This is a genomic window from Rhodococcus sp. 14C212 (genome assembly GCF_011058195.1).
GTDB classification, from domain to species: Bacteria; Actinomycetota; Actinomycetes; order Mycobacteriales; family Mycobacteriaceae; genus Rhodococcus; species Rhodococcus aetherivorans.
Genome location: NZ_JAALEH010000008.1, coordinates 1 through 114,963 on the forward strand (window position 1 = coordinate 1; position 114,963 = coordinate 114,963).

The following is a 114,963-nucleotide window of genomic DNA, read 5'->3' on the forward strand; positions in this document are numbered from 1 at the left end:
GCTCCGCCCGGTCCCCGCGCGAGTTCCCACCACCGTTCCCACTGCCTCATCGAGTAGAGGCCGGGCGCCGGCGGCTGGGGGTGCAGGGCCCGGGCGGAGCGGATCAGGACGACCAGGACCGGACGGATCGCCTCGAAGGCGGCGGGCACCCGGGTGCCGGATCGCCAGTCGCTGAGCCGCTGCACGGACACGGTGCGATCGCTGCCCACGGCGCGGGCGACGGCCGATGCCTCGGAGGAGACCTTCTTGAGTGCGGGACGTCCCGCCGCCGCGAACAGAATCCGGAGGTGGTCGGCGAACACCTGCCGCGGCTCCGCCTCGGTTCGCCCGTCCGCCGGTTCCATCCCGCATCCTCCCTGCTCCGCACCCCTCGCGGGCCCGGATCGTCCGCTGCGGAAAAATTCCTCACCAGTCCTGACCTGGGATGATATCGCGAGCGGCACACGAACCGGTTGGTCGCCCCGGACACACCCGACAGAGTGGTTCCCGAGCGGGAAGACCCCGCGACGCGCTGCACCTCCGCACCGGCCGGAACCCGACGAGGGGTGGTTCCGCCCGATGCGGAGGGAAGGCAGCGCGCGACCCGAACCGAGGGACCGTGTACAAGCTCGTCGACCGGATCGTCAACGGCGTTCCACCCACGTTGGTCGCGGCCCTGATCGTGGCCGTCGCCGTGCTGCTGATCGTCGCGCTCTCCTCGGCCGCACCGTAGCGGCGGCCGGCCGCGCCTACCGGGTCGGCGTTCTGCTGTTCTTCTCGCCGAGCAGGTACGGATCGCGGGCGAGGTACTCCTTCGTCTCACGGGCGATGAGTCCCGAGAGGACGAGCAGGCCGATCAGGTTGGGCAGTGCCATCAGCCCGTTCATCACATCGGAGAAGTTCCACACCACCTCGAGCTCGGTGGTGGCGCCGACGTAGACGACGAGCACGAAGATCGCCCGGTACGGGAGGACGCCGCCCCGGCCGACGAGACGTTCGACGCAGCGGTCGCCGTAGTACGACCACCCGAGAATCGTCGAGAAGGCGAAGAACACCACGGAGATCGTGACGATCCAGCTGCCCCAGTCGCCGCCGAGGCCGTCCGAGAAGGCGAGCGAGGTCATCGCCGCGCCCTGCTCGCCGGACGTCCAGGCTCCGGTGGTGATGATGACCATGCCCGTGAAGGTCACGACGATGATCGTGTCGATGAACGTCTGGGTCATCGACACGAGGCCCTGCCGCACCGGATGGGTGGTCTGCGCCGCGGCGGCGGCAATAGCGGCGCTGCCCATGCCGGACTCGTTGGAGAAGATGCCGCGGGCCACGCCGTAGCGCAGGGCGATCATGAACACCGAGCCGATGAAGCCGCCGGTCGCGGCGGTTCCGGTGAACGCGTCGGAGAACACCAGGGCGAACGCCTGCGGGATGTCGGTGACGTTGACCGCGAGGACGATGATCCCGGCGCCGACGTACAGCAGGATCATCGCGGGCACGAACCCGGCGGTGACCTTGCCGATGGACTTGATGCCGCCGAGCAGCACCGCGGCAGCGAGCACCGTCATGACGATGCCGGACAACCAGGTGGGCACCCCGAAGGTGGACTCCATCTGGGTGGCGACGGTGTTGGCCTGCGTCATGTTGCCGATGCCGAAGCTCGCGAGCACGGCGAACACCGCGAACATCAGGCTCAGCACCAGGCCGAACTTGTTGGGGATGGCGCGGGCCAGGTAGTACTGCGGGCCGCCGGACTGCTCGCCCTTGGCGTCGGTGACGCGGTACTTGACGCCGAGGAACGCCTCCGAGTACTTGCTGGCCATGCCGACGAGACCGGTGACCCACATCCAGAACAGGGCGCCCGGGCCGCCGAAGTAGATGGCAGTGGCGACACCGGCGATGTTGCCGACGCCCACGGTGGCGGCCAGCGCGGTCGTCAGCGCCTGGTACTGGGAGATGTCACCCTCGGTGGCGTCCGGGTCCTTGCGGATGATCAGCCCGAGCCGCAGGGCCGGCCACAGCTTGCGGAACTGCACGCCCCGCAGCCGCACCGTCAGGATCACGCCGGTGCCCAGCAGCAGCGGTATGAGCAAATACGGCCCCCATACCACCGACGCGACCTCGACGAGGAATTCGTTCACCGACTCCATCCGTACCTCCTGCTGCGCGGTAAGGGGCAGAGTCTACGACGACGGCTCGTCCTGCCGCGCAGCCAGTACCGCGTCGTACAACTCGCGTTTGGACACCCCGGACGTCGCCACCTGCGCACACGCGTCCTTCAGCCGTACTCCGTCCGCCACCAGCCGTTCCACCGCGTCGACCAGCTCGGCCGGTTCCGCGACCTGCGCCGACGCGCCCTCGAGCACGACGGTGATCTCGCCGCGCGCACCGTCGGCCGCCCACTGCGCCAGCTCGGCGAGCGTGCCGCGGCGCACCTCCTCGTAGGTCTTGGTCAGCTCCCGGCACACCGCGGCGCGCCGCTGCCCGCCGAGCACGTCGACGGCGTCGGCGAGGCACGCGGCGAGGCGATGCGGGGCCTCGAAGAACACCACCGCGCGCGGCTCGGCGGCGAGGGTCAGCAGCCAGGCGCGACGGGCGCCGGCCTTGCGTGGTGGGAAGCCTTCGAAGCAGAACCGCTCGACCGGCAGCGCGGACAGCGCGAGTGCGGTGGTCACCGCGGACGGGCCGGGCAGGCACGTGACGGGCAGCCCGGCCGCGACGCACGCCGACACCAGGCGGTAGCCGGGGTCGCTGACGGACGGCATGCCGGCATCGGTGACCAGCAGCACCGTCTTGCCGGCCTCGACGTCGGCGACCAACGCCGGCGTCCGGGCGACCTCCACCTGGTCGTAGAAGCTGACCACCCGTCCGGTGACGGTGACCCCCAGCGCGGCGGCGAGCGCCCTGGTGCGACGGGTGTCCTCGGCCGCGACGACGTCGGCGCTGCCGAGCGCGTCGCAGAGCCGTTTCGAAGCGTCGCCGACGTCGCCCATGGGGGTGGCGGCGAGCACGAGCCGGCCCTGTCCCGAATTGTCTGCCTGCATGCGTCTCAGCCTACGATCGGGACGTGACCGTGACGGACGAGCGCCCCGCCGAGGCATCGGACCGCCGCCGGATGAACAGCCCGGGCCCGACAGTGCCCGCACCGGATTTCGGTCCGGTCGACCGCGGCCGGGGCTGGGTGGTGACACTGTTCGTCACCGCGATCGCGGCGATCACCCGGTTCACGATGCTGCACTACCCCACCGACGCGAAGACGCCGGTGTTCGACGAGAAGCACTACGTCCCGCAGGGCTGGCAGGTGCTCACCGGCGGCGGGATCGAGGACAACCCCGGTTACGGCCTCGTCGTGCACCCGCCGGTGGGCAAGCAGCTCATCGCGCTCGGCGAGGCGCTGTTCGGGTACAACGGGTGGGGGTGGCGGTTCTCCGCCGCCGTCGCCGGGACGCTGCTGGTCCTGCTGGTGGTGCGGATCGTGCGACGGCTGACCCGCTCGACCCTGCTCGGCGGCCTGGCGGGGATCCTGCTGATCGCCGACGGCGTCACGTTCGTCTCGTCGCGCCTCGGGATGCTGGACATCTTCCTGGCGCTGTTCGCGGTCGCCGCATTCGGGTGCCTGATCGTCGACCGGGACGAGGTGCGGGAACGCATGGCGCGCGTGCACGCCGAGGGACGCATCGCGGACACGGTGTGGGGTCCCCGGCTGGGCGTGCGGTGGTGGCGGTTCGGGGCCGGTGTGCTGCTGGGTCTGGCGGTGGGCACCAAGTGGTCGGGGCTGTATCTGATCGCGTTCTTCGGGTTGATGTCGGTGGCGTTCGATGTCGCCGCCCGCCGGGCCTACGGCGTGCGACGGCCGTGGCTCGGGACCGGCCTGCGCGACGTCGGTCCGGCGCTGTACGCGCTGGTGGTGGTGCCGATCGGGGTGTACCTGGCGACGTTCTGGGCGTGGTTCGCCGGCGAGACCGGGGTGTACCGGCACGCGGTGGGTCGTCAGATCGGCACGGACGGGGCGTTCACATTCGTGCCGGACGCCCTGCGGTCGCTGTGGTACTACAGCGCCTCCGTGCTCGAGTTCCACTCGGGGCTGACGAACTCGGCCGGCAACCTGCATCCCTGGGAGTCCAAGCCGTGGACGTGGCCGATGGGGTTGCGTCCGATGCTGTACTACTTCGCCGACGGCGAGCAGATCCGTGGGTGCGGCGGCGAGCAGTGCGTCAAGGCAGTCATGCTGGTGGGCACCCCTGCGATGTGGTGGCCGGCGCTGCCGATGCTCGCGTGGGGTGGGTGGCAGCTGCTGGTGCGGCGGGACTGGCGGTGGGCCGCGGTGCTCACCGGTTACGCGGCGACGTTGCTGCCGTGGTTCGCGACCCTCGACCGGCAGATGTACTACTTCTACGCGGTCCCGCTCGCGCCCTTCCTGGTCATGGGGCTGGCGCTGGTGCTCGGCGGCGTCCTCGGCTCGCGGCGGGCCTCGGCCGAGCGACGCTCGACCGGCCTGCTGGTCGTGTGCCTCTACGTCGGCCTGGTGGTGGCGAACTTCGTGTGGCTGTGGCCGATCCTCACCGCAGCACCGATCACCGTGGAGACGTGGCAGCAGCAGCTGTGGCTGCCGAGCTGGCGGTGACGTCCGCCGGCGCGGCCCGCACGCCGACGGTCCGGTCGCGCTCGACGATGTCGACGATCGCGTAGCCGCAGCGCGAGAGCAGCGCGCTGATCCGCATCGACACCGGTCCGAGGGCGAGGCCGGGCGGCGGTTCGTCGAACACCCACAACTCGCCGGCGGGTCGCAGCAGCGACGCGACGGCCTTCGGCGCGACCGGGTCGTCGCTGCGGAAACCGGGGACGTTGACGGCGAAGACCAGGTCGAACGATCCCGGCAGGTCGACGCCGGGGAACTCGCCGACGCGCAGTTCGGCGAGCCCGGCGTCGAGTCCGTCCCGGTTGTGGCGACGAGCCCGATCGATCTGCGTGGCCGAGCGGTCCACCCCGACGACACGGCCTCGGCGGCGCAGCCGCTCGCACACGAGCGTGAGGGCGACACCCCCACCGCAGCCGATCTCGAGCACGTCGCTGCCCGGCTGCGGGTCCATGGCCTCGACCGCGAACGCGATCCGCGCCGGCACGGCACTACTCATTCGACGTCCGTTCTTCTCCGCGCCGCGCCGGGGACCGGTACTCGGCGCGCCGCAGCAACCGCCGACCGCGTGGGGACACCAGTGGGTCCCGCGACAGGTCGCGGTACAAGGACACGCACAAACCCACCATGACGAGCACGAACGGCGCCGCCGCGATGATCGTCATGGTCTGCAAGGCGGTGAGGGCATCGGCACCGCCCGTCCACAGGAGCAGGGCGGCGACGCCGCCGGTGAGCACGCCCCAGAACACCACGACCCGACGGTGCGGGGTGAGCGTGCCGCGCTGGGACAGGGTGCCCATCACGATCGATGCGGCGTCGGCCCCCGAGACGAAGAAGATGGCCACGAGCACCATCACGACGGCGGCCGAGATCGTGAACAGCGGCAGATTGTCGAGCATGCCGAACAACTGCGCCTCGGTCGTGCCGACGTCGGCCAGGCCGAGGCCGTCGCGCTGCTCGCCGATGGCCGCACCACCGAATACCGCGAACCACACCAGGCTCACCGTGCTGGGAACGACGATGACCCCTACGACGAACTGGCGGACCGTGCGGCCACGGCTGATGCGGGCCAGGAACATCCCGACGAACGGCGTCCACGAGATCCACCATGCCCAGTAGAAGACGGTCCACGCGGAGAGCCACTCGGCGACCTCGGGGCTCGACGCCGCGGTACGAGCGGACATGCGGGCCAGATCGGCGGCATAGGCGCCGAGGGTGGTGGGTACGAGATTCAGGATCAGCACGGTGGGGCCGACCACGAAGACGAACGCGGCAAGCGCGAGCGCGAGCACCATGTTGATGTTGGACAGCCACTGGATGCCACGAGCCACCCCGGACACCGCGGAGGCGACGAAGGCTGCCGTGAGCAGCGCGATGATCGCCACCAGCAGCAGCACCCCCGTCTCCTCGAGCCAACCGGTCACCGCGAAGCCGGACCCGATCTGCAGGGCCCCGAGGCCGAGCGACGCGGCGGTGCCGAACAGCGTGGCGAACAGGGCGAGGATGTCGATGACCTTCCCGACGGGTCCCTCGGCGCGGCGGCCGAGCAGCGGCAGGAAGGCGGAACTGATCAGCTGCTTACGCCCCTTGCGGTAGGTGCCGTAGGCGATGGCCAGACCCACCACGGCATAGATCGACCACGGGTGCAGGCTCCAGTGGAACATCGTCGTCGCCATCGCCGGTCCCACGCCCCCGGCTGTGCCCGGCGGCGGTGTCACGAAATGGGCCAGGGGCTCGGCGACACCGAAGAACATCAGGCCGATGCCCATACCGGCGCTGAACATCATGGCGATCCAGCTGACGGTGCGGAACTCCGGCACCTCGTCGTCCTTGCCGAGCGGGATCCGTCCGAACCGGCTCAGGGCCAGCCAGATCGAGAAGACCACGAAACCCGACGCGGTGAGCACGAACAGCCATCCCAGGTTGACCACCAGCCAGTCCAGCACCACCCCCGTCACGGCGGCGAAATTGTCCGGTGCCAGCAGTCCCCAGACGACGATCGACACCACGATCAGGGCCGTCGGGACGAACACGGCCGGATCGATCACCGGCGCGATCCGTCGGCGCAGCCCGCCCGGGCGGACCGAAACGAGCCGGCCATGCGGAGCGTCGTGCGGATCCGTCGGTTCGTCCGGAAGGCCCATGATGTAAACCTCGTCCACTTCCCTGCGGAGCGCAACCGTCACCGCCCCGGCGGGGAGTCGGACGACTCACGCGCCCCGCAGCGCCGCGACGACGAATTCGAGCGCCTCGTCGTCGGACATGCCGAGGGTGCGCAGTTCGCGGACGTAACCGGTGGCGGCGCGCTGGGCGAGCGTGCGGGTGGGGTCACCGGACTCGGCGACGAACGTGCCCGCTCGGCCCCGCGTCTCGATGATGCCGAGCTGCTCGAGCTCCCGGTAGGTCTTGGCCACGGTGTTCGGGGCGATGCCGAGGTGTTCGGCCAGCCCGCGGACGGTGGGAAGCTTGGTGCCGGCGATCAGCTCGTCGCGGCGCACCATCGTGACGATCCGCTGGCGCAGCTGCTCGTACGGCGGGACCGGCGAGTCGGGGTCGATGACGATGTCGAGCATCGGGACGTCCTCAGGTGGGCAGGTGGTGCGTCGAGGCTAACAGTGCGGGCGGACCGTCCCCGAATGCGCCGCGGGGCCGCCTCAGACTCGCGCCTTGTCCTCGTCGGCGTCCGCGGCGCGGGTGTAGCTGCCGGTCTCGAGCAGGTCGCGGATCTGGATCAGCAGGTCGGTCTCGCTCAGCGGCTTGTCGCCCTCCTCCTTGGGCGCGAACCGGGCCTTGGCGGTGTTCACCGGCAGGATCAGCACGAAGTAGACGACCGCGGCGATGAGCAGGAAGTTGATCACCGCCGACACCACGGCACCGATGTTGACGAACGTCTCCGGGCTCGACGTGATCTGGAATCCCCAGCCGTACTCGTTGGCGCCGCCCACCGACGCGACGAGCGGGTTGACAATGTGACTGGTGAACGCGGTGACGATCGCCGTGAACGCGGCGCCGACGACCACCGCGACGGCGAGCTCGACCACGTTTCCACGCAGCAGAAAATCCCGGAACCCCTTCAGCACGACACCTCTCCTGTCCCTCGCCGACGCCGGACGATGGTAGAAGACCGGCCGTGCCGCACTCAACCGGAGCGGGTCCGGCACGGCAGAATGTGGCCATGGCAACGACCGCGACGATCTACCACAACCCCCGGTGCAGCACGTCCCGCAACACCCTGAAGGTGCTGCAGGAGGCGGGCCTCGAGCCGACCGTCGTCAAGTACCTCGAGACCCCGCCGTCGCGCGACGGGCTGCGCAAGCTGCTCGACGACGCCGGACTCGTGCCGAGCCAGGCGATCCGGCGGAAGGAGGCACTGTTCGCGGAGCTGAACCTGACGGACGCCTCCGAGGACGAGTTGCTCGACGCGATGGTGGAGCACCCGATCCTCATCGAGCGGCCGATCGTGGTCACCGACAAGGGCACCGTCCTCGCCCGCCCGGTGGAGAAGGTGCACGAGATCCTCTAGGCGCCGGCCGCTCGCCCGCACCGCCCGCGTCGGTCAGCCGCGGGCGAGCGGGCAGGACATGCAGCGCGGCCCGCCGCGCCCGGAGCCCAGTTCGGACCCGGCGATGCGCAGTACCTCGATGCCCGCGTCCTCGAGGCGGGTGTTGGTCTCGATGTTGCGTTCGTAGGCGACCACCACGCCGGGCGCGAGGGCGAGGGTGTTGTTGCCGTCGTCCCACTGTTCACGTTCGGCGACGACCGGGTCGAGGCCGGTGTCGATGACGCGGAGCTTCTCGATGCCCATCGCGTCGGCGGCCGCTTCGAGGAACCCGCGTGGCCCGCTGATCCGGACGTCGCCGTTTTCCCGGCGAAGCGTGAAGGCCTGCAACGTCTCCCGCACCGCGGGGTACATCACCACGGCGTCGACGTCCACCATGGTGCACACGGTGTCCAGATGCATCGAGGCCCGCTGCTGCGTGATGGGCACCGCCAGCACGGTGTGCGCGAGACCGTCCTCGAAGACGCTGCGCGCCAACGCTTCCGCACCCGCCGGCGTCGTGCGCTCCCCCACGCCCACGGCCACGACTCCCGGGGCGAGCAGCAGCACGTCGCCGCCTTCGACCGGCGCCGTGTGCGATTCGTAGGCGCGGCGCACCCCCAGGAACCGCGGGTGGAACGCATAGATCAGATCGGTGATCGAGGCCTCCCGGCGCCGGACCGGCAGCGCCAGGGTGGGGATCGCGACACGCGGGCCGATCCAGAACGACGAGTCGCGGGTGAACAGCAGGTTCGGCAGCGGCTCGATCACGAAGTCGGCTCCGTGATGCATCAACCGCACCAGCGACGGCGCGGCCCCGAGGCCCGCGGCCGGAAGTTCGTCGAACGTCATGCCCGCGACGAGGACGCGGGTGAGGTCCGCGGCGGACATCGCGCGCAGGTGGGCGGCGAGTTCCTGCGCCAGCCCGTGCCCGAGCCGGCGCGGATCCACCGCGGACGACACCCCCTGGACGCGGGCGGCCCCGCTGACCTCGAGGGTCTCGGTGAGCAGGTCCGACAGGAGCAGCACCTCCACCCCCCGCCCGCGCAGCAGGCCGACGAACGCGTCGTGTTCCTCCTGCGCCCGCGCCACCCAAGGCAGCGCGTCGAACAGCAGCTGGTCGTTGTTGCGGGGAGTCAGGCGTTCGAGCTCCGCACCCGGGCGATGCATCAGCACCGCCCTCAGCGACCCCACCTCGGAATCCACACCCAGCTGAGCGTTCATGGATTAGACCGTAATGCCGCGGGCCGCCGCGCGGCGCGCCGAAACTCCGCGAAGCCCGCCGGGCGCCCTCCCGGCGGTGGCAGGATCGACGGTGCCCGACGACCGAGGAGACTCATATGACCGACATCGGCCCGCTCGGTGATCTCGCCGCCTTCGCCGGCCGCTGGGTGGGCGGCGGTGAAGGCCACTACCCCACCATCGAGGACTTCACCTACGACGAGACCATCGAGTTCACCCCCACCCCGGGCAAGCCGTTCCTGATGTACGTCAGCCGCACGAAGAACCCGGGCACCGGTCAGCCGATGCACACCGAGAACGGATACCTCCGTCTCGCCGATCACGAGGTGGAGCTGCTCGTCTCCCAGCCGACCGGGTTCGTCGAGATCCAGCGCTCGCGGCTCACCCACGGCGTCCTCGACTTCACCACCGTCCACCTCGAGCGCTCCCCCCACGCCAAGCCGGTGCACGAGCTGCGGCGGCGGTTCGTCCTCGACGGCGACGAGCTGTCCTACGACCTGTGGATGGCGCACGCGCAGACCCCGCTCACCCACCACCTGCACGCCCGGCTGCGACGCGACGGATGATCCCCTCACAGCAGGCCGCGCTCGCGCGCCGCCGCGACCGCCGCGGTGCGCGAGTCCACGCCCAGCTTCGAGAAGGCATGCACCAGATGCGACTTGACGGTGGCCTCGCTCACGAACAGCTCCTTGGCGACGGCCCGGTTGGAGAGCCCCCGCGCCACCGCGCCGAGCACGTCGATCTCGCGGGCGCTCAGCTCCACCCGCGGTGTCTGCATGCTGCGGTAGAGGCGTTGCGCCACACCGGGATCCAGCACGGTTTCGCCCCGCGCGGCCCGGGCCACCGCGTCGACGAGCACGGCCGGGTCGGCGTCCTTGAGCAGATATCCGGCCGCCCCCGCCTCGACCGCCCGCAGGATGTCGGAGTCGGTGTCGTAGGTGGTCAGCACCAGCACCTTCGGCGGATCCGGCGCGGAGGCCAGTTCGGCCGTCGCCTTCGCTCCGTCCATCCCGGGTCCGAGCCGCAGGTCCATCAGCACCACGTCCGGGCGGTGTGCCGCGTTCTGCGCGACGGCCTCCTGACCGGACGCAGCCTCGGCCACCACCTCGAGCCCGGGCTCCGACGCGAGCAGGGCGCGCAGACCCGCCCGCACGACGGGATGGTCGTCGACGAGCAGTACCCGGATCACGGCAGCACCCGCACGGGAAGCGTTGCGGCCACGGCGGTTCCGTCGCCCGGCGCCGACTCGAGGAACACCGTGCCGCCCAGTTCGGCGAGCCGCTCCCGCATGGCGGTGAGCCCGAACCCACCGCCCGAGCCCGCGTCGCGGACGTCGAATCCGACGCCGTCGTCGACGACGTCGAGCCGGACCTCGTCCGGGGTGTAGGCGAGTGTGACCCGCACGCGGCGGGCCTGGGCGTGCAGCCGGACGTTCGCCAGCGCGCTCTGCGCCACCCGCAGCAGCGCGACGTCGAATCCCGTCGGCAGCGGCAGCGGTTCGCCGTCCACGCGCAGTTCGGCGTCGATGCCGGTGTCGGCGCGCAGCCGGTGCAGGATGCGGCCGAGGGCCGCCGCGAGCGGTGCATCGTCGAGATCGGACGGACGCAGCTTGTCGACGACCCGGCGGGCCTCGACGAGGTTGCGCCGCGCCGTCTCCTCGATCCGGCCGAGCAGCGCCGCGGTGTCGTCGCCGGCCCGCAGCCCGGCGCGGGCGAGCAGCAGGATCGACGAGAAGCCCTGTGCGAGGGTGTCGTGGATGTCGCGGGCCAGCCGGGCCCGCTCGGCAGTGGCACCGGTCTCCCGCTGCAGCCGCACCAGCTCGTCCTGGGCGTCGAGCAGTTCGCGGTGTGCCTCGGTGAGCTCGGCGAGCAGCGCGTCGCGCTGCTCGGCGTCGCGCACGAGCTGCCGGTAGATCAGGGCCGTGCCGGACGCGACGAGCGCCCCGAACAACGGGCCGACGACGGCGGCCGTGGCGTTTTCCGTGCCGTGCCCCAGGCTCGCGGCGATCGCGACCGCGGTCAGAGCCGCCGTCGCGGCGAACGCGGCGATCGTGGGCAGCAGGTGGAAGCACAGGAAGAACAGCGCGAAGGCGAGCCACACGAAATCCGGTGCGAGCACCACCAGCGCCAGCCAGCCGGCCAGCAGCACCGCCAGCCAGATCCCGCCGCGGGACCCGCGCCGGGCGAACCACAGCCCCGAGACGTACCAGGCGAATTCGGCGCCCGCGAGGACCAGCACTCCCGGGCTGCCGCCGCCGCGCAGCACCCCGACGAGCAGCAGCAGTACGAACAGCGCATGCTGGCCCAGCTGCATCGCACGCAGCACCGGGACCGTCCCCTCGGGACGGTGCTGTCGGGCGGTCTGCATTTCACCGACGCTAACACCGCCGCGCACGCCGCCGCCTCCCCCTTTCGATTGATCCGCGAACCCATCCACCGAGCGATGCGCCGGCATCGCCGCACCGGGCACCGTGGAACTCATGTTCCTCGCACTGCGCGATCTGCGCTTCGCCACGGGGCGCTTCGCCGTCATGTCGGCGGTGCTCGTCCTGATCTCGTTTCTCGTCGTCATGCTCTCCGGCCTCACCGCGGGCCTGGGCAACCAGTCGATCGCCGCCATCCGCGGCATCGCCGCCGAGCACTTCGCCCTCGACGGCGGTGGCACCGATCCGTCCGACCTGTCGTTCGGCGAGTCCACCGTCACGGACGCGCAGCGCACCGCCCTCGCCGCGCAACCCGGCGTCACCGACGCCACCGTGCTCGGCGTCGCTCCCGGACGCCTCGGGGCGGACGGGCGGGAGGTGATGGCGGCACTGTTCGGGGTCGCTCCCGGCTCCTTCGCGGCACCGGCGGCCCTGCGCCCGGCGACGGCGGCGGTCGACGCGCAACTCGCCGCCGACAACGGCTGGTCGCCGGGCACCGTGCTGACCGTCGGCGGGCGGGAGGTCACCGTCACCGCTCTCGTCGAGGACTCCTACTACAGCCATCAGCCCGTAGTGTGGCTCGACCTCGGCACCTGGCGCGAGCTCCCCGCGACGGCCGGCGCCGACGGGACGGTGATCGCGCTGCGGACCGGCCCCGGGTTCGACGCGGCCGCCGCCGCGGCCGCGACCGGCACGGGCGTCCTCGACACGTCCGCGACCCTGAACACCATCGGCTCGTACACCTCCGAACGCGGGTCGCTGCTGCTGATGCAGGGCATGCTGCTCGTCGTCGGCGCCCTCGTGGTGGGTGCGTTCTTCACGGTGTGGACGGTCCAGCGCGGCCGGGACATCGCGGTGCTGCGGGCGGTCGGCGCCTCCACCTCCTACCTGCTGCGCGACGCCCTCGGACAGGCCGCGGTAGTGCTCGTGCTCGGCACCGGGCTGGGCACCGTCGCCGCGACGGCCGCGGGAGCGGCCGCAGCCACCGTGGTGCCGTTCACGCTGAGCGCGGCCACGACCGTGCTGCCGTTCGTGGCGCTGGTCGGGGTCGGCCTCCTCGGGGCCGCGGCGGCCGTCGCGCGCATCGGCTCCGTCGACCCGCTCACCGCGCTCGCCGCGGCCCACTGAGCTCTTCGAGACACCGACCCGTTCGAGAAAGGCACCACCATGAGCGTGCGGCTCACCGACATCGTCCTCACCTATCCCGACGGCGACGCCACGCTGCGCGTCCTCGACGGCCTGGACTTCCACGCCGGGCCCGGCGAGACGGTCGCCGTCACCGGTCCGTCCGGATCCGGCAAGTCGAGCCTGCTCGCCGTCGCGGGACTGCTCACCGTGCCCGACTCCGGCCGGGTCGTCCTCGACGGCGTGGACACCGCGGGCCTCGACGCGGCGGCGCGCACGCGGCTGCGGCGCGAGCGGATCGGATTCGTGTTCCAGCAGGCGAATCTGCTGCCCTCGCTGACCGCCACCGAACAGCTCTCGCTGATCGCGCACCTGAGCGGGCGCCGGCTCGACCGGGCCCGCGCCCGCGACCTGCTCGCCGCGGTGGGTCTGACGCAGCAGGCCGACCGCCGCCCACACCAGCTCTCCGGCGGGCAGCGGCAGCGGGTCGCGATCGCCCGGAGCCTCGTCAACGATCCGGCGGTCCTGCTGGTCGACGAGCCGACGTCGGCGCTGGATGCCGACCGCAGCCGGGAGATCGTCGAGCTGCTCGAACGGATGGCGCGCGAACGCGACGTCGCCGTCGTGCTGGTCACGCACGATCGGGAGGCGCTGCGGGCGGGAACACGGTTGCGCGTGTTCGCCCTCGACAAGACGCCCGCCTGAGCGTCACCGGCGGGTACGCACCGCCTCGAGCGTGCGCGAGAAGTAGTTGTTGGCGAACTGCATCACCACGTTGTACGGAGGTGCGAACTTGCGGGCCCACCAGTAACCGAAGCGCACGTCGAACGACGTGTACACCAGGAAACGGTTCTTCCGGATCCCGGCGAGGATGCACCCGGCGACCTTCTCCGGCGACGCGGCATGCCGCTCGAACCGCGCGGTGAGCTTTCGGGCGGCCGGATGGTCGCGGTCCACGCCGACGATCTGCACGGAGTTCACCAGCGGGGTACGCACGGCGCCGGGCACGACGAGCGAGACCCCGATGCGGTGCCGGTGCAGGTCGAAGCGCAGCACCTCGGAGACCCCCCGCAGGCCGAACTTGCTCGCGCTGTACGCCGCGTGCCACGGCAGGGCCAGCAGGCCCGCCGCGGAGGAGACGTTGACGAGATGGCCGCCGCGGCCGGCCTCGATCATGGGCGGCACGAAGTTCTCGATGACGTGGATCGGGCCCATCAGGTTGACGTCGACCATCTGCTTCCAGTGGCGGTGCTCGAGGGCGTCGACCGTGCCCCACACCGACGTTCCCGCGACGTTGGCGACCACGTCGAGGGCGCCGGCGCGGTCGTGGACGTCGGCGGCGAAGGCGGTGACCGCGTCGTAGTCGGAGATGTCGAGGGCGGCGGCGTGCAACACCGAGCCGCCGCATTCGCGCACCGTCCGCACCGTGTCCTCGAGACCGTCGGCGGCGAGGTCGGTGAGCACCAGTTCGGCACCCTCCGCGGCGGCGGCCAGGGCCAGCGCCCGGCCGATGCCGCTGGCCGCCCCGGTCACGAGGAATTTCCTGCCCCGCAGGTCCTTGATCGCCATCTCCGCCCCCGATTCGTCGTGTGCGGGTCACCTTAGCGCGGCGCGATCCGCCGCGGCGCCGCGCAGGCGCCACGGTGCAAGGAGCGCTCGTCCTCGCGTCCGCGGGGTGAGTCAGAGGCGCTGGGCCATCTCCTCCTGGTACTTGCGGATCGTCTCCTCGATGCCGTCGGCGTCGGCCTCGCGTCCCTCGCTGCGGGCGCTGTCGGCACGTTCGCGGAGCACTCGAATAGCGCGCCGCAGTTCGTCGTCACTCATTCTGTGTTCCATGTCACACAGTCTCCCCGACCGCGGGCCGGTTCGGCCGGCAATCGGCGGCACGGCGTCGACGCCGAAGGGCGCCTCCCTGTCCGGGAGACGCCCTTCGGTGGTGGAGCTGAGGGGAATCGAACCCCTGACCTCTTCGATGCGAACGAAGCGCGCTACCAACTGCGCCACAGCCCCGCGGGTTCCGTTCGGAACCGCTCGCAAACTGTAGCAAACCAGCGAGCCGGAGACGAAATTGCGGTATCGGCACAGGTCACGGCGGCGGACAATCGACGTGTGGATGCAGTGCGCCTCCGCGGGGAACAGGCCTTGCGGGAGGGTCGGTGGGCCGTCGCGCTGACCGAGCTGACGCCGGTGGCGGCCGCGACCGACGATCCGGCGGCGTGGCTCGGCATCGGGGAGGCATCGTGGTGGCTCGGGCGCCTCGACGACAGCGTCGCCGCCTATCGCAGGGCCTACACGACGGCTCTCCGGAGCGGCGACCGAGAGAGCGCGGTTCGCTGCGCGGCGTGGCTGAGCATCAGCTACACGTCCGATTTCGGCAATCGGTCGGTAGCGCACGGTTGGGTCCGCCGGGCGCAGCGACTGCTGCCCGAGGGCGCACCGGGCGCGCTGCACGCCCTGGTATCGGTGGCGCACGCCCACCGCCTGCTCCCGGACGCCGCGGCGGCCGCGCCGTGGGCGGCGCGCGCACTGGACGCCGCACACCGGTGCGGCGACCGGGATCTCGAACTGGTGGCACTCGCCCAGTCCGGTCACGTGGCTGTGGCCCGGGCGACCTGGAACCCGGATTCGCGCTGCTGGACGAGGCCGCGGCGGCCGCCCTGGGCGATGCGGACCGCCGATTCGACACCGTCGTGTTCGTCTGCTGCGACATGCTCCTCGCGTGTGCGCTCGCCGGCGACACCCGTCGCGCCGAAGAGTGGTGCCGCGTCGCCGAGGACTTCGCCTCCCGCTGGGGGTGTCCCTTCCTGTACGTCGAGTGCCGCACCCTCTACGGGGCATTGCTGCTCACCGCGGGCCGTTGGGCGGAGGCGGACCGGCTCCTGACGGCGGTTCTCACGCTCGACGAGAAGGTCTGCCCCGCCGTCCACGCACGCGCCGTCGCGGCGCTCGCCACACTCCGGGTCCGGCAGGGGCGGCGCGGCGAGGCCCGGGCGATGCTGGACCGATCCCGCCGCCCGACCGCGGAGCTGGATACCGCCCGTGCCGAGGTAGCCCTCGCCGACGGCGATCCCGCAACCGCCCGGCGGCTGCTCGAACGTCGCGGCACCACGTCCCTGCTGTGCGCCCGGGCCCAGGCGGCCACGGGCGACCTGGACGCGGCGACGACCACCGCGGCGGCGCTCGACCCCGACGGTCCCGAGGCTGCGGAGGCGTCGGCGCTGACTGCCGCGGCGCGGGGCTGCGTGACGGCCGCGGTCGACGCCTTCGAGACGGCCGCCGCTCGCTGGGCGGACCGGTCGGCGCCGTTCGAGGAGGCACGATGCCTGCTCGAACTGGCCGAGTCGGCGATGAACGACGATCCTGTCCTCGCGGCCGCACGCGGACGAACGGCGGTGACGATCTTCCGGGAACTCGGAGCCGTCGCCGCCGCGGACCGCTCCGCGGCCCTGTTGCGGCGTCTCGGGGTGCGCGGCCCCGGCATCCGGTCCGCCGCGCGTGCCGGCCCGGGCCCCGACCGGGAGCTCACCGCCCGCGAACGCGAAGTACTGGACCTGCTCGCGGTGGGTTTGACGAACCCGGAGATCGCCGGGCGGCTGTTCGTCTCCCGCAAGACGGTGGCGCACCACGTGAGCCACATCCTCCACAAGCTCGGCGTGCGGAACCGCTCGGAGGCCGCCGCGTATGCCGCCGTCCACCCGGAAGATGGGTCACCTGCCCGATGCGCCGCACCCGGACGCCGCGCCACCCTCGGGGTATGACGAACACAACCGAGAACTTCGGGATTTCACCGGCCGCCGCGGAGGTGTACGAGTCTCGCTTCGTACCCGCGATCTTCGCGCAGTGGGCGCCACGGTTGCTGGACCGGGCTGCGATCACGGCGGGCACGCGCGTGCTGGACGTGGCATGCGGAACCGGGATCCTCGCGCGCGCAGCCGCCGACCGGGTAGGCCCGTCGGGACGGGTGGCCGGTGTCGATGTCAGTGAGGCCATGCTGGCGGTGGCGCGGCGGCTGCGTCCCGACCTCGAATGGCACCGGGGTGACGCCGGCGCACTGCCGTTCGCGGACGGTTCGTTCGATGCGGCGCTGTGCCAGATGGCGCTGATGTTCTTTCCGGAGCGTGCGCGGGCGCTGCGCGAGATGCGCCGCGTGGCTACCGAGGTGGTCGCCGTGTGTGTGCCGGCAGCGTTGGACGAGCAACCGGCGTACCGAGACTTCGTCGACGTCGCGGTCCGGCACGCCGGCCCGCCCGCGGCGTCCCTCCTGGGCACCTACTGGAATTGCGGCGACCGCGACGAACTACGGGGATGGTTCCGCGACGCCGGACTCACCGTCGATCGGTTCACCACGCACACCGGAAGCGCGCGGTTCCCGTCCGTGGATGCGATGGTGGCGACCGAGGTCGAGGGCAGCCCGCTGATCGAACGACTCGACACCGGGATGTACGAGGCGATCAAAGCGGACGCCCGATCGGTGCTGGCCCGGTTCACCGGCGCGGACGGTTCGGTGTCGGCGCCCCTCGTGGCACACATCGTCACCGCGCGCTGACCACGAACCGCCCCGAGCGAATGTATCGCCCGCTATCACTAACGAGATGAACGATACATTCGCTCGGTCCGAACGGATCGGTGGCTACTCCCCGGATGCCCGGCGCACCGGGTAGTCGTCGGCGTCGTAGCGGGGTTCGTACGTCTCGTACGCGGGCTCGTCGTCCGTGTAGTGGTCCAGGTGCTCGAACACCGGGTCCTCGTCGTCCACCTCGAGCACCACCGCGCCGGGGCGTCGCAGCCGGGCCGGGACCAGGCGCAGCTCGTCGTCACTGTGTGACTCCACGCCGAGCCGCGAACGGTTCAGGCGCGCCATGCGACGGCGGCGGATCTCCTGCTCGACACGCACCTGACGACGGAGGTAGATCAGGTAGCCGGCGAGAGCGGCGGTCGCCAGCGTGCACAGCCACCACAGGGCCGACGAGACGATGAGGGCGAGGGCGGCGGTCATGATCGCGGCGAACAGCAGGCCCAGCACGGTGCGCTGCCGGAACTCGTAGCGCGCGGCCCGGGCCATGGCGTCGGCCTGCGGGTCGAATCCGCCGCGTCCGCGGCGCTGGGGCACGAACTCCCAGGCGGGAGCCCGGTTGGGGCGGTCCTCGAAGTCGATGGCGGTGTCGTGGTCGGTGTCGAGCTGTGTGTCCATGCGGTCCTCCGCTGGGTGGCGGTGTCTGCGGTCGTCCACCGTGCGGGCGCGACCGGAGTCGTCGCCGGCTGTGGGACGGGCGGAATCCCGACTCGGGCGCCAGTGGGGGTCGGTGCGATGACCGGCGGCCGGCCCGCGCGGGGCGAGTGGCTCGTCGTCACCTCGGTGCAGGACCCGGGTTGCGAGTGCGGCGTCGGTCGTCTGGCGAATACGGGGGCGCTTCGTGACCAGCATGGGCACCAGAACGAACAGCCACACGGCAACCAGCCCGATCCACAGGAGCGAGTTCGGCATTTCGGCGGCCCTCCTCCCAGTTGTCGCCTACCAGTCCGTCGACGCCACTGACCCCGTCAGGTTAGCGGCCCGGAAGCCGTCACCCGGACAGAAACGCCGACTCAGATGACTACAGCTGTCACACGAGTCACGCGAATCATGTGACACTCTCTTCACTCTAGTCACACACATATACCCACGTGTGGGTATTACTACGCACCGATGCACGTAATCTGCGTTACAGGCGTCAGGCCCAGCCGGCCCGGCCGCCCCGGATCAGCACATCGGACACGCTTCCGGGAACCTCCTCGACCGTCATGGCCACCAGCAGATGGTCACGGAACCGTCCGTCCACGTCGAGGTAGCGCTGCAGCAGACCCTCCTCCCGGAAGCCCACGTTGCGCAGGACCGCGCGGCTCGCGACGTTCTCGGGCCGCACCGTCGCCTCCACCCGGTGCAGTCCGGCCGGCCCGAAGCAGTGGTCGAGCCCCAGCGCCACCGCCGCCGTCGCCACACCCAGACCGTTGACGTGCTTGGCCACCCAGTACCCGATCCACGCCGACCGCAGCGCGCCGCGCACCACATTGCCCACGGTGATCTGCCCACAGAACTCGCCGTCGAGCTCGATCGCCATCGGCAGCATGTGGCCCCGGCGGGCCTCCGCCCGCAGGCTGCGGTACAGCCCCGGCCACACGGTGATGTGATGGCGCATCTCCCACGGCACGTCGCCGGTGGGTTCCCACGGCTCGAGATGCGCCCGGTCCCGGACCCGCAACCGGCTCCACGCCGCCGCATCCCGCAGCCGGATCGGCCGCACCGTGACCAGGCCGCCCGCCACCCGCAGCGGGCCCAGCTCCGCCGGCCATCCCGGATGACGGGTCATCAGCCGCGCTGCCCGAGGAAGGCGACGTCCACCGGATCACCGGTGCGCACCTCGGTCACCTCCGGGTCGATCAGCACCAGGCAGTTCGCCTCGGCCAGGGTCGCCAGCAGGTGCGACGACGCGCCCGCCGCCCCCCCGAGCGCCTGGACCATGTACTCGCCGGTCGCCTCGTCGCGCATCAGCTGCCCCCGCAGGAACCCCTTGCGGTCCGGGATCGACGTGATCGGCGCGACGGTGCGAGCGCTGACGACGCGGCGCATCGGCTGCCGGCGGCCGAGCGCGATTCGGATCAGCGGCCGCACCATCACCTCGAACACGACCAGCGCGCTGACCGGGTTGCCCGGCAACAGGAAGGTGGGCACCTCGTCGCGGCCGAGCTGGCCGAACCCCTGCACCGAACCGGGGTGCATCGCCACCCGCTCCACTTCGAGCTTGCCGAGGTCCGACAACGCCTCGCGCACGTCCTCGAGCGCGCCGCCCCCGACGGCCCCCGCGACGACGACGATCTCGGAGCGGATCAGCTGGCCCTCGACCACCTCTCGCAGGCGCTTCGGATCGGTGCTGGCGATCCCCACGCGGTTGACGTCCGCGCCGGCGTCGCGGGCGGCCGCCGCGAGCGCGTACGAGTTGACGTCGTACACCTGGCCGGGGCCCGGGGTACGGTCCACGTCCACGAGTTCGCCGCCGATCGAGATCACCGAGAGCCGCGGACGCGGATGGACCAGCACCTTGTCGCGGCCGACCGCCGCGAGCAGCCCGACCTGGGCGGCCCCGATGATGGTGCCGGCCCGGACCGCGACGTCGCCGGGCTGGACGTCGTCGCCGGCCCGGCGCACGTAGTCGCCGGTCCGGACGGGACGCAGGACCTTGATGCGCGCGCGGCCCTCGTCGGTGGCGTCGAGCGGGAGGACGGCGTCGGCGAGGGTCGGCAGCGGCGCCCCGGTGTCCACCCGTACGGCCTGCCGCGGCTGCAGCCGGATCGGCTGACGCGAGCCGGCCGAGACCTCCCCCACCACGGGCAGGGTCAGCTCGATCGGCTCGCCGTCCTCGCCGGTCCGGTCGGTGCCCGCGCCCCGGACGTCGACGCTGCGCACCGCGTAGCCGTCGATCGCGGCCTGGTCGAAGCCGGGCAGGGGCCGCTCGGTGACCACTTCCTCCGCGCAGAGCAACCCCTGAGCTTCGGAGATGGCGACCCGGACCGGCCGTGGCGCCACCGCCGCCGCCGTGACCCTGGCCTGTTGATCCTCGACCGACCGCATACCGCTTCTCGTCCTCCCGACCCGTCGCGCCGTCAGTGCTTCAGGCGCTCGACCAGCCACTCCCGCAGGGAGGGGCCGTACTCCTCGCTGTTCAACGCAGAGTCAACCGCAGCGCGCAGATAGCCGCCGGGATTTCCGAGGTCGTGTCGAGTGCCGCGATGCACCACCACGTGCACGGGGTGACCCTCCTCGATGAGCAGGGCGATCGCATCGGTGAGCTGCAGTTCGCCGCCCGCCCCGGGGGTGATCCGGCGCAGCGCGTCGAAGATCGCCCGATCGAGCAGATAGCGACCGGCGGCGGCGAAGGTGGACGGCGCCTCCTCGGGCGCCGGCTTCTCGACCATGCCGACGACCTTCAGCACGTCCGGGTTGACGGCGTCGGGCACCTCCTCGACGTCGAAGACGCCGTAGGCACTCACCTGATCCTTGGGCACGTCGATCGCGCACAGCACCGTGCCGCCACGCTTGGCGCGCACCCGCTGCATGGTCTCGAGGACGCCGCGCGGCAGCACGAGGTCGTCCGGGAGCAGCACCGCGATGGAGTCCTCGTCCGGATCGAGGGCGACCTCGGCGCACGCGACGGCGTGCCCGAGGCCGAGCGGCTTCTCCTGCACCACCGACTCCACCTCGAGCAGGCCCGGCGCCTTGCGGACCTTCTCGAGCAGGTGGTATTTGCCGCTCTCCTTCAGCTTCGACTCGAGGACCAGGTCCTCGACGAAATGCGCGACGACACCGTCCTTACCCGGAGCCGTCACGATCACCAGGCGCTCGGCACCCGAGTCCGCGGCCTCCCCCGCCACGAGCTCGATTCCGGGCGTGTCCACCACCGGGAGAAGTTCCTTCGGCACGGTCTTGGTCGCGGGCAGAAAGCGCGTACCGAGACCGGCTGCGGGAACCACTGCCGTCCGGAAGTGGCCGGCTTCACCGGTCGCTCTGTTCGTCATAAACACCCACCCTAACTTTCGGCTACCACCCGGTAGATACGTCAGATCCTAAGGTGGCGGATATGAGCGCACTCTCCAAGTCGGAATGGCGGGCCCGAATCGTTGCCGCGCGACGGGCCCGCAGCGACGGGGAGCGCCGCGGCGAGGACGACGCCCTCGCCGCGGCGGCACGGTCCCTGGCCCCGGCCCGGGCGACGGTCTGCGCCTACGTCCCGGTCGGTTCGGAACCCGGCGCGTTGTCCATGCTCGACGCCCTGTACGAAGCCGGAAACCGGGTGCTCCTGCCGCTCACCCGCCCGGACAGCACCCTGGACTGGGCGCAGTACAGCGGCGCCGACGCCCTCGCTCCCGCCGGATACGGCCTGCTCGAACCCACCGGTCCGGCGCTGGGCCCGGAGGAGGTGCGACGGGCCCACACCGTGGTGGTGCCGGCGCTCGCAGTGGACGAGCGCGGCGTGCGGCTCGGTCGCGGAGCCGGCTTCTACGACCGGACCCTGCACCTCGCCGCTACCGACGCCGTCCTCGTCGCGGTGGTCCGGGACGACGAACTCGTGCCGGAGCTGCCGGAGGATCCCCACGACATCCGGATGGGCTGGGCCCTGACCCCCGGCCGCGGCCTGGTGCCGCTGAACGGGTCGCGCGACCCCGGGAATAGAGCACCCAGGTAGCCACGTTGGCACTGTCGGCTGTAGAGTGCTAATGCTGCGGTCGCCAACCAATTCGCGGAGGATCCACCGGTGCCCACTTACTCCTATGCCTGTACGTCCTGCGACAACCGATTCGACATCGTGCAGTCGTTCACCGACGACGCCCTGACGGAATGCAACGAGTGCTCGGGCAAGCTGCGCAAGCTGTTCAATTCGGTCGGCATCGTCTTCAAGGGCAGCGGCTTCTACCGCACCGACTCCCGTGGCGGAGGCAGCACCGCCAGCGAGCCGGCCAAGTCCGACTCGTCGTCCGGCAGTGCGTCGAGCACCTCGTCGTCGGACTCCTCGTCGTCGAGCACCTCGTCGGCACCGGCCGCAGCCGCGAGCTGACACGGTTTCATCCACAGGCGGACGGTTCATCCACAGTCCGCCCGTGACCGGCACGTCACCGGGCCGGCGGGCACGGCCGAACTCGTAGGGTTCGGGCCATGCCCGCCGGCCCGTTCTCGTTCCCGCCCCTGCGCAATCCGCTCGATCCCACCCTGTCCGACCGCCTGACGGCGCTGACGCGGCCGGGCTGGGCGCGCACCGTCGCCGTCCGCCGCGCGATCGCGGCCGGTCTCGTCGGGGTCGCGGCGGTCTCCGCCGTCACCGGCGACCCGTCGGGCGAGCGGACCCGCACGGTCGTCGCCGCCCGCGACCTGCGGCCCGGGCAGACCCTCACCGTCGACGACGTCACCGTCGTCGAGCGCGACTCGTCCCTGCTCCCGTCCGGGGCCCTCACCGATCCCACCGAGGCGATCGGCCACACCCTGGCCGGACCGGTGCCCGTCGGCGAAGCCCTCGTCGGGGTGCGGATGCTCGGGCCGCGGCTGGCGGCGGCCGCCACCGGCGACGCGGCGGCCCGGGTGGTCCCGGTCCGCCTGGCCGATCCCGGCGTCGGGGATCTGCTGCGCGAAGGCGACCTCGTCGACGTCCTCACCGTCGCCGAGGCCGGCGCCTCGTCGGATGCGGCACCGGAGGCGCGGGTGCTGGCGACGGGGGCGACCGTCGTGCTGGCCCAGGGAACGAACGAGACGAACGACCGCGGTGAGAAGGTGGTCCTGCTCGCCCTGCCGCCCGAGCCGGCGACGGCTGTGGCTGCTGCGTCGCTTGTGAGCGCATTGACGGTGACACTGCACTGATCCGGGCCGAGAGGCGCAATCCCGCCGCAAGGACGTACCGGCTGGTCTATGGTGCGACTGCGAGCGTGACGGCTACCACACCCTTAGGAGAAGCGCCGTGCTGAAAGGGTTCAGGGACTTCCTGCTCCGCGGAAACGTGCTCGACCTCGCTGTCGCGGTTGTCGTGGGTACCGCGTTCACGGCCATCGTCACCGCGTTCACCAATTACGTCATCGAGCCCCTGATCGCCGCGCTCGGCGGCGACAACGAACTGGGCTGGGGCTTCCAGATCCTCTCGGGTAATCCCGCCACGTTCGTCAACATCGGCGCGGTGGTATCGGCCTTCATCAATTTCGTCATCATCGCCGCCGTCGTCTACTTCGTGCTGATCTCCCCGGCGAACGCGGCCAAGAAGCGGTTCGCCACCGAGAAGGACGACACCAAGGCGAGCGCCGAGGATCTGCTCATCCAGATCCGGGACATCCTCGAGGTGCAGGCCGGCCAGAGCGGCGCGCACGCCAAGCCGAGCCTCGAGGAGAGGGAGCGGTAGGCGCAATCGTGCCGAGCGACGAAAAAGGTTGGGCCCGCTCGGAATTCCGAGCGGGCCCAACCCGTGTTCAGCCTGTCGGCAGGACGTCGTGTCAGACGGTCCAGGGCTTGCCGTAGGTGGTCACGTTGTCGCCGTTCGCAGTGATGGCGCGAACGAACGGACGGACCTGAACGGCGCCGATGACGCCGGAGGCGGTGCCGTGAACGTTCGAGAACTGCACGGACTTGAAGTCACCGTCGAACTCACCCTCGGCCACGACGAGCTCCTCGATGCCCGGAGCCGGGGTCAGCTCGAGCTCGGCGTAGGCCTGCGGGAGGATGTCGGTGACGGTGGCGGTCGGACCGTCCGCAGCCGAGAGCTCCAGCTCGAGCTGCGGGGTGGAGTAGGTGACGCCGATGGCGCCGTCGATGCTGCCGGCCCACGCGAACTGGTAGCCGAACTGGAACGTGGTGCCCTCGGCGTCGGCCGCGTCCTCGCCGACGAGGTTCGCGGTGCCGCGGCCGTTGTGGAAGAACTCGCGGTTGAACGGGCTGCCACCCAGGGCCGGCACACCCTGGATGAAGGTGTCCTCCTGGGTCACGACGACCTCGTAGCCGTCCGTCGAGACGATCCGGTTCTGATCGTCGACCGCAGCCTGCGCGGAGCCGGTCGCACCGAGGACCAGGCCCAGGACAGCGGCACCGGACACCGCGGCGTTACGTGCGGCCTTGAAGCCACGCGACTTGTTTCCCATGATTTCTCCGTATTTCTTGGTGGGGATTACTGCGGGGTGGGGCGGAGCAGGACTAGATCGTCCAGACCTTGCCGTAGGTGGTGACGTTGTCGCCGTTCGCGGTGATCACGCGGACGAACGGGCGGACCGAGACACCGCCGATGACGCCGGTGGCGGCGCCGTGGACGTTCGCGATCTGGACTTCCTTGAAGTCGCCGTCGAACTCGCCCTCGGCGACGACGAGCTCCTCGATGCCCGGAGCCGGAGTCAGCTCGATACCGGCGGTGAACTGCGGCAGGAGGCTGCCGACGGTCAGGACATCTTCAGCGCCTGGGACAGCGACATAGAGCGGGTTTCCGTTCTCGTCGGTCTGGGGGATGAGGTTGCCCTCTTCATCCGTGATCGGCTCGCCGTCTTCGTCCGTTTCGTACAACGGGTCGTACGAAACCGAACGAGTGGCCTCGAGTTCGGCTTCCGGGCTGGCCCAGCTGACGCCGATCGAGCCGTCCACCGCGGCGGACCACGCGAACTGGTAGCCGAACTGGAAGGTCGAGCCCTCGAAGTCCGCGGCGTCGGGGCCGACGATGTTGGCGATGCCACGGCCGTTGTGGAACCACTCGCGGCTGAGCGGGCTGCCGCCGATCGGGGGAACACCCTGGATGAAGGTGTCCTCCTGGGTCACGATGACCTCGTGGCCGTCCGACACGATCCGGTTCTGGTCGTCGACCACAGCGCCGGCGGTCCCGGTCGATCCCAGAACCAGGCCGAACACGGCGGCGGCGGCCACCGTGACGTTGCGGGCGGCCTTCACACCGCGTCGCGTCTGCATCTTCATGAATGCCTCATCCATTCTCTGCGTGCCGGGTCACGCACACGCGTCCGACAACTGCCCTGTCGCCCGCGAGGCATGCCACACCTGAGACACCGGCGAGCGGGCCCACCGGTGTCGACGTGTGCGTCATCCGCACGGTTGCGTTTCCGATTCGTGATGAAGATCGTCGCAGGAGCTACCGATCTTGACCTGAGCGAACCAGGACAGAGACTAGACCGTGACCTCGAAGGCCAGCAACGGCTACGTCCGGCAGGGAAGCGCGCACCTCACCGGAAATGTTTCGGCGCAGTGAAACAACCGATGACGCTCGCGACCGCAGCGTGCAAGGGCCGCGGGATGTCAAATCTTAGGGTGGGCTTATCGGCATCTGTGCATACCCACTGGTGACACGCTCAATCTGGGTGTGACGCGATACAGGCGGTACGTCGCGAAGTGAGCGGCGTCATCGACTTCGCCACGAGCGGGCAAGGGGAAACGCCGCTCCTCGAGGTTACGAGAAGGTTGCGGAATCCCACCACTGAAATTAACGATTCGGCATCGGCCGACTTCTACAAGTGGGGTAGATCACATGAGGCCATGGTGCGGCGGGACCTGCCGGCGCAGCCATTCTTCCGAGTCGGATGCATCGTCTCCCGGCGAGCGCTCGTCGCGAGTCGTCTCGGGGAGTACATCGCCGAAGATGCGGCGGAGCCGGGCCCGGTCGATCCGGGCCCGGCTCGCGTCGTCGCGTCGCGGTGCGTCGTCCGACGACGCGCCGGACGCGCTCTCGTCCGTGCCGGTGATGGCTATCCCTCCACTCGCGACAGTTCCTCGATCACGTGCGAGGCAAGCGGCAGGAGCGTGGCCATGCCGTCGCGGATCGCCGCACGGGACGAGGCGAGGTTGGCGACCATCGTGGACCCGGACAGGCCGACCAGACCGCGGGACAGCCCGGCGTCCATCGCGCCGGCGGAGAAGCCGGACGAGCGCAGGGCCTCGCCGATCCCCGGGAGTTCGCGGTCGAGCACATCGGAGGTGGCGTCGGGCGTCACGTCGCGCGGCGACACCCCGGTGCCGCCGACGGAGATGACCAGGTCCACGCCGCCGATGACGGCGGTGTTGAGGGCGTTGCGGATCTCCACCTCGTCGGCCGACACCGTGACGACACCGTCCACGGCGAATCCCTCCTCTGCGAGGAGCTCGGTGACCAGGGGCCCGGCGGAGTCCGGGTTGTCGCCGTGCGCTACCCGGTCGTCCACGATCACCACGAGGGCTCGCCCGGTCCTGGGGGTTTCGAATTCCATGATGCCCACCGTAGTTGCCCTGTCCGTCGAACGAGCTGTATGTCCGAGAATGAAACTGGCGGCGTCTCGTCTCATCGGCCACCCGCCTCGGCCGCCGCGAGCTGCACCTCGACGGTCTTCTCGTCGCCACCCTGCGCGTCGGTGTAGGTGACGCGCACGGTGTCGCCGGGCGCGTACGAGCGGACCGCCGCGATCAGGGAGTCCCCGTCGGTGACGAGCCGGTCGTCGACCTTGGTGATGACCACGCCGCTCGGAATACCGGCCCGTTCCGCGGGCCCGCCGCCGGTGACCTCCATGACCCGAGCGCCGCGCACGTCGCTCTGCGACGGCACCTGCACGCCGATGACGGCGTGGGTCGCCTTGCCGGTGTCGACGAGCTCGTCGGCGATGCGGCGAGCCTGATCGACCGGGATGGCGAAGCCGAGGCCGATGGATCCGGACTCTCCGCCGGCCGTGGCGATCGCCGTGTTGACGCCGATCAGCCGGCCGTCCATGTTCACCAGCGCGCCGCCGGAGTTGCCGGGGTTGATCGCGGCGTCGGTCTGCAGTGCATCGATGACGGTGTTCTGGTTGCCGGCCTCCCCGCTGGTCGACACGGGCCGGTCCAGGGCCGAGACGATACCGGTGGTCACCGTGCTCTCGAGACCGAGCGGCGAGCCGACCGCGACCACCTGCTGGCCCACCTGCACGGCGTTCGAGTCGCCGAACTCGATCGGGGTGAGGTCGGTGCGGCCCTCCGCCCGGAGCACGGCGATGTCGGAGATCGGGTCGGCGCCCACGACGCTCGCGGGGACCGAGCTGCCGTCGGAGAAGTACACCGTGAGCTGCGCGCCGGCGCCGCCCCCGGCGACGACGTGGTTGTTGGTGAGGATCAGGCCGTCGGAGGACAGGATCACGCCCGAGCCCTCGCCCTGTGCGGTGCGGCCGACCACCTCGATGCGCACGACGCTCGGTACCACCTTCTGCGCGACGGCCTGCACCGAACCGGCGGGCGCGGCAGCGACGGTCGTCGTGGACGGCCTCGGCGCGTCGAGGGCGTTGGTGACGGCCGTGCCGCCGGTCGACTGCTGCGTGGTCCACGCGCCGACGGCGCCGCCGATCCCACCGCTGACCAGTGCCAGCGCGACGGCTCCGAGCGCCAGCAGTCCCCGCGCCGACCGGGGTGAGCCCTGGGGCCCTGGCGCGGGCTGGGGCGGGGCGCCGAACGGCGCGGTGTGCCCGTACCCGGCATAGGGGCCGGAGGGAGCCTGGTAGGGATTCGGCTGGTGCGGTGTCGGCTGCTGCGGTGTCGGCTGGTGCGGCTCGGGGCGGCCGCCACCCGGTGTGGGGTCCTCGCTCATCTCATCGCTTTCGTGTACACGGCCGCCGGGTCGGCGGCTCGTCGTTCGGCTTCCAGCATGCCCGCGGCGGCTGAGAGTCCGCTTAGATCCGACGGCGATTTTCCTGTCAATCCGCCGGGTGTTCGAGCTCCGGGGTGCCGGGCAGCACGATCCGGATCAGGGCCCCCCCACGTGACGAGATGTCGACTGCGATGGTGCCGCCGTGCTTCATCACCACCTGCCGCACGATCGCGAGGCCGAGGCCGGATCCGGGCATCGACCTCGACGCGGTGGAGCGGTAGAACCGCTCGAACACCAGCTCGCGGTCCTCCTCGGGGATGCCGGGCCCGGCGTCGTCGACGGTCAGTTCCATCAGTCCGGTGCCGAGCTGGCGCATCGACACCAGCACCTCGGCGTCGGCGGGACTCCACTTGGCAGCGTTGTCGAGGACGTTGAGGACCGCCCGGGAGAGTGCGGCGTGGTCGCCGTAGACGAACCACGGTTCCGTGTGCGCCGTGAAGTCGAGGTCGGAGCGGCGGCGCCGGGCCCGTTCGAGGCTGCGCTCGACGACCTCCGAGATGTCGACGGGCTCGAACACCGTCTCGGGGGCGTCCTCGCGGGCGAGGTCGACGAGGTCGCCCACCAGGGTGGACAGCTCCTCGATCTGCGCCACCACGTCGGCGCGCAGCTCCGCCATGTCGTCCTCGGGCAGGTTCGGCGCGTCGGGCCGGCTCGCCGCGATGAGCAGCTCCATGTTCGTACGCAGCGACGTCAGCGGGGTGCGCAGCTCGTGGCCGGCGTCGGCGACGAGCCGGCTCTGCCGCTCCCGCGACTCGGCGAGGGCGCGCAGCATCGTGTTGAAGCTCTCGGTGAGCCGGGCCAGCTCGTCGTGCCCGGTCACGCGGATCGGCCGCAGGTCGTCGGTACGGGCGACCCGCTCGGCCGCCGCGGTGAGGCGCGCGACGGGGCGCAGACCGGTGCGTCCCACCGTCGCGCCGGCAGCGGCGGCGAGCACCACTCCGCACCCGCCGACGACGAACAGCACGCTCGCGAGCCGTTTGAGAATGTCCGCCGTCGGTTGCAGCCGCTGGGCGATGACGATGGTGCTGCCGTCGGGGATGCGCTGCGCGAGCACCCGCTGATGGCCGACGGTGCGCAGCGACGACTCCCGTTCGCCCCTGGCCACCGCGAGTTCGGCGCTGCCGATCGGGACGGACGACCCGGGCGGCACGTACTGTCCCAGGTCGGAATAGATGAGGGCCACGCTGATGTCGGAGCTGTAGAGCTGGGCACCACCGATGTAGCGGGGGTCGTAGGTGATCAGGGTGCTGCTCTCGACGAGCGCGGCAGCCCGCGCCCGCAACTGCTTGTCGACATCGGCGTAGAGGGCGCGGGCCACCACCGCGTACGCCGCGATGGAGGTCACCGCGACGGCGATCGCCACCGCGCCGGCCGCCAGCAGCGTGACACGCCGGCGCAGCGGCACCGACCGGGTCAGCAGCAGCGGAGGCCGCATGGGGCGATTCGAATCCGGGTCGGCGCCTTCGAGCCGGGTCACGGCGGGGTTTCCCGCAGGACGTAGCCGACGCCGCGCACCGTGTGGATCAGGCGCGGCTCCCCGTCGGCCTCGGTCTTGCGGCGCAGGTAGCCGACGTACACCTCGAGGGCGTTCCCGGAGGTGGGAAAGTCGTAGCCCCACACCTCCTCGAGGATCCGGCTGCGGCTCAGGACCCGGCGGGGGTTCGCCATGAGCATTTCCATGAGGGCGAACTCGGTGCGGGTGAGGCTGATCGACCGGGTGCCGCGGGTGACCTCGCGGGTGGAGGGGTTCAGCGTCAGGTCCGCGAAGCGCAGCGTCTCCTCCGACTCGGTGGCCGGGTCGGGCGAGGCGCGGCGGAGCAGCGCGCGCAGCCGGGCGAGCAGCTCCTCGAGCGCGAACGGCTTCGGGAGGTAGTCGTCGGCACCGGCGTCCAGGCCGGCGACCCGCTCGGAGACGGAGTCACGGGCGGTCAGCACGAGGATGGGGAGGTCATCGCCGGTGCTGCGCAGTCGGCGGCACACCTCGAGGCCGTCGACCCGCGGCATCATCACGTCGAGGACCATCGCGTCGGGCCGCTCTGCCGCGACCTGTTCGAGGGCGTCCTGCCCGTCCGTGGCGAGTTCGACGGTGTACCCGTTGAAGCTCAGTGATCGGCGCAGGGACTCCCGCACCGCCCGGTCGTCGTCGACCACCAGAATGCGCATGGCCTCCAGTGTGGACCCGACCGCTGAGAGGTGTCTGAGAGGGCGGCGGCGTTCCCTGCGAGGGGAACCCGCACGGCGCCGCGGGTCCCCTCACCAGTCGTCACACCTCGTTCGGGTCGATCATTCCGAGCCGCACGGCCTTCACGAGCCGGCGCGGGACGTGGTGGGCGACGCCGGCGACGGTGACCGGCACCAGGGCCGGGGCCTGCGCGTTCCACTGCGAGCGGCGGCTGCGGGTGTTGGACCGGGACATCCGGCGCTTGGGTACTGCCATGGTGGTTCTCCTCGGGTGTCCGGGTGGGGGGTCAGGGACGGCGGCGCTTGCCGTACTTGCGTTCGAACTTCTCGACCCGGCCGGCGGCGTCGAGGACGCGGGCAGTTCCCGTCCAGAAGGGGTGGGATTCGCTGGTGACGTCCACGACGATCAGCGGGTAGGTGTGGCCGTCGGACCATTCGACCGTGCGGTCGGCGGTGACGGTGGAGCGGGTGAGGAACGCCGATCCGGTGTTGGCGTCCTGGAACACCACGGGGTGGTAGTCGGGGTGGATGCCGGGCTTCATGCTCGTCCTTCTCCTTCTGTCGGTGCGGTGCCGGCGGTGGGCGCCGGCAGGTCGTCGCACGGGTCTTCGTGGTAGTGGCCGAACGGGTCGTCCCACGTCGGCCACGCCGCCGGGTCGGCGAACTCCTCGTCGGTGAGCAGTGCCCACTCCAGGGCGCGGTGGATCTCGTCGGGGTCCGCGTCGTGGGTGAGGATCACCATCGAGGTGTCGCGGTCTCCGTGCGTGTCGTCCCAGCGCAGCGCCGTCATGGCCCGCCGTTCGCCGGAGACGCGTTGCTGTTGCTCCGGAGTCATCGCGGCGAGCCACGGCCCGGCGTGGGCGACGCGCAGGCCCTCACCGGCGGACTCGACCAGCAGCGCATTGTCCGGTTGCGTCGCGACCCAGGCCCGGCCGCGGGCGCGGACCACGCCGTCGAGGAGGACGTCGATCGCCTCGTGCAGGCGCTGCGGGTGGAAGGGCCGGCGGGCACCGAATTCGAGCAGCCGCACGCCGCAGTCCTCACCGAGCGGTGGTTGACCGCGCAGCAGCGGCGAGTGCGCGTCGGACACCGTCCCACGCCGCGCACCGGGTGGGATCTGCCGGAGCAGGTGTTCGACGTAGACGTCCTCACCCCACGCGACGGGTGCGTCGGGGGCGAGCCGCGAAAGCACCGCGTGCAGCTTCGCCTGCTGCCAGCCCTCGGCTCCTGGCCGGACGACGAGGGCGTCGGCGAACTCGACCTGGCCGACGACGACCTGGGCGACGGTGCGGTCGTCGTCGAGTTCCTCGTCCCCGGTGGCATCGGTGAGCCAGGTGGCGGCGTCGATGCAGGTGACGGTGGCCTCGATCCGCACGTCGTGGGCGGCGGGTCCGTCGAGCTGCCCGACCACGCCGGCGACGACGACGTGTTCGACGGCCCAGCACAGCGCCTCGGGTTCGAGCCGAGGGTCGAGGAGCAGGACGATGCGGTCGACGTTGCTGCGGGCGTGCAGGCGCCGCAGCAGCGGGAGCAGATCCTCGCGGAGGGTGCAGGAGACGCAGCCGTGGGCCAGTTCGAGCACGTCGACGCGGTGGTCGTGCGTGGTGGTGAGGGTGCGGCGCACGACCCCCTCACCGACGTGGTCGAGGTCGTGGTGCACGACGACGGTCCCCGGGCGCAGCAGGGCCCGCGCGGTGCGTTCGGTGGGTCCGCGCCGGCCCGCGACGACGATCAGCGGCGTTCTGGTGTCCACCGGAACCCCTTTCGGTAACGATTGTCATTAGCTCGACGGGAGCGTACAGTCGCTCGGGCCATTTGTCGAAAACGATTGTCGTTACGCCCTCGGGGCGCCGACAGAAGGGAGCCCGCCGTGTCGGCGCACTGCCAGGTGACCGGACGCAAGCCCGGCTTCGGGAAATCCGTCTCCCATTCCCACGTCCGCAGCAACCGACGCTGGAATCCGAACATCCAGCGCAGGACCTACTACCTGCCCTCCGAGGGGCGCCGCGTCACCCTGACGCTCTCCGCCAAGGGCATCAAGACCATCGACCGTGACGGCATCGAGGCCGTCGTCGCCCGCCTCCGCGCCCGAGGAGAAAAGCTCTAGTGGCCCGCAACGAGATCCGCCCCATCGTCAAGCTCCGCTCCACCGGCGGCACCGGGTACACCTATGTCACCCGCAAGAACCGGCGTAACGATCCCGACCGGCTCGTCCTGCGCAAATACGATCCCGTGCTGCGCCGCCACATCGACTTCCGCGAGGAAAAGTAGGCCATGGCCAAGAAATCGAAGATCGCCCGCAACGAGCAGCGCAAGCTCGTCGTCGCCCGCTTCGCCGAACGTCGCGCGGAACTGAAGGAGATCCTGCGGCGCCCGTCGAGCACCGACGCGGAACGCCTCGCCGCCCGGACCGCCCTGCAGCGTCTACCGCGCGACGCCAGTCCGGTACGATTGCGCAATCGAGACGCTGCGGATGGACGTCCGCGCGGCCACCTGCGGAAGTTCGGGCTCTCACGCGTGCGCGTGCGGGAACTCGCGCACCGCGGCGAGCTGCCCGGCGTCCACAAGTCGAGCTGGTGAGGAGCGAGTCATGGCAGTCAAGAGGGGCCCGTCGAAGAAGTCGCGTGCCGTGGAAGGCCGCAAGCCCAAGAAGAACCCGCTGTTCGCGGCCAAGATCGAGTACGTCGACTACAAGGACGTGAACCTGCTCCGCACGTTCATCTCCGATCGCGGCAAGATCCGCAGCCGTCGCGTCACCGGCCTGACCCCGCAGCAGCAGCGGCAGGTCGCCATCGCGGTGAAGAACGCCCGCGAGATGGCGCTGCTGCCCTTCACCACCACCAGCAAGTAGAGCTCCATTCGCGACGAGGGTCGCGCGGGCACGTGCCCGCGCGACCCTCGTCGTATCTGTGGATCGTCGAGTGTGCACAATTCGCGCTGACTCACGGTGTGTCGTCCCACGATGTGCACACTCGCGCGAGTTGTCCACAGGCCGTCGCGACCGCGGTTCCCTGCCGCACAGCCGCCGGGCATCCTCGGCGAACATGGGGGAAATCGACGAACCGTTCCTGGGGACGCAGGCCCTACGGGCGGGCCTTCTCACACCGCACCAACTTCGGCGCTTCCGGCGCGTACACCGGGACGTGTACATCCACCGGGACGCGGCCGTCACACCGTACGGCCGCGCACGGGCCGCATGGCTCTGGGCGGGGGGCGACGGCGTGCTGGCCGGCTTCTCGGCCGCTGCTCTGTTCGGCAGCCGATGGATCGACGCGACCGCGCCCGCCGAACTGATCCGACGCGGTAGCCGCCGGGGTACCGCCGGCGTCGTCGTGCGCGCCGAGACGATCCTCGACGACGAAGTGTGCACGCTGGCAGACATGCGAGTGACGGCTCCGGCCCGAACCGCGTTCGATCTCGGCCGTCGTCTCGTCCTGGATACCGCGGTCGAGCAGCTCGACGCGCTGTGCCGGGCCACCCGCCTGGATCCTGCGCGTGTCGCCGAACTGGCCGATCGACACAGCGGCGCCCGCGGCGTGCGGCGGCTGAGGCAGGCGCTCCCACTGGTCGACCCCGGCGCCGAGTCGCTCCCGGAGACGCGGGTACGGTTGCTTCTCGTGCGTGGCGGCCTACCCCGCCCCAGCACCCAGGTCCCGGTCGTCGGCGTGGACGGACACATCCTGGGGTGGGCCGACCTGGGCTGGAAGCAATGGCGCACCGTCGTCGAGTACGACGGCATCCATCACTGGACGGACGAGCGGCAGCGCACCAAGGACATCGAACGATACGAGGCATTCGCGGCGCTGGGCTGGTCCGTGGTCCGCGTCAACTCCGAACAACTGCGCCTGCGCCCCGCATCGGTCGTGGAACGCGCGCGGATGCGGCTTCGAGCGGCAGGCGCTCCCGTCCGACCGCCGAGTGCGCACAATTCGTGCTGACTCACGGCGTGTCGTCACGAGAAGTGCACGCTTACGGGGCGACGGACGCGCGCAGGGCGGGAGCGGCGGGCCGGCGCAGAGCGTCCGCGAGATCGTCCAGCCGGACCGGTTCGGCGACGAGTTCGTCCCACGGGTAGGTACCGGCCGTGCGGGTCAGGAACGCCACGGCACGACGGAGGTGGACGGGCTCGTAATTGTGGACTCCGGTGACGGTGAGCCACCCCCGCACGACCGCTTCGGGATCGACGGGCACCGAAGGACCCGGCGTCACGGACCCGGCCAGGACGAGGCGGCCCCCGACGTCGAGCCGGTGCAGGCACTCCCCCACCGCCGCGACGGATCCGGAGAAGTCGAGCGCAACGTCGACGGGGCCGCCCTCGTCGCCGAGGGCCCCGAACCGCTCGGCCACCGCGATCCGTTCCGCATCCGGGTCGGCGACGCGCACATCGGCACCGGCCTCCGCGCACAGCGCGATCGCGGTGACCCCGAGCATGCCGGCGCCGCACACCAGCACCCGCCGGCCGGCGACGTCACCGGCCGCCTCGACCGCGGCGACCGCCGTCGCCGTCGCACATGCCGCCGGGGCCGCGACGACGTCCGCCACCGAGTCCGGCACCCGGACCACGCCCACCCCGGCCGGCAGCACGATGTGGTGGGCGTAGCCACCCGACAACGCCCACTCGCCGTCGAACGGTTCGTGTCCCACCTTGCGCAGGGCCCGGCACTTGGCGGTCCGTCCGGACACGCACCTGTCGCATGCGCCGCACGATGCCGTGACGGTCCACACGACGCGCGTGCCGACGACGGTCCCGGCACCGGGACCGGCCGCGACGACGTCACCGACAGCTTCGTGCCCCAGCACCGACGGCCGCGGCCCGGGCCGCCGTCCGGCGACGGTGTGCAGATCGCTGCCGCACACGGTCGCGAGCCGGACACGCACCAGCAGTTCCCCGGCACCGAGGCGCGGGACGGGGACGTCGCGCACGTCGACGCCGTCGCCCGTCCACACGGCTGCGCGCGTCAGACCACCAGCGACCGGATCCATCCCGACATCCTTTCGATCAGGTAGACGACGGCGAACACGATGATCACGATCGCTCCGGCGAACTCGAAGTTCAGGGTTCGGATCGCCTCGAACAGCAGGAAGCCGACGCCGCCGGCGCCGACGATGCCGAGCACCGTCGAGGTGCGAATGTTGACGTCGAGCAGGTAGAGGCTCGAGCCGATCACGGACGGCACCGCCTGCGGAATCACCGCCGCGAACAACGTCTTCCACCAGCCCCCGCCGACGGCCCGCACCGCCTCGACCGGCCCGGGATCTATCTCCTCGACGGCGTCCGCCACGAGTTTGCCGAGGAATCCCACGGATCCGAGAGCGAGTGCGCACGCCCCCGCGACGGGTCCGAGGCCGATCGCGGCGACGAAGATCACCGCGAGGATCAGCTCGGGCACCGCGCGGACGAACAGGATCACCGAGCGGGCCGACCAGTACACAGCCTGGTTCGGGGACACGTTGCGGGCGGCGAGGATTCCGAACGGCAGCGAGAGCACGATGCCGGCGGCCGTCGCGACCGCGCCGATCGCGAGGGTCTGCAGGACGGCGTCGAGCAACCTGCCACCGACGGCCGTGAAGTCCGGCGGGAGCAGCCGGGTGAACACCTCGAGCGACGGGCCGATCCACGTGACCAGCGCACGCGGGTCGATGCGCAGGCTGATCAGTGCACCGATCGTGGCGGCGGCGACCGTGCCGGAAAAGATGAGTCGCGCGGCCCTTTCGCGGCGCGGATCCGGAACGGAGGGTGCCAGCAGAACCCGCCGGACGACGACCGCGAGCACCTCCATCGCGGCGATGATCGCGAGGATCACGCACACGATGCCCAACGCCCGCGGATACACCAGTCCGCGCAGGGCGTCCTGGAGCGCGAACCCGATGCCCCCGGCACCGACGAATCCGAGCACGACGGAGGTGCGCAGGTTGATGTCGATGCGGTAGACGAAGGTACCCATCCAGGACGGAACCACTTGGGGCACGACGGCATTGAGCATCTCGCGGATATAACCGGCACCCGTGCTGCGTACCGCCTCCCGTGGTCCGGGATCGGTCTGCTCGACGGCGTCGGCGAACAGCTTGCCGAGCATGCCGATGGAATGCAGCGCGAGCGCGAGCACGCCGGGCAGGACACCGATGCCGAGGGCGCGGACGAACAGCACCGCGAACAGCAGGTCCGGCACCGCCCGGCAGAAGGTGATCACCGCACGCGCCACCGTGTACACGGCGGGGTGCGGGGTGGTGTTGCGGGCGGCCAGGAAGGCCAGCGGCACCGACGCGAAGGCCGCGAGCACCGTCCCGAGCACCGCCATCAGCAGCGTGTCGAGGGCGAGTTTCCAGATCCGGCCCGGATCGTCGAGGGCCGGTGGCAGCATGCGGCCGAGCAGGCCGGCGACGTCGTCGAGCCCGTCGAGCAGTGCCGCAGGGGCGAAGTCGATGTAGCGGGCGGAGGCCAGGACGACGAGGAGCGCGACAGCCGCGCACGTTCCCAGCAGGCGCCGGCGGCGGACGGCCGGCCGCGGCAGGCGCCGCCCGACACGGTCGGGCGGCGACGGCGCGAGGGCGGTGCTCACGACGGTCCCGTCGGCGCCGAGGCCGGCCGGGCGGCCGGGTCGACCCGCCGATAGATGTCCATGGCCTCACCCCTGCTCAGCTCCACGGCCGGCCGGTCGAGCACCTTCCGTCCACCGCGCAGGCCGACGATCCGGTGGGCCCAGCCCAGCGCAAGGTCCACCTGGTGCAGGGTGCACACGACGGTGAGCGTGTCCTCCATGCACACCCGGAAGAGCAGGTCCATCACCACCCCGGCGTTCTCGGGGTCGAGGGACGCGACCGGTTCGTCGGCGAGCAGGACGGTGGGACGCTGCATCAGCGTCCGCGCGATCGCGACCCGTTGCTGCTGCCCGCCGGAGAGGGTGTCGGCGCGACGATCCGCGAGGTCGGCCAGCCCCACGCGGTCGAGGTGGGCGAGGGCCTCGGTGCGCATCCGCTTCGGGTACGTCGCGGCGCCGTAGCGGGGCAGGCGCAGGCGCCCGAGCCCGCCGACGAGGACGTTCTCGAGGCAGCTGAGCCGGCCGACGAGGTTGAAGTGCTGGAAGACGAACCCGACCTCCCGCCGCAGCATGCGCAGCTCGGCGCGGGACGCCAGATCGACGCGGGTGCCGGCCACCTCCACGGCCCCGTCGGAGACGCTGTGCAGACCGTTGAGGCAGCGCAGCAGCGTCGACTTGCCCGAGCCGGACAGGCCCAGCAGCACGACGAGTTCGCTGCGGTGCACCTCGAGGTCGACACCGTCGAGAGCCACGGTGTCGCCGAACTTCTTCGTGACGCGACGGGCGGAGACGACGACGTCGTCGCCCGCGACGGTGGGGTCGCCGTCGCCCGCGACGGTGGGGTCGCCGTCGCCCGCGACGGTGGGGTCGCCGTCGCCCGCGACGGTGTGATCGCTGTTCAACTCAGCCCTTGCACTTGTCGGACTCGGTCAGGGCACACACCTCGCGCACGCCCTCGTAGTCGGCGTCGGTCGCGGCGACGACGCCCCACGCCCGTTCGTCGGTGATGCGGCACTCGCCGTCGCACAGTCCCGCGGCGCGCATGTGATCGGCGTTGGCCTTGTCGACGAAGATCGTGCGGAGCCGGTCGACGGTGTCGGCACCGAGCGAGTTGCTCGCCACGAACAGCGAGCCGGCGATCGTCTCGGACTCCCAGACCTTCTTCAGCTCGCCTTCCTTCAGGTCGCCGCTGGCGATCATGGTCTCGTCGACCATGGTGTCGAAGGCGAATCCGGCATCGCAGTCGCCGGCGGCGATCGCGAGGGCCGAGGCGTCGTGGCCGCCCGCGTAGACCGGGTTCACACCGGCGGCGACGGCCTGCTCGGTGCCGGATTCGACGACGCCGGCCTCGATGAGTCCCGCGGAGGGGTAGAGAAATCCGGACGTCGAGCCGGGGTCGACGAAGCACACGTCCTTGCCGGCGAAGTCGTCGATGCCGTCGATCTCGGTGTTGTCGGAGCGGGTGAGGCCGTAGGACCGGTAACCCGGCTCGCCGCCGGCCTCCTGGACGACGGCGCCGAGCGGGCTGACATCGGCGCCGTTGACGCCGGCCACGACGTAGGCGAACGGACCGAAGAAGGCGAGGTCGACGTTGTCGGCGATGATGCCCTCGACCACGCCGGCGTAGTCGGAGGCCTGCACGAACTCGACCTCGGCGCCGGTCTCGCGCTCGAGGAGCGCGATGATCGGGTCGTAACCGGCCTGCAGGTCCGCCGAGTTCTCGGCGGGAATCGCGGCCAGGGTGAGCTTCTCGGGGAAGCCCTGGGCGTTGACGGCGTCGGGATCGGAGCCGCCGCAGGCGGTGAGGGTGAGAGCGAGGCCGGTCGCGAGCGCGGTCGCGGCGACCGTTCGGCTGGAGAAGTGCATGTCGGGAAGTCCTCGGGGTCGGGGTGTCTGTCAGGACTGCAGGAGCAGATCGGGCAGGTCGGCGACGGAACCGACGATGTGGGTGGCCCCGGCGTCGCGCAGCGCCTGTTCGTCGTGGGCGCCGGTGCGGGTGCCGGCGACGACGGAGGCACCGGCGCGGCGGCCGGAGAGCATGTCGCCCACGGTGTCGCCGACCACGGCTACCTCGCGAACGTCGTCGACCTCGGCGCGCAGCAGCGCGGTGAGCACCAGGTCGGGGTACGGCCGGCCGCGACCGGCATCGGACGGCGTGAGAGCGAGATCGGCGAGGTCCTCCCAGCCGAGGGCGGCGAGCAGCCGGTCCTGGGTGGCACGGCTGAAGCCGGTGGTGAGGGCCACGGCGAGACCGGCGTCGCGCAGCCGGGTGATCGCCTCGGCGGCCCCGGGGATCGGCTCGACCTCGCCGGCGTCGACGAATTCGTCGTAGGTCCGTTCGAAGGCGGCGTTCGCGGCGCGGGCCCGTTCCTCGGAGCCGAACAGGGACCGGAAGACGACGATCTTGGACCGGCCCATCGTGTCGAGGACGTGGCGCCGGGCGGCGTCGCGTTCGGGCCCGTCGGTGGGCAGTCCGACGCTGGTGGCGGCCGCGTCGAAGGCGCGGAGGACGAGGCCGCCGTCGGCGACGGTGGTGCCGGCCATGTCGAGCACGGCCAGTCGGATGACAGTCATTGCTACTCCGGAATCGTTGCGGGAGAGGGTGTTCAGAGTTCGAGGAGATCGGCGGTCCGCTCGCCGAGGTAGGGGCCGAGGGTCATGCCGCGGCCGCCCGGTCCGGCGATGATCCAGATGTCGTCGTCGACGCGGGCACGGTGGACGAGTTCGGTGGGATCGAGGCACTGGCTGTAGACCCCGGCCCAGCGCCGCACGACCGGCGGGAGCCGGTGTCCGAGCAGTTCCTCGGCGACGGTGACGAGGTGCTCGTACGGGGCCTCGTCGACGTCGAAGGCGAACGGTTCGTCGTACTCGTGGGTGTCGCCGAGAGTGAGCCCGCCGTCCAGGCGCTGCACGCACAGCAGCTGCATACGGTGCTGCTCGGCGGTGAGCGCCTGCGGTTCGCACGCCTTCAGCTCCTCCAGCGCGGCCCCGGCGAATCCCGGGTAGTAGCGCAGGCTGTCGCCGTCGGCGACGGACGTGGTGAGCTTCTCGCCCAGCGGTGCGGTCTGCATCATCTGCAATCGCACGCGGCGCAGGGGCAGGTCGCCGCCGAGTTCGCGGGCGAGGCCGGACAGGGTCGCTCCGGGGCACACGAGCACGAGGTCGGTCTCGTGGACGGCGCCGTGGTCGTCGCGCACCTGCACGGTGCCGTGAGCGGTGCGGGTCACGGTGCGCGCCTCGGTCCCCGGCCGGAATCGATACCGCCCGGAGGTGGCGAGGTGCCACCGGATCGCGGGCAGGGCGACGCGGGATTCGACGGCGGCGTCGGTGCTGCAGTGCAGGCCGGCGACGAACTTGCCGCGCAGGGCGGGATTGAGCCGCCGGACCGCCTCGGGCTCGAGCAGGGTGAAGCCCCGGTCACGGGCGTCGGCGCGGCCGGCGGCCTCCCGGGCGACGGCCACCTCGGCGTCGCTGCGAAGAAGGGTGATCGATCCGTTCGCCCGGAAACCGATGCCGGGGACGCGGGCGCCGAGGTCGGCCCACAACTCGCGGGAACGCAGGGTGGCAGCCAGTTCGCCCTCGGTACGCCCGGAGACCCACACGAGGCCGAAGTTGCGGACGGTGGCGCCCCGGGCCTCCGGTTCGCGTTCGAGGTGAACGACATCGTGTCCGCGGCGGACGGCGGCGTCGGCGTGGGCGGTGCCCAGAATGCCGCCGCCGATGATCAGGATTCGCATGACCCCGAGCCTGAGCGATGGTCTAGACCAATGGGGAGATCTCAGGCGAACGCGCGGTGAACAATTGGTATAGACCAAAATCCGGTACACTTCGAGCGTGACAGCAACCGCTCGCGAGGCCAGGGTCCCCAAGCACCAGATCGTGCGGCATCAGGTCGACGCCCTGCTCGACGAGCTCTCCGTCGGCGACCCGGTGCCCTCCGAGCGCGATCTCGCCACGCGGTTCGACGTGGCCCGGGAGACCGTTCGCCAAGCACTGCGCGAGCTCCTCGTCGACGGCCGCATCGAGCGCCGCGGCCGGGGCACCGTCGTCGCGAAGCCCAAGATCCTGCAACCGCTGATCATCGGCTCCTACACCGAGGCGGCACTCGCGGAGGGCCGCAGCGCGGGACGCATTCTCGTCGGCTGGACCGACCTCGCCGCCGACCCCGACCTCGCCGATGTGCTCGCGATCGCCGTCGGCGACCCCGTCCTCGAACTCGAACGCATCCTGCTCACCGACGGCGTCCGCGTCGGACTCGAACGGACGCGCCTGCCCGCCCATCGCTTTCCGGGACTCGTCGGCAGCTTCGACTCCACGTCGTCGCTGTATGCGGCGATCCGCGCGCGCGGCATCACCTTCGCGCGCGCAGTCGAGTACATCGAGACCACCCTGCCCGACGCCCGCGAGGCGGCACTCCTCGACGCCGACATCCGCACACCCATGCTCCTGCTCAACCGCGTGTCGTACGACCAGCACGACGCCCCGATCGAGCAGCGACGGTCGCTCTACCGCGGGGACCGGATGACGTTCGTCGCCACGGTGACACCCTGAGCCCGCCGCAGAGCACGGCCGCTCCGGGGCGCGCCCGGCCTCGGGGCCCGGATCACCTCAGGCATCGTCGGCGCTCCGCACGCCGAGATGCTGCAGAACCAGTTCCTGCCGTCGCACCAGCCGCTCCGAGATCGTCCAGTCGGCATGCTGGTAGCGCGGATGCTGAGCCAGCGCGATGACATTGGCCGGAGGATAAACAATCGGGTCGGTCGGCATTTTTTCAGCATCGCAGACTTTCGGCCGGGATGCCCGGGCGGGGCCCGCAGGGACGCTCGCCTACCCGGCATGCCCGGTGAGCAGCGGTGCCGTTACCGCCGGTAAGGTTCTCGGTCTGGCGTGCAGCGCCTGAGTGTCGTGTGGTGACGAAGGGTTGTGACGGTCGGTGTCGGGCGTGATCGCGGGATTCAGCGTCATCTTCGTGATCATCGCGATCGGATTCGCGCTCGGCCGCACCGGCACGCTCGGACCCGAGGGCCAGTTCGTGCTCAGCCGGATGGTGTTCTTCGTCGCCACCCCCGCGCTGCTGTTCGACTCGCTGGCCACCTCCGACCTGTCGGTGATCTTCTCCCCCACCCTATACGTCGCGGCAGCCACGGCGTTCGCCGTCGCCGCGCTCTACCTCGTCGTCGCCACACTCTGGCTGCGCCGGCCCCTGCCGGAACTGACGATCGGCGCGCTGGCCGCCTCCTATGTCAACTCCGCCAACCTCGGTATCCCGATCGCGGTGTTCGTCCTCGGCGACGCGTCGTTCGTCGCGCCACTGCTGCTGTTCCAGATCGTGCTGTTCTCCCCCATCGCGTTGACGATGCTGGACCTGTCCACGATGCGCGCCGGCGCGTCCCGGATGGAGACGATCACCGCCCCGTTCAAGAACCCCATCGTGCTGGCCGGTGCGGCCGGGCTCACCGCCGCCGTCGCCGGCTGGACGCTGCCCCCCGCGCTGATGCAGCCGTTCCACCTCCTCGGGGGCGCCTCGGTGCCGGGTGCCCTGCTCGCGTTCGGCCTGTCGCTCCAGGGTGTGCGGGTACTCGAAAAGGGCACCAGCCCAAGGCGCGACGTCGCACTCGCCTCGGTGCTCAAGATCGTGGTGCAGCCCGTCCTCGCCTACCTCATGGCCCGCCACCTGATGGGCCTCGACGGGCACGAACTCTTCGCGATCGTCGTGGTGGCGACGTTGCCGACCGCACAGAACGTGTTCGTCTACGCCAGCCGCTACGGCCGCGGCATGGTGCTCGCCCGCGACGCCGCGCTGGTCACCACGCTCGCTTCGATACCCGCGATCGGCGTCGTCGCCGCGCTGCTGGCATGACGGGCGCGGCTAGGTTGAGACCCATGCGATTGTTGCTGCTCGCCGCCTGCTGCGTCCTGGCCGTCGCGTGCGGGCCGGGCGGCGCCGGCGTCCCCGCCCTGCCCGAGGCGCCGACGCCGGAGGGGGCAACGGTCTTCACGGCCCGCGACGACCTCGTCGACCCGCACCCCATCCCGATACGGTCGTGGACCCGCGTCGGCGGCGACCGCATCGCCGTCCACTTCGAGACCGGCACACCCGAGTGTTTCGGGGTCGACGCCACCGTCACCGAGTCCGGCACCGCCGTGACGGTGGCGCTGCGCGGCGGCACCCTGCCCGAGGCGGTGGACCGGGCGTGCATCATGATCGCCGTCACCGGTGTGCTCGAACTGACGCTGCGGGCACCGCTCGCCGACCGGATCGTGACGGCCGGCTGATCCATGGCCCGCACTCCCCGGCACTGGCTGCTGCTCCTGTGCACGGCGACGGCGCTGCTGCACGCGACGTTCCAGTCGGTGCGCGTCCTCGTCTCCTACCGCGTTCTCACCCTCGGCGGCGACGCGGCCGTGATCGGCGTCGTGACGGCCCTGTTCGCCCTCGTTCCGCTGGTGCTCGCGGTGCCACTCGGCCGGGCCGTCGACCGCCGGCACGCGGCCGGGATCCTCCGGGGCGGGGTGGTCGTGTCGGTGGCCGGTGCGCTGATCATCGCCCTCAGCCCGGGCCTGCTGGTGCTCGGCCTCGGCAACGCCGTCCTGGGTCTCGGTCAGCTCCTGGTGACGGTGTCCGGGCAGGCGTTCGTGTCGATCCTGTCGCCGCCGGGCGAGCTCGATCGCGGCTTCGCGGGCATCACCCTCGGGGTGTCGGTCGGTCAGGCGATCGGGGTGCCGCTCGCCGGCGTGATCGCTGCGGCGAGCAACGGCGAGACCGTCGAGACCACGCCGGCGCTGCTCGTGATGACGGTTCTGGCCGCGATGGCCCTGCCGTTCGTCGTCGGCTTGCGCGAACCACCCGGCTCCGGACGCACCCCGGACGACGCGCCCCCGCAGTCGGTGCTGTCGATGCTGCGCACGCGCGGGATGAAGCCCGCGATGTTCTCGAGCCTCGTGGTGCTGGCGTCCGTGGACATCGTCGTCGCGTACCTGCCGCTGCTCGGTGAGGAGTTCGGATTCGGGGTGCTGCTCGTGTCGGCCCTGCTCACCGCCCGCACCGTCGCGTCGATCGTCTCGCGCGCGGTGCTGCCGTGGGCGCTGCGGAGGATCCCGCGGCGACGCCTGCTGCTGTCGGCGACGGCGTGCACTGCCCTGCCCGTCGCGGCCCTGCCGTTTCTGCCCGACCCGTGGGCGCTGGGCGCGCTCCTGGCGATCTGCGGCGCCTTCTGGGGTTTCGGGCAGCCGCTGACCATGACGTGGGTGGTCGAACTGGTGGCACCGGCGGACCGGGCGTCGGCGCTGGCGGTACGCCTCACCGGCAACCGTCTCGGCCAGGTGTCGGTACCGTTGGCAGCGGGCGCGATCGCCGGGGTCGCCGGCACCGCATCGGTGTTCCTCGTGACCGCGGGACTGCTGTCGGCTGCCGCGGTGAGCACGTGGCGGGCGCTGCGCAGGTAGACCCCGCCCGTGCGCGTTCTCGGTAGCTCCCGCTACCGGAACCGCGCACGGGCCGCGTCAGCGGCGGCGCAGCCGCACATAGTCGCCGACGACGGCGGCGCCGAGACCGTCGACGTCGGGCGCGACGACCCGCCCACCGACCCGGCGCGCCATCCGGTCGACGATCCGTGCCAGCCCCGGATCGTCGCCGAGCCGGAAGATCGTCACGTGCGCGCCGGCGCGGGCGAGATGATCGAGTTCGCGGACGGTCATCCCCAGGGTGCGGGCGCTGGGTGGATAGTCGAACGCCGCGTAGCCGTCCGCCTCGAGGTGCGCGGTGGGTTCGCCGTCGGTGACCACCAGCACCACCGGCTGGGCGTTGGAGTGCCGGCGCAGGTGCCGGCCGGCCAGCATCAGCGCATGATGCAGGTTGGTGCCCTGCTCGTAGACCCCGTCCAGCCCGGCGAGTTCGGTGGCGGTGACGACGCGAGCGTGCCGGCCGAACGCGATGAGCTGCAGTGCGTCGCCGCGGAACCGGGTCGAGACCAGATGGTTGAGAGCCAGTGCCGTGCGCTTCATCGGCACCCATCGACCGTCCATCACCATCGAGAAGGAGGTGTCCACCAACAGCGCCACCGCGGCCTGGGTGCGCTGCTCGGTCTCGACGACCTCGACGTCGGTGACGTTCATCCGCACCGGGATTCGCGCGGGGGCGCGCAGGGTGGCGTTGGTGAGGGTGCGCACGACGTCCCACGGCTCGGTGTCGCCGAACTCCCACGGGCGCGACGCCCCGGTGGGCTCGCCCGTCGCCCCCGCACGGCGGGTCTCGCGCTGCCCACCGCGGGTGGACAGCTGGTCCATGACGTCGCGCAGCGCGGTCCGGCCGAGTTCGCGCATCGCCTTGGGCGACAGGCGCCACTGCCCGTCGGCGCCGCGGTCGAAGAACCCCTGCCGCTGCAGTTCCTTCTCGAGCTGGGCGAGCATGCGCGCGTCGGCCGCGGCCTCGTCGCCGAGCTGGCGGGCCAGGGCGTCGAGGTCGATGTCGTCGAGGGAGGCCCCGGCGTACTGCTGGGAGAGCTGCTCGGCGAGCGCGTCGAGTTCGGAAACGTCCTGCAGCGCCCCGGTGGCTTCGCCGAGGCCCATGCCCCGGTCGCCGCGGAACCGCTCCGACCCGGCCCAGTCCTCCCCGGGACGGGCGGCGCGCAGGTGCGAGTCGAGGCGGTCGAGCTGCGACATCAGGCTCGGCGAACCGAACGCCTGCTGGGCGAGGGCGTCGAGTTCGTCGCGCTGTTCCTGGCTGAGCGAGTTGCGCAGTCGCTGCGCCGCCGCCGCGCGCTGGGCCAGCGAGTCGAGCAGTTCCTCCACATTGCGGGGGTTCTCCGGGAAGAAGTCGCCGTGCTCGGCCATGAACTGCTCGAAGTCCTCCTGGGTGTCCTCCCCGCGGGAATGCTTGTCCAGCAGATCATTCAGATCCTCGAGCATTCGGTTCACACGCTCGCGGTCCTCGTCGGTCGCGCCTTCGAGGGCCTGCTTCATCCCGGCGAACCGCTGGTCGAGCATCTCCCGCCCCAGCAGGTCGCGGATCTTCTCGTAGTCCTCCCGGGCTTGCGAACTGCGCCAGTCGTAGTCGGCGAGTTCCTGCACGGCCTGGGCGGCGGAGGCGGGCAGTTCCTCGATCCGCATCTCCGCGAACCGGGCGTCGTCGTCGAGAGCACGCGCGAGCGCCTTGCGTTCCTCGAGCACGGCCCGGTCGAGCAGTTCGCGCACCTCGCGCAGCGTGCCGTCGAGATTCGTGCGGTCCAGCAGGTCCCTGCGACGTCGATTCGCCTGCGCGGCAAGCCGGTCCAGGCCTCGCATGGACCCGTGCCCGCGGCGCAGCAGCTCCCGCAGCGCACGCCGCGGCGAACTACCGGACAGCACGTCCTCGCCGATGGCGGCGAGGGCCTCACGCAGATCCACCGGCGGGGCGAGCGGGTCGCCGCCGTCGTAGGGTCCGTACCGCGCGCCCCGGCTCATCAGGAGTACACCGCGGCACCGTCGTCGTCGGCGTGCTTGGCGATCCGCCGCGCCAGGTAGAGGCCCTCGAGGGCGAGTTCGACGGCGGCAGCGCGGGTTCCGATGTCGTCCGCGCCGAGCCGTTCGGCGACGATGTCCAGGACGGGCAGGTCGGGCAGCTCGTCGAGCAGCGACTTGGCGGTGATCCGGTCGCCGGTCACCACCGGCCGGCCCTGCTCGACCGCCGCGACGAGCGGACCGAGGTCCACCCCGGCCAGCCGGGTGCGGGCGGCATCCGCCGTGGCCCGCCGGAGAAGGTGGTCGAGCACCTCGAATTCCCGCCCCTCCTCGCCGGATTCGAACTCGACCTTGCCGCGCAGCACCTCCACGACGGTGCCGAGGTCGACGGGCCGTGCGACGGGGTCGGCCTCGCCGAGCACGGCCCCGCGGCGCATCGCGGCGGCCGCGACGGTCTCGGCGCCGGCGACGGCGAAGCGCGCGGACACGCCGGAACGCTGGTCCACCGACGTGGATTCGCGCAGCAGGCGGGTGAAGCGGGCCAGGATCTCGAGCAGGAAGTCCGGGACCCGCGACTGCAGCTGCGCCTCCTGCTCGATGACGGCGATCTCGTCGTCGAGCTGCGTCGGGTAGTGGGTACGGATCTCGGCGCCGAACCGGTCCTTGAGCGGGGTGATGATCCGGCCGCGGTTGGTGTAGTCCTCCGGGTTGGCGCTGGCGACGAGCAGGACGTCGAGCGGGAGCCGCAGCGTGTACCCGCGTACCTGGATGTCGCGCTCCTCCATCACGTTGAGCAGCGAGACCTGGATGCGCTCGGCGAGGTCGGGCAGCTCGTTGACGGCGACGATGCCGCGGTGGGCGCGGGGCACGAGACCGAAGTGGATGGTCTCGGGGTCGCCGAGGCTGCGGCCCTCGGCGACCTTGACGGGGTCGACGTCGCCGACCAGGTCGGCGACGGAGGTGTCGGGGGTGGCGAGCTTCTCGGCGTAGCGCTCGCTGCGGTGCCGCCAGGCGACGGGCAGGTCGTCGCCGAGCTCGGCGGCGCGGCGGATCGAGGCGGGGGTGATCGGGTCGTAGGGATGCTCCCCGAGCTCGGAGCCGGCGATCACCGGAGTCCACTCGTCGAGCAGCAGGGGCAGGGTGCGCAGCAACCGGGTCTTGCCCTGACCGCGTTCACCGAGCAGCACCACGTCGTGGCCCGCGAGGAGGGCGCGTTCGAGTTGCGGAACGACGGTGTCGTCGAATCCGACGATGCCCGGCCACGGGTCGATGCCGTCGCGCAGGGCGGCGAGCAGGTTCTGCCGGATCTCGTCCTTGACGGAGCGGTGCACGTGGCCCGAGGCGCGCAGCTCGCCGAGGGTGGACGGCCTGACTGTGGGTGACGTCACCCCTCCCAAGGTACGAGCGTTCGGTGATTTCGGCACCTGCAGCCGCGGCGCGTCGCCGCGGCGGGAACCCCGCGCGGGAGCGCCTGCCCGGCCCGGTTCGGCTCCCGGTGTCGGCAGCGATCCCTACACTCCCGCCATGGACACCTGGCTCCTCGCGGCACTGCTCGGCCTCGGGCTGGCCGCCGCCACCGGCCTGCGCACCTTTCTCCCGCTGCTGATGCTCGGCACCGCGGTGCACTTCGGCCTGTTCGGGATCGCGCTCAACGAGTCGATGCAGTGGGTGGGGTCGACGGGCGCGCTCGTCGCCCTGGCGATCGCCACCGTCGTCGAGATCGGCGCCGACCTGGTCCCCCTCGTCGACAACGTCCTCTCGGCCGTCGCGACCGTCGTGCGGCCCGTCGCCGGCGCGCTCGCCGCCTGGGCCGCGTTCGCCGATCTCGACCCGGCGATGGCGGCCCTCGCCGGCATCGTCGTGGGCGCCCCGGCCGCGATGGCGGTGAGCACGGTGCAGACCGGCACCCGCGCGGCGAGCACGGTCACGACGGCGGGACTCGGCAACCCGGCGCTGTCGCTGCTCGACGACCTGCTCTCCTTCGTCACGTCGTTGATCGCGCTCGTCGTCCCACTGCTCGTCGTGCCCCTGCTCGCCGGCTTCGCGTGGGCCGTCCACCGCGGGTACCGACGGCTGAGCCGCCTGCGGACGGGCTGACCGGTTCTGATAGACACGACGCCATGGCGGACACCGACATCTCCTTCTCCAGCGGCGACGTGACCCTGCACGGCAGCCTGCGCGTGCCCGCCGCGGGCGACGGGGACGTCCCCGCCGTGCTGCTTCTCGCCGGCAGCGGTCCCACCGACCGCAACGGCGACAGCGCGCTGCTGCCCGGCCCGATCGGCACCCTGCGTCACCTCGCCGACGTGCTCGAACGCAACGGCTTCGCCAGCCTGCGCTACGACAAGCTCGGCAGCGGCGTCACCGGCCTGGGTCCGTACGACGTATCCGACGTCGCCGACCTCGGATTCTCCACCTTCATCGACGCCGCCACCGACGGCCTGCGGTTCCTCGCCGGACAGCCGGGCGTCGACTCCGAGCGGCTCTACGTCGTCGGACACAGCGAGGGCGCGCTCATCGCCCTCTCCCTCGCTCACGCCGGCGCACCCGTCGCGGGCATCGCCCTGCTCGAGCCGCTGGCCGTACGGCTGCTGGACCTGCTCACCGCCCAGATCGACGCCCAGCTCGACGCCGTCGTCGACGCCGGTCAGCTCCCGATCCAGGTCGCCGACGAACTGCGCCTCGCTCTCGCGGACGCCGTCGAATCGCTGCGTGCCGACGGCACCCTCAGCGACACCCTGCCCGAGCCGCTCCGCAACGCCGGACTGGTGTCGGCGAACGCGAAGGCCCTCGCCGAGGAGGACGCCCTCGATCCGCGGATGCTCGCGGCCCAGCTCGACGGGGCGCTGCCGGTCCTCACCAGCGTCTCCGCGAAGGACATCCAGGTGCGGGTCGAGGACGTCGACGCCCTCGACTCGGCGCTCGTGCACACGAGCCTCACCTCGCTGCGCCTGCACCGGGCCAACCACGTGCTCAAGGACATCGGCGACCAGCAGTCCACCGGCGCCGACTACATCGCCGATCTGCCCTTCTCCGACGAGTTCACCCACGGTTTCGAGGCGTGGCTCGCCAAGCTCTGACCCCTCGCCCGAGACGGGCGGAACACAAGAGATGTCAGATTCGCTTTACTCGGGTATGGTGTCCGGTTAACCCGTAGGAACACACGAGAAAGGTACGGTCCGATGCGAAACGACAAGGTCATCGCGGCGAAGTCGATGCGCATTGCCGTACCCACCTGGTGCCGACACACCTACGCGTACTTCCACTTCGCCAAGTGGCGACCCCGGGAATGAGTCGACGACTCGAAGACTCCTTCTCGGGCACCCGGGCACATCGCCTCGGGTGCCCTTCTTTATCCCGTACCGATCTTGTCCAGTAAGAGGAGAACACGATGAAACTGCGACTCGGCGCCACCGGCGCCGTCCCCAAGGACCTGCCCGTCGATCTCACCGGTCACGCGATCACGATCGACCTGAGCCACGTCGGCACCGAACAGGCCGCGGCCGCTGCGGACCTCATCCGCGAACTGCTCGACCGCGGTGCCGCCCGACTGGTCATCTCCGACGCCCGCGACGCCGCGCCGCGGACCGTGACCCGCCCGGCGACCGGCCACCCGCACGCGGCCTGACGGCGCGGGCGGCCGGGCGGCGCTCAGTGCGCGAAGTGCCGTGCGCCGGTGAGGTACAGGGTCACGCCGGCCTCGCGAGCGGCCTCGATCACCTCGTTGTCGCGCACCGAACCACCCGGCTGCACGATGGCCTTGACGCCGGCCTCGGTGAGCACCTGCAGGCCGTCCGCGAACGGGAAGAACGCGTCCGATGCGGCGACGGATCCGGTGACACGGTCGCCGGCGCGTGAGACCGCGAGCCGGGCGGAGTCCACGCGGTTGACCTGGCCCATGCCGACGCCGACGGTGGCGCCGCCCGCGGCGAGCAGGATCGCGTTGGACTTCACGGCCCGGCAGGCGCGCCAGGCAAACTCGAGATCCGCGAGGGTCTCGGCGTCGGAGGGCTCGCCGCAGGCCAGCTCCCAGTTCCCGGCCGAATCACCCGGCGCGGTGAGGGTGTCGCGCTCCTGCAGCAGCATGCCGCCGGAGATCTGACGCAGCTCGACCTGCGCCGCCTGCGGCGAGTCGGCCCGCAGGATGCGGATGTTCTTCTTGCGGCTGAGCACCTCGACCGCGCCGGCCGCGTACGCCGGGGCAATGATCACCTCGGTGAAGATCTCGGCGACCTGCTCGGCCATCTCCACGCTCACCTCGCGGTTGACGGCGATCACGCCGCCGAACGCGCTCACCGGGTCGCACTCGTGCGCCTTACGGTGCGCCTCGGCGACGGTGTCCGCCACCGCGATGCCGCACGGGTTGGCGTGCTTGATGATCGCGACGCACGGCCGGTCGTGGTCGTGCGCGGCGCGCCAGGCCGCGTCGGCGTCCTGGTAGTTGTTGTAGGACATCTCCTTGCCGTGGAACTGCTCGGCCCGGGCCAGGCCCGGCTCGCCGGCCTCGTTCACGTACAGCGCCGCCGCCTGATGCGGGTTCTCGCCGTACCGCAGCACGGCCGCGCGCTCCCACGTCGCACCGGCCCAGGCCGGGAACTGCTCGGCGGCGTCCGCCTCCGGGACGGCATAGCCGGCGTTCATCCAGCTCGCCACCGCCACGTCGTAGGCGGCGGTGTGCTGGAATGCCTGGGCGGCAAGGGCTTTGCGCTGCGGCAGGGTGAAGCCACCCGCCTGGACGGCGGCGAGCACGTCGTCGTACCGGGCCGGATCGACGACCACGGCGACCGACGGATGGTTCTTCGCGGCGGCACGCACCATGGACGGGCCGCCGATGTCGATCTGCTCGACGCACTCGTCGGGGGTGGCCCCCGAGGCGACGGTCTGCGTGAACGGGTACAGGTTCACCACGACCAGCTCGAACGCCTCGACACCGAGCTCGGCGAGCTGGTCGAGGTGGTCCTGCTTGCGCGTGTCGGCGAGGATGCCGGCATGCACCCGCGGGTGCAGCGTCTTGACCCGGCCCTCGAGGCACTCGGGGAAGCCGGTCAGGTCCTCCACCTTGGTGACGGGGATGCCGGCGCCGGCGATGGTCGCGGCCGTGGAACCGGTCGAGACCAGCGCGACACCCGCCTCGTGCAGCCCCGTCGCCAGTTCGACCAAACCGGTCTTGTCGTAGACGCTGACGAGTGCACGTCGCACAGCCTTACGTTCGGTCACTGGGGATCACGGCCTTTCGTCCATCGGATACAACTCCACGGGTGGCGACGGCGGCGACCACATCGGCCAGCAACCGTCGCTCCACAACCTTGATGCGTTCGTGCAGGGTGGCCTCGTCGTCGTCGTCGAGGACCGGCACGGGTTCCTGCGCCAGGATGGGGCCGGTGTCGACACCGGCATCGACCAGGTGCACGGTCGACCCGGTGACCTTCACCCCGTAGGCGAGGGCGTCGGGGACGGCGTGTGCGCCGGGGAACGCCGGCAGCAGCGCGGGGTGGGTGTTGACGATGCGGCCGCCGAACCGGTGCAGGAAGGTCGGCCCCAGGATCTTCATGAAACCGGCCGAGACCACCAGGTCCGGCTCGTGCGCGGCGACGGCGTCGGTGAGGGCGCGGTCCCACGCGGCGCGGTCCGGGTGCTCGCGCAGCACGACGCGGACATACGGGATGCCGGCGGCCTCCGCGTGACCCTCGGCGGCGCACTCGCGGTCCACTCCGACGGCGACGATCCGAGCGGGATACCCGTCCGTGCGCGTCGCGTCGATCAGCGACCGCAGCAGGCTTCCGGTGCCCGAGGCGAGGACGACGACCCGTGCCGGCGCAGTCGGCGGCAGCTGGTCACGCGAGGCAGTCAGCGCTCTACTCCTGGAACTCGAGAGGGTCGGCCGGATGCTCGGCCGGGTAGAGCCTAGCCCTTGGGGGGTGCGGCCCCGTCCGGCAGGTCGCGGTTGCGCGCCGGCGGCGCGCCGGCATCCTGCTCGGCCTCGCCCGGCTCGCCGGCGGCGTCCTCGACCTCGGTGTCGGCGACGGCGGGAGCCCCGGCGTCGTCTGCGTCTGCGTCGTCGGCGACATCCGCGTCGCCTGCGGCGTCCTGCCCGCCCTCGCGGCCGTCCTCGACGATCTCGGCGTCGAGCACGTCGGCGGCCGGCGTCGCCGGGCCCGCCTCGAGCACCTTCACCTCGCCGAGCGGGGCGGCGTCGGCCTCCTCGACCGGCTCGCCGTCGTCGGGATTCTCGGCGGCGGCGTTCTCGGCGGCGGCGTTCTCGGCGGCGGCGTTCTCCGCGGCGGCGTTCTCCGCGGCGGCGTTCTCCGCGGCGGCGTTCTCCGCGGCGGCGTTCTCTTCGGCGGCCGACGCACGGGCGGCGTCCGCCGCGGCCAGGCGGTGCTCGCGCCACAGCAGCAGCTGCGAGGTGACGAGGCCCAGCAGTCCCGTCCACGCGAACACCAGCACCCCGGCGAGCCACCAGTTTCCGCCGACCACACCGAAGACCCCCAGGGGGCCACCGGCGACCCACGTGGCCAGCGCGGTCGTCGCGCCCGCGAGCGCCGCCGCGGCGACCACCGTGAGCGCGGCGTCGGTGGAGGACGCGTACTCCCCCCGGGCCCGCGCCTCGAGGTGGCGCTGGGCGACGTACCGTCCGAGCAGCGCACCCACCGTCGCGGGAACGGCCAGCAGCACCGGCCAGAACGGCGCGGCCGGTCCCGGTGGAATCACGGCGAGCACCGGCAGCGCGGGCAGGTCACCGCCGGTCGCCTCGAACAGGCTCAGGGTCACGTCGCCGAACTGCACCGTGCTGCCGGCCACCACGGCGGCGGCACCGATCAGCACATTGGGCAGGTACAGCACCGACAGCACCGTCAACCCGAGCGCCCCGGTCACTCCCCCGCCGCGACCGATCAGGTCACCGACCACGGTCCACGACCACAACAGCCCGAGTACGGTCACCACCCCGGCCGAGGCGAACATCCCCAGCACCGTGCGGGCCGCGGGACACACGGCGGCGACCAGCCAGTTCGGCACGCCGTAGCGGACGGACAGCGGCCGCCACGTCCGGGCACCGATGCCGAGCCCGGCCCCGAGCAGGTAGAGCGCGGTCACCCAGGCCAGCGCGGCCGCCGGATTGGGGGTGACGACGGGCAGGACGCTCGCCGCATCCTGGATCACGATCAGTGCCACGACCGTGATCACCGTCGGACCCGCGAGGGTGGCCACGGCGATGCGTGAGGCGTTCCGACGATCGAGCGGACGGCCGCCGAGCGCGACGAAGCCCTCGGTGGCCGAGCCCGCGGCCCTGGCGGTCAGCCATACCAGCACCGCCGTCGGCAGCAACGGCAGCACGCCGAGCGATACCCCGTCGATCGTCAGCGTCACCTGGTGCAGGGCCAGCCAGCTTCCCGCGATCGCCGCGTAGATGCCGGTCAGATCGCTGCTCGCGGCCACCATTGTGGTCACCACCAGCGTGGCGATCAGCGCGAGGGTCACTACCGGCACCTTGGCCGCCGTGCCGAGCAGGATCCGCAGTTGCTCCGGTTCGACCGGGTTGCCTTCCGGGGTGGTGTGCCGGTCGGACCGGCCTAGCGTCGAGGTCATCGTGTCGAGAGTGTCACCCGGCGACGATCGTGACGGTCAGGCGCGCCGCAGCACGTGCGGAGCCGTCACCGCGGCTCGTCACCGGGGCGGAACGCCTGCGTCGGCGCCGGGTCCGTCGTCCGCTCGGTGTCGCCCTCCGACGGGCGCCCCGCGACATCTTGGTCGGAATCGGCGGCCCGGGGGGCGAGCACGGTCGGCTCGTCCGCGCCGCCACCGGCGGGCTCTCCCGGCCGGCCCGAAGGACCGGGCGACCCGGCGCCGTACGGGGCCTGGGCTCCCGTCGGGGTGTAGGCCTGCTGGCCGGGGTGCTGCCCCTCGGATTGCGACCGGTCGACGCGCAGCGGCTGGCTCAGGTGCTCGGTCTGGGCGCCGTAGTCCGGGCTGGGGTAGTGCTCGCGCGGCTGCGCGCCCGAGTACTGGGTGCCCGGGTACTGCCCCGATGGGTACTGCCCCGATGGGTACTGCCCCGACGGGTACTGCCCCGACGGGTACTGCCCGGTGGAGTACTGCGGCTGCTGGTAGCCGGGGTACTGCGCCGAGGACCCCGAGGGATAGGCCGAGGACCCCGAGGGGTAGCCGGAGCCCGGCGTTCCGTATCCGCTCGACGCCGCGCCGGGAGCGTAGCCCGGACCGGACGGATAGCCCTGCCCCGCGCCGGTACCCTGCGCTCCGTAGCCCTGGCCGCCGTAGCCCTGGCCGCCGTACCCCTGACCGCTGTACCCCTGACCCAAGCCCTGCCCGCCGCCTTCCTGGCCACCGAACGACTGCGCGGGCGCGCGGCGCTGACCGGGCACCAGAATGCCGATCCCGAAGAGCAGCGCCATCAGCGCGAGCGCGGTCTGCAGGAAGCCGAGGACGAGGATCGACACCCCACCCCACGAGATGCCGGTGTCGTCGGGCAGGTGGAAGAGCTGGAACAGCGACACCACGAAGCCGACCGCGGAGGCCGCCACCGCGACGGAGCGCAGGTCCTGACCCGGTAGCAGCGACAGCGCCGCGGCCGCGCCGCCGAAGAGCAGGAAGGCCAGCGGCACGACCGCGAACCCGAAGTCGAACGACGACAGCGCAACCTGGGTGCCGAAGGAGATCCGCACGTACGGGGCCAGGCCGAGCAGGAAGTTCAGCACCGCCAGCACCGCGACGGCGATCGGCAGGAGCAGCGGCACCACTTTGTCGGAGACGCCTCGGGAGGCGAGGCCGGATCCTCCCCCGGTCGACGACCCCGTGGGACCTGACGGGGTGTCGGACCGGCCCGTTCCCGAGCCTGCTGGGTAGGTCATCGCTCCTCCTGATGTCGTCGGCTGCTCTGCGACCAGCCTAGGCACGATCACCGTGGGCGGCAGGAGTCCCGCGAATCCGGCGAATCCCCACCGGCGAGAATGTGCGCATGCCCAGCACCCTCGAGCCCGGAGCGGACGTCGTCGCCGAGACGGAGATCAAGCATTCCCGCTTTCGCGCCGTGCTGCGTCGCGTCGACTCGGATACCGCCGCACTCGCCTTCGTCGAGGAACAGCGGAGGCTGTATCCCGATGCGCGGCATCATTGCTGGGCCTTCGTGGTGGGCGACGAACCGGCGCACCGGGCGGAGCGGTCGAGCGACGACGGGGAACCGGGTGGCACGGCCGGGGTGCCGATGCTGCAGGTGCTGCACCATCGCGATCTGGTGAACGTCGCGGTGGTGGTCACCCGCTGGTTCGGCGGCATCAAGCTCGGCGCTGGGGGGCTGGTCCGGGCGTACTCGGGTGCGGTGGCCGTTGCGGTCGACGCGGCGACGCTGGTGCGGCGGGAGCGACGGGAGGTGTTCACCCTGGCGGTGGGGCACGGCGACGCCGGCCGGGTGGAGTCGGAACTACGGGGCCGCGGGGTGAGCGTGCTCGACGTGTCGTACACGGAGCGTGTCCTCTTCACGGTCGCGGCCCGGGATGCGGCCGGGTTGCGGAGCGTGGTGGCGTCGGCGACGGCCGGTGCCGGCGAACTCGAGCCCGTCGGCACCGAATGGGTGGACGGGTAGGCAGCGGAGCTGCCGGTGCGTCCTTTGGGAGGTCAGGACCGCCCAAAGGACGCACCGGCGGCGAAGCCGCCTACAGGGACTGCAGAAGCTCGCGCGCGAGAGCGGCGGTCTCGGACGGCGTCTTGCCGACCTTCACGCCGGCCGCCTCGAGGGCGTCCTTCTTGGCCTGCGCGGTGCCCGAGGAGCCGGAGACGATGGCGCCGGCGTGGCCCATGGTCTTGCCCTCCGGAGCGGTGAACCCGGCGACGTAGCCGACGACCGGCTTGGTCACGTTGGCCTTGATGTAGTCGGCCGCGCGCTCCTCGGCGTCGCCGCCGATCTCGCCGATCATGACGATGAGCTTGGTCTCGGGATCCTTCTCGAACGCCTCGATGGCGTCGATGTGGGTGGTACCGATGACCGGGTCGCCGCCGATGCCGATGGCGGTCGAGAAGCCGAAGTCACGCAGCTCGAACATCATCTGGTAGGTCAGGGTGCCGGACTTGGACACGAGGCCGACCGGGCCCTTGCCGGAGATGTTGGCCGGGGTGATGCCGACCAGCGACTCGCCCGGGGTGATGATGCCGGGGCAGTTGGGGCCGATGATCCGGGTCTTGTTGCCCTTTTCGAGGTTGTAGGCCCACGCGTACGCGGTGTCCTGCACCGGGATGCCCTCGGTGATGACCACGAGCAGCGGGATCTCCGCGTCGATGGCCTCGATGATGGCGTCCTTGGCGAACTTCGGGGGGACGAACGCGATCGAGACGTCCGCGCCGGTCTCCTTCATCGCCTCGGCGACGGTACCGAAGACGGGCAGCTCGACGGCAGAGCCGTCGGCGGCGGTGTGGGACACCGTGGTGCCGGCCTTGCGGGCGTTGACGCCGCCGACGACCTGGGTACCGGCCTTGAGCATCAGGGCGGTGTGCTTGGTGCCCTCGCCGCCGGTGATGCCCTGGACGATGACCTTCGAGTCCTTGTTGAGGAAGATAGACATGTTCTCCGTGTGTCCTTACTTCGCGGCGTGCGCCAGCTCGGCGGCCTTGTCAGCGGCCTCGTCCATGGTTCCGACCAGCGTGACCAGCGGGTGGTTGGCGTCGGCCAGGATCTTGCGGCCCGCCTCGACGTTGTTGCCGTCCAGGCGGACGACCAGCGGCTTGTTGGCCTCGTCGCCGAGCATCTCCAGCGCCTTGACGATGCCGTTGGCGACCGCGTCGCACGCGGTGATGCCACCGAAGACGTTGACGAACACGCTCTCGACCTGGGCGTCGTTCAGGATGACGTCCAGGCCGGCGGCCATGACCTCGGCGGACGCGCCGCCACCGATGTCGAGGAAGTTGGCGGGCTTGACGCCGCCGTGCTTCTCACCGGCGTACGCGACGACGTCGAGGGTCGACATGACCAGTCCCGCGCCGTTGCCGATGATGCCGACCTGGCCGTCGAGCTTGACGTAGTTCAGGTCGTGCTCCTTGGCCTTGGCCTCGAGCGGGTCGGTGGAGTCCTTGTCCTCGAGCTCGGCGTGCTCGGGCTGGCGGAAGCCCGCGTTCTCGTCGATGGTGACCTTGCCGTCGAGGGCGAGGATCTGATCGTCGGGGGTGCGCACGAGCGGGTTGACCTCGACCAGGGTGGCGTCCTCGGCGACGAAGACCTCCCACAGCTTCTGGATGGTCACGGCCGCGGCGTCGAGCACCTCGGCGGGCAGGTGGCCCTGCTCGGCGATGCTGCGCGCGAACGCGAGGTCGACGCCCTTGACGGCGTCCACGGGAACCTTGGCGAGTCGCTCGGGCTTGGTGGCCGCGACCTCCTCGATCTCCATGCCGCCCTCGACCGAGCACATGGCCAGGTAGGTGCGGTTGGCCCGGTCGAGCAGGAAGGAGATGTAGTACTCCTCGGCGATGTCGCTGGCCTCGGCGACCAGCAGCTTCTTGACGATGTGACCCTTGATGTCGAGGCCGAGGATGTTCTCGGCGTGGGTCTTCGCATCCTCGGGGGTGGCGGCGTACTTCACGCCACCGGCCTTGCCACGACCACCGGTCTTGACCTGGGCCTTGACCATCACAGGCTTACCGATTTCCTCGGCGATCGCCTTGGCATCGTCGGCCGTGTCGGTCACACGACCCAGCGACGTCGGCACACCATGCTTGGCGAAGAGTTCCTTCGCCTGGTATTCGAAGAGATCCATCTGCTCACCGTCTCGTCTGCGTTGACGCCCGCTCGAGGGGTATGAGCGGGTCCGTTCGGACTGTAACTAGTCGGAAGTCCCACCAAACGCCCGCACTCCTGGTATGTGTCGCATGTCACCGGAGCGAGGGGCCCGAGGGGTACCTCACGGATTTTCCTCCCGGATTGTGAGCCACGCCGCAGCCAGGAGGAACACCACCCCAAGGATGGCAGGCAGTGTGAGGACGACATTCACCGGCTCCTGCTCCGGGGTCCGCACGAGCAACCACGACGCCACATACAGGGCCACCGACGCCGCCGCGCCGAGCAGCAACACTGCGCCCCGGGCCGGCCGCGCCCGCACTGCGACCAGCACCGCTGCGACCACCGCGACGGCGAGCAGCACCCGCCCCCACACGTCGTAACCCCACGGATAGCTCAGGACCGAACCGGCCCCGGGCTGCACCGGCAGCAGCACACCGGCACCGGCGACGAGAGCCGCAGCCGCGCCCACCGCGCGCACGACCGGCCCGGCGATCCGTTCGACGGAGGTGTCGATGCCGTCGCGTTCCGCGCCCCCGGCCAGGACGACGAGCACCCCCGTCACCGCCGCCCCCAGGATCGCGGCGCCGGCCAGCCACGCGCCCGGCCCGGCACCGACGCCGGGCAGCTCCGCGGCGAGCACCCAGGACTGCAGCACCGCCCCGGCGGCGGTGCCCACCGCGACGAGCGGCACCGCGACGACGGGCCGCAGCGGGGCGGCGAATTCGGAGAGCAGCAGCCACACACTCAGCGCCGACACGAGCAGGCCCGTGGCGAGCAGCAGGTGAGTGGCCGGCAGGTCGGGCGCCGGCACCTCGGCCGGGACCGACAATGTGGGCAGCAGCGAACCGACCGTCGCGACGACGCCGGTGGCGATCCCCGCGACGCCCGCGGTGACGTGCCGGCGCAGCATCGCCGGGCCGGACGCGACCGCCCTGGGTGCCGGCCCCGCGGTGCCGGCGGACCGGGCGACGAGCCGGGGCAGTGCGACCGCGGCCGCGACGAGGACGGCGGCGGCGACCACACCGACGGCGGCACCGGGCGACGGCTCGAGCCGCTCACCGGTGAGGCCCGCCGCCAGGCGCGGGCCCAGGATGCCGAGCGCACCGAGCCCCGCCCCCGCCACCAGGCCCGTCGCCGCGGCCGGCGAACCGGTCACCAGCGCCCACGTCGCCGCCAGCACCACCGCGACCGCGGCGGCCAGGGAACCGATCGCGGTGGCCGCGGTGGCGTCGAGGACGCCGGGGCCCAGCAGCACCGGGTCGTCCGAGACGAAGGGCGGAGCGAGGAGCGCGCCGGCCGCGACCAGGGCCGCCACCGCCACGACGGTCGCCGCCGCAGCCCCGGCCCGCACACCCACCGGGCCGTCCTCGCCGGGGACGTGTGCGGGGTCGGCCCCGAGCCGCCGGACCGCGACGGCCCCGAGGACTCCGGCGACGACCGCGGCGAGATGGCCGGTGAGGACGACACCGGCGCCCGGGCCCGCCGTGAGGCCGGCGGCAGTGAGGGGCCGGAACAGCTCGAGCCGGTCGGCGTCGAGGGCGTCGGTGAACAGCGCGACGTCGAGCAGGGCCGCGCCGAGTGCGACGAACCCGGCCCCCGCCAGCAGCGCGCCGGCCCGGATTCCGGCGAGGGGACCGGGCCGACGGGCGAGACTCACCGCGCCGACGGGAACCGCGAGCGCGGCGGCGACGGCGGCAAGCATCGCGGCGACGAGTGCGGCGCCGACGGGCCCGGCGTCGGCGCGGACCACCGGCAGGAACGGCGCGGCCGCCACGGCGATGGCGCCGAGCACGGACAGGACGAACGCGGCGACGAGGACGGGCGGGCGGCTCGGCACGCCCCGACGCTACGGCGACGTTCCGATTCATCGCGGCGTGACACACCGTGAATATTCGGTATCGCGCCGTAACCGAAGGAACGTTTCCATATATGCCCAGCTCAAACTGTGATGCCGGTCACAAGGCCCGATTTTCAGCCCGTTTGGGTTGCCACGCTTGCGATCGTTTCGTTACCGTCGCTTCGGTCCGAATAACGGTCAGGTCACGAACGGAGGACGGCAGTCGATGCACACTTGCACTTCACGCGCCGACAGCCGTCCCGGCAGCGGGTTCGGTGACTTCGAGTCCACGGAGGCCACCGACCACCTCTATCCGGGCCACTGGCAGCCGCACGAGCGCAACCTCGACGAGGGCCCGGCGGACGATCTAGACGTCTCGAGCATTGTGAACTTCCGCAACACCAGCACCACCGAGCAGTACGAATTCTATGGCACCGAGCCGGCCGAGCCGCTCACCGCCCCCGGATCACCCGACGGCGATCTGGCCGCCCCCACTCGTCGCGGCGGCGCCCACCGGGTTCCCACTCCCCCGGCCGCCCTCAAGGGCCGCGCCGCGGTTCTCGCGGTCGCCGCCGGCGCCGTCGTCGCCGCGGGCCAGGCCGCCGCCGCCAGCGGCCCCGCCCAGGAGTCCGAGCATTCCGAGGTCGCCCTCGCCGCGGACACCGCCGACTCGCACGTCATCACCGCCACCGCGGTGCCGCAGGCCGCGCAGTTCGCCCCGGAGACCGAGTCCGAGGGCGCCGCCCCGTCCCAGGCCCCGCAGGTCCTCAACATCGCGGACCCGAACGACCTGTCCCAGTTCTCGAACCTGCTCGCCAAGGGCCAGCGGTTCAGCGAGGAGCGCGCCGCCCGCGAGGCCGCCGCCCGCCGCCCGCTGTTCGTCCTTCCGGCCGCCGGCGTCTTCACCTCCAGCTACGGTGCCCGCTGGGGCACCCTCCACGCCGGGGTGGACATCGCCGGTCCCATCGGGACCCCGATCCTCGCGGTCGCCGACGGCACCGTCATCGACTCCGGTCCGGCATCCGGCTTCGGCATGTGGGTGCGCCTGCGCCACGCCGACGGCACCGTCACCGTCTACGGCCACATCGACCAGTCCATGGTGACGGTCGGTCAGCAGGTCATGGCCGGCGACCAGATCGCCACCATGGGCAACCGCGGCCAGTCCACCGGCCCGCACCTGCACTTCGAGGTACACCTCAACGGCATCGACAAGATCGACCCCCTGCCCTGGCTCGCGACCCGCGGCATCTCCCTCGGCATCCGGAACGACTGACCTCCGGCGCTTCTCACGAAACGGGCCCCGCACCGGCTGGTGCGGGGCCGTTTCGCGTCCGGCCGGGGAACCCCGGGTCAGAGCTTGACCATCGGCACACCGCCGACGAGCATCAACCGCACCTTCCCGGCGCTGCCGAAGTCGATGACCACCGTCGCGGTCGGTCCGGAGCCGCGGGTCTCGAGGACCGTGCCGAGGCCGTACTTGTCGTGGCTGACCCGGTCGCCGACGGCGAGCACGAGATGGTTGTTGCGCGAGCGAGCGGGCCCGAAACTCGGCGTCGACTGCCGGTCGTCGCCGAACCGGGAGGCGCCGCCCCCGAAGCCGGAGCCGATTCCGCCGTAGCCGCCCCGGCCCCGGCCGGATCCGATGGCGTGACCACCGGACACCCCCGGATCCTCCCGGCGCCACTCCACGAGTTCCTGCGGAATCTCTTGCAGGAAACGCGATTCCGGATTGGTCACCGGCTGCCCCCAGGCCGAGCGCAGCACCGCCCGGCTCAGGTAGAGGCGCTGCCGCGCGCGGGTGAGCCCGACGTAGGCCAGGCGCCGCTCCTCCGACAGCTCGGCCGGGTCGCCGAGCGCTCGCATGTGCGGGAACTGCCCGTCCTCCCACCCGGTCACGAACACCACCGGGAACTCGAGACCCTTGGCGGTATGCAGCGTCATCAAGGTGACGACCCCGTCGCCCTCCTCGGGGATCTGGTCGGCATCGGCCACCAGCGACACCCGTTCGAGGAACGCGGCGAGCGAACCGGGCTCGGGCTCCCCCTCCGCACCCTCCCGTTCCTCCTCGAGACCCGCGGCATTACGGGCATCCGAACTGAATTCCCTTGCCACGCTCACCAATTCGTTGAGATTGTCGAGCCGCGTGCCGTCCTGCGGGTCGTCGCTGGCCTCGAGTTCGGCACGGTAGCCGGTGCGGTCGAGAACCGCCTCGACGACGTCGCCGATGTCGACGAGGTCGTTGCCGTCGGCGTCGGTCTCGGTGAGCATCCCCCGCAGCTCGTCCATGAGGTCGACGAACGCGGCGATGGCCTTCTGCGAGCGGGTGTTCAGCAGGGGCACGGTGCCCTCGGCGGCGTCGCGCAGGGCCCGGCCGAACCCGACCGCCGTGCGTTCGGCGTGCACCGCCACGCAGGCCTCCGCGCGGTCGCCGATGCCGCGCCGGGGGGTGTTGAGGATGCGGCGCAGGCTGACCGTGTCGTCCGGGTTGGCGAGCACCCGTAGGTACGCGACGAGGTCCCGAACCTCCTTGCGCTCGTAGAAGCGCACGCCGCCGACCACCCGGTAGGGCACGCCGTGCCGGATGAACACGTCCTCGAGGGCGCGGGAGGAGTTGTTGGTGCGGTAGAACACCGCGACGTCGGCGAACCTCGCCTCACGGGCGTCGACGAGCCGGTCGATCTCCGCGGCCACGAACTGCGCCTCGTCGTGCTCGTTGTCGGCGACATACCCGGTGATCGGTTCCCCCGCGCCGGAGTCCGTCCACAACCGCTTCTCCCGGCGTCCGGTGTTGCGGGCGATCACCGCGTTGGCCGCCGAGAGGATGTTCTGGGTGGAACGGTAGTTCTGCTCGAGCAGTATCGTGCGAGCGTCGGGATAGTCGCGTTCGAACTCCTCGATGTTGCGGATCGTCGCGCCGCGGAACGCGTAGATGGACTGGTCGGCATCGCCGACGACACACAGCTCCCCCGGCGCGACCGTGGCGTCCGTCACCGCGTCGTCCGCACCGCCCACGAGCGTGCGCACGAGCACGTACTGCGCGTGGTTGGTGTCCTGGTACTCGTCGACGAGAACGTGCCGGAACCGTCGGCGGTAGTACTCCGCCACCTGCGGATGCGCCTGCAACAGTGCCACCGTCTCGCCGATCAGGTCGTCGAAGTCGAAGGCGTTGGCCGCGCGCAGCCGCTGCTGGTAGTGCGCGTAGACCCGCGCGACGATCCGCGGCAGTTCCGCCGGCTCGCGGTCCGCGTCGGCCGCGGCCTCCTCGGGGCCGATCAGCTCGTTCTTGAGATTGGAGATGTGCGTCGCCAGCAGCCGCGCGGAATACCGTTTGACGTCGAGGTCGAGATCCTTGGCGATCATGGTGAGCAGCCGCCGGGAGTCGTCCGCGTCGTAGATGGTGAAGTTCGAGTTCATCCCCGACAGCAGCGCCGACTGCGCACGCAGGATCCGCACGCAACTCGAATGGAACGTCGACACCCACATGTTGTTCGCGCGCGGACCGACGAGGTGGGCGACGCGCTCGCGCATCTCGGCGGCCGCCTTGTTGGTGAACGTGATCGCCAGGATCTGTCCCGGCGCCACCCCACGCTCACCCAGCAGGTACGCGATGCGCCGGGTCAGCACCGCCGTCTTGCCGGAGCCGGCACCCGCGACGATGAGCAGCGGCGACCCCGTGTGGGTCACGGCCTCCCGTTGCTGGGGATTGAGTCCCTCGAGCAGTGCGTCGGTAGTCATCGCCCGCACCCCCGAGTTCGACGCGGGGACGGGGCGGCCGGAGGCAACGGGTGTGTTCATCGTGGTACCAAACTACCGGCGATCGCCGACAGCCGTGCCGGCCGGGCCGGGTCGATTCGGCAGGTATGCCTTACTTGGCCGGTTCGGAGGCGGGTGGCAAACTGAACGTCATGTCATGTGCTCCACGTCGCCGCTACCGGCGACACTTCCATCGGTGCGAGAGCCGATGACCGAGGCCTGACCACACCCCGAGGCTTCGGCTGCTGCACCACCGAAGTCCCGAGCCGACGGCAGGACCGGTAACGCCCGCAGTATCCGAAGCGATCCCAGAGCTGACGCGAGGAGACGACATGAGCACCAACACCGAGGCCGCCGGTTCCGGAGCCAGCGCATCCGACGCTGCCCTGCCCACCACGGAGGCGGAGATCGACGAGCTCCGCAAAGAGATCGACCGGCTCGACACCGAGATCCTGGCGGCGGTCAAACGCCGCACCGAGGTCTCGCGCATCATCGGCCAGACCCGCATGGCCTCCGGCGGTACCCGCCTGGTGCACAGCCGCGAGATGAAGGTTCTCGAGCGCTTCAGCGAGCTGGGCCAGGAGGGTCACACCCTGGCCATGCTGCTGCTGCGGCTCGGCCGCGGCCGTCTCGGTCACTGAGGCCGCGGCCGTCTCGGTCACTGAGGCCGCGGCCGTCTCGGTCACTGAGGCCCTCGGTTACGCCCCCGGGCCCGTCGGCGACGACGCTCGGGGGCGTAACCGTCGCGCAGGTCACTGCAGCGCGATGTACTTCGTCTCGAGGTACTCCTCGATGCCTTCACTGCCGCCCTCGCGGCCCAGCCCGGAGGCCTTGACGCCGCCGAACGGCGCCGCCACGTCGGAGATCACGCCCCGGTTGACGCCCACCATGCCGGACTCGACGGCCTCGGACACCCGCAGGGCCCGGTCCAGGCTCTGCGTGTAGATGTACGCGGCCAGTCCGTATTCGGTGGCGTTGGCCGCATCGATCGCCTCCTGCTCGGTGTCGAATCCGGCCACGGCGGCGACGGGACCGAACACCTCCTCCCGCAGGATCCGGGCCTCGGACGTCACCCCGTCGAGCACGGTCGCCGGGTAGTACCACCCCGGGCCGTCGGGGACGGACCCGCCGAGCCGGAGGCTCGCCCCGGCCCCCACCGCGTCCTGCACCAGGGCGCCGACGGTCTCCCGCTGGCCGGCGTTGATCAGCGGCCCGAGTGTGGTGCCGGGATCGGTGCCCCGCCCGAGCCGGTACTGCGCCATCCGCTCGGTCAGTTTCTTCACGAACTCCTCGCGCACCGAGTTGGCGACGTGGAAGCGGTTCGCGGCCGTGCACGCCTCGCCGCCGTTGCGCAGCTTCGCGGCCAGCGCTCCCTCGACCGCGGCATCGAGGTCGGCGTCGTCGAACACCAGGAACGGCGCGTTGCCGCCCAGCTCCATCGACGTGCGCAGCATCGCCTTCCCGGCCCGCTCGGACAGGGCCCGGCCGACGGCGGTGGAACCGGTGAAGGTCAGCTTGCGTAGGCGGGGATCGTCGATCAGCGGACCGGTGACCGCCCCGGCGCGCGACGTCGGCAGCACGGACAGCACCCCCTTCGGCAGGCCGGCCTCGGCGAACAGCTGGGCGAGCAGCAGCATCGTCAGCGGGGTCTCCGACGCGGGCTTCATCAGGATCGTGCACCCCGCAGCGAGGGCGGGCCCGATCTTCCGGGTGCCCATCGCGAGCGGGAAGTTCCACGGCGTGATCGCCAGGCAGGGTCCCACCGGCTGCTTCGTCACCAGGATCCGTCCGTTGCCCGCGGGCGCGTGGGTGTAGCGGCCCGCGATACGCACCGCCTCCTCGGCGAACCAGCGGAAGAACTCGGCACCGTACTTGGCCTCGGCCCGGCTCTCCGGCAGGGCCTTGCCCATCTCCAGGGTCATCAGGAGCGCGAAATCCTCGGCACGTTCGGTGATCCTCGCGAACACCGAACGCAGCAGTTCGCCACGTTCGCGCGGCGGGGTCGCGGCCCACTCGTGCTGGACGGCCACCGCGGCGTCGAGGGCGCGGACGGCGTCGGCCGGACTCGCGTCGGCGACCTCGGTGAGCGTGTCGCCGGTGGCGGGATCGTGGACGGGGAAGGTGGCGCCGTTCTCTGCGGCCACCCACTCCCCGCCGAGGAACAGTTCTGTCGGTACGGTCCGGATCAGTTCTTCGGTGTCCATGTCCCACATCATGCGCTCCACGACCCGAGCGGATTCCGAACCCGCCGGTAACTACGGCCCCGCACTAGGCTCTGAATTCATGAGCGACGTGACTCGAACCGCACCGTGGCAGCAGCTGTCCCAGCACCGTTCGGAGCTCGAGGCGGTGGATCTGCGGGGGTTGTTCGCGGCGGATCCGGGGCGGGCGCAGCGGTTGTCGGTGACCGCCGGCGAGTGGTACATCGATTTCAGCAAGCATCGGATCACCGACACCACGGTCGGGTTGCTGCTGGAGCTGGCCCGGGCGTGTGAGCTCGAATCCCGCCGCGATGCGATGCTCGCCGGGGAGCGCATCAACAGCACCGAGGACCGGGCGGTGCTGCACACCGCGCTGCGGCTGCCACGGTCGGCGACGCTGACCGTGGACGGCACCGACGTGGTCGCCGACGTGCACGCCGTGCTCGACGCGATGGCCGGCTTCGCCGAGCAGGTCCGCTGCGGCACCTGGCGCGGCGCCACCGGGGAAACGATCACCACGGTGATCAACATCGGGATCGGCGGCTCGGATCTGGGCCCGGCGATGGTGGCGCGGGCGTTGCGGCACTACGCCGACGGCCCGGACGCCCGGTTCGTCGCCAACATCGATCCGGCGGATCTGACCGCGCAGCTGTCCGGCCTGGATCCGGCCCGGACGCTGTTCGTGGTGGCCTCGAAGACGTTCACCACCATCGAAACCCTCACCAACGCCACCGCCGCGCGGCGTTGGCTGGTCGCCGCGCTCGGCGAGGACGCCGTCGCGGCGCACTTCGTGGCGGTGTCGACCAACGCGACCAAGGTCGCCGAGTTCGGTATCGACCCGGCGAACATGTTCGGGTTCTGGGACTGGGTGGGCGGGCGGTACTCGGTGGGTTCGGCGATCGGCCTGTCGGTGATGTGCGCGATCGGCCCGGTGCGGTTCGCCGAGTTTCTCGCCGGGATGCACACCGTCGACGAGCACTTCCGCACCGCGCCGCTCGAGGCGAACGCGCCGGTGCTGCTGGGGCTGCTGGGGGTGTGGTACGCGTCGGTGCTGGGGGCGCAGACGCGGGCGGTGCTGCCCTACAGTCAGGACCTGGCCCGGCTGCCGGCGTATCTGCAGCAGCTGACCATGGAGTCGAACGGCAAGTCGGTGCGGCGCGACGGCAGTCCCGTCGACCACGACACCGGGGAGATCTTCTGGGGCGAGCCGGGCACGAACGGTCAGCACGCGTTCTTCCAGTTGCTGCACCAGGGCACCCGGCTGATCCCGGCCGATTTCGTCGGGTTCGCCACCGCGCTCGAGGATCTGCCCACCCGGGACGGGACCGGCAGCATGCAGCAGGTGCTGCTGGCGAACATGCTCGCCCAGGCGAAGGTGCTCGCGTTCGGCAAGACCGCGGCCGAGGTCGCCGCCGACGGCACCGACCCGGGGTTGGTGGCGCACAAGGTGATGCCCGGCAACCGGCCCTCGACCACCCTGCTCGCCCCGGCGCTGACGCCGGCGACGCTGGGCCAGTTGATCGCCCTGTACGAGCATCAGGTGTTCGTCCAGGGGGTGATCTGGGGTATCGACTCGTTCGACCAGTGGGGCGTCGAACTCGGCAAGACCCAGGCCCTGCAACTGGCCCCCGCCCTGACCGGTGCGGCGGACCCCGACACCGGCGACACCTCCACCGGCGACACCTCCACCGACACCCTCGTCCGCACCATCGCGGACCTGGCGAAGGGACATCGACGGTGCCCGCGCTGAAACTGCTCACCCTGCCTCCGGCGGTGGCCGAGTCGTGGGACTGGCAGCTCGAGGCTGCATGCCGGGACCGCGATGCCGCCCTGTTCTTCCACCCCGACAACGAACGCGGCGACGCCCGCGACGACCGGATCGCCGCCGCGAAGGAAGTCTGCCGCACCTGCCCCGTGCAGGCGCAGTGCCTGCGCCATGCACTGCGAACCCGTGAGCCGTACGGGATCTGGGGGGGAACAACCGAGGACGAACGCCGCGCTGCCCGGTCACGAGGGAGGGCAGGATCGCTCTCCTTGTGAGGCCCGACGGTCAGTGCCAACCACAGACCCCTGGAAGAGGCCGATGCTCGGGAGCCTCGCCGTGGTTCCCACGTTCACTGCGAACCGCTCGAGGAGTGAGGTGCCCAGCTATGCCCCTGCGATATCGCCACGGCTACGCCGCAGGCATTCACCGTGGCCTCCGGAGCCGACGACCTAAACCGACCCCGGAGTTCCCAACACCAAAATGAGGGTGTTGGTGCGCATCGCAGACCAGCCCGAATTCACCGGGTTAGAGCTGGCGGGAGACTTGAGAGGCGTTAGAACACTGGTTCTTCGCGTACACCTTCTCCTCATGCTTGCCGGACCCAGACCATCCGGTAGTACTGGCCTGTCCAGTCGTTGTCGGGGCTGCTTGCCACCCTCACCGGCGTCTCCCGACTCCGGCTGCCCCAGCTTCGCTATGCTGCTGCGACAGCACAACGGCGCAGGTCTTACACCTCCGCTCGGTCACACAGCGCCTCGTGGCGCACCAATCCCCTTCCTTACGTTGTAGCGGTGGGCGATATCAAGGCCCGGACGTAGGGTCTTGATCGCTCTCCTTGGGACAGCGGGCATGGCTGAAATCTCCCTGCCGCATCGACGGCTCACTGGGAATGGCCACCCGCTGTCCTACTGCCAGCTCGACCGCTCATTGAGACTCGCGCACCGATCGTTGGGTAAGGACGTGCCGGCGTGGCTGTCAGGTAAGGAGGCACGCCTGGTGAGGACGACGACCGGGGGGGACTTCGTGAGCGAGCTATGGATAGGCGTCGATGCCGGTAAACGTGCCCATCACTGCGTCGCGATCGACGCAGCTGGTGCCGTGGTCTTGTCCAAGAGGGTCGACAACGACGAAAGTGCCCTCCTGGACCTGATCGCGGCGGTGCTCGTCGCGGCCGACGGTGATGCCGTGGTGTGGGCGACCGACCTGAACACCGGTGGGGCGGCGCTGCTGATTGCCCTGCTCGAAGCGCACGGACAGCAGGCGCTCTACATTCCCGGGCGGATCGTGCACCATACTGCGGCGACCTATCGCGGGGACGGCAAGACCGACGCGAAGGACGCACGGATCATCGCCGATCAGGCCCGCATGCGCAGGGACCTCCAACCTGTCCGAGGTGCCGACCAGATCAGCACGGATCTGCGGCTGCTCACCTCGCATCGCACGGATTTGATCTACGACCGCGTCCGGCTGATCAATCGGCTGCGGGCACTGCTGCTGGAGTACTTTCCCGCGCTCGAAGCAGCCTTCGACTACTCCAAGAAGGCACCGTTGGTCTTGTTGAGCGGCTTCCAGACGGCGGACACGATCCGGCGCATGGGTGCCACCCGGCTCGCGGTGTGGTTGCGCAAACGCGGCTGCCGCAACAGTTCTCAGATGGCGGTCAAGGCGGTTGCTGCCGCCCATGCTCAGGACACCACGTTGCGTACCCAGTCGACGGGTGCTGCGCTCGTGGCACGCATGGCGGCCAAGATCACGGCGCTCGATCTGGAGATCGCCGAGATCGATGCAATGATCACCGATCGGTTCTCCGCGCACCGTGACGCGGAGATCGTGACCAGCATGCCCGGCTTCGGGACGGTGCTGGCGGCGACGTTCCTGGCCAACACGGGCGGTGACCTGAGCGCATTCGGGACCGCGGACCGACTTGCCTCGGTGGCCGGGGTAGCGCCTGCTCCACGAGACTCGGGCAGGATCAGCGGCAATCATCACCGGCCCCGCCGCTTCAATCGGCGATTGCTGCGCACCTGCTATCTCGCTGCCCTGTCGAGCCTGAAAAGCAGTCCTGCTTCACGCAGGTTCTACGACCGCAAGCGTGCCGAAGGGAAAAGTCACAAGCAGGCGTTGATCGCGCTTGCACGCCGGCGGATCACTACCTTGTGGGCGATGCTGCGCGACCGCACCCACTACCAGGAGCCAGACCCTGTAGAACTCGTTCCGGCTGCTTGACATCAGCATTGAGATTCCCAATGCCCTGGGACAGCGCGGTCTTCGGTCTCGGCGGGGCGTTCGCTGATCACCACGTCCGCGGTGACATGCCCCTGTGCCTTGTTCCGCGATCGGGCTCGGGGCACCCGCAGTGCCCGACCGGTGCGCAGGCACGCGACCAGCTCCCGCTTCAGGGGGCCCCGGCCCTCGATGTACAACGACTGATAGATCGCCTCGTGGCTAATGCGCATGGACTCATCATCAGGGAAGTCGATCCTGAGCCCGGTGCGAAATCCGCTCCGGGCTCCACGCGGTCGACCACCGCCGGTCCTGCCGATGCGGCTTGTTCAGCCCTTTCCACGCGGGCGACTCAGGCCCACGGACGATCGTGCCGTCGGGGGGTGTCCCTATGGTTTCGTCAAGCGGCAACAGCAGCGGGGGTGCGGTAGAAGGTCTTGTTCTTGAGCATGGCGTAGAGGACGTCGCAGCGACGGCGTGCAAGGCAGATCAACGCGGCGTTGTGCTTCTTACCTTCGGCACGTTTGCGGTCGTAGTAGGCACGGCTGGTCGGGTCGTGCAACGCAGCGAATGCGGACAGGAACAACGCCCGTTTGAGTTTGCGGTTGCCCGACCGAGCGGGGTGCTCGCCGCGGATCGACGAGCCGGAACGATGGGTCACTGGGGCGATGCCGGCGTAGGCGGCCAGGTGCGCCGCCGAGGCGAACGCCGAGCCGTCACCGACTTCGAGCAGGATGCGAGCTGCAGTCCTGATGCCGATGCCGGGCATCGACATCAGGACCTTCGAAAGAGGGTGGTCGTCGAGCATCCTCTCCATATCTTCAGCGATGCTCTTGCGCTGTTGCAGAATCTCTTTCAACGAGTCGGCCAGTTTCGGCAGGACGATCTCGGCGGCGTCGCTGCCTGGCACTGCCACGGTTTGGGCATCGAGTGCGGTGAGGATTTCCTCGGCCAGTCGGGTTCCCATTCGCGGGGCGTGCTTGGTCGCGAGTGCGGTGAGTCGGCGCTTGTCGGCCTTGCGGATGCCGACCGGGCCGCCGCATCGGGACAGGATTTCGAGCACGGCCGGATGCGCGATCTTGGGGCCGAGAACGCGTTCGAGGGCGGGATGGATTCCGGTGAGCAACCCGCGGATGCGGTTGCTGATGCGGGTGGCCTCACCGGCGAGGTCGTCGTCGAACCCGACGAGGACGCCGAGCTCGGCCAGGGCTTCGTCGCCGACGTCGACCCGGCGCAGCGTGTGCGGCATGGTCCGGGCGGTGTCGGCAATGATGAAGGCATCTCGGGCGTCGGTCTTGGTCTGCCCGGGATAGAGGTCGGCGACGCGGCGCATCGTCAACCCGATCATCGAAACCGTCTTTGCCGACCTCATCGACGGACCCCTCGCACACATGCCGTCGGGCAATTCCGGGGCGAACTCGGCGTGGGTGCACTGCGCGGCGGGTGACGCTACGACGCAGGATAGTCATTATCCGGCCCGATCGTGTCGATCGCAACGAAAGCCGATCGTGCAACTACCCACGCACTGGTCTGGTCGGGCTCCCGGATTCCACTGCGGTCCAACACTATCAACCACGGCCACTATCGAGTTGTTAGGGTCGGGTACTGCAGTCGAGCCGGACCGTGGCGGCACACCAATGTGATTCGCCCAAGGTCAGTTGGGCATGTGCGGATTGTGCATCCGCAGGATCGAGTAATCCGCGAGATGGCAAAGCGGTCGCGCTGAGGTCGTGTCTCCGTCGAGAAGCGTGCGCGTCTATCCGACGTATTCAACGAAGATGAAATCTCCTCTTGCGCGATGCACATCACAATTCTATGCTTCCTGTGATGAATCACTCATCAGTGATGAATTTTCGGATCAGCAGAACGGAACATACGCATGCCCCGACCTATTTCGATCGCGGAGATCATCGACCGCTCGCCGGTGTCAGCGATTCAGAAACGAACAATCATTCTGTGTGTCGTATTGGCCGTCCTCGACGGCTTCGACGCCCTGCTGCTCGGCTATGCAGTACCGGCGATCGCGAAGGATTGGGAGATGAGCCCGGCGGAGTTCGGTGTCGTCATGTCGGTCAGCGCGGCCGCGATGGTTTTGGGCAGCATCCTCTTCGGGTCGATTTCCGATCGTCTGGGGCGTCGACGGTTGGTTCTTGTCGGCACGGTGATGTTCTCGATCCTTACGCTGCTCACCGCTTTCGCGTCGTCGATGCCGGTGCTCATCGGACTCCGGGTTCTGGCGGGTCTCGCACTCGGCGGCGTCACGCCGAATCTGCTCGCCCTCTCGTCGGAGGTCTCGCCGAGAAGAATTCGCGGAACGGTTGTTACCGTCTTGACCAGTTCAATGGCGATGGGTGCCTTCTTGGGCGGCATCGTGGCGGCGTCGCTCGTCCCGACTTTCGGATGGAGGGTGCTCTTCGTCGTCGGCGGCGTCGTCCCGCTGCTGGCCGCGGTGGCGGCCTATCGGTGGCTGCCGGAGTCGATTGCCTTCCTGGCCACCCACGGTGAGAGTCGCAAGGTCGCGGACTATGTCCGTTCCATCGATGGTGCATCGACGTCCTTCGGACCGGATACCGAATTCGTATACAACACGTCCGAGGTGCCGGAGAAGGCCTCGATGAGTCGACTGTTCAGCGGTGGTCGTGCGGTCACCACCGCGGCGCTCTGGGGAGCATATTTCCTCACCTTGCTGGTCTTGTACTTCCTGATGGGATGGATGCCCACCTTGTTCGAGGATGCCGGAATGTCCGCCGCCACGGCATCCACTGCGACCGCATTGTTCTCTCTCGGTGGTGTAGTGGGCGGAATTGTATTCGGCCGCATCGGGGATCGAATTGGAAGCCCGTCCTGGGTGGGTGTCGGTAGCTTCACTTTTGCGGCAGCATTCATCCTGCTCACTGCCGGCCTGATGGGGACGAGTCAGGCGCTGACGCTCTCGGTCGTCTTCATTACAGGTTTCGGCGTGCTGGGCAGTGCAGCGATCATGAACGTCATCGCGGCCGCGAGTTACCCGACTGCCATCAGGGGGGCGGGGATCGGCTGGGCGCTCGGCGTCGGTCGGATCGGGTCGATCACCGGACCGGCGGTCGGCGCGATTGCCCTGGCCCTGAGTCTCGGCGCGGCGACGATCTTCTCGTCGATGGCGGTGCCCGCGCTGGCCGCGGCGATCCTGCTGGCAGTGATCGCCCGGCGTTCCTCATCTGCGGCAGAGGACAGCGTGCCCTCGGTCGTCGCATCCGCAGCAAGCCCCACTCTCAAGGGCTGATGCCGCACCGCCGCCTGGTCGCGCGGTCGCGGAGAGCACGACAGGACAGCTCGGCCTGCCGGCGAACTGCCGATCGGTGCTTCGTTGTATCACCGCAGGATGAGCTGGGTACGACCGTACCCGCGCGGCGCCCGGACACCGGGTGCCGCGCGGCTGTGTGCCTCCAGGAACGCGGCCTTCTCCACAGGGCTTTCGTGGCACGTCGCCGAGGGTGCAGGTGGTGACGGCGTGGGGTGCTTCCGGGGTTCGGGTGGTTTCGAGTCGAAGCCGAACCTGTCGCAAGGGCCCTACGTCTTACCTTTCCGCGGGTCGGATCAACTGGAGGCCTCGTCGTAGCAGAACGTCATCGACCGGCTGATCCCGTCCGCAGCTCGGTGATCAAGCCGTTGAGGAGCACGCGAAACGCGAGATTGAACTCGTCTCGGCGCTGTTCGATCATTGCAGCGACATCCTCGTCGCCCCCGGATGTGATTACCGAGCCGGCATCGTAGTATTGCGCGGTTACGGCGGCCGATCCGATCACGAACGCGTTGGTCGACTCGAGGATGAAGTGGTGCTTTTCCTCCGGGATTCGCTCCGAAAGAAGTTGTTTGCGATGCACCGCGTACAAGGGCAAGCTTGTCCACGCGACATAGTCCTCCTGGAGGAGGGTACGCAGATAGGGGTTCTGTACGAGGAGGTCTCGGTACCGGTTGCCGATGGCGATAAACCACTCCCGCCATTCCGGGTAGTCCGACTCCTGCGGTATGTCGAGCATCGCGAAGGACATACGACCTACTGCGCGGAGCAATTCGTCCTTGTCCTTGAAATGGTAGTAGAACGCCGCGCTGTCGACCCCCATCTGGACGGCAAGTCGACGCATTGTCAATGCCGACAAGCCTTCGCGCTTCGCGATTTCGATCGCAGCCTGCGTAATGCTGGCGCGGGTGAGTCCAGTCTCAACCTTGGGGCGCCGGCTCATTCTGCTGCTCGATTCACTAGCCGTCTCATACGCCACACGGTAGTCGACGCCCGTGCAGCGACATCGACCACGGGCCGACGGCCTGCGTCGGGATCCCCGGCGAGGGTTTCGATCGTGCTGTCGGGAACCTGCACATCGACACCCTGACGCGCCCACCGCTGAGGCGGACCTACAGGTCTGCGGGGAACTCGAGCGGCGGTCCGTCGAGAGCGCCCGTCTACGTGCCGTGCATCCTGGTCCATCAGCAGATGGCGTGAGTACCCGGGCGCAGCACGTGCGCGGTTGCCGGTTGACTTCGTGTGTTGCCGCCGCAACGGTCCACGTCCGTCCGTGTGCCGGGCGAAGGGACGGTCGGCAGTCGGAGACGTTCGGGTCTGCCATGCCCATGCTCATCACACTGCAACCTTCAGTCCCGCAATCGCATCTTCACCGATGTCGGGCCCGGACAAGCCTGCACCGGACCGCCTGGCCGCCGTACGCCCTGCGTCCCTCGCTGCGCTGCGGGCGTTCCTTCTTTCACCGCGGTCCTCACCCGGTGCAGCCCGCATGGACGCGGGCACCGACAAACACCAGGTCTGGGGCGCCTGCCCTTCAGGGGTGACAACTTGACAGACGTTGCAGGGATGGTATGGTCCAACTCACACTCAACTAAGTTGAATTATCGCCTCGACGCCCGCAACAGGCGCCTGTCGGCGCCGGTGACGACAGCAGGTCCACGAGAAGGGGACGCACATGTCGAACTCCGAGTCGCCGGTACTCGTGGTCACCGACCGTGCGCGCGCAACGAGCCCATCACATGGGGGGTAAACCCCGAAATGCAAACAGAGACTTGATATTCAAGGAAGGTGCGGAATGAGTGGATACTCGTTGCTCGAAGGCATGCGGATCCTCGAGGTTGCGCAATTGGCGCCATCATCGGTCGGCGGACACCTTGCCGATCTGGGGGCGGAGGTCGTCAAGATCGAATCCGGGCCGTTGGGTGACCCGGCGCGCGTCGGCGGCAGCCGAGCGATCGGAGACGAGGACGGTCCCTCCTTCATGCATCTGCGGTGGAATCGGGGAAAGAAGAGCGTCGACCTCGATCTGCGCTCCGACGAGGGCAAGCAAACGTTCCTCGCCCTTGCGCGGACGTGCGACGCAGTGGTCGAGGGTATGCGGAGCGGATACCTGGACTGGCTCGGCGTGGGATACGACCGACTGAGGGAAGCGAATCCGGCGATCGTGTTCTGCACGGTCTCGGGTATGGGATCCGACGGGCCCTACAGCCACCTCGGCACCGGTGGGCCGGTGTTCGACGCGTATGCGGGACTGCGCGAGGTCAGCACGCCGGAGGAGCCGCCGACCGAAGGAATGGCGGGATCGACAAGTCCGTCCATCGCCATGTACGCCCTCGGTGCGTACGGGGCGATGGGGATCCTCGCCGCGGTCCACCGCGCCCGACGGACCGGTCAGGGCTGCAAACTCGAAGTCGCGGGTATCGACATTGCTGCGGCATGGATGCCCGACCTCGTGGACGCCGAACTGAACAAGGACCGCTCCATCCCGCGGCCCACGTGGTTGCCGGACGGACGACTGCCCGACTGGCCGCGGCTCGAGGCGTACCGGACCAAAGACGGTGAGGCGATGCTGTTCGGCGCTCACGTGAACAAGTTCTGGCGTCATTTCTGTGAGGCCGTAGGTCGCCCGGATCTGCTGGAGATCGACCTGGAAAGCACCGACTCGGAGGCACCGGCCCGTGCCGCTCGGGTCTATCGAGAACTGCGGGACATCTTCGTGCAGCGGACCCGCGATGAATGGGTTGCCCTCTTTATCGAGCACAAGATAGCAGGGGGCCCGGTGAACACGATAGGGGACATGATCTCCGATCCACACTTCAGAGCTCGCGATAACACCTACCGCGTCGGCTACGAGGGTGTCGGGGAACTCGAGTTCGTCAAGAGTCCGATACGCGTCGAGGGGGAGAAATTTGCTCCGCCACTGCCTCCGGAGGTCGGCGCGGACACCCAGCACGTACTTCAAGACCTGCTGTCGGACGGCTGAATCGAAACCGACCCGGGTGTCGATCGCAGTGGTTGTAGTCCGACTACACACATTCGAGGCCAGAATGACTGTGTTCAATATCTACAGAATGGTAGATTTAATGTGTTGACGGTCGCCGTTCTGACGCACCGTGAAATGAGATTCCCTCACCGAATAGTGACGCCTTTGCACAGGTTTCCTAGTTCGAGTGCGACCCCTTGAGCGCCGCACTTCTCCTGAATGGAGCTGCGAGAGGCTACGCGAGCGGTCGCGCTTCTGCACTTTCAACACACACTACGGAGATGGAGTAAGACATGACTATCAATGACGAAGTACTGGATGAGCTGATCGAGCATATCCGCAATGACACGACCGATCTCGCGGACAGTGAGTTGAGGGTCCCGATTTCGCACTACACCAGTGACTCACGGGCAGCTCGAGAACGCGCAGTGCTCCGGACCAAGCCGCTCGTCGTGGCCCACCATTCCGATCTTCCAGAGCCGGGAAGCTTCATTACCCGAGAAGTTCTAGGAACCCCACTCATCATCGTGCGGCACAGCGACGGAACCGTCGGTGCCAACGTCAACATCTGTAAGCACCGCGGTGGCACGGTCGAGACGCAGGAATCGGGCAAGAAGAGGGCGTTCAACTGCCGCTATCACGGATGGACCTACGACCGTGACGGGTCGCTCAAGCACATTCCCTACGGTGAATTCTTCGAGCCGATCGATCGCAAATGCCACAGCTTGGACCGGGTTGTTGCCGAGGAGAGACACGGCCTCATCTGGGTGACCCTCGACGGTGACCCGACAGAATCTGTCGAGCAGTACCTAGGGTCGGAGGTCGAATCCCGGTTCGATCTGTTCAATTGGGATAATTCCGTGATCGTTGTGGATGAGCAATTCACCCTCGACATCAACTGGAAGCTCATTGTCGATGGTGCGGTGGATGCACTGCATCCGAAGTTTCTTCATCCGTTGACCGTAGGAAAGATGGCGTCGACGAATACGAGCGTGTGGCGCGACTACGGACTTCATGGAGAATTCTTCGCTCCGCGCATGCGCCTCGAGAAGGCTGTCAAGTCCGGTGAAGAGCTTGTGCCGGACTTCAACCGCAACGCAGGTGCCGGCCTGTTCCTTTTCCCGAACACGCTTGCTTTTCGCACACCTGATCATATCGAACTCTGGACCGTTTGGCCTGCAACCGATTCCGCGTCCTCATCCACTACGCACATCCGCTTTCTGGCCGATCCCGATACCCTCGACGATCGAGTTCGTAGTCGGATCAATCGCAGCTGGGACATCTTGCGGGCAGCTGCCCAGGACGACGACTGGCCGATGGAGGCCTCCATCCAGCGCAACGCCGCCGCTGTACCAACCGGCGAATTCCTTTACGGAAGAAACGAGAAATCGTGTCAGCATATCCACCTTCGGTTGGACCAGGAAATTGATTCGGTTATGGCGACGAACGACGGCGTGACGCCCGAGTGAATAGGTTTCGATGATATTCCTGTCAACGAATTAAGAGAGTGTCGATACCATGTCTGTTGTGTCTGACCGCGAAAAGGAAAGCAGTGCTGTCAGGGAGCCTCTCGAGGCCCTGACGCTGGCCGCCGCATTCCAGCGCACCGTCGCGAAGTATCCCTCGAAGATTGCCCTCCGTACCATCGGAGGGGAGGTCGAGCTCACGTGGAGTCACCTCGATCAGGAGGTGCGGTCGGTGGCTGCCGGCCTGGCCGCTCTCGGCGTCAGCAAGGGTGATCGTGTCGCGATGATGCTTCGCAATACGATCGAAAATCATGTAGTCGATTGTGCGGTATGTGTTCTCGGTGCTGCACCTTTCGGAATATTCAACAGCTCGTCGGTTGAACAGATCGCTTATCAGGTTGCCCATGCCGAAGCAAAAGTAGTCGTCACCGAACTCCGCTTTCTGGACAAGGTTCGGCAGGCCGCGAAATCCGATGGCTCCCTGGTCGAGCGCATCGTGGTCGTCGACGGAGGCCGCGACGACCTCACCCTCCACGACGTGAAGATGTCCGGGGACCCCGCGTTCGACGTTGATGCGGTCTGGAGAAGCATTGATCCCGAGGATGTCGCGTGCGTCATCTTCACTTCTGGGACCACCGGACCGCCGAAGGCGGCGCAGTGGTCGCACCGGATGATCATGTCAGGACTTCGTGCCACTCACCAGGCCATTCCGATTCCCGAGAAGGCAATCATCTCGTACCTTCCTCTGGCGTCCGCGGCCGGCCGTATCAATGGCCTGCATTACGCGGTGGTCAATGGCGCAACGATGACCGTCTGTCCGGAGAATGCCGATCTTCCGAAGGCGCTGATCGATGCGCATCCCGACATGTTCACTTCGACCCCGCGCTGGTTTGAAAAGTTGCAGGTCGCCATCGAGCAGCTGATCGCCGCCGAACCCCCTGATATCCAAGAACGCATGAACAACGCCCTGCGATCGGGTATTGCGCTCTCGAAGTCCGGAGAAGCCGGCGTGAAGGATGCGGAAGTCGTCGGATCGCAATCGAATACAGATCCTGCTGCCAACGCCGATCTCTTCAAGCCGATCCTTCACCGCCTTGGACTCGACGAGTTGAAGGTTGTCATCATCGGCGGCGCATCGGTAGCTCCCGAGCTACTACATTTCTTTCGGGCGGTCGGCATACCGTTGCTCGAAGCCTATGGCGCGACAGAAGTCTCGATCTGCGTCTACAACCGTGTTCACGATTTCAAGACAGGGACTGCGGGCAAGCCGCTACCCGGTGTCGAACTCGAACTCGCGGACGACGGTGAGATTCTGATTCGCGGCGACCTCAATATGTCCGGGTATCTCAAGGACCCCGACAGGACGCGCGAAGTTCTGGATGACGACGGCTGGATCCGTACCGGTGACATCGGGGTCTTGGATGCGGACGGGTTTCTCAAGATTGTCGACCGCAAAAAAGACATCATCATCAACTCGCACGGCAAGAATATGTCACCGGCGGTCATCGAGTCCGCGATCGTCGGCGAAAGTTCGCTGATCGCACAGTTGGTGGTGATCGGTGAAGGGCGGCGGTATGTGACCGCAATTATGACTCTGGACCGGCAGTCGCTTGCGCGGTTCGTGTCGCAGAATCCCGAGTTGGCTTCACTGGAGACCGAAGACGTCCTCGAGTCCGATCTGCTCCGGCAGGAGATTCAGCGCGCTGTCGACCGAGGAAACGCCAGGCTGAACAGCAATGAACAAATCAAGAAGTTCATCTTGCTGCCGGAGGTATGGGAGTTCGACAGCGACGAGGTCACGCCGACCGGCAAATTGAGGCGTCGAGCGATTACGACCAAGTATGCCGAGGCCATCGAATCGCTGTACGAATAGGTGTGGCTCTCGTGTTCGAGAGTCAGCACGAGTCGGCTTCGAATGTTCTCGAGGCCGGTGTGCCGATCTGAAGCGTCTTCGGATTGAAGTCTCTTCCGGATCGGCAGTGCATCGATCGCGGGTGGGGTTGCTGCAGTGACCGGTTCGGTACCGGAGTGGGGTGCGGAAGCCGACGTGTGAGTTAGCGAAAGGCGAGAACAGAAGCATGAAGATCGGAATTGCTGCCGGATACTGGGGGGCAGGGCCTCCGGCGGGGGCCGAACGCCTGGTCGCCGAGGTCGAGTCGTGCGGAGTCGACAGTTTCTGGACTGCCGAGGCGTACGGATCCGACGCGTTGACCCCGCTTGCCTGGTGGGGTTCGCAGACTTCCACCGTCAAGCTCGGGACGTCCGTCTGCCAGATGGCGGCACGTACTCCGACGGCACTCGCGATGGCCGCGCAGACGATCGATCACCTCAGTGGCGGTCGTATGATCGTCGGGATCGGCGCTTCGGGGCCCCAGGTGGTCGAGGGTTGGTACGGACAGCCGTATCCGCGTCCCCTCGAGCGCACGCGGGAGTACGTCGACATCATGCGGGCCGTGTGGGCGCGGGACAAACCGGTCACTTTCAAGGGGCGGCACTATCAGCTTCCCTTCGAGGGTGGTACGGGACTCGGGAAACCGTTGAAGTCGATCGTGCATCCGCTGCGTCGAGACATCCCGATCTACATGGGCGCGGAGGGGCCGAGGAACGTGGCTCTGGCGGCGGAAATCGCGGATGGTTGGATCCCGCTCTGGTTCTCGCCGAAAACCGATGATTTCTACCGTGCTGCTCTTACAGAAGGTTTCTCGCGAGATCACGCTCGACACGATGCGTCGACGTTCGAGGCGGCGGGCATGTGTCCGCTGGCCGAAGACGACGACGTGGAGAAGGCGGCGGCGAGGATCAAACCTTTGGTTGCTCTCTATGCCGGCGGGATGGGAGCCAAGGATGCGAACTTCCATACCGATGTATTTGTTCGGATGGGCTGGGCGGACGTATGCGAGGAAGTTCAGAAACTCTATCTGAGTGGCCGACCCGAGCTCGCAGCGCAGGCGGTGCCGACCGAGATGGTGGAAGACGTGGCATTGGTTGGACCTGCCGACAAGATCGCCGAGGATATCGAGCGTCGTTGGAAGAAAACCTGTTTGACGACCCTTATTCTCACGAGCATGCCTCGGGAGGATACGCGTGCCCGCATCTTCGAGGCGATACGGGCATGAGCCTCGTTCCACGAATCCGTGCTCGTCGTCGCCGAGCGAGTAGAAGATCCAGGACATGAGAATTCGACAGTGGAACGGCGTAGAGCGGCCAGAAAGTCACTTCGCTCGAAGAGGGGATACCGTGACCAACAATAGGTTTCGTCCGGTACAGGAAACGCAGAAACGTAAACGGAAGGTTGTGACCGTGGAGAAATTTCTGATCGAGAGAGGGCAGTCGGCATGACGGGCGAGCCGTGGGGCCCGGCGGTAGACGGACTCGATCTGCCCTACTGGGAAGGACTGACCGAGGGGGAACTACGGTTACAGCGCTGTGGTCGCTGTGCGACGTGGATCTGGGGTCCGCAATGGATCTGCGGCTCCTGCCATACCTTCGATCCCGGATGGGAAACCGTCGAACCGGTTGGCACGGTCTACAGCTGGGCCCGCAGTTGGTACCCGTTCATGACCGAATTCGCCGACCGTCTCCCGTATGTCACCGTGCTCGTCGAGCTTCCGCGTGCCGGGAACCGGCGAGTCCTGGGCATACTCACCGGGGACGATACTGATCAGATTCGCATCGGCGATCCAGTCGTCGGGCATGTCGAGCACGACGACGGTGCCACCTGGCCGCTGCTGCGGTGGAGCCGATCGACGGAAGGAAAATTGGCATGAGCACAATCGCGATGCGCGGCGCAGCTGCGGTTGTCGGCGTCTCGGAACTCCATTATCGACGCGGTGAGGCACCCCACGGCGAGATGCGGATGACACTCGAGGCCATTGTTTCGGCCTGCGCCGATGCCGGCATTTCGCCGCGAGAACTCGACGGGTTCGTCTCCTACGCGGGCGGGGCATACGACGGCGCGCAGATCGGCGGCGCCCTCATGGTCGACGAGGTGCGGTGGTCGAACATGATGTGGGGCGGCGGTGGAGGTCCGGTCGCGGCTGCTGTCAACAATGCCGCTGTGGCCATCGCCACGGGACAAGCCGAATGCGTGGTCGTCTACCGGGCAATGGCCCAGTCCGACACCGGGCGCCTCGGCTACGCCAAGTACTTCTTCGGTTCCCACTTTTTGGCACACGGGGTCGGATCTCCGGCTCAAGTCTGTGCCCTGCGCACACAACGACTGCTCGAGCACGACGGCGTCCCCCGGGAGGCTCTGCGCGCTCTCGTCCTTGCGGCCTATCGGCACGCCCAGAACAACCCGACCGCACAGGGGTACGGTAAGCCGCTCGATGAGCAGACCTACGAGTCATCACGGTTTATCACCGAGCCGTTCCATCTCTACGATTGCTCCCGGGAGAGCGACGGGGCCGTCGCTTTGGTTCTCGTCTCGGCCGAGCGAGCGAAGACCATTCGCCCCGATGCCGCATACGTGCTGGCCGGGGCTCAGGGTGCGCCCGGCGGATACACGTCGATAATCGAGAATGACGAGCAGTACTCGAGCGCTGGGTACGCCGGTTCCGCCGGGCGTCCCGGGGTCGCCGACCGTCTGTGGGCGGCTGCCGGACTCGGCCCGGACGATGTCGACGTCGTTCAGGTGTACGAGAATTTCAGCGGCCCCGCCGTGGCGGCGCTCATCGATCACGGCCTGGCTCCGTCGGGGCCTGCAGCCGGCGCGGTTCTGACTGTCGACAACCTGACTGCCGGGACAGGGAAGCTGCCGGTGAACACCAGCGGTGGCAACATCGCGGATTCCTTCGTCAACGGCATGGGACTTGCAGTCGAGGCGGTGCGGCAGATACGCGGAACATCGAGCAACCCCGTTGCGAACGCCAAGACTTCGTTGTTCATCGGTGGCCCGGTGGCACCGGTCGTCAGTTCGATGCTATTTGCCCACGAAGATGTGCTCTGACCGCATGTCGAACGACACGATGGTGTTCGCCGCGCGTTCTTCGACGGAGTTCGGGGCGAAGGCTCGACCTCACTCCACCGACGCGATGATGGCCGCCGAGCTCATTCGCACACCGGTTCTTCGAGGCTCTCGACACTGATCCGATGCTGCATCGATTCCGAAATCAAGGTGTGTTCGCCGGGATCGGCCGGGAACGTAGCAGCAGCCAGAAGATATGCGTCAGGCGTGGAACGCGCAGCAAAATCCTGCCGTCAGTCGATTGCCCCATGCAACCCGGGTACCGCAGACAGCCTGACGGTCGGGGTGTACGGCTACCGGAGACGCCTGATTGCCGGCTGTTGCCGGTCAAAGCCGGCGACCGAAACTAGAGATGGAAGAGGAACAAGACATGTCCGAATATGGGCTCCCGAATTTTTCGATGGATTTGTCCGGCAATGTTGCCTTGGTGACCGGTGCGACATCGGGTCTCGGCAGGCGCTTCGCACGCGTCATCGCGAACGCGGGGGCTGCCGTTGCGATCGCCGGGCGGCGTGAGGAACGACTGAAGGAACTCCAAGAAGAGATCGAGGCCGCGGGCGGCACATGCGTCTCGGTTGTTGTCGATGTCACGGATACCCAGAATCTGGTGGCGGCGATCGAACAGGCGGAGTCTGCGTTGGGCACTGTGACGATGCTTGTGAACAGTGCAGGAATCCCGGATGCTCAACGCGCACACCGTATGTCTCTCGATCTGATCAACTCGGTCATCGACGTCAACGTCCGAGCCACGTTCGTGCTTTCGACGGAGGTCGCCAAACGTCTGATTGCTGCCGAGAAGCCGGGCCGGATCGTGAACATCTCGTCGATCGGCGCCTTCCAATACGCCGGTACCGGCGCTGCCTTGTACTCCACGACCAAGGCCGCTGTCAACCGGATGACCGAAACGCTTGCGGTCGAATGGGTGAAGCACAACATCAATGTCAATGCGATCGCTCCCGGGGCGTTCGACACCGAAATGATGGCCGGCATGATTGCGCGTGTCGGCGACGTCGCGTCCTCGCTTCCGCGGAAGCGGCTCGGGCACGTGGCGCAGTTGGACAGCACCCTGCTCTACCTGCTCTCTCCCTCGTCCGACTTCGTCACGGGAACGATCATCAAGGTTGACGACGGCCAGCACCCCCGTTGACGGGCTCGAGCATCAGCGATCTGCAGATCTGATCCAAAGATTCCGACTGAAGGACACTCGGATGTCCGCTCTGTACGACCCGTTCACCTCCAACACGGTCGGCCGATGAAGAATCGGTTCATGCTCGTCCCTCACCAGCACTCGGAGCGATCCTGACAGCGCAAGGGAGCCTTGCGTCGGTACAACTGTTCCACGCTCGGTTCAACGGCCGGCGTGATCGATACGGTGGCTCGAAGGAGCGCCTACGCGTGCAGCCGTCGGGGCGAGCGTGCGCCGGCACGGCTTCCGATGCAGGCTAATGGCGCTAGGTAATTGCTCGCTCTGCAGCGTATCGTCACCGAAAGAACAGACCGAGGAGAAACATGTCGGAATCTTTGGAATCTGCGCTGTCCTGGTGGGCGAAAGTCAAGAGCGATACACCAGCCATAGTGTACGAGGATTCGAGCCTGTCATTCGGCGAGCTCGACTCCTGGACCAGTAGGGTCGCCAGAGCAGTAGCGGACCGCGGGATCGAACCCGGGGATCGAATCGGGGTGTTCGGCCCGAACTCGCTCGAGTGGGCGGCAGCGGCTCTCGCGGTACTCAAGGCAGGCGGAATCCTCGTTCCGATGAATGCGCGGTTGACCTCGGCCGAGATCGGCAAGATCGCCGAAGATGCCGGATTCTCGCTTGTGGTCGCTGATTCGGGTGTGGAACAGGTCGCGGCAGAAGCGAGCAACCTCGGAGCGTCCTTTGGTGTGATGACGTTCGCCGAGGTCGAGGCGGTGAAGGAAGGCGAAGCGGACCACTATCGGGTAGAGCGGGATCCGGAAGACCCTCTGTCGATCATCTTTACGAGCGGATCTACGGGCCGGCCGAAGGGCGTCGTGCTCACCACTCGCATGCTGATGAGCATCGCCTTCCAGAATACGCTCACGGAAGAGGGTCTGAGGCCGGGCTCGGTCGGAATCATGGCGCTCCCGTTGGCATTCACTCCCGGGCTGGTCTATGGGTTGTTCATGAACATAGTGCTGGGTTCGACGCTCCTTCTCGAACGCAGTCTTGATGCCTCGCGGATCATACCGCTGATCGAGAAACACAAGGTAACAGTACTTTTCGGTGTGCCGATCCTGTTCGAAACCATGTCACGGTCGCCGCTTTTCGAGGAGGCGGACCTAACCTCGATCCGTACTGCGTGGACCGGGGGAGCGGCCGTAGCGCCGGCGATGCTGAAGAAGTGGTCGGACAAGGGCGTGTTGGTCCGGCAGATCTACGGCGCTACCGAAGGTGGAGGGGTGTCTACGTCCACCTTGGTTTCGGAGGCCCTCAACTTCCCGGACAGGTGTGGAAACGGCTCGATCTTCACGGAAGTTCGCGTGTTCGGCGCCGACGGCACCGAAGCGGCGCCAGGGCAGGTCGGTGAGTTGGCCATCCGAGGCCCGATTGTTACCCCGGGTTACTGGAACAACGAAGCCGCCACGTCGGACGCTTTCCGCGACGGATGGTTCTTCACCGGCGATCTCGGCGTAGCCGATGACGCAGGTCGGGTGAAGTTCGTGGAACGGGCGAAGGATCTGATCATTTCTGGCGGTATCAATATCTCACCCGCTGAGATCGAAGTCGTAATCAGCGAAATCGAGGGGGTCGAGGAGGTCGCGGTGATCGCTGCCCCCGACGAGAAGTTCGGAGAGACTCCGGCGGCGATCGTCAAGGTCAAGAGGGAAGTAAGCGAAGCCACGATCGTAAAGCATTGCGAACAAGTTCTTTCCGGTTACAAGGTCCCTCGATATGTCGTGATTCGGTCGTCACCGCTACCCCGGTTGGTGAGCGGCAAATTGTCCAAAGCCGATATCCGGGACGAGTACAAGGACGTTGCCGACCGTTACGATAAAGTCCGGTAACCGAGGATCTGCCGGCGACCGGCCCCCTTCCTGCAGTGGTCGGTGCAAGCGCCTCACTTCCGGTCATCCCGATCAGCCAACAGGGATGGCGGGCCGTGGCTCTGGCCGCCCGCCACCGACCGTCCTGAGGTGGTGATCGGTGGTACCGAACATTGCATCGATCACGAGGATGCGCTTGTGGAGGTGGCCGATCGGCAGCTCGTCGGTCATGCCGACTCCGCCGTGCGTCTGGATCGCGGACTCGCCGATCATGCGGCCCAGGCGGCCGACCTGTGCCTTCAGCACGGCAAGGTCGTGCGGCTCGGCCTGTCCGGCCTCGGCCAGCGCGGTTGTGTAGAGCAGCGTCGACCGTGCCTTGACGTAGGCGATCTTCATGTCGGCGAGCCGGTGGGCCACCGCCTGGAAGGTGCCAATGGGGACGCCGAACTGCTCGCGGGTGGCGGCGTACTCGGCGGTCCGGTGCAGCAGCTCGCCCATTGCGCCCACCGCCTCGGCTGCGAGCGCCACGATCGCCCGGTCGAGGACCTTCAGAATCACATCGTGGGCGTCGGCCGCGAGGAGCGCATCCGGTCCCAATTCGGCGTCGTCGAATCGCAGATGGGCTGCCCGGCGCCCGTCCACGGTGACGAACGGGGTGGCCGCGATCCCGGCGGCGGGTGGGTCGACGACGAACAGTGCGAGGCCGTCGGGGTCGCCCCGCTGTCCGTGCAGGCGGGCCGAGAGGACCAGTATGTCCGCGTCGGCGCCGTGCAGCACCACTTTCTTCTCGCCCGCGAGCACGTAGCCGTTGGCCGTCCGCTTCGCGCGGGTGGCCACCAGCGCCGGGTCGGGCATGCCCGAGCCCTCCTCGTGGGCGAAGGCCCCGATCGCTTCGCCGGCGACGATCCGCCTGAGCCGGTGGGCGGCGTCGGCGTGCTCTGGGACCGCGGCCAGTGCGGCCCCGGCCAGCACGATCGAGGCGACGTACGGTTCCACCAGCATGTGGGCGCCCAACAGCTCGGCGGTCGCGACGACGTCGACGATCGAGCCGCCGAGGCCGCCGGTCTCCTCGGGGAAGGGCAGGGCGTAGAGCCCGAGCCGGCCCAGTCCCTGCCACACCTCGCGCGACCAGCCGACCTTCGAGCGCACGACGGTCTGCCGGTCCTCGAAGGTGTAGTGACGCTGCAGGTATTGCGACACGCTGTCGCGCAGCAGGGCCTGTTCCTCGGTGAAGCTGAAGTCCATCCCGGTCTCCGTTCGGTGCCGCGGTCAGCGGCGCAGGGTGCGCGCGATGAGGTCGCGCTGCACCTCGTTGGTGCCGGCGTAGATCGTGGTCGCGCGGCTGTTCAGGTAGTAGGGCATTGCGACGAGGGCGAGATCGTCCCCGAGCGGGTCGACCGGCGCGCCGACGTGCAGGGCTTCGCGCTGGTCGGGCAGCGCGTCCAGCCCGGCCACGCGAATCATCAGCACCGAGATGCGCTGGGTGAGTTCGGAGCTGATCACCTTGTTCAGCGACGGGAAGGCCGGGTCCCGCGCGATCTCGTGCCCGCTGAGGGCGAGCTTTTCGACGTGCTCGTAGGACGCGACCTCGACCTCCAGCTCGCCCAGATCGCGGCGGAACACCGGATCGTCGGCGAGCGTGCCACCGAACCCGGATGGGGTGCGGGCGGCGACCTCCCGGGCCGCACCGAGCCGATGGCGCAACATCGGGCTCTGTGCCGAGCCGCCGCGTTCGTGCGTGAGCAGCTGCTTGGCGACCGACCAGCCGTCGTTCTCCGCGCCGACCCGTCCGGACTGCGGCACCCGGACGTCGGTGAAGAACACCTCGCACTGCTCCGGCACGCCGTCGAGCCCGATGATCGGACGCACCTCCATGCCGGGGTAGTCCATCCGGTCGAGCAGCAGGAACGTGATGCCCTGCTGCTTGCGCCCCTCACGGCTGGTCCGGACGAGCATGAACATCCGGTTGGCCAGGTGCGCGTGGCTCGTCCAGATCTTGCTGCCGTTGAGGAGGTAGTCGTCCCCGTCGGGGACGGCCGAGCAGCTCAGCGAGGCGAGATCGGAGCCTGATCCGGGCTCCGAGTAGCCCTGGGTCCAGTAGTCCTCACCGGACAGGATCCCGGGCAGGTAGCGGGCCTGCTGCTCGGGCGTGCCCAATTCCATCAGCAGCGGTCCGACCATCTGTAGGCCGTTGGGCAACAACGGTGGCAGTCCGCGCTTTTGGTATTCGTCGGCGAAGACGTACCGCTGCTCCACCGACCAGCCCGGCCCGCCGTGCTCGACCGGCCAAGCAGGTGCGGCCCAGCCGCGGGCGTGCAGAATCCGCTGCCAGGCCATCACCTGCTCGAACGGAGCGAAGATACTGGTCGTTTTGCGGCCGGCCTCGCGGATCTCCGGGGTCGGCGCGGTGTCCAGGAATTCCGCCACCTCCTCGCGGAACTTCTCGAGGTCGGCGTCCGGTGCGATGTCCATGCGTAATCAGGTCCTTCTGCTCGTGAAGGCGGCAATGCGCTCCTGCATGTCCGGCCCTGTGCCTTCGCCCTCCATGACCTCCCACTGCAGCCCGGCGTCGAGCAGGCGGCCGTCGGTCGTGTCGAGCAGGCGCTTGTTGGCCGCGTGCGAGAAGGGGGAGTTGGCGGCGACGCGGGCCGCCAGCGCCTCGATCTCGGCGTCGAAGGACGCGAGCGGGACGACGTACTCGGCCAGCCCGATCCGAACAGCCTCCGCGGCGTCGATCATGTCCGCTGTGAACATCAGCCGTTTGGCGGTGGCCACGCCGACGCGACGCGGGAGGCGCTGGCTCATGCCCCAGACCGGGGTGAGAGCGAACTTCGCGTGCGTGTCGCCGAAGCGGGCGTCCGCCGCCGCGACGAGGAAGTCGGCGGCCAGCGCGACCTCGAGCGCACCCGTGTAGCAATGGCCGTGCACCGCGGCGATCACCGGCTGCGGCAGCTTCTCCAGCATCCGCAGCGTCTCGCTGTGCCATCCGGGGGAGGGCACAGCCTCGCCGGCGGCGATGTCCGACAGGTCGTGTCCAGCGGAGAAACACCTTTCGGCACCGCGCAGGACGACGCAGCGGACGGTGTCGTCCTCCCGCAAAGCCAGGATGTGCTCGCGGAGCTCGGCGAACAATGCCACCGTGAGGGCGTTGAGCTTGTCGGGGCGGTTGAGTGTGAGCACGGTCCACCCGTCGTGGTCGGTGCGGACTACGAGTTCGCTCACCTGTCTCCCTTTCGCGGTGTGCCGGTATTGATAGAAGCAATTAGGTTTGAGAAGGCGTCGTGCACTCGTCGGCACCAGCACCCCTCAGTGGTGGGATCCGGGTCAGGTCGGCCATCCACGTGCGGCCGGTTCGGTGGCGTTGTCGCGAAATCTCGCTCCAGCAGGTCCGGACCACGGTGTGTCGCGGATTCTGCTCGGTCGAGCACCCTGGCATCCTTTGCTCAGGTAAGCCTGCGCCGGGCACGGACCGGCGCGCCATGTCGAAACGAGCAAAAGTGGATCAGAGACCGAGTGATTTGGCGATGATCGTCTTCATCACTTCGTTGGTGCCACCGTAAATGCGGGAGACGCGGGTATCTGCGTACAGACGCGCGATCGGGTACTCGAGTATGTATCCGTATCCGCCGTGCAGTTGTAGGCATTTGTCGATGACCCGGCCGGCTGCCTCGGTGCAGAACAACTTCGCCTTGGCCGCGTCGGCGGCGGTGAGCTTACCCGCGTCGTGGAGCTCGAGGGCGCGGTCGGTCATGAGCTGCATGGCTTGGACTTCGGTGGCGCACTCGGCGAGCACGAACTTGGTGTTCTGGAACGAGGCGACGGGCTTGCCGAACACGGCGCGTTCGTTCACGTAGGTGAGTGCGAAGCGTAGTGCGGCGGTGGCGGTTGCGGTGCCTCCGATTGCGATGCCGAGTCTTTCCTGCGGAAGATTCCGGGCCAGATAGGTGAACGCCTTGCCTTCCTCACCGAGAAGGTTCTCGACGGGTACTTGCACGTCGACGAAAGACAGTTCGGCGGTGTCCGAGGCGCGCATGCCGATCTTGTCGAGTTTGCGCCCGATGGAAAAGCCGTCGGAGGTGATGTCGACGCACAGGATGGACAGTCCGTGGCGACGGTCGTCCACGGTGGGTGCGGATGTGCGGGCCACGACGAGAATGAGGTCCGCCAAAGCGCCGCCGCTGATGAACGTCTTCTGACCATTGAGGATGTAGTGGGTACCGTCCGGATTCAGCTTGGCGTTGGTGGTCATGCCCGCGAGGTCGGAGCCGGTGCCGGGTTCTGTCATCGCGATCGCCGTCATGATGTCACCGGATGCGAATCCGGTCATCCAGCGCTTCTTCTGCTCGGGGTTTGCGTAGGTGAGCAGGTACGGGAGAACCAGATCGGTGTGAATCGACGCGTTTCCGAAGGTTACTCCCGCACGAGCGGTCTCTTCCGCAATGATCGCGGAGAATTTGTAACTGGTCTCCCCGGCGCCGCCGAACTCTTCTGGAACCTGAATGCCGAGAACCCCGAGATCGCCGAGCTTGCGGTAGAAGTCGCGGGGCGGATGACCTTGTTGTTCCCACTCATGGTGGACCGGTACAACTTCTCTTGCGATGAAGTCGCGGATGGTTTTCCGGAACGTTTCGTGGTCCTCGTTGTAGATCGTGCGCTGCACAGGACGTCCTTCGGGTATGACGGATACGGGTGGGTAGCTGCAGGCGTGACTCGGGGTCGCGTCTGCTCGAAGAGGAGCGGCACTGGTAGAGGCACCGATCCGCCGTCCGGCTTGATGATCGACGGCGCGCAGATGCGTATTGTGCAGTTCAGTGACCGGTTCGTGCAGTGAGTATTTCGCTGCACGGAGAAGGGTCGATATACACGGGTACTACACACGCGAAGTCGGTCGGACTCCGGGCGACGGACGATGTGGCGTTACGGCTGCGTGACCGGATGCTGCACTCCAGCGTGCAGCGATCTCGGTTTCTTGCGGTGTTTTACTGATTCTTGAACGTTGCCGGTCGTTTTTCGAGAAACGCCTCGACCGCCTCTCGGTGGTCCAAGGTTTGAGCAGTGAGGATTTGCGTGCGGTTCTCGAGGTCGATGGCGGCCCTCATCGACGGTGCTTCAAGATTCGACCACAGGACCTCTTTGGTCATCCAGACCCCGAATGGGCTGTTCCGGGAAATGGCTTCTGCGGTATCGAGTGCCGCGTCGAGCAGGCGATCCAGTGGCTCGACCGACGAGGCCAGTCCGATTTGCTCTGCTTCCTCCGTGCCGATCGTGCGGCCGGTGAGCATAATTTGCGCGGCGCGAGAGAATCCGATCATCCGAGGCAGAAGCCAGCTCACGCCGATATCGCAATTGGAGAAACCCCGACGGATGAATGCGGGATGCAGGGAAGCGTCGGCGGCAAGTATCCGGACATCGGACATCAGCGCGAGAGCAAGTCCGCCACCGGCAGCGGCACCGTTGACAGCGGCGATGATGGGCGCACGCACGCTGCGGAAGGCGTCGACCAAGCTCGCAATGTGTTGTTGAACCAGCATCCCGGTTTGTATCCGCCCGAGTTCGTCGGTCGTTCCCGGTGGGTCGCCGTAGCCGTGCAAGTCGACTCCTGCGCAGAAGGCACGGCCGGCACCCGTCAACACGACCGCGCGAACTGTGGAGTCGTGTCGTACTTCGGCAAGCACGCCGTGCAGTGCCTCGATCAGCTCCGAGTTCATGGCGTTGAGTCGCTCGGGTCTGTTCAAGCGGATTATGAGAACGCCGGGACGGGGTCGTTCGGTCAGTACCAGGTCGGGCATGACGCTCCATGTTCCTTCGAGGGCCGCACACACTGGGCATGCGATAAGAGAATTGCGACCGCAATTGAGGCCAGACTAAATGGAATAGCTTGAATCTGCAAGGTATAGGATTGGTATCCTTGGCCTTTCGCGCATCGTCGGGATCTGGCGCGCATCGATCACACGAGCGAGGTTGCCGCAGTGCAGCTGTGGCCGGGTCCCGCGTCGACGTAGGTGGCGGAAGCCCAGGGCATGTCGGTGCAGTGATTCGAGTCGACAATTGATCGAGTGCGTCCATGTGGATGAAGTGGATTGTGATGCATGAACGTGATCCTTGGTCGATGAAAGGTCTCTCCATTTAGCGCCGAATACGTTGGGGGAGAACGCGAACCGCTGATTTTGCGCTTTGACTGCCGGACTCGGGGTGGTGATAGTACGCCGGTGGACGACTAGGCGGTGTTCACGCGCTCGTGTCGACCGGGGGTTTGCGCCTGGCGGCACCTGCCGCCATTCTTCGGAGTCACCGGTTCGACCGTCCACCACCGCTTCACGGCCTGGGTTCGCGCCGGGGTGTTCGATAACCTCCGTCCGAGGCGGCTCAGGATTCGGATTCGTGTACCTCGGTTGATCTTGTGGGGCACGTGGCGCTCGCGCCGTGCTGATGAGCGCACCGCGGTGGATCCCATCGACACCGCCCCGTCCAGGTTCGCCCCGTCGTCGGTCACCGCCGTCATCATCCGATCCGGGACGCGAGACTCATTGCCATGAGTGGAGCCGCGATGTTAACGTGGTCTTTATTCATCAGTGTTGAGTAGCGCAAAGGAAGGCAACCTCATGGAACGTTGCAGTTGACAGTCCACGTCTCTGTCGGATTCCGTGATTGCGACATTCACCAGCGGGAACCGCTGCAGTATCTCGCGATCGACGATCGCTAGGAAAGATCTTGCCGCGGATGCGCCGGGTCGTGTGCGCCGACCGTCCTCTGGCGCGTCCGTGATCAGTTCGATGGTCGTGCCGACAAGATCATCGAACAGACGGAACCGAGTAGAACCATAAGTGTCTGACGTCTCTCATTCTCGGCGGGGACCCGTCCGGAGAATCGTGAGTGAATCCTGGAAGCGGTGCAGTGATGACCCTCGATCCGAGAACCCCCATCCTGGTCGGCGGTGGACAGGTCGAAGAACGCCACGACGGTGTCGAGCCCGTCGACCTTCTGGTGCGCGCCGCTCGCGCTGCGGCGGAGCAGGCGGGTTCGGAGCGACTGCTCGAGCTGGTCGACTCCGTGTGGGTGGTGGGTCTGCTCTCGTGGCGCTACCGCGACCCGGGCGCCCTGGTGGGTGAGCGGATCGGCGCAACCGTCCGTCGTACCGGCTATTCGGGCAACGGTGGCAGCACACCGCAGGTCCTGGTGAACTCCGCTGCGGAGGACATCGCGGCCGGCCGGACCGACGTCGTGCTCATCGGTGGCGCCGAATCGTGGCGCACCCGTACGAAATTGCGTAAGCAGAAGCTGCGTCCCGAGTGGACGATGCAGGACGAGTCGGTTCCGGCTACGAAGATCCTGGTCACGGACGTGCCGATGGAGGCCGAGAGCGAGCGGCGTATCGGCCTGGACCGACCCTCGTACGTGTATCCGCTGTTCGAGCAGGCCCTGCGTGTGTCGGCGGGTCGTTCGCTCGACGAACATCAACGGTTCATCGGTGATCTATGGGCACGGTTCAGTGAGGTCGCGGCGACCAATCCGCATGCGTGGGTGCAACGCTCGTACACCTCCGACGAGATCGCTGTCCCGTCCACCGACAACCGGATGATCTCCACGCCCTACACCAAGCTGCTCAATTCGAACAACATGGTCGATCAAGGTGCAGCAGTGCTGATGTGCTCGGTGGAGGTCGCAACCAGGCTCGGAATCCCGAAGGAGAACTGGGTTTTCCCGCAGTCGGGGACCGAAGCACATGACACCTACGCGATCGCCGAGCGGGCCGCGCTCGACCGCTCACCAGCGATCCGTATTGCCGGCACGCGGGCACTCGAACTCGCCGGTATCGGTCTCGACGACGTCACACACGTCGACGTGTACTCGTGCTTCCCTTCGGCGGTCCAGGTCGCAGCGAACGAACTCGGTCTGCCACTGGACGATCCTGCGCGTCCGCTCACGATCACCGGCGGACTGACCTTCGGCGGCGGACCGTGGAACAACTACGTCAGCCACTCGATCGCGACCATGCTGACTCGCCTGCGCGAAGCACCCGGTTCATACGGGCTGGTGACCGCCAACAGCGGCTACCTCACGAAGCACGCGATGGGGGTATACCGGACCGAGCCGCCCGTCGGCGGTTTCCGGCGCGTGGACGTACAGACCGAGGTCGATGCGGAACCGACGACTCCGACGCTGGTCTCGTACGAAGGAACGGCGATGGTGGAGGCGTGGACCGTGGTGTACGGACGCGGCGCCGCCCCGGAGCGCGCCTTCCTCGCGGCGCGGACGCCGATGGGCGAGCGCATTCTTGCGACCTGCACGGACGCCGAGAACCTGGCCCGACTTGCGACGAGCGATGTGGTCGGTGAAAAGGTGACGGTCGCCCCTGGCGGAGACTTCCGTCTGGCGTAGCAATGCTGAAGCGAATTTGATCATTCGAGTCGAATGCATCTGTCGGATGCGCCCCGCGGCGTGTCCTTGATCCAAGGAGTTCCTGTGTCTGTCGAAGGTTTCCGTTCCCTGTACGAACAGCATGTAGGTTACGTCGTCAGCGGAAATATGAAGGCGGCAATCGCCGACATGGTACCCGGCAACCTCCCGCAGGTCTTCCACGGTGTCGACACCCCGCGCTCGGCAGTCGAATCGTTCCGCATCGTGGACGTCCGCACCGAAGGCGATCTCATGATCGGCGAGACCGTGTACGAGATGAGTGACCGCACGATCGGACTCCGGTCGATCTGGGAACTCCACGGCGGACGCTGGCTCGCCGCCCGGCTCGAGAATTTCGACGTTGAAACAGAGGCGCAGGCATGACGGCGCCGAAACCTCCCTGTACATGGGAGGACCGTTGGCACCGCTGGTGAGTTCGGTGTTGTTCGGTAACGAAGACACCCCTCCGACACGGTATCCGAAAGGTACGAGATGACTACTGCACACGGTGAGATCGCAGATCGAAACGAACTGTTCATCGGGGGCCGGTGGGTGCCGCCGAAGTCCGGTGAGTCCACCGACGTGATCGAGGCTGCCACCGAGAAGGTGCTGTCCCGAACTGCACTCGCGTCGAAGGCCGACGTCAATGCGGCGGTCGCTGCGGCTCGCGCCGCCCTGGCCGGTCCGTGGGGTGCGATGAGCGGTGCCGAACGCGCCGCTCTGCTGGACCGGTTCGCGGCGGCGTTGAAGAGTCGCGGCCGCGATACGGCCCGGTTGGTTAGTCGTGAGAACGGTATGCCGATCTCGTTGTCCAACGGGGCCAACGGGATCGGTCCCGCGGCGATGTTCTCGTACTATGCGGGTCTCGTCCGGGACGATTGCGGTGAGGAGGTGCGCCCCGGCGTGTTCGGCGGACGCACCGTGGTGCGACGTGAACCGGTCGGTGTGGTCGCGGCCATCACGCCGTGGAACTACCCCCACCCGCTCGCCGCAATGAAACTGGCGCCGGCGCTGGCCGCGGGGTGCACCGTGATACTCAAGCCGGCACCCGAAACCGCTTTGGACGCGTTCGTCTTCGCCGATGCCGCCGTCGAGGCCGGGTTCCCGGACGGTGTCGTCAACGTTCTGCCCGCGGGACGCGAGACGAGCGCATACCTGGTAGAGCATCCCGGCGTCGACAAGGTGGCATTCACCGGTTCCACGGCTGCGGGCCGGGCGATCGGTGAGGTCTGTGGGCGGTTGTTGCGTCCGGTGACCCTCGAACTCGGTGGCAAGTCTGCGGCGATCGTGACCGAGCTGGCCGATCTCGACCTGTTCACGAAGCACCTGCTCGAGGTCTCGCTGGTCAACAACGGTCAGACCTGTCATGCGAGCACACGGATCCTTGCACCCCGGTCGCGCTACGACGAGGTCGTCGAGGCCGTGACCGAGACGGTGCGGACGTTGAGGGTGGGCGATCCGTTGGACAAGGCCACGCACATCGGTCCTTTGGTGTCCGCCGCGCAACGCGAGCGGGTGCTCGGGTACATCGAGGCCGGCCGCGCGGACGGCTACCGCGTCACCACCGGTGGGGGACGGCCGTCCTCACAGGCGGTGGGCTGGTTCGTCGAGCCGACGGTGTTCGCGGATGTGGACAACTCCGCGCGTATCGCGCAGGAGGAGATCTTCGGGCCGGTTCTGACGATCACCCCCTACGGTGACGAGGACGAGGCGGTCGCGATTGCCAACGATTCGGATTACGGCCTCGGTGGCACGGTATGGACCACCGACGAGCAGCACGGGCTCGAGCTGGCCGCCCGCATCCACACCGGAACCGTGGGAGTGAACCACTACGCGCTGGATCTCGCGGCGCCGTTCGGCGGTGTCAAGTCCTCGGGACTCGGTCGCGAACTCGGCCCGGAGGGCCTGCACCCCTACTTCACCGCCAAGTCGGTCTACCTCGGCACCCGCTGACCGGATCCGGACGTCGTTACCAGCACACAACTTTGGAGCACAGGATGGTACTTCCCCTGCAGGGCGTTCGTGTCCTGGAACTGAGCGACGGCTTTGGTGACGCTGCCGGCCGTTTCCTGGCAGATCTCGGTGCGGAGGTCGTGCGCGTCGAACTTCCGGGTGGGTCGGCGGCCCGTGCGGCCCAGCCCGTCCGCAACGCGGTGAGCATCCCGTTCGCGTTGCGCAATGCCAACAAGCTGGGAGTCGTCGTCGACGCGGACGACGAGGGCGGACGCGAGAGGCTTCGCGCGCTTGCCCGCCGGTCCGACATCCTGATCGAGTCACTGCCGCCGGGCTATCTCGCGGCACGCGGAGTCGGCCCCCGCGACCTGCGCGAAGTGAATTCGGCGCTCGTCGCCGTGTCGCTCACCCCGTTCGGCCAAAACGGCCCGTATCGGGACTGGGCCGGAACCGAGCCGGTGCTGTACGCGCTCAGTGGGGTGTTGTCGCGTTCGGGTGAACCCGGTGAACCGCCTTTGCTCCCGCCGAACGGGCTCGTCGACGAAACCGTCGGTGTGCACACGGCGTGGTCGGCTCTGCTCGCCTACTACGACCGCCTGCACACCGGGCAAGGGCAGTACGTGGACGTGTCGGCCTACGAGGTCGTCGTGCACGGCTTCGACCCCGGATTCGGCGTGCAGGGCTCCGCCGCCGCGGGACGATCCGAGGACTTCCCCCGCGGCCGGCCCGACGCCGCCAACTTCTATCCCGTCTACCGGTGCGCCGATGGACAGGTGCGGATCTGTCTTCTGGCCAAGCGGCAATGGCGGGCGATGTTCGAATGGCTAGGCGAACCCGCGGAATTCGCTGATCCGAAGTACGACACTATCCCCGCGCGTTTCGCGGCGTCGGATCGGCTCAACCTTCTCATCGACGCCTTGTTTGCGGACTACACCCGAGAGCAGCTGATCATCGAGGGAGCGGCGCGCGGTATCCCGATCGGGGGACTGAACACGGTCGCCGAGGTACTCACCACCGAACACTTCGAGGCCGCCGGCACCTTCGTCGACACCGAGATCGACTCAGGCGTGAGCGCACGGATCCCGTCCGGCTACACCAAGATCAACGGTGATCGTGCCGGTGTCCGGTTCCGTGCACCCGAACTCGGCGAGCACGACGATATCGTGTTCGCGGCGGACCGCGACGGCCGAAGCTCGGCGATTCCCGCTCCCTCGCGCGGGGTCGGAGCGCGACCGTTCGAAGGCCTGCGTGTCCTCGACCTGGGAGTGATCGTGTTCGGCGCCGAACTCGGCCGTCAGTTCGCGGACAACGGCGCCGACGTCATCAAGATCGAGAATTCGAACTTCCCGGACGGCTTGAGGCAGTCGCGCCGCAAGGATGCGCTCGCCGCGTCGGTAGCGTGGGGTCACCGCAATCGTCGCAGCCTCGGGCTGAACCTCCGTACGTCGGAGGGTATTCGGGTCTTCCGGGAGCTGGCTGCGGATGCGGACGTCGTGCTGGCCAACTTCAAACCGGGCACGTTGGCGTCGATGGGGTTGTCGTACGAGGAACTCGCGGCGATTAATCCCCGGATCATCGTGTCGGAGAGCAGTGCCTTCGGCAGCGACGGGCCGTGGAACACGCGATTGGGATACGGTCCGTTGGTGCGGGCCGCCTGCGGGGTCTCGGCTCTGTGGCGCTATTCGGACATCTCCGACGGGCTGTGCGACGGCTCGACGGTGTACCCGGACCATATTGCCGGGCAGGTCGCCGCGACGACGGTCTTAGCTGTGCTCATCGATCGACTCCGGACCGGGCGCGGCGCTGCTGTCGAGGTCGCCCAGGCCGACGTGGCGATCGTCGCTCTGGGCAACCAGCTTGTGGCCGAGTACCTCGACCCCGGGTCGATCACTGCTCCGGGCAACTCCGATCCCTACTCGGCGCCGTCGGGTGTCTTCGCTGCTGCTGGGGACGACGAATGGTGTGTGGTCGCGGTGCGCGACGATACCGACTGGCGGCGGCTGTGTGAGGTATTCGGACGACCCGAACTCGTCGACGACCCGCGTTTCGCGACCACCGCTGCACGCCTTGAGCATCGTGCCGAGGCCGATCGGGTCGTCACCGAGTGGATGGCTCGGCAGACCCAGACGGATGCGATGGACACGCTGCAGACCGCCGGTATTCCGGCGGGAGCGATGGTCCGGTTACCCGAGTTGCTCACGAACCCTCAACTCGTTGCGCGTGGTGCGTACACCGAACTCGAACACGAACTGCTGCCGTCCCCGTTGCCTACCGCGCGGCAGGTTGCGCACTTCGAGACGTTGCCGGTCTGGCCGTTGCGTCCGGCCCCGCTGCCGGGCCAGCAGACACGGCAGATCTGTGCATCTTTGCTCGCGATGAGCGCGGAAGAGATCGACAGACTCGTCCAGGACGGGGTATTGCAGCCGACTGAGGACGATCCGGCAATGGCAGCGGCTCGCTGATTGCGCAGCAAATTTCGTAATGAAGTCACTGCAGGAGAGCGTGATGGTTCGTTGCCCGTCAGAAGAACGGCCGATGGCGCGACGTTCTGGTGCCGTTCCATGGTCCCGAGGAGCTTTCTTCGTCACAGGCCGAATGTTCGGCGAGACTTCGCAGCTGTTCTCGATCGAGAACGTGAAGATAGCTGCTGTTGAGTCGATCCGGAGCGCACGAAGAGCGCTATCGAGCTGTCGAGCAGCCGGATGGGGTTGCCATCGGATCACCGCGGATGTCCGCAGCGGGCATCAGGGGAACGAGTTTGTCCTGGGGTGGCGCACTGTGGATACCGAGGTGATGCGTCACCGAAAACTAGTTGAACAAGATTGCATAGCACGTGAAGTCCAGGAAGTGAGACGCTGATGACCATCTCTACCGAGCTCAGAAAACTTCGGGTGATCGGCAAGGACGTGCTTGCAGACGGTGTCGTCGCAATACGGCTCGCGGACCCGGACGGAGGCCCGGTTCCCGGCTGGGACCCTGGTTCCCACATCGACATCGTCATCGACGAGTCGACCGTGCGTCAGTACTCGCTGTGCGGCGACGCCGACGACCGCACGTGCCTGACGATCGCGGTCCTGCGCGAGGAGAACGGGCGCGGCGGATCGAAATGGGTGCACGACTCGCTGCAGGCCGGCGATCTCGTGTGCGTCGGCGGTCCGCGCAACAACTTCCGGTTCAAGCCCGCGCCATCCTGCCTCTTCGTCGCCGGCGGCATCGGCATCACGCCCCTGCTACCGATGCTCCGGGCGGCCGACGCGGCGGGATCGGACTGGCGACTGCTGTACGGCGGACGTACCCGCAACAGCATGGCGTTCGCCGACGACCTCGTCGCTCGTCATCCCGACCGCGTCGACATCAGACCTCAGGACGAGTTCGGCATCCTTGATCTCGCCGCCGCGCTCGACGCCCAGGACGCCGATACCGCCGTCTACTGCTGTGGCCCGGAACCTCTCCTGCAGGCCATCGAAGACGAGTGCCACGACCGCCCCCGAATCGACCTCCATGTCGAGCGTTTTGCAGCGAAGGAACGCCCCGCCGATGCAGTTGACGGAACGTTCGAGGTCGAACTCGCTCGAGCCGGAACCAGTTTGACCGTGGACGCGAACGAATCGCTGCTCGACGCATTGCTGCGTTCGGGAATGGACGTGCCGTTCTCGTGCGGCGAAGGTATATGCGGAACGTGTGAGGTCACGGTAGTGGAAGGCGTGCCCGACCATCGGGATTCGGTCCTCACTGAGGACGAGCAAGCTGCGAACGACTCCATGATGATCTGCGTGTCCCGGAGTTGCACGGCGAAAATCGTCTTGGATCTCTAATCGGTGCGCCCGTAGTTCGTCGGGGGTTGCCCGGTAGGTCGCGAATCCCGGGTGGTGGCCGATCCGGCGTAGCGCAGACGACCCAGTGGCAGCCTCGTGCCGTTGACCAGGTCACCGGTGACATAGGTGAATGCCCGTGGGAACGCACATCCAGCCCGCGAGCTGAGGCGAGCGTTCGCCCGCGCGAGCAGGCGTGGGCGAACCGAGACCTTGGTCGATTCGGGCGGGCAGCTAGTGCCACCATTGCCGACGGCTCGGTATCTGTCTCAACGCTGTCCGTAGGCGGCGAATCCGAAGCTGCGCAACGGACTCGAAAATTAGGTGATCTGCCGCGCAGTAGGCGGCCGGGAAGATTCGCGGCCGAGGCCGAGGCGTCGGCCCGTGAACTGCCGACCCGGGCCGACGCCGCCGACCCGGTGATGCTGTCCGGAGCTGGCTCGTGAGGCCATGCCCCGAGGTATGCCGGCACAATTCCGGCGTCGACGGTGCGCCGGTGGTCGGCCGCCGACGCCATCAAACCTTCGTGCTCGGCGCGGACTGGGGGTCCCCCCGCTTGCGGGGGCGAGACCCGGCGTCCAGGCTCGGCAGCGGACACAGCCCAGTGTGCCGCCGGACGCGCTCCGGCCGATGCGGGTCCAGGCCGAGTACTCCCGACACGCCACGCCGGCGTACTTCGCCGTCCACCCCGCCGCGTGTTCGGTCGGTGCGAGCCCACCCACCGGCATCGAGCCCGTCGGCCGGCTGGTGGAGCACGTAATGACCACCGAACCCTACGCCAGCGCCCGTCGGGTGTTCTGGATTGTCGATAGCCCTGCCTCGGACCGTAACTGGGTGGAAATCTACTTCTCCGTACTACAGTGCAAGGCGCTCGGTCCCGACGACGTCCGCGACCTCGACGAGGTGGCCGGTCGTCTGGCGGCGTTCCAGGTCCGCTACAACGCTACCGCCCGCCCCTTCGGCTGGACGTTCACTCGGACCGACTCGAACGAGCTGCTCGACCGCCTCCGCCGCCACGATCCTCATGCGCCACACTCACTGGACGAACAACCCTGCCTGGTTGTGTGTCCAGCGCCGACTTCGAGTGCCTGACCCTCACGGCGACCTGATTCATACCTTATTGGTGAACCCGGCGTCTACGGTGAATGTGCCGCCAGTGGAATACTTTGCGGCGTCGGAGGCGAGATGCAGGACAAGATCGGTAACGTCGTCTGCTTCTAGCGTGCCGGCCTCGGGAATCCACAGGGGATTCTGAATATTGTCGATGATCTCGGGATGAGCTTGGATATGGTCACGGAACGCGTCGTTGTCGATCATCGGGGTATTGACGCCGGTCGGATGAACCGTGTTGAAGCGAATGTTGTGTTTCGCGTACACGTTTGCCCATGCACGCATGAGACCGACGACGCCATGCTTTGCTGCGACGTAACCCAGCGAACCGGGAGTCTCGTCGCCCATACCGCGTAGTCCGGCGCTCGAACTGGTGATGACGACTGCGCCTCCGCGACCGCTTGCCTGAAGGTGCGGAATCGCCGCATAGACAGTATTGAATACTCCCGACAGCATGACCTCGACAGCATCGTGAAAGGCGGGGATGGTCCGGCTCTCCGCGCCGACGATAGGCATGATGCCGGCGTTGGCGAGGACGATGTCGAGCCGGCCGAATTCGTCGACCCCGCCTTGGATCAGTCGGGTCACGGCGTCGAGGTCGCGGACGTCCGCTTGGTGTAGCGAGGCTCGTCGGCCATGCATCTCGATCAATCGCGCGGTTTCGTCGAGATCAGCCGGTGTTGCCAGCGGGTACGGGACCGATTCGATGTTCGCGCAGATGTCGAAGCCGATGATGTCGGCGCCCTCTTTGGCCATGCGCACGGCGTGGGACCGTCCCTGTCCGCGCGCGACGCCGGAGATCAGGGCGACTATTCCCTACGGTCACAATGTTACCGTTTCGACGACTGCGTATTCATCTAAGTTGAGCTCCTCTTATCAGGAAGACATCCCCATGACTGCTACATCAGACAAGTCCACGGTTCTTCCCGGTCACTTACTGATCGGGAATGAGCGACTGACCTCGGCCTCGGGGGGCAGCTTCGATCACGTCAATCCCAGTACGGGACGAGCTCAGCGGTCGCTCCCGTTGGCCGGCCTGGCAGAGATCGACCGCGCAGTCGATATCGCTCGCGCCGCCTTGCCCGCGTGGTCACGCTGGAACCCCGTGGAACGACGACGCGTGCTGCAACGTTTCGCCGAGCTGATCCGGGCGGAATCCGAGAATCTCGCAGTTATTGCGTCGCTGGAAATGGGTGCGCCTATAACCCAATCACCGTTTCTCGTAGATTGGGGTGCGGACTGGATCGAAGAGGCAGCCGGCTGGGCGGACCGACTTCACGGCGACGTATCCCCGTTGTCTTCACGCAACGTCCATGAGTACACCTCGGTCGAGCCGATCGGCGTCGTTGCTGCGCTACCATCGTGGAACGCATCGGTCGGTGCCTTCGGCATGACTATCGCCGCACCGCTGGCAGCGGGGTGCACAGTGGTGGCAAAGCCCTCAGAACTTGCGCCCTTCGCTGCTCTCCGAATCGGGGAGATCGCTCTCCAGGCAGGCGTGCCGGCCGGGGTCCTCAATGTGGTGACCGCTGGGATCGAGGCATCGGAAGCACTCGTCTCTCACCCAGGCGTGGACAAGATTACGTTTACCGGCGGGCCGAGTACCGCCCGCCGGATCGCAGAGGTAGCAGCACAAGCATTGACGCCAGCCGTCTTCGAGTTGGGCGGCAAGTCTGCGAGTCTCATCTTCGCGGACGCGGACATCGATCGCGCCCTCTCGATGGCGACAATGGTGGCTATGAACGCTGGCCAGGCATGCACGTTGGGCACTCGTATCCTGGTGCACGAGTCGCGTCGAGACGAGTTCATGGAAAAACTCGTAGCCGCGGTGAGTTCAATCCCGATCGGTGACCCATTCGCCGAGGGTATTGCCATGGGCCCCGTGATCAGTGAGAAGGCAGTCGACCGGATAACGGGCATGGTCGAGCGAAGCCGGACCTACGGCGAAGTCATCACCGGGGGCGAGCGATGCGGTGGCGAGTTGGCTGACGGTTTCTTCCTCAGCCCGGCCGTCGTCGCCCTCCCCTCGAATTACGTCGAGTTAGCGCGAGACGAGGTCTTCGGCCCTGTACTGGGCGTGCAGACCTTCGTAGACGAGGAAGAAGCCGTCACCATCGCCAACGACTCGGATTTCGGTCTGGCCGGTTACCTCTTCACCTCCGACATCTCAACGGCGCACCGAGTGGCCGGAGCGCTCGACACCGGCAACGTCGGCGTCAACGGTGGGTGGGCGCCCGCAGGTCCCCAGATGGGGTTTGGTGGCCGTAAACAAAGTGGATATGGCATCCAGGGCGGGTTGCGCGGAACTCTGGAGTTCGTATCTTTCAAGTCAGTACAGATCGCACTCTGAGAACAGCGAATTACATTGTGGCAACGGTAAAATTGTGCAGGGCGGCATCGACTACTCTGTGGCGAGTGAAGCCGATCTGCATCGGACGGACGGAATGAGTTCACGCACCAAGATCGACACCGAGCCTCGCCTAGGGTTCGCCTGAATCCACCGAGGTGATGCCGAAGCCCGTTCCGACCGGGTGAGTGAAGGTGGGGGCAGTTGCGGGCATGCAGCGACCGCTGGTCTGCCCAGCTCTTCCACGGTGCGGTTCCGGTCGTGCCGTCTCGGCCGGTCGCTCAGTGCTCAGGCAACTGTTGGCGAACTGAGGCCGATGGTGTTGGCCTACAAGAGAAGACACGCGCCCGCCCACGGCAAGCGCGCCGGTAGCCGCAAGATCGACTTTAATTGCGGTCGACGCAATCGCGCCGGGAGGTTGACGAGCCTACGTCGAAACGTCGCCTCACGAACCGAAGAATGTCGATCACCTGTAAGAACATTGACGGCGCGCACCAGGCTGTGTGCGAGCGTGGGCGTCGTAGGTGGAATCACCTCGCACCACGATGGCCTCGGTTGCGCTCGCTGCTCAGGCGGTGACGCTCGTCTGGGCGAGCACTCGACCTGCACCTTTACCGGAACCGGCGTTACCGGCTCCTCGTGCATGTCGGCGATGATCAGCGGGGAGTGGGTCATTAGCTCGGGCATGCGTAGCACTAATCCAAGAATAGAAGGAGTCGTCATGAGGGCATGGTTATTCGACGGACCGAAGAAACCGCTGCGGCGCGCGGACGTCGATGTCCCGGTTCCTGCGCCGGGAAATGTCCTGATCAAGGTGCGCGGCGCCGGGCTTTGCCATAGTGACGTCGGATTCCTCGACGGCACTCTTCATGTGCCTGTGCAGTCACAGCTTTCGATTGTTCTCGGTCACGAGGCGGCTGGAGAGATCGCGGCCGTTGGTGACGGAGTCGCCGAATGGCACGTGGGCGACAAGGTTGTTGCTGCAGGTTCCTTGGATGACTGTCCTGGCGGTACTCGCGATGGGGCTTACGCCGACTACTTCACCGCGACAGCCTCCCGTCTGGTGAGGCTTCCGGAAGGAACTGATTGGGGCCAGGCCGCGGCGTCCACCGATGCCGGAGTGACATCCTACTTCGCGGTCGTCGCACGGGGCGGTGTCAGAGCGGGAGATCGTGTGGGTATCGTCGGACTCGGCGGACTCGGTCTAACCGGTGCCCGGATCGCGGTGCTCAGAGGCGCAACAGTTTTCGCTGCCGAACCGCGAGAGGAGACTTGGGAACTCGCCCGGGCCGCGGGAGTAGATCGGATCGTGACGGATGTGTCGGAGTACGAGGGCTTGAACCTGGATGTCGTCGTCGATTTCGCCGGCTTCGGCACCACGACGAACGGCGCGGTGAAAGCGGTCAAGCCAGGCGGCGTTGTTGTCCAGGTCGGCCTCGGCCTCTCCGAGTTCCCCATTCAGACCTGGGATTGGGTCATGAGGAACGTCACCTTGGTGGGGTCTACCCCGGATGGCGACCCGGAGCATCTTCGAGCGGTAATTGAGATGGTTGCCTCGGGGAACCTGTCGTTCCCGCTCGAAGCTATCGATTTCGAGGACATTCCCGAGGGGCTGCGCCGACTAGCGCGCGGCGAGGTGACCGGTCGCTTGTACGCGGCACTCCCGGAGTAGCCGAAAAATCCGAGCGGCAAACGTCCGAGATGGTCCCTACGCTGTCTGTTAGCCGGGTGATGACCACCACCGCTGCTGGTCGGAAGCTAATGGGTGGGGACCCGTAAGAGGGAGCCGGCCCCCCAGGTTGGTGAGTGTGACGGTAGTGCTGGTCTGAGGTTGCTCTTTGAAGGCGGACACCGGATTCCATGCGGCGAGCGACAGCGTTAACGCCAAGCCTGAATTCACCGACGTCATGCCGAAGCCCGTTCCGGCCGGGCGAGTGGAGGTGGGGGCAGTTGCGGGCATGCGGTGACCGCTGGTCTGCCCAGCTCTTCCACGATGGGGTTCCGATCGGTCCGTCTCGGCGGGTCGGTCTATGTTCAGGTGGTCGAGGGCGGGCGGTGGTCGATAGCGTTGGCCCACAGTCGAAGCCAGGCGCCCAACCAGGGCCAGTGCGTGGGTCGCCGCAAGCGCGGTTTTCGTTGCGGTCGACACCATCGGGCCGGAACGTTGACGATCTTGCGCCGCAGCGGCGCCCCCAGGCGCCCACATGCCCAGCACCTGCAAGAACGCCGGCCGCGCCCAGCAGAGTATGGGCAAGCGCCGCGCAGAGCACCCACGCCGAGTGCGCCCCGACGACATGTGCGCCAGAAGGCCGTCGATGAGATCGGCGAAAACGGTTTCGATGACCGCGTGCCGGCGATGGGTGACATCGGCATCGGCGCCGGGGCGGTGGTGACGGCGGAAAACGGGTGATATCGCCACACCGGGACGCCCCCACGGACTTCGTCCAGGGAGGGAACCCGCGCGTCGGGGAAGCGGGCGTCTTTGACGCGGCGCACGATCAACCGGGCGGTGACCGGAGCCTTAGTGGAAGCGAAAGCAGTGTAGGTGGTTTCGGCGACCTCGGCGTCTTCAGGCCCACGCTCCGGTGTCAGGGTCGCGGGCCGCACCCTGATTTTTCACCGGGGTCCACGCCTCGTCGGTAACCGCGTCGATCGCGCGCTGGACCGCGGTGTTCTTGGCCAGGACGAGCAAGAAGTACACCTTTGCGCGCAGGCACGCCGAGATGACCCAGCGGGTGCCGGACGCGGAATCCGCGCGGACCACGAGGGTCCCGGTCGCGCCGGCCTGGCGGGCGGTGGCGATGGCCTGGGTGACCATCCGACCTGCACCTTTACCGGAGCTGGCTTTGCCGGCGCGCAGTCGCATGCCGGTGATGATCGGCGCGGAGTCTGCCGTTCTGAGCGTCGTCGCCAGCGGGGACAGGCCTGTGCGCAGGCGCTGTGTGCTGGCGATCTTCGTGTGCCTGTAGGAGGCGCCTTGCTTGGTGTGGCTGTAGACCGGGCGCAGCAGCGAGTCGATGTCGATGCACGCCCGCTCGGCCAGATGGGGCAGGATCTCGACCCGGCCGGTGAGTGCAATCAGGTGTTCTCGGAGCACGGATTCGAGTTGGCGGACATGACCGAATCCGAACTCGCGCAGCAGTGTTCCCACGGTTGATGGTGCGTAGACGCCTGCGAACAGGTGTGTCATGGCGCCCGAACGCAGCAGGTCGACATCGTTGATGCTGTGACGGCCGGGTCCGTTGCCGTAGGACGGGCTTTGTCCCGTCCTACGGCAACGCGCAATACTTGTCAGTATGGTTGCATCCCCTGTGATTACACCGGATTCGGTGAGTTCGCGAGGGGCATGCATCAACGCTTCTTGCGCAGCTCGTCCACATTCCTGCTCTCTTCAGAGTTGCTCCAAGCGCTCGTGTGCTTTTCCCATGGTCCCCAGTGCAGCGCAGTGCAGGCAGGTGGTGGTGGTCAGTTTCTTGTTCGCATGTTCGAGTTCGCTTGTGAGTCGGGCGATCGTCCTGTCCGGCGGTGAGTTTGCCGATCTTCTCGCCGAGTTTGGTGCCGTCGAGGACGCCGGCGTCGCGTTGTTACGCCATTCGCTGATCAGCGGGGAGTACAGGCCTTCGCCGCGCAGGTACGCGCCGCCTCCGCCCATCTGGCAGGCCTGCTCCTACGCGGCGAGATGGGCCGAGCTTGTCGGCGGCGCTGAAGGCGCGGCGTTGCGGGCCGTCGGCGCGGGGATGCGAGGGGTCCATCTGGTCATTGTCCTCGACCGGAACCATGCCGGAAATCGTCATCGTGGGGTTGATCCGTATCTCGCCCTGCAGACGGGGCTGGTGTGAACCGCTGGACTAATGGGAGGTATCAAGCCTGGCCGGTCCGGCAGACTTGATACCTGGTGGCCGCTGGCGGATGAGCACTTTCTTGGACTGGACCCAACCCGGGAGTCCTGAGTTGAGACCGTGCCTCCATCGGCGTGCCAGGAGGTCTGCATCGCTGATGGGATGTCGTGCCCGACCGAAGGTCGTGAGCACTCCGACCATTAGTCCGCGAACCGACTTCCTGCAGGCCGCCGCCGGGTAATACTCGAGGTTTCGTGGGAGGTGTGTGAGTTGCTGTTCATCGGAGACGACTGGGCCGAAGACCACCACGATGTGGAGGTCCAGGACGAACAAGGCCGCGTCCAGCGGCGTGAACGATTGCCGGAAGGGATAGCGGGAATCCGTGGGTTCGGCGAACTCGTCGGACGGTTCGTCGACGATGATACCGAGTTCTCCGACGTACTGGTGTGCATCGAAACGGACCGCGGACCGTGGGTGCAGGCACTGCTGGCGACCGGTTACCGCGTATTCGGTGTCGACCCGAAACAGGCTGCGCGACACCGGGAAATACTCGGAAGCTCCGGCGCTAAGAGCGACAAGGGTGACGCACACGCCCTCGCCGACATGGTCCGAACCCGCCGCAATCAGCTACGCGAGGTCGCTGCCGATTCCGAGGTCGCGGAGGCGGTCAAGGTCGTCGCCCGCGCCCACCAGACGTTGATCTGGGAACGCACCCGACACATGCTGCGTCTGCGGGTGGCGCTGCGCGATTACTTCCCCGCCGCACTCGAGGCCTACACGCCGTTCGGGCTCACCTCCACGCCCGTGTTGATCCTGTTGGCCAAGGCCCCGACCCCGGAGGCCGCAGCCAAGCTCACCCTCCGGCAGATCGCCGCCGCGTTGAAGGGACGCCGTGACATCGACGCCAAAGCGGCGGCGATCCAGCAGGTACTGCGCGCCGAGCACCTCGGCCAACCCGCCGCGGTGGCCACGGCATATGCGGCGACGGTCCGGTCGCTCGTTGCGATCCTGACGACGTTGAACACCGAGATCGCGAACCTCGAGAAAGACGTGACGGCGCATTTTGGCCAGCACCCGGACGCTGAGATCCTGCTCAGCCAGCCCGGTCTCGGCGTCGTTCTCGGTGCCCGGGTGCTCGCCGAGTTCGGGGACGCACCCGGCCGCTACACCAGCGCGAAGGCACGCAAGAACTACGCCGGAACCAGTCCGATCACCAGGCAGTCCGGCAAAACGCGAGTGGTCTCCGCCAGGCACGTACACAACGATCGGCTCGTCGACGCAGTACACATGCAAGCATCCTGCGCGATCTTGCACGATGATCAGGTCCGCGCCTACTACGACCAGCTCCGCGCCCGCGACGTCAGCCACAACGCCGCCCTGCGGCAGATCGGCAACCGGCTCGTCGGCATCCTCCACGGCTGCCTCAAGACTCACACCGCCTACGACCAGGCGACCGCTTGGTCGCACCGTCAGGCCACCGTTGCTGCTTGACATCCGCGGTCCAGGGATGTCTCAACTCAGCCTGACACGCAGGGGACAATTCTCAATCCTGCACTGCGATCATTTATTTGCTCTGTCTGGGTGGCCTTGCCTTCTAGCGTCGCCGACCACTTGTGTGTTCGGTACTCTCGACGAGTCGATGCAGTGGGACCGGTACGGACGATCTCGTCAGGCAAGTATTGTCACAAGCACGGCCACCCCTGTCAGGAACACGAGCAGGGACAGCACTAGCGGAGTGAGGCCGGTTCGCCCCCGTGGACGTTGTCGAATACCAACCGTATGGGAATAGCGGGTCTGCCCCTCCTTGAGTATCGAGCCACCGAGCAGTGCGGTACAGGCGAGCACCACGACGAGCCCTAACCCCCGGTCTACCCCTGTGACGCGCACGATGACGGCAACACCGGCTATCAGAGATAGTGCTGTTCGCTGCCAGGACAGTGTTGTTCGTTCATTCGCCAATCCCACGTCTTGGCGCATTACAAGGCCACCGTGATGATCAGTGCAGATACCACCGTGAGCGCTGAGAGACCGATACCGAAGCGGAACCCCGGAAGCGGTTCTCCTCGCCGAATCGCAATCTCCGCTCTGGCCCACCGCAGCCAGGAGGTCACAGCAATTATCATGCTCGCGCCGACCAGCAGTATCCCCAGCAGTCTCTGCAGAGAATGAGGCAATGACAGGTTCACAATATCCAACGGCGCCCCCGCCGCCAACAGAGCAAAGGATGTTCGAATCCACGCAAGGAAGGTGCGTTCGTTGGCGAAACTGAAGCGATAATCAGGCTCTGTCCCTTCTCGATACACCCAGCTCGGCCACGGTGTGTCACGACTCATGAACATTGACCCTTTCGTTATCGGATTGCGCGGTCCATGCGAGCAGCGCATCTGGAGAAGAGCCAAGGACATCTTCGGCACAGACACGAATCCCTGACTGCAGCAGTGGATGCTACGCCAAACCGTTGACAATTAATCCCAATGCCTTTAGTTTCAAGTCATGACGCAGATCACTTCACGAGAGCGGATGATCGACGCCGCTGAAGAACTGATCGCCGAAGGCGGAATCGCAGCCATGACTCTGCGTCAGGTCCACGCACGAGCAGGCCAATCCAATCGGGTTGCGGCGCAGTACCACTTTGGCTCGAAGTCTGGACTGATCGCGGCAGTGGTGGAACGCCGGATGTCGATAATCAATGAGCACCGGCGGGTCATACTGAGCCGTATAGGGCAAGCCGGGAGGGCCGTGACATCCAGAGAGCTCGTCGAAGCTCTGACCATTCCGTTCGTGCAGGAAACCGTGATGCGCAAGACCAGTTATTACGCAAGATTTCTGGTGCAGTGCATGAACGATCCGCTCTTCGTGGACATGATTTACGAGAAATCCTATGCCGACACTGTTCGAGAAGTGATGGATCGGCTCGTCGAGCGGAGCCCGCTACCGGTGGAGACAGCACGAAACCGTGCCATGAACATGGCACACTTGATCGCGGTTACCGTCGCCCGGATCGAAGGCTCCATCACCGAGATCGACGATCTTCCAGCGAGAATCACCGATCTCGTCGACTCTTGCGTTGGCCTTTTCGAAGCTCCGACCACCCTCGTCGGCCTGTAGGGCAGACCGTCCTACTGATTACCGGTTAGCTCTCTGCCTAATCGCAATCAATGATCGTGCACAGCGTGTTGCACCATGTGGCGCGCCGTGAGCGATGTGCACGGCTGCGACAGTTTTCTGTTGTCTGGCTCCGAACAGGCACATTCATGCTCCGCGAGCAGTTCGGGGCGCCGTGCCCCGTACCTCAAACACATCCCCCATCTGGCTATTTCGCCATATCTACAACCGAGAAGGAATCTCATGTTGCGCCAGCACTCCATCACGCCCGACTTCGTTGCCGCCGTGGGGCTGGGACCGATCCTGTCACGCTTGTCCACGGACTCATTCGGTCCGCAGACCTACGACCGAATCACGGTCACTCCCGCGACTCCGACGATCGGTGCCGAGATCAGCGGGGTCGACCTGGGCAACCTCGATGAGGACACGCTTGCCGAAGTCGAGCGTGCACTGCTCGAGTGGAAGGTCCTGTTCTTCCGAAACCAGCACATCACCCGCGAGCAGCACCGGCCACTTCGCCACCCGCCTCGGCGAGATCGAAATCCATCCCTTCTTCCGTCACGCGCAGCCCGGTCAGACCGCGGCAGACGTCAACACGCTCGCGCGCGACACAAATAATGCCGGCTTCGAAAACAACTGGCACAATGACGTCACCTTCCTCGAAACCCCCTCCAGGGCAGCGATTCTCCGGGCTATCGAGATCCCTCCGGTGGGCGGCGACACGTTGTGGGCCGACATGGGCGCCGCATACGACGCCCTCACCGACGAGGTGAAGGAGCGCCTCGATACACTTCGTGCCGAACACGACTGGATCCATACCTTCGGCCGCTATATGCAAGACGAGGTGCGTGAGGCGTTCCGCGTGGACCACCCGCCGGTGGAGCACCCGGTGATTCGGGTCGTCCCGGAAACCGGACGGCGGGTGTTGTTCGTCAACGCCCTGTTCACCACCCGCCTCGTCGGTCTCTCCCACCAGGAGTCGGATGACCTGCTCGACGGTCTGTACCGCCACATCCAGCGGCCGGAATTTCAGGTTCGTCTCAGATGGCAGCCCGACACGATTGCCCTGTGGGACAACAGGTCCTGCCAGCACTACGCAACCAGCGACTACTTCCCTGCCCGACGCGTGATGGAACGTATTTCCGTCGTCGGCGAGCGCCCCATCGGGGCGTCGTCATGATCACGAACGTATCGGTGAAAACTTGCAACCGGTCTCACGGATCGTACCGTACCGATGGAGGGTTCTGATGGCGCCGCATCCAGGGGAAGCCTCTTCCCCACCCGTATCGCCCACCGTCGACATGTCGGCCCCGACCATGCGGTCGACCGCCGACGACATGTCCAAACGCCGCTCGATCACCATCGTTTTTCTGCTCGTCCTGCTGATCGAGGTCTTTTCGTTCGAGTTCATCATGATTGCGCCGGCGCTTCCGAACATCGCCGCGCACTTCGGCGTTACCAGCGTGAGTGTCGTGTACGCCATCGGACTGCTGGTGGGCGCGGTCGTGGTCCCGGTCTTCGCCAAGCTTGGTGACAGATATGGCAAGAAGAAGGTATTGCTCGGCGCGTCCGGTGCCGTCGCCGTCGGTGCCGTCGTCTGCATCGTCGCCCCGACCTTCGAGATTTTACTGCTGGGGCGAGCGGTGCAGGGCATCGGCATGATCGGTTCGGTGATCACTTACGGACTGATTCGTGACCTTCTGCCGCCGCAGTTCGTCCCTCTCGGTATCGGCGGCATCGGAGTCGGATTCGGTGTCGCTGGCCTGCTTGGCCCACTACTCGGCGGCTGGCTGATCGACAACAGCGGATGGCAGGCAGCCTTCTGGTTTTTGCTCGTATACGTCATCATCACCGGCCTGCTGGTAGCGGTGTTCGTACCGGAAACCGATGTGCGTGCCCGCCACAAGGTCGACTACCGCGGTGCACTCATTCTCGGTGTCGGGGTAGGCCTTCTCATGTACGCCGCCACGTTCGAAAACTACCGGATTGCGGCGGCAGTCGTGGGGCTCATCGCTTTGATCAGCTTCTACTTCATCGAGCGGAGGACCACTGAACCGCTGATCTCGTTTCGTCTACTCGCCCACCCCCCGGTATGGACAACCCTCGCGGTCTGCGCACTCCTGGGCGCAGCCATCGCCGCCGGAAACGGAATCCTCCCCCAAATGCTACGGGCAACCTCCTCCCCAGGCTCCACCGTGCCGGGCATGGGCTTGACCGCCATGGAATACGCGCTCTACCTCGGCATCCCGATAGGATTGAGCGGCGCATGCACCGGCATTGCCGCCGGCTGGTGCAGCCGCCGATGGGGTCCGCGTCTTCCCCTCCTCGCCAGCGGGACGTTCTGGCTGGCCGCCTGTGGGCTCCTGGCCGGGGGAATCGCCACGAGCGTTGTCACGGTCATAACCGTGGGACTCCTCCTCGGTATAGGGCAAGGCTGCTACTACGCGTCGTCGGGCAATATGTTGATCGAAGCCGTACCGGCGACCTCCCAAGGCATCGGTGCTTCGATGAAGTTCCAAGCAGAGCAACTGTCCGGCTCGCTGAGCCTAGCGGTCTTCGGACTCATCTTGGCGTCCTCGGTCCAAGGCATCGACCCGCAGACCTCCATGGTCCAGTACGACATGAACGGGTTCAAAATCGTGTTCCTCATACTGGCTCTCGTCTGCGTCGCCGGCGTTGCTGGAGTACTTCGAATGAAACACGGTCGTACCCCGGCCAGTGGCGGTACCCTCTCCGACCGGCCAGAAGTCGTCGACCTCGAAAACACCCACTGATCGGCTGCATCCGAGATCGACCGTGACTCCCACGGCCCCGGACGGTGCGTTACCCGCCGCCCGGGGTCTAAGAGCGGTCTACGAGAGCAACTGAAAACTCGGTAAGCGTCGGCGTATGACAGGGGAGATACGGCGAACTCCTGGTAGGTCAGTGAGTGCTTACTTCCCTGCCCTACCAGGAGCTCGCTTGTCATCTTCACCTATCGCGCTGTGCCCGCCATGTTCTACCCCTGATCAGCTCGGTGGACACCGGTGCGGGGTGTACCCGTCGTCGTCGGTGACCGACGCACAATGGGCACTGCTCGAGCCTCTGCTCCCACCTTTCGGCAACACCGAAGTTCGAGGTAGTCGCGGTTGCGTCCATCAGGATGGTGTACGAGCCGGATCGGATCCCGATGACCGGCGTGTCGTAACCGGACGAAAGACGGTCACCGCGTGATTCTTCGAGAGAGCTACCAACTCGACTCGACGAAAGAGCACGCGATGACCACTGCCCACGATATCGACCTCCGTCAGCTTGTCGAAGACCGACTCACCGGCGCCAGCCCCGACCTGCTGCGCGAGCTGCTGACGATGTTCATCCACGCCCTGATGGGCGCCGAGGCCGACGCCCTGTGCGGCGCCGGCTACGGCCAACGCTCGGACGAACGCGTCAACGTCCGCAACGGGTACCGGCACCGCGACTTCGACACCCGCGTCGGCACCCTCGACGTGGCCATCCCCAAGCTGCGGTCCGGCTCGTACTTCCCGGACTGGTTGCTGCAGCGGCGCAAGCGGGCCGAACGTGCCCTGACCTCGGTCGTTGCGACCTGCTACCTGCTCGGGGTCTCGACCCGGCGGATGGAGAAACTCGTCGACACCCTCGGGATCACCTCGCTGTCGAAGTCCCAGGTCAGCGTGATGGCGAAAGATCTCGACGCCCAGGTCGAGGCCTTCCGGAACCGACTCCTCGATCAGGGTCCGTACACGTTCGTCGCCGCCGACGCCCTGGTGCTCAAGGTCCGCGAGAACGGGCGGGTGGTGAACGTGCACGCCCTGGTCGCGGTCGGGGTCAACGCCGACGGCTACCGCGAGATCCTGGGGCTGGACGTCACCTCCGGCGAGGACGGCGCCGGCTGGCTGACCTTCTTCCGGGGCCTGGTGGCCCGCGGCCTGACCGGGGTGAAGTTGGTGACCTCCGATGCGCACGCCGGCCTCGTCGCGGCGATCGGCGCCACCTTGCCCGGCGCCTCCTGGCAGAGGTGCCGCACCCACTACGCGACCAACCTGATGGCGGTGACCCCGAAGTCGTCGTGGCCCTGGGTGAAGACGCTGCTGCACTCGGTGTACGACCAGCCCGACGCGGATTCCGTTCACGCCCAATATGATCGAGTGATCGATGCGCTCGAGGCGAAGCTGCCGAAGGTGGCCGAGCACCTCGACGCCGCCCGGGTCGACCTGTTGGCGTTCACCGCGTTCCCCAAGCAGATCTGGCGGCAGATCTGGTCCAACAATCCGCGACTCAACAAGGAGATCCGCCGCCGAACCGATGTGGTGGGGATCTTCCCGGACCGCACCGCTCTGATCCGACTTGTCGGGGCGGTGCTGGCCGAACAGCACGACGAGTGGATCGAAGGCCGCCGCTACCTCGGACTCGACGTACTCGCCCGCTCCCGCACCGACAAGCCCGCCGACAACGTCACCGAGGACACCGAGGAGGTGACACCGGCCTTGACCGCCTGATCCACCGACGAGGAATCACGCGACGACGTCGTACACCACCTCACGGGACTTGACCGTAGTCGCCCCGAAAGCACTGCCGTCGGGTGGTTCTCGGCGTGATCTTCTACGTCGCACGGGGTAGCATCGCCTGGCGACAACTGCCGTCGGAGTTCCCGCCGGCGACCACCGTGTGGGCCATCTCCACCCGCTGGGTCCGGGCGGGGGTGACAAGACGCGCCAGGCCGCGGGGTACTGCTGCGGCGTCGGGCGCGGGCGCATTCGGCGACGCGAGGTCGACGGGGAATGCAGAGACGGTCACGCTCGTCGAGGCCTGATCGCGTCGACCACTCCGGCAGCCATAATTTCCCACGTGGTCCATGGCCCCTCGCCGGTACCGCAGTTCCCTGTGCCGACGACCCCTGGGAGCTCGAAACT

104 protein-coding genes, 1 tRNA gene and 6 pseudogenes are annotated in these 114,963 nt (G+C 68.1%); 54 read left to right on the top strand and 57 right to left on the bottom strand.

Annotation, left to right across the window (positions count from 1 at the left end):
• From G6038_RS05975 to rsmI, 3 genes are all read right to left on the bottom strand, one after another.
• Positions 1-344: hypothetical protein (locus G6038_RS05975; RefSeq protein WP_165036551.1), on the bottom strand; the 344-nt coding region annotated here is incomplete at its 3' end.
• 384 nt (positions 345-728) lie between these two features.
• Complete coding sequence (locus G6038_RS05980; protein WP_165036553.1) at positions 729-2,123, bottom strand: sodium:alanine symporter family protein; 1,395 nt, start codon at positions 2,121-2,123, stop codon at positions 729-731.
• 33 nt (positions 2,124-2,156) lie between these two features.
• On the bottom strand, positions 2,157-3,017 hold the full coding sequence (gene rsmI, locus G6038_RS05985; protein WP_165036555.1) for a 16S rRNA (cytidine(1402)-2'-O)-methyltransferase: 861 nt from the start codon (positions 3,015-3,017) through the stop codon (positions 2,157-2,159).
• 71 nt (positions 3,018-3,088) lie between these two features.
• Between rsmI and G6038_RS05990 the strand changes: the two genes are divergently transcribed.
• Positions 3,089-4,597 (top strand): phospholipid carrier-dependent glycosyltransferase, encoded by a 1,509-nt coding sequence (locus G6038_RS05990; RefSeq protein WP_206024346.1) that lies wholly within the window; start codon positions 3,089-3,091, stop codon positions 4,595-4,597.
• On the opposite strand, the gene G6038_RS05995 is transcribed toward G6038_RS05990, so the two are convergent.
• The 4 genes from G6038_RS05995 to mscL (G6038_RS06010) form a co-directional block, all read right to left on the bottom strand.
• The gene (locus tag G6038_RS05995; protein WP_206024337.1) at positions 4,548-5,108 is read right to left on the bottom strand and encodes a methyltransferase domain-containing protein; all 561 of its coding nucleotides are present in this window, start codon (positions 5,106-5,108) and stop codon (positions 4,548-4,550) included. The genes G6038_RS05990 and G6038_RS05995 overlap by 50 nt on opposite strands.
• A complete protein-coding gene (locus G6038_RS06000) occupies positions 5,101-6,753 on the bottom strand; it encodes a BCCT family transporter (RefSeq protein WP_165036565.1) in 1,653 nt (550 codons plus the stop codon). Before G6038_RS06000 ends, G6038_RS05995 begins: the two co-directional genes overlap by 8 nt.
• A gap of 66 nt (positions 6,754-6,819) precedes the next feature.
• A complete protein-coding gene (locus G6038_RS06005) occupies positions 6,820-7,182 on the bottom strand; it encodes a GntR family transcriptional regulator (RefSeq protein WP_165036567.1) in 363 nt (120 codons plus the stop codon).
• Between the two features lie 81 nt (positions 7,183-7,263).
• On the bottom strand, positions 7,264-7,689 hold the full coding sequence (gene mscL / locus G6038_RS06010) for a large conductance mechanosensitive channel protein MscL (RefSeq protein WP_165036569.1): 426 nt from the start codon (positions 7,687-7,689) through the stop codon (positions 7,264-7,266).
• Between the two features lie 95 nt (positions 7,690-7,784).
• Here mscL (G6038_RS06010) and arsC point away from each other — a divergent pair, with 95 nt between their 5' ends.
• Positions 7,785-8,132: an arsenate reductase (glutaredoxin) gene (arsC, locus tag G6038_RS06015; RefSeq protein ID WP_165036571.1), complete on the top strand. Its 348-nt coding sequence runs from the start codon at positions 7,785-7,787 to the stop codon at positions 8,130-8,132.
• Positions 8,133-8,165: 33 nt separating this feature from the next.
• On the opposite strand, the gene G6038_RS06020 is transcribed toward arsC, so the two are convergent.
• Positions 8,166-9,371 carry an arginine deiminase gene (locus G6038_RS06020; RefSeq protein WP_165036573.1) on the bottom strand — a complete coding sequence of 402 codons (1,206 nt, stop codon included), beginning with the start codon at positions 9,369-9,371 and terminating at the stop codon, positions 8,166-8,168.
• A gap of 116 nt (positions 9,372-9,487) precedes the next feature.
• Here G6038_RS06020 and G6038_RS06025 point away from each other — a divergent pair, with 116 nt between their 5' ends.
• On the top strand, positions 9,488-9,955 hold the full coding sequence (locus tag G6038_RS06025) for an FABP family protein (protein ID WP_165036574.1): 468 nt from the start codon (positions 9,488-9,490) through the stop codon (positions 9,953-9,955).
• 5 nt (positions 9,956-9,960) lie between these two features.
• Here G6038_RS06025 and G6038_RS06030 read toward each other — a convergent pair whose 3' ends face one another.
• Together G6038_RS06030 and G6038_RS06035 are read right to left on the bottom strand one after the other, a co-directional pair.
• Positions 9,961-10,578, bottom strand: a complete 618-nt coding sequence (locus G6038_RS06030; protein WP_165036576.1) for a response regulator transcription factor — start codon at positions 10,576-10,578, stop codon at positions 9,961-9,963.
• Positions 10,575-11,756 carry a sensor histidine kinase gene (locus G6038_RS06035; protein ID WP_206024338.1) on the bottom strand — a complete coding sequence of 394 codons (1,182 nt, stop codon included), beginning with the start codon at positions 11,754-11,756 and terminating at the stop codon, positions 10,575-10,577. Before G6038_RS06035 ends, G6038_RS06030 begins: the two co-directional genes overlap by 4 nt.
• Positions 11,757-11,868: 112 nt before the next feature.
• Here G6038_RS06035 and G6038_RS06040 point away from each other — a divergent pair, with 112 nt between their 5' ends.
• Both G6038_RS06040 and G6038_RS06045 read left to right on the top strand, forming a co-directional pair.
• Positions 11,869-12,939, top strand: a complete 1,071-nt coding sequence (locus G6038_RS06040) for an ABC transporter permease (protein ID WP_165036578.1) — start codon at positions 11,869-11,871, stop codon at positions 12,937-12,939.
• A 39-nt stretch (positions 12,940-12,978) separates the two neighbouring features.
• On the top strand, positions 12,979-13,641 hold the full coding sequence (locus G6038_RS06045) for an ABC transporter ATP-binding protein (protein WP_165036580.1): 663 nt from the start codon (positions 12,979-12,981) through the stop codon (positions 13,639-13,641).
• A gap of 3 nt (positions 13,642-13,644) precedes the next feature.
• Here G6038_RS06045 and G6038_RS06050 read toward each other — a convergent pair whose 3' ends face one another.
• From G6038_RS06050 to G6038_RS06060, 3 genes are all read right to left on the bottom strand, one after another.
• On the bottom strand, positions 13,645-14,505 hold the full coding sequence (locus tag G6038_RS06050; RefSeq protein WP_165036582.1) for an SDR family oxidoreductase: 861 nt from the start codon (positions 14,503-14,505) through the stop codon (positions 13,645-13,647).
• Between the two features lie 111 nt (positions 14,506-14,616).
• Positions 14,617-14,760 (bottom strand): hypothetical protein, encoded by a 144-nt coding sequence (locus G6038_RS06055; protein ID WP_006944955.1) that lies wholly within the window; start codon positions 14,758-14,760, stop codon positions 14,617-14,619.
• Positions 14,761-14,870: 110 nt separating this feature from the next.
• Positions 14,871-14,946 (bottom strand) — tRNA-Ala (locus G6038_RS06060).
• A 698-nt stretch (positions 14,947-15,644) separates the two neighbouring features.
• Here G6038_RS06060 and G6038_RS31810 point away from each other — a divergent pair.
• Positions 15,645-16,694 carry a helix-turn-helix transcriptional regulator gene (locus tag G6038_RS31810; protein WP_276613816.1) on the top strand — a complete coding sequence of 350 codons (1,050 nt, stop codon included), beginning with the start codon at positions 15,645-15,647 and terminating at the stop codon, positions 16,692-16,694.
• Positions 16,691-17,482, top strand: a complete 792-nt coding sequence (locus G6038_RS06070) for a methyltransferase domain-containing protein (protein WP_165036584.1) — start codon at positions 16,691-16,693, stop codon at positions 17,480-17,482. Before G6038_RS31810 ends, G6038_RS06070 begins: the two co-directional genes overlap by 4 nt.
• Positions 17,483-17,566: 84 nt before the next feature.
• On the opposite strand, the gene glpR is transcribed toward G6038_RS06070, so the two are convergent.
• The 4 genes from glpR to G6038_RS06090 form a co-directional block, all read right to left on the bottom strand.
• On the bottom strand, positions 17,567-18,421 hold the full coding sequence (gene glpR / locus G6038_RS06075; protein ID WP_165036586.1) for a gephyrin-like molybdotransferase receptor GlpR: 855 nt from the start codon (positions 18,419-18,421) through the stop codon (positions 17,567-17,569).
• Positions 18,422-18,647: 226 nt separating this feature from the next.
• The gene (locus G6038_RS06080) at positions 18,648-19,283 is read right to left on the bottom strand and encodes a GNAT family protein (protein WP_165036588.1); all 636 of its coding nucleotides are present in this window, start codon (positions 19,281-19,283) and stop codon (positions 18,648-18,650) included.
• Complete coding sequence (glp, locus tag G6038_RS06085) at positions 19,283-20,542, bottom strand: gephyrin-like molybdotransferase Glp (RefSeq protein WP_165036590.1); 1,260 nt, start codon at positions 20,540-20,542, stop codon at positions 19,283-19,285. The genes G6038_RS06080 and glp overlap by 1 nt, the downstream gene beginning before the upstream one ends.
• A 32-nt stretch (positions 20,543-20,574) precedes the next feature.
• Positions 20,575-21,486 (bottom strand): UTP--glucose-1-phosphate uridylyltransferase, encoded by a 912-nt coding sequence (locus G6038_RS06090; RefSeq protein ID WP_165036592.1) that lies wholly within the window; start codon positions 21,484-21,486, stop codon positions 20,575-20,577.
• 62 nt (positions 21,487-21,548) lie between these two features.
• Here G6038_RS06090 and G6038_RS06095 point away from each other — a divergent pair, with 62 nt between their 5' ends.
• From G6038_RS06095 to mscL (G6038_RS06110), 4 genes are all read left to right on the top strand, one after another.
• Positions 21,549-22,154 (top strand): 5-formyltetrahydrofolate cyclo-ligase, encoded by a 606-nt coding sequence (locus G6038_RS06095; RefSeq protein WP_165036594.1) that lies wholly within the window; start codon positions 21,549-21,551, stop codon positions 22,152-22,154.
• 69 nt (positions 22,155-22,223) lie between these two features.
• On the top strand, positions 22,224-22,523 hold the full coding sequence (locus G6038_RS06100) for an FmdB family zinc ribbon protein (protein WP_165036596.1): 300 nt from the start codon (positions 22,224-22,226) through the stop codon (positions 22,521-22,523).
• A gap of 98 nt (positions 22,524-22,621) precedes the next feature.
• On the top strand, positions 22,622-23,317 hold the full coding sequence (locus G6038_RS06105; protein ID WP_165036598.1) for an RcpC/CpaB family pilus assembly protein: 696 nt from the start codon (positions 22,622-22,624) through the stop codon (positions 23,315-23,317).
• Positions 23,318-23,414: 97 nt separating this feature from the next.
• Positions 23,415-23,846, top strand: a complete 432-nt coding sequence (gene mscL, locus G6038_RS06110; RefSeq protein WP_165036600.1) for a large conductance mechanosensitive channel protein MscL — start codon at positions 23,415-23,417, stop codon at positions 23,844-23,846.
• A 91-nt stretch (positions 23,847-23,937) separates the two neighbouring features.
• Here mscL (G6038_RS06110) and G6038_RS06115 read toward each other — a convergent pair whose 3' ends face one another.
• From G6038_RS06115 to G6038_RS06160, 10 genes are all read right to left on the bottom strand, one after another.
• A complete protein-coding gene (locus G6038_RS06115; RefSeq protein ID WP_165036602.1) occupies positions 23,938-24,579 on the bottom strand; it encodes an MspA family porin in 642 nt (213 codons plus the stop codon).
• Between the two features lie 52 nt (positions 24,580-24,631).
• Positions 24,632-25,393 carry an MspA family porin gene (locus G6038_RS06120; protein WP_206024340.1) on the bottom strand — a complete coding sequence of 254 codons (762 nt, stop codon included), beginning with the start codon at positions 25,391-25,393 and terminating at the stop codon, positions 24,632-24,634.
• Between the two features lie 561 nt (positions 25,394-25,954).
• Positions 25,955-26,173: a hypothetical protein gene (locus tag G6038_RS32015; RefSeq protein WP_165036753.1), complete on the bottom strand. Its 219-nt coding sequence runs from the start codon at positions 26,171-26,173 to the stop codon at positions 25,955-25,957.
• Positions 26,174-26,175: 2 nt separating this feature from the next.
• On the bottom strand, positions 26,176-26,673 hold the full coding sequence (locus tag G6038_RS06130) for a MogA/MoaB family molybdenum cofactor biosynthesis protein (RefSeq protein ID WP_206024341.1): 498 nt from the start codon (positions 26,671-26,673) through the stop codon (positions 26,176-26,178).
• A gap of 71 nt (positions 26,674-26,744) precedes the next feature.
• Positions 26,745-28,013, bottom strand: a complete 1,269-nt coding sequence (locus G6038_RS06135; protein ID WP_165036606.1) for a trypsin-like peptidase domain-containing protein — start codon at positions 28,011-28,013, stop codon at positions 26,745-26,747.
• Between the two features lie 106 nt (positions 28,014-28,119).
• On the bottom strand, positions 28,120-29,508 hold the full coding sequence (locus tag G6038_RS06140; protein WP_206024350.1) for a HAMP domain-containing sensor histidine kinase: 1,389 nt from the start codon (positions 29,506-29,508) through the stop codon (positions 28,120-28,122).
• A 38-nt stretch (positions 29,509-29,546) separates the two neighbouring features.
• Positions 29,547-30,236: a response regulator transcription factor gene (locus tag G6038_RS06145; RefSeq protein WP_006944976.1), complete on the bottom strand. Its 690-nt coding sequence runs from the start codon at positions 30,234-30,236 to the stop codon at positions 29,547-29,549.
• A 100-nt stretch (positions 30,237-30,336) separates the two neighbouring features.
• Positions 30,337-30,510 carry a 50S ribosomal protein L32 gene (rpmF, locus tag G6038_RS06150; protein WP_165036610.1) on the bottom strand — a complete coding sequence of 58 codons (174 nt, stop codon included), beginning with the start codon at positions 30,508-30,510 and terminating at the stop codon, positions 30,337-30,339.
• A gap of 31 nt (positions 30,511-30,541) precedes the next feature.
• Positions 30,542-30,796, bottom strand: coding sequence for a type B 50S ribosomal protein L31 (locus G6038_RS06155; RefSeq protein ID WP_165036612.1), 255 nt, complete (start codon positions 30,794-30,796; stop codon positions 30,542-30,544).
• Positions 30,793-32,007, bottom strand: coding sequence for a GTP-binding protein (locus G6038_RS06160; protein ID WP_165036614.1), 1,215 nt, complete (start codon positions 32,005-32,007; stop codon positions 30,793-30,795). Before G6038_RS06160 ends, G6038_RS06155 begins: the two co-directional genes overlap by 4 nt.
• Positions 32,008-32,124: 117 nt before the next feature.
• Between G6038_RS06160 and rpmB the strand changes: the two genes are divergently transcribed.
• The 5 genes from rpmB (at position 32,125) to G6038_RS06185 (ending at position 34,192) form a co-directional block, all read left to right on the top strand.
• Positions 32,125-32,361, top strand: coding sequence for a 50S ribosomal protein L28 (gene rpmB / locus G6038_RS06165; protein ID WP_165036616.1), 237 nt, complete (start codon positions 32,125-32,127; stop codon positions 32,359-32,361).
• On the top strand, positions 32,361-32,525 hold the full coding sequence (gene rpmG, locus G6038_RS06170) for a 50S ribosomal protein L33 (RefSeq protein WP_003937781.1): 165 nt from the start codon (positions 32,361-32,363) through the stop codon (positions 32,523-32,525). The genes rpmB and rpmG overlap by 1 nt, the downstream gene beginning before the upstream one ends.
• A gap of 3 nt (positions 32,526-32,528) precedes the next feature.
• The gene (gene rpsN, locus G6038_RS06175) at positions 32,529-32,834 is read left to right on the top strand and encodes a 30S ribosomal protein S14 (RefSeq protein WP_165036618.1); all 306 of its coding nucleotides are present in this window, start codon (positions 32,529-32,531) and stop codon (positions 32,832-32,834) included.
• 10 nt (positions 32,835-32,844) lie between these two features.
• The gene (gene rpsR, locus G6038_RS06180) at positions 32,845-33,105 is read left to right on the top strand and encodes a 30S ribosomal protein S18 (RefSeq protein ID WP_100058056.1); all 261 of its coding nucleotides are present in this window, start codon (positions 32,845-32,847) and stop codon (positions 33,103-33,105) included.
• 193 nt (positions 33,106-33,298) lie between these two features.
• The gene (locus tag G6038_RS06185) at positions 33,299-34,192 is read left to right on the top strand and encodes a DUF559 domain-containing protein (protein ID WP_165036620.1); all 894 of its coding nucleotides are present in this window, start codon (positions 33,299-33,301) and stop codon (positions 34,190-34,192) included.
• Between the two features lie 31 nt (positions 34,193-34,223).
• Here G6038_RS06185 and G6038_RS06190 read toward each other — a convergent pair whose 3' ends face one another.
• The 6 genes from G6038_RS06190 to G6038_RS06215 are packed head-to-tail and all read right to left on the bottom strand — an operon-like array spanning position 34,224 to position 40,530.
• Complete coding sequence (locus G6038_RS06190; RefSeq protein WP_165036622.1) at positions 34,224-35,237, bottom strand: zinc-binding dehydrogenase; 1,014 nt, start codon at positions 35,235-35,237, stop codon at positions 34,224-34,226.
• Positions 35,213-36,766 carry a phosphonate ABC transporter, permease protein PhnE gene (gene phnE / locus G6038_RS06195; protein ID WP_165036755.1) on the bottom strand — a complete coding sequence of 518 codons (1,554 nt, stop codon included), beginning with the start codon at positions 36,764-36,766 and terminating at the stop codon, positions 35,213-35,215. The genes G6038_RS06190 and phnE overlap by 25 nt, the downstream gene beginning before the upstream one ends.
• A gap of 44 nt (positions 36,767-36,810) precedes the next feature.
• Positions 36,811-37,695: a phosphonate ABC transporter ATP-binding protein gene (phnC, locus tag G6038_RS06200; RefSeq protein ID WP_165036624.1), complete on the bottom strand. Its 885-nt coding sequence runs from the start codon at positions 37,693-37,695 to the stop codon at positions 36,811-36,813.
• 1 nt (position 37,696) lies between these two features.
• A complete protein-coding gene (locus tag G6038_RS06205) occupies positions 37,697-38,659 on the bottom strand; it encodes a phosphate/phosphite/phosphonate ABC transporter substrate-binding protein (protein WP_165036626.1) in 963 nt (320 codons plus the stop codon).
• 30 nt (positions 38,660-38,689) lie between these two features.
• Entirely contained in the window at positions 38,690-39,367 is a 678-nt protein-coding gene (locus tag G6038_RS06210; protein WP_165036628.1) for a phosphonatase-like hydrolase, read from the bottom strand.
• 32 nt (positions 39,368-39,399) lie between these two features.
• A complete protein-coding gene (locus G6038_RS06215) occupies positions 39,400-40,530 on the bottom strand; it encodes a TIGR03364 family FAD-dependent oxidoreductase (protein ID WP_165036630.1) in 1,131 nt (376 codons plus the stop codon).
• Positions 40,531-40,627: 97 nt separating this feature from the next.
• Here G6038_RS06215 and G6038_RS06220 point away from each other — a divergent pair, with 97 nt between their 5' ends.
• A complete protein-coding gene (locus G6038_RS06220; protein WP_165036632.1) occupies positions 40,628-41,344 on the top strand; it encodes a GntR family transcriptional regulator in 717 nt (238 codons plus the stop codon).
• A 57-nt stretch (positions 41,345-41,401) separates the two neighbouring features.
• On the opposite strand, the gene G6038_RS06225 is transcribed toward G6038_RS06220, so the two are convergent.
• A complete protein-coding gene (locus G6038_RS06225) occupies positions 41,402-41,560 on the bottom strand; it encodes a hypothetical protein (protein ID WP_165036634.1) in 159 nt (52 codons plus the stop codon).
• 166 nt (positions 41,561-41,726) lie between these two features.
• On the opposite strand from G6038_RS06225, the gene G6038_RS06230 reads away from it, so the two are divergent.
• Genes G6038_RS06230 through G6038_RS06240 form a run of 3 tightly spaced genes read left to right on the top strand, consistent with a single transcriptional unit; the run spans position 41,727 to position 44,239 of the window.
• Complete coding sequence (locus tag G6038_RS06230) at positions 41,727-42,653, top strand: AEC family transporter (protein WP_165036636.1); 927 nt, start codon at positions 41,727-41,729, stop codon at positions 42,651-42,653.
• Between the two features lie 23 nt (positions 42,654-42,676).
• On the top strand, positions 42,677-43,069 hold the full coding sequence (locus G6038_RS06235; RefSeq protein ID WP_165036638.1) for a hypothetical protein: 393 nt from the start codon (positions 42,677-42,679) through the stop codon (positions 43,067-43,069).
• Between the two features lie 3 nt (positions 43,070-43,072).
• Positions 43,073-44,239: an MFS transporter gene (locus G6038_RS06240; protein ID WP_165036640.1), complete on the top strand. Its 1,167-nt coding sequence runs from the start codon at positions 43,073-43,075 to the stop codon at positions 44,237-44,239.
• Positions 44,240-44,296: 57 nt separating this feature from the next.
• Here G6038_RS06240 and G6038_RS06245 read toward each other — a convergent pair whose 3' ends face one another.
• A complete protein-coding gene (locus tag G6038_RS06245) occupies positions 44,297-46,234 on the bottom strand; it encodes a VWA domain-containing protein (RefSeq protein WP_165036642.1) in 1,938 nt (645 codons plus the stop codon).
• Positions 46,234-47,619: a sigma 54-interacting transcriptional regulator gene (locus G6038_RS06250; protein WP_165036644.1), complete on the bottom strand. Its 1,386-nt coding sequence runs from the start codon at positions 47,617-47,619 to the stop codon at positions 46,234-46,236. Before G6038_RS06250 ends, G6038_RS06245 begins: the two co-directional genes overlap by 1 nt.
• Positions 47,620-47,755: 136 nt before the next feature.
• On the opposite strand from G6038_RS06250, the gene G6038_RS06255 reads away from it, so the two are divergent.
• The 3 genes from G6038_RS06255 to G6038_RS06265 all read left to right on the top strand — a co-directional run bounded on the left by G6038_RS06255 (position 47,756) and on the right by G6038_RS06265 (position 49,859).
• Positions 47,756-48,328, top strand: coding sequence for a DUF4126 domain-containing protein (locus G6038_RS06255; protein ID WP_003937765.1), 573 nt, complete (start codon positions 47,756-47,758; stop codon positions 48,326-48,328).
• 23 nt (positions 48,329-48,351) lie between these two features.
• On the top strand, positions 48,352-49,311 hold the full coding sequence (locus tag G6038_RS06260) for an alpha/beta fold hydrolase (protein WP_165036646.1): 960 nt from the start codon (positions 48,352-48,354) through the stop codon (positions 49,309-49,311).
• 311 nt (positions 49,312-49,622) lie between these two features.
• Positions 49,623-49,859, top strand: coding sequence for a hypothetical protein (locus G6038_RS06265; protein WP_165036648.1), 237 nt, complete (start codon positions 49,623-49,625; stop codon positions 49,857-49,859).
• Positions 49,860-49,882: 23 nt separating this feature from the next.
• On the opposite strand, the gene purH is transcribed toward G6038_RS06265, so the two are convergent.
• The 4 genes from purH to G6038_RS06285 form a co-directional block, all read right to left on the bottom strand.
• Positions 49,883-51,448, bottom strand: coding sequence for a bifunctional phosphoribosylaminoimidazolecarboxamide formyltransferase/IMP cyclohydrolase (purH, locus tag G6038_RS06270; protein ID WP_165036650.1), 1,566 nt, complete (start codon positions 51,446-51,448; stop codon positions 49,883-49,885).
• On the bottom strand, positions 51,435-52,082 hold the full coding sequence (gene purN, locus G6038_RS06275; protein ID WP_165036757.1) for a phosphoribosylglycinamide formyltransferase: 648 nt from the start codon (positions 52,080-52,082) through the stop codon (positions 51,435-51,437). Before purN ends, purH begins: the two co-directional genes overlap by 14 nt.
• Before the next feature lie 53 nt (positions 52,083-52,135).
• Complete coding sequence (locus tag G6038_RS06280; RefSeq protein WP_165036652.1) at positions 52,136-53,818, bottom strand: DUF6350 family protein; 1,683 nt, start codon at positions 53,816-53,818, stop codon at positions 52,136-52,138.
• Between the two features lie 65 nt (positions 53,819-53,883).
• Positions 53,884-55,098, bottom strand: coding sequence for a DUF5336 domain-containing protein (locus G6038_RS06285; RefSeq protein ID WP_165036654.1), 1,215 nt, complete (start codon positions 55,096-55,098; stop codon positions 53,884-53,886).
• A gap of 107 nt (positions 55,099-55,205) precedes the next feature.
• On the opposite strand from G6038_RS06285, the gene G6038_RS06290 reads away from it, so the two are divergent.
• A complete protein-coding gene (locus tag G6038_RS06290) occupies positions 55,206-55,829 on the top strand; it encodes a YigZ family protein (RefSeq protein WP_165036656.1) in 624 nt (207 codons plus the stop codon).
• Positions 55,830-55,899: 70 nt separating this feature from the next.
• On the opposite strand, the gene sucD is transcribed toward G6038_RS06290, so the two are convergent.
• The 3 genes from sucD to G6038_RS06305 all read right to left on the bottom strand — a co-directional run bounded on the left by sucD (position 55,900) and on the right by G6038_RS06305 (position 59,847).
• Complete coding sequence (sucD, locus tag G6038_RS06295) at positions 55,900-56,802, bottom strand: succinate--CoA ligase subunit alpha (protein ID WP_165036658.1); 903 nt, start codon at positions 56,800-56,802, stop codon at positions 55,900-55,902.
• Between the two features lie 15 nt (positions 56,803-56,817).
• Positions 56,818-57,987, bottom strand: coding sequence for an ADP-forming succinate--CoA ligase subunit beta (sucC, locus tag G6038_RS06300; RefSeq protein WP_165036659.1), 1,170 nt, complete (start codon positions 57,985-57,987; stop codon positions 56,818-56,820).
• Positions 57,988-58,131: 144 nt separating this feature from the next.
• Positions 58,132-59,847 (bottom strand): hypothetical protein, encoded by a 1,716-nt coding sequence (locus G6038_RS06305; RefSeq protein ID WP_165036660.1) that lies wholly within the window; start codon positions 59,845-59,847, stop codon positions 58,132-58,134.
• A 226-nt stretch (positions 59,848-60,073) separates the two neighbouring features.
• Between G6038_RS06305 and G6038_RS06310 the strand changes: the two genes are divergently transcribed.
• Positions 60,074-61,120: a M23 family metallopeptidase gene (locus tag G6038_RS06310; RefSeq protein WP_165036662.1), complete on the top strand. Its 1,047-nt coding sequence runs from the start codon at positions 60,074-60,076 to the stop codon at positions 61,118-61,120.
• Between the two features lie 77 nt (positions 61,121-61,197).
• On the opposite strand, the gene pcrA is transcribed toward G6038_RS06310, so the two are convergent.
• Entirely contained in the window at positions 61,198-63,582 is a 2,385-nt protein-coding gene (pcrA, locus tag G6038_RS06315) for a DNA helicase PcrA (RefSeq protein ID WP_165036664.1), read from the bottom strand.
• 350 nt (positions 63,583-63,932) lie between these two features.
• On the opposite strand from pcrA, the gene G6038_RS06320 reads away from it, so the two are divergent.
• On the top strand, positions 63,933-64,241 hold the full coding sequence (locus G6038_RS06320) for a chorismate mutase (protein WP_165036666.1): 309 nt from the start codon (positions 63,933-63,935) through the stop codon (positions 64,239-64,241).
• A gap of 111 nt (positions 64,242-64,352) precedes the next feature.
• Here the strand turns inward: G6038_RS06320 and G6038_RS06325 are convergent, their stop codons facing one another.
• Positions 64,353-65,804 (bottom strand): NAD-dependent succinate-semialdehyde dehydrogenase, encoded by a 1,452-nt coding sequence (locus G6038_RS06325; RefSeq protein ID WP_165036668.1) that lies wholly within the window; start codon positions 65,802-65,804, stop codon positions 64,353-64,355.
• A 79-nt stretch (positions 65,805-65,883) separates the two neighbouring features.
• On the opposite strand from G6038_RS06325, the gene pgi reads away from it, so the two are divergent.
• From pgi to G6038_RS06340, 3 genes are all read left to right on the top strand, one after another.
• Positions 65,884-67,551 (top strand): glucose-6-phosphate isomerase, encoded by a 1,668-nt coding sequence (gene pgi / locus G6038_RS06330; RefSeq protein WP_165036670.1) that lies wholly within the window; start codon positions 65,884-65,886, stop codon positions 67,549-67,551.
• Positions 67,539-67,841: a WhiB family transcriptional regulator gene (locus tag G6038_RS06335; protein WP_165036672.1), complete on the top strand. Its 303-nt coding sequence runs from the start codon at positions 67,539-67,541 to the stop codon at positions 67,839-67,841. The genes pgi and G6038_RS06335 overlap by 13 nt, the downstream gene beginning before the upstream one ends.
• 748 nt (positions 67,842-68,589) lie before the next feature.
• Complete coding sequence (locus tag G6038_RS06340; protein WP_165036759.1) at positions 68,590-69,792, top strand: IS110 family transposase; 1,203 nt, start codon at positions 68,590-68,592, stop codon at positions 69,790-69,792.
• Positions 69,793-69,806: 14 nt separating this feature from the next.
• Here the strand turns inward: G6038_RS06340 and G6038_RS06345 are convergent.
• Together G6038_RS06345 and G6038_RS06350 are read right to left on the bottom strand one after the other, a co-directional pair.
• Positions 69,807-70,170 (bottom strand): annotated as a pseudogene (locus G6038_RS06345) (IS30 family transposase); the annotation flags it as partial.
• Positions 70,171-70,189: 19 nt separating this feature from the next.
• Positions 70,190-71,131: pseudogene (locus G6038_RS06350) on the bottom strand (IS110 family transposase); the annotation flags it as partial.
• Between the two features lie 537 nt (positions 71,132-71,668).
• Here G6038_RS06350 and G6038_RS06355 point away from each other — a divergent pair.
• Entirely contained in the window at positions 71,669-73,051 is a 1,383-nt protein-coding gene (locus G6038_RS06355) for an MFS transporter (RefSeq protein ID WP_165036674.1), read from the top strand.
• A 343-nt stretch (positions 73,052-73,394) separates the two neighbouring features.
• Here G6038_RS06355 and G6038_RS06360 read toward each other — a convergent pair whose 3' ends face one another.
• Complete coding sequence (locus G6038_RS06360) at positions 73,395-74,012, bottom strand: TetR/AcrR family transcriptional regulator (protein WP_165036676.1); 618 nt, start codon at positions 74,010-74,012, stop codon at positions 73,395-73,397.
• An 852-nt stretch (positions 74,013-74,864) separates the two neighbouring features.
• On the opposite strand from G6038_RS06360, the gene G6038_RS06365 reads away from it, so the two are divergent.
• The 8 genes from G6038_RS06365 (at position 74,865) to G6038_RS06400 (ending at position 85,511) form a co-directional block, all read left to right on the top strand.
• On the top strand, positions 74,865-76,052 hold the full coding sequence (locus G6038_RS06365) for a CoA transferase (RefSeq protein WP_165036678.1): 1,188 nt from the start codon (positions 74,865-74,867) through the stop codon (positions 76,050-76,052).
• A 293-nt stretch (positions 76,053-76,345) separates the two neighbouring features.
• Positions 76,346-77,521, top strand: coding sequence for an aromatic ring-hydroxylating dioxygenase subunit alpha (locus G6038_RS06370; protein ID WP_165036680.1), 1,176 nt, complete (start codon positions 76,346-76,348; stop codon positions 77,519-77,521).
• Between the two features lie 58 nt (positions 77,522-77,579).
• Positions 77,580-79,391 (top strand): AMP-dependent synthetase/ligase, encoded by a 1,812-nt coding sequence (locus G6038_RS06375; protein WP_346772753.1) that lies wholly within the window; start codon positions 77,580-77,582, stop codon positions 79,389-79,391.
• A 205-nt stretch (positions 79,392-79,596) separates the two neighbouring features.
• Complete coding sequence (locus G6038_RS06380; protein ID WP_165036684.1) at positions 79,597-80,634, top strand: LLM class F420-dependent oxidoreductase; 1,038 nt, start codon at positions 79,597-79,599, stop codon at positions 80,632-80,634.
• Positions 80,635-80,853: 219 nt separating this feature from the next.
• Positions 80,854-81,285, top strand: coding sequence for an OB-fold domain-containing protein (locus G6038_RS06385; RefSeq protein ID WP_165036686.1), 432 nt, complete (start codon positions 80,854-80,856; stop codon positions 81,283-81,285).
• Positions 81,282-82,466 carry a transporter gene (locus tag G6038_RS06390; protein WP_165036688.1) on the top strand — a complete coding sequence of 395 codons (1,185 nt, stop codon included), beginning with the start codon at positions 81,282-81,284 and terminating at the stop codon, positions 82,464-82,466. Before G6038_RS06385 ends, G6038_RS06390 begins: the two co-directional genes overlap by 4 nt.
• Positions 82,467-82,836: 370 nt before the next feature.
• Positions 82,837-83,631: an SDR family NAD(P)-dependent oxidoreductase gene (locus tag G6038_RS06395; RefSeq protein ID WP_240918317.1), complete on the top strand. Its 795-nt coding sequence runs from the start codon at positions 82,837-82,839 to the stop codon at positions 83,629-83,631.
• Positions 83,632-83,993: 362 nt separating this feature from the next.
• Complete coding sequence (locus G6038_RS06400; protein WP_165036690.1) at positions 83,994-85,511, top strand: AMP-binding protein; 1,518 nt, start codon at positions 83,994-83,996, stop codon at positions 85,509-85,511.
• A gap of 72 nt (positions 85,512-85,583) precedes the next feature.
• Here the strand turns inward: G6038_RS06400 and G6038_RS06405 are convergent, their stop codons facing one another.
• From G6038_RS06405 to G6038_RS06425, 5 genes are all read right to left on the bottom strand, one after another.
• Positions 85,584-86,735, bottom strand: a complete 1,152-nt coding sequence (locus tag G6038_RS06405; protein ID WP_165036692.1) for an acyl-CoA dehydrogenase — start codon at positions 86,733-86,735, stop codon at positions 85,584-85,586.
• Between the two features lie 24 nt (positions 86,736-86,759).
• Positions 86,760-87,962, bottom strand: coding sequence for an acyl-CoA dehydrogenase family protein (locus tag G6038_RS06410; RefSeq protein WP_165036694.1), 1,203 nt, complete (start codon positions 87,960-87,962; stop codon positions 86,760-86,762).
• A 6-nt stretch (positions 87,963-87,968) separates the two neighbouring features.
• On the bottom strand, positions 87,969-88,712 hold the full coding sequence (locus G6038_RS06415) for an enoyl-CoA hydratase/isomerase family protein (protein WP_165036696.1): 744 nt from the start codon (positions 88,710-88,712) through the stop codon (positions 87,969-87,971).
• Between the two features lie 280 nt (positions 88,713-88,992).
• On the bottom strand, positions 88,993-90,150 hold the full coding sequence (locus tag G6038_RS06420) for an acyl-CoA dehydrogenase family protein (protein WP_165036698.1): 1,158 nt from the start codon (positions 90,148-90,150) through the stop codon (positions 88,993-88,995).
• Between the two features lie 319 nt (positions 90,151-90,469).
• Positions 90,470-91,279 (bottom strand): enoyl-CoA hydratase-related protein, encoded by an 810-nt coding sequence (locus G6038_RS06425; protein WP_165036700.1) that lies wholly within the window; start codon positions 91,277-91,279, stop codon positions 90,470-90,472.
• 372 nt (positions 91,280-91,651) lie between these two features.
• On the opposite strand from G6038_RS06425, the pseudogene G6038_RS31165 reads away from it, so the two are divergent.
• The 7 genes and pseudogenes from G6038_RS31165 to G6038_RS06455 all read left to right on the top strand — a co-directional run.
• Positions 91,652-91,843: pseudogene (locus tag G6038_RS31165) on the top strand (transposase); the annotation flags it as partial.
• 544 nt (positions 91,844-92,387) lie between these two features.
• On the top strand, positions 92,388-93,869 hold the full coding sequence (locus G6038_RS06430) for an acetyl-CoA acetyltransferase (RefSeq protein WP_165036702.1): 1,482 nt from the start codon (positions 92,388-92,390) through the stop codon (positions 93,867-93,869).
• Between the two features lie 84 nt (positions 93,870-93,953).
• Entirely contained in the window at positions 93,954-94,271 is a 318-nt protein-coding gene (locus G6038_RS06435; protein ID WP_346772755.1) for a hypothetical protein, read from the top strand.
• A gap of 108 nt (positions 94,272-94,379) precedes the next feature.
• Complete coding sequence (locus G6038_RS06440) at positions 94,380-95,840, top strand: aldehyde dehydrogenase (protein ID WP_165036706.1); 1,461 nt, start codon at positions 94,380-94,382, stop codon at positions 95,838-95,840.
• A 44-nt stretch (positions 95,841-95,884) separates the two neighbouring features.
• Positions 95,885-98,302 carry a CoA transferase gene (locus G6038_RS06445; RefSeq protein WP_165036707.1) on the top strand — a complete coding sequence of 806 codons (2,418 nt, stop codon included), beginning with the start codon at positions 95,885-95,887 and terminating at the stop codon, positions 98,300-98,302.
• A 396-nt stretch (positions 98,303-98,698) separates the two neighbouring features.
• Complete coding sequence (locus tag G6038_RS06450) at positions 98,699-99,655, top strand: PDR/VanB family oxidoreductase (protein ID WP_165036709.1); 957 nt, start codon at positions 98,699-98,701, stop codon at positions 99,653-99,655.
• 756 nt (positions 99,656-100,411) lie between these two features.
• Positions 100,412-100,744, top strand: coding sequence for a hypothetical protein (locus G6038_RS06455; RefSeq protein ID WP_165036711.1), 333 nt, complete (start codon positions 100,412-100,414; stop codon positions 100,742-100,744).
• Positions 100,745-100,762: 18 nt separating this feature from the next.
• Here the strand turns inward: G6038_RS06455 and G6038_RS06460 are convergent, their stop codons facing one another.
• Positions 100,763-101,575, bottom strand: coding sequence for a mycofactocin-coupled SDR family oxidoreductase (locus G6038_RS06460; RefSeq protein ID WP_165036763.1), 813 nt, complete (start codon positions 101,573-101,575; stop codon positions 100,763-100,765).
• Between the two features lie 79 nt (positions 101,576-101,654).
• On the opposite strand from G6038_RS06460, the gene G6038_RS06465 reads away from it, so the two are divergent.
• Together G6038_RS06465 and G6038_RS06470 are read left to right on the top strand one after the other, a co-directional pair.
• Positions 101,655-103,112 carry an aldehyde dehydrogenase family protein gene (locus G6038_RS06465; RefSeq protein WP_165036713.1) on the top strand — a complete coding sequence of 486 codons (1,458 nt, stop codon included), beginning with the start codon at positions 101,655-101,657 and terminating at the stop codon, positions 103,110-103,112.
• A 718-nt stretch (positions 103,113-103,830) separates the two neighbouring features.
• A complete protein-coding gene (locus G6038_RS06470) occupies positions 103,831-104,781 on the top strand; it encodes an alcohol dehydrogenase catalytic domain-containing protein (RefSeq protein WP_165036715.1) in 951 nt (316 codons plus the stop codon).
• 362 nt (positions 104,782-105,143) lie between these two features.
• Here G6038_RS06470 and G6038_RS06475 read toward each other — a convergent pair.
• A pseudogene (locus G6038_RS06475) lies at positions 105,144-106,335 on the bottom strand (IS1380 family transposase); the annotation flags it as partial.
• Positions 106,336-106,606: 271 nt separating this feature from the next.
• On the opposite strand from G6038_RS06475, the gene G6038_RS06480 reads away from it, so the two are divergent.
• On the top strand, positions 106,607-106,948 hold the full coding sequence (locus tag G6038_RS06480; protein WP_165036717.1) for a hypothetical protein: 342 nt from the start codon (positions 106,607-106,609) through the stop codon (positions 106,946-106,948).
• A 270-nt stretch (positions 106,949-107,218) separates the two neighbouring features.
• The gene (locus G6038_RS06485) at positions 107,219-108,439 is read left to right on the top strand and encodes an IS110 family transposase (protein WP_165036719.1); all 1,221 of its coding nucleotides are present in this window, start codon (positions 107,219-107,221) and stop codon (positions 108,437-108,439) included.
• A 177-nt stretch (positions 108,440-108,616) separates the two neighbouring features.
• Here G6038_RS06485 and G6038_RS06490 read toward each other — a convergent pair whose 3' ends face one another.
• Together G6038_RS06490 and G6038_RS06495 are read right to left on the bottom strand one after the other, a co-directional pair.
• Positions 108,617-108,925: a DUF202 domain-containing protein gene (locus G6038_RS06490; protein WP_165036721.1), complete on the bottom strand. Its 309-nt coding sequence runs from the start codon at positions 108,923-108,925 to the stop codon at positions 108,617-108,619.
• Positions 108,925-109,353 carry a DUF202 domain-containing protein gene (locus G6038_RS06495; RefSeq protein ID WP_240918325.1) on the bottom strand — a complete coding sequence of 143 codons (429 nt, stop codon included), beginning with the start codon at positions 109,351-109,353 and terminating at the stop codon, positions 108,925-108,927. Before G6038_RS06495 ends, G6038_RS06490 begins: the two co-directional genes overlap by 1 nt.
• 88 nt (positions 109,354-109,441) lie before the next feature.
• Between G6038_RS06495 and G6038_RS06500 the strand changes: the two genes are divergently transcribed.
• The 5 genes and pseudogenes from G6038_RS06500 to G6038_RS31170 form a co-directional block, all read left to right on the top strand.
• A complete protein-coding gene (locus tag G6038_RS06500; RefSeq protein ID WP_165036723.1) occupies positions 109,442-110,056 on the top strand; it encodes a TetR/AcrR family transcriptional regulator in 615 nt (204 codons plus the stop codon).
• Positions 110,057-110,296: 240 nt separating this feature from the next.
• Positions 110,297-111,233 (top strand): annotated as a pseudogene (locus G6038_RS06505) (TauD/TfdA family dioxygenase).
• Between the two features lie 67 nt (positions 111,234-111,300).
• A complete protein-coding gene (locus G6038_RS06510) occupies positions 111,301-112,827 on the top strand; it encodes an MFS transporter (protein WP_165036725.1) in 1,527 nt (508 codons plus the stop codon).
• Positions 112,828-113,310: 483 nt separating this feature from the next.
• Positions 113,311-114,549 (top strand): IS256 family transposase, encoded by a 1,239-nt coding sequence (locus G6038_RS06515; protein ID WP_165036727.1) that lies wholly within the window; start codon positions 113,311-113,313, stop codon positions 114,547-114,549.
• A 74-nt stretch (positions 114,550-114,623) separates the two neighbouring features.
• Positions 114,624-114,863, top strand: a pseudogene (locus G6038_RS31170) (transposase); the annotation flags it as partial.
• Positions 114,864-114,963: the final 100 nt, after the last annotated feature.

Coding starts and splice junctions, on each gene's coding strand:
- G6038_RS05980 (WP_165036553.1), bottom strand. CDS start 2,123: ATGGAGTCGGTGAACGAATTCCTCGTCGAGGTCGCGTCGGTGGTATGG.
- rsmI (WP_165036555.1), bottom strand. CDS start 3,017: ATGCAGGCAGACAATTCGGGACAGGGCCGGCTCGTGCTCGCCGCCACC.
- G6038_RS05990 (WP_206024346.1), top strand. CDS start 3,089: ATGAACAGCCCGGGCCCGACAGTGCCCGCACCGGATTTCGGTCCGGTC.
- G6038_RS05995 (WP_206024337.1), bottom strand. CDS start 5,108: ATGAGTAGTGCCGTGCCGGCGCGGATCGCGTTCGCGGTCGAGGCCATG.
- G6038_RS06000 (WP_165036565.1), bottom strand. CDS start 6,753: ATGGGCCTTCCGGACGAACCGACGGATCCGCACGACGCTCCGCATGGC.
- G6038_RS06005 (WP_165036567.1), bottom strand. CDS start 7,182: ATGCTCGACATCGTCATCGACCCCGACTCGCCGGTCCCGCCGTACGAG.
- arsC (WP_165036571.1), top strand. CDS start 7,785: ATGGCAACGACCGCGACGATCTACCACAACCCCCGGTGCAGCACGTCC.
- G6038_RS06020 (WP_165036573.1), bottom strand. CDS start 9,371: ATGAACGCTCAGCTGGGTGTGGATTCCGAGGTGGGGTCGCTGAGGGCG.
- G6038_RS06025 (WP_165036574.1), top strand. CDS start 9,488: ATGACCGACATCGGCCCGCTCGGTGATCTCGCCGCCTTCGCCGGCCGC.
- G6038_RS06035 (WP_206024338.1), bottom strand. CDS start 11,756: ATGCAGACCGCCCGACAGCACCGTCCCGAGGGGACGGTCCCGGTGCTG.
- G6038_RS06040 (WP_165036578.1), top strand. CDS start 11,869: ATGTTCCTCGCACTGCGCGATCTGCGCTTCGCCACGGGGCGCTTCGCC.
- G6038_RS06045 (WP_165036580.1), top strand. CDS start 12,979: ATGAGCGTGCGGCTCACCGACATCGTCCTCACCTATCCCGACGGCGAC.
- G6038_RS06050 (WP_165036582.1), bottom strand. CDS start 14,505: ATGGCGATCAAGGACCTGCGGGGCAGGAAATTCCTCGTGACCGGGGCG.
- G6038_RS06055 (WP_006944955.1), bottom strand. CDS start 14,760: ATGAGTGACGACGAACTGCGGCGCGCTATTCGAGTGCTCCGCGAACGT.
- G6038_RS31810 (WP_276613816.1), top strand. CDS start 15,645: ATGCTCCTCGCGTGTGCGCTCGCCGGCGACACCCGTCGCGCCGAAGAG.
- G6038_RS06070 (WP_165036584.1), top strand. CDS start 16,691: ATGACGAACACAACCGAGAACTTCGGGATTTCACCGGCCGCCGCGGAG.
- glpR (WP_165036586.1), bottom strand. CDS start 18,421: ATGCCGAACTCGCTCCTGTGGATCGGGCTGGTTGCCGTGTGGCTGTTC.
- G6038_RS06080 (WP_165036588.1), bottom strand. CDS start 19,283: ATGACCCGTCATCCGGGATGGCCGGCGGAGCTGGGCCCGCTGCGGGTG.
- glp (WP_165036590.1), bottom strand. CDS start 20,542: ATGCGGTCGGTCGAGGATCAACAGGCCAGGGTCACGGCGGCGGCGGTG.
- G6038_RS06090 (WP_165036592.1), bottom strand. CDS start 21,486: ATGACGAACAGAGCGACCGGTGAAGCCGGCCACTTCCGGACGGCAGTG.
- G6038_RS06095 (WP_165036594.1), top strand. CDS start 21,549: ATGAGCGCACTCTCCAAGTCGGAATGGCGGGCCCGAATCGTTGCCGCG.
- G6038_RS06105 (WP_165036598.1), top strand. CDS start 22,622: ATGCCCGCCGGCCCGTTCTCGTTCCCGCCCCTGCGCAATCCGCTCGAT.
- G6038_RS06115 (WP_165036602.1), bottom strand. CDS start 24,579: ATGGGAAACAAGTCGCGTGGCTTCAAGGCCGCACGTAACGCCGCGGTG.
- G6038_RS06120 (WP_206024340.1), bottom strand. CDS start 25,393: ATGAAGATGCAGACGCGACGCGGTGTGAAGGCCGCCCGCAACGTCACG.
- G6038_RS06130 (WP_206024341.1), bottom strand. CDS start 26,673: ATGGAATTCGAAACCCCCAGGACCGGGCGAGCCCTCGTGGTGATCGTG.
- G6038_RS06135 (WP_165036606.1), bottom strand. CDS start 28,013: ATGAGCGAGGACCCCACACCGGGTGGCGGCCGCCCCGAGCCGCACCAG.
- G6038_RS06140 (WP_206024350.1), bottom strand. CDS start 29,508: ATGCGGCCTCCGCTGCTGCTGACCCGGTCGGTGCCGCTGCGCCGGCGT.
- G6038_RS06145 (WP_006944976.1), bottom strand. CDS start 30,236: ATGCGCATTCTGGTGGTCGACGACGACCGGGCGGTGCGGGAGTCCCTG.
- rpmF (WP_165036610.1), bottom strand. CDS start 30,510: ATGGCAGTACCCAAGCGCCGGATGTCCCGGTCCAACACCCGCAGCCGC.
- G6038_RS06155 (WP_165036612.1), bottom strand. CDS start 30,796: ATGAAGCCCGGCATCCACCCCGACTACCACCCCGTGGTGTTCCAGGAC.
- rpsN (WP_165036618.1), top strand. CDS start 32,529: ATGGCCAAGAAATCGAAGATCGCCCGCAACGAGCAGCGCAAGCTCGTC.
- rpsR (WP_100058056.1), top strand. CDS start 32,845: ATGGCAGTCAAGAGGGGCCCGTCGAAGAAGTCGCGTGCCGTGGAAGGC.
- G6038_RS06185 (WP_165036620.1), top strand. CDS start 33,299: ATGGGGGAAATCGACGAACCGTTCCTGGGGACGCAGGCCCTACGGGCG.
- G6038_RS06190 (WP_165036622.1), bottom strand. CDS start 35,237: ATGGATCCGGTCGCTGGTGGTCTGACGCGCGCAGCCGTGTGGACGGGC.
- G6038_RS06205 (WP_165036626.1), bottom strand. CDS start 38,659: ATGCACTTCTCCAGCCGAACGGTCGCCGCGACCGCGCTCGCGACCGGC.
- G6038_RS06210 (WP_165036628.1), bottom strand. CDS start 39,367: ATGACTGTCATCCGACTGGCCGTGCTCGACATGGCCGGCACCACCGTC.
- G6038_RS06215 (WP_165036630.1), bottom strand. CDS start 40,530: ATGCGAATCCTGATCATCGGCGGCGGCATTCTGGGCACCGCCCACGCC.
- G6038_RS06225 (WP_165036634.1), bottom strand. CDS start 41,560: ATGCCGACCGACCCGATTGTTTATCCTCCGGCCAATGTCATCGCGCTG.
- G6038_RS06235 (WP_165036638.1), top strand. CDS start 42,677: ATGCGATTGTTGCTGCTCGCCGCCTGCTGCGTCCTGGCCGTCGCGTGC.
- G6038_RS06240 (WP_165036640.1), top strand. CDS start 43,073: ATGGCCCGCACTCCCCGGCACTGGCTGCTGCTCCTGTGCACGGCGACG.
- G6038_RS06245 (WP_165036642.1), bottom strand. CDS start 46,234: ATGAGCCGGGGCGCGCGGTACGGACCCTACGACGGCGGCGACCCGCTC.
- G6038_RS06255 (WP_003937765.1), top strand. CDS start 47,756: ATGGACACCTGGCTCCTCGCGGCACTGCTCGGCCTCGGGCTGGCCGCC.
- G6038_RS06260 (WP_165036646.1), top strand. CDS start 48,352: ATGGCGGACACCGACATCTCCTTCTCCAGCGGCGACGTGACCCTGCAC.
- G6038_RS06265 (WP_165036648.1), top strand. CDS start 49,623: ATGAAACTGCGACTCGGCGCCACCGGCGCCGTCCCCAAGGACCTGCCC.
- G6038_RS06280 (WP_165036652.1), bottom strand. CDS start 53,818: ATGACCTCGACGCTAGGCCGGTCCGACCGGCACACCACCCCGGAAGGC.
- G6038_RS06285 (WP_165036654.1), bottom strand. CDS start 55,098: ATGACCTACCCAGCAGGCTCGGGAACGGGCCGGTCCGACACCCCGTCA.
- G6038_RS06290 (WP_165036656.1), top strand. CDS start 55,206: ATGCCCAGCACCCTCGAGCCCGGAGCGGACGTCGTCGCCGAGACGGAG.
- sucD (WP_165036658.1), bottom strand. CDS start 56,802: ATGTCTATCTTCCTCAACAAGGACTCGAAGGTCATCGTCCAGGGCATC.
- sucC (WP_165036659.1), bottom strand. CDS start 57,987: ATGGATCTCTTCGAATACCAGGCGAAGGAACTCTTCGCCAAGCATGGT.
- G6038_RS06310 (WP_165036662.1), top strand. CDS start 60,074: ATGCACACTTGCACTTCACGCGCCGACAGCCGTCCCGGCAGCGGGTTC.
- pcrA (WP_165036664.1), bottom strand. CDS start 63,582: ATGACTACCGACGCACTGCTCGAGGGACTCAATCCCCAGCAACGGGAG.
- G6038_RS06320 (WP_165036666.1), top strand. CDS start 63,933: ATGAGCACCAACACCGAGGCCGCCGGTTCCGGAGCCAGCGCATCCGAC.
- G6038_RS06325 (WP_165036668.1), bottom strand. CDS start 65,804: ATGGACACCGAAGAACTGATCCGGACCGTACCGACAGAACTGTTCCTC.
- pgi (WP_165036670.1), top strand. CDS start 65,884: ATGAGCGACGTGACTCGAACCGCACCGTGGCAGCAGCTGTCCCAGCAC.
- G6038_RS06355 (WP_165036674.1), top strand. CDS start 71,669: ATGCCCCGACCTATTTCGATCGCGGAGATCATCGACCGCTCGCCGGTG.
- G6038_RS06360 (WP_165036676.1), bottom strand. CDS start 74,012: ATGAGCCGGCGCCCCAAGGTTGAGACTGGACTCACCCGCGCCAGCATT.
- G6038_RS06365 (WP_165036678.1), top strand. CDS start 74,865: ATGAGTGGATACTCGTTGCTCGAAGGCATGCGGATCCTCGAGGTTGCG.
- G6038_RS06370 (WP_165036680.1), top strand. CDS start 76,346: ATGACTATCAATGACGAAGTACTGGATGAGCTGATCGAGCATATCCGC.
- G6038_RS06380 (WP_165036684.1), top strand. CDS start 79,597: ATGAAGATCGGAATTGCTGCCGGATACTGGGGGGCAGGGCCTCCGGCG.
- G6038_RS06385 (WP_165036686.1), top strand. CDS start 80,854: ATGACGGGCGAGCCGTGGGGCCCGGCGGTAGACGGACTCGATCTGCCC.
- G6038_RS06390 (WP_165036688.1), top strand. CDS start 81,282: ATGAGCACAATCGCGATGCGCGGCGCAGCTGCGGTTGTCGGCGTCTCG.
- G6038_RS06395 (WP_240918317.1), top strand. CDS start 82,837: ATGGAAGAGGAACAAGACATGTCCGAATATGGGCTCCCGAATTTTTCG.
- G6038_RS06400 (WP_165036690.1), top strand. CDS start 83,994: ATGTCGGAATCTTTGGAATCTGCGCTGTCCTGGTGGGCGAAAGTCAAG.
- G6038_RS06405 (WP_165036692.1), bottom strand. CDS start 86,735: ATGGACTTCAGCTTCACCGAGGAACAGGCCCTGCTGCGCGACAGCGTG.
- G6038_RS06410 (WP_165036694.1), bottom strand. CDS start 87,962: ATGGACATCGCACCGGACGCCGACCTCGAGAAGTTCCGCGAGGAGGTG.
- G6038_RS06425 (WP_165036700.1), bottom strand. CDS start 91,279: ATGCCCGACCTGGTACTGACCGAACGACCCCGTCCCGGCGTTCTCATA.
- G6038_RS06430 (WP_165036702.1), top strand. CDS start 92,388: ATGACCCTCGATCCGAGAACCCCCATCCTGGTCGGCGGTGGACAGGTC.
- G6038_RS06440 (WP_165036706.1), top strand. CDS start 94,380: ATGACTACTGCACACGGTGAGATCGCAGATCGAAACGAACTGTTCATC.
- G6038_RS06445 (WP_165036707.1), top strand. CDS start 95,885: ATGGTACTTCCCCTGCAGGGCGTTCGTGTCCTGGAACTGAGCGACGGC.
- G6038_RS06450 (WP_165036709.1), top strand. CDS start 98,699: ATGACCATCTCTACCGAGCTCAGAAAACTTCGGGTGATCGGCAAGGAC.
- G6038_RS06455 (WP_165036711.1), top strand. CDS start 100,412: ATGACCACCGAACCCTACGCCAGCGCCCGTCGGGTGTTCTGGATTGTC.
- G6038_RS06465 (WP_165036713.1), top strand. CDS start 101,655: ATGACTGCTACATCAGACAAGTCCACGGTTCTTCCCGGTCACTTACTG.
- G6038_RS06470 (WP_165036715.1), top strand. CDS start 103,831: ATGAGGGCATGGTTATTCGACGGACCGAAGAAACCGCTGCGGCGCGCG.
- G6038_RS06490 (WP_165036721.1), bottom strand. CDS start 108,925: ATGCGCCAAGACGTGGGATTGGCGAATGAACGAACAACACTGTCCTGG.
- G6038_RS06495 (WP_240918325.1), bottom strand. CDS start 109,353: ATGTCCTTGGCTCTTCTCCAGATGCGCTGCTCGCATGGACCGCGCAAT.
- G6038_RS06500 (WP_165036723.1), top strand. CDS start 109,442: ATGACGCAGATCACTTCACGAGAGCGGATGATCGACGCCGCTGAAGAA.
- G6038_RS06510 (WP_165036725.1), top strand. CDS start 111,301: ATGGCGCCGCATCCAGGGGAAGCCTCTTCCCCACCCGTATCGCCCACC.
- G6038_RS06515 (WP_165036727.1), top strand. CDS start 113,311: ATGACCACTGCCCACGATATCGACCTCCGTCAGCTTGTCGAAGACCGA.